The sequence below is a fragment of the Nocardia sputi genome (genome assembly GCF_023501985.1).
The window spans coordinates 227069-340380 of the sequence record NZ_JAMFLC010000003.1 but is presented as its reverse complement, the minus strand read 5'-3'; the positions used below and the strand labels follow the sequence as shown (position 1 = coordinate 340380).

Below are 113312 nucleotides of genomic sequence, written 5' to 3'. Positions count from 1 at the left end.
GCCGACGCCGCGCGATGACGCCCGAGGCGACCGAGGCGAATCCGAGATCCGCCAGTGCCGCTACCGCGGGCACTCCCACCAGTCGGTGTTCGCGGTTGTCTGCCATACGGCCTCCTCCCGGTGCGCTCAGATCGGCACGGTGCCGACGACCGGGCACATACCCGGCGACCGGAGGTCGAAACCGTGGCGGGCTCTGTACTGCACCGATGCGGTGCCGAGGCTCAGCTCGGTGACTGGGTCTCGTCCACCGCGAGCGCGTCCTCGACCGAGTCGAACACGGTGAGCAAGCGGTCCAGCGCGGTCACCTCGATCGGCCTGCGCGCCGCGTCACTGGGGACCACGCGCAAGCCGCGCGAGCCGGTGGCCTCCGAAGCCGCCAGCAGGACGCTCAGCCCCGCGGAGCCGAGGAACCCGACGTTCGACATGTCCACCACAACCGCGGCCGGTGTGTCGCGCAGCGCCTCGTCGAGCGCCGATTGCAAGCGTGGCGCGGACGCCATGTCTATCTCGCCGTGCACGGTCACGATCGCCGTGTCCTCCGACGACCGCACCTCGACCTCCAGCGCTCGGGGCGCGCTATCGGAACTCACAATCCACCTCCCGTGCCGGCGACGCGTCCTCGGCAGTGCGCCACGTCGACCTCCCGCTCCGGTTCGCGTCTCTTGCGCACAGGCGCGGCGCAGAGAGCGAGCATTCCGCGGTCAACTTACCCCATCCTGCCGCGCGGCAATCACGCTGTGCGCCTCATCCCGCATCGGAAGGGGGCGTGTCACCGTTCCAGAGGGGGACGGACGCCGGTTGTGAAGTGGACGCCCGAGTACTCGTCGCTGTGGCAAAGATGCGGCATGCCTGCGAATGCGTCACCGTGAACACGAACCGGGCACAGGAGGGGAGACCGAGGTTGCGAGCCGGTTCTCGACCCGGTGACAAGTCACACAACGGGCGGCAGCGATGGGTCGATCGCGTCCGGAACCGGGGGCGGTGAGTCCCTGCGCTCCGCGATTCGTACCGGTCGAACCGGGCGGGCTGCGGGAAACGCTTGGGACTGCAGCGAATACCGATCGCCACACCCGAGAACGGCTCTCGTGTCATGACCGCAGCTCGGCCACCATCTCAGGAGTGAGGGAGTATCCATACGCAGGATCGACGGCCGGACAACGCACGACCGCCGCCGGGATCCGGCTACTCCGAGAGTGCCGAATCACGGCGGCGGCAGTGGATTCCAGCCGGCGAGGCGCGGTTATCGCATCATCGTCCCTATTCGGGCCAAGTGCCGGTGAGTGATTCGTAGCCCGTCGCGCCGGCGCGATCGATCGCAGCCATGACCAGCCCGAAGATGGCGCCTTGCAGGGCAGCGGCGAAGAGCACTTCGCGCCACGAGTAATCCCGCGCGGTGGATGTCGGTGCTTGCTGTTCGCCGCTGATCCGACTCCATACCCTGGTGAACACCGCGTTCGCCGCGAGGCCACCGAGCACGCTGATCACCATGCCGAGTGGCTTGTAGAGCGTCTTCATCGCCGCCTCCGTGCGATCTGCCACACCAGTGCCGCGATCACCGCGGCGCCGAGGGCGGCCGGGATCGGATGCGCGCGCAACGCTGCACCGGCCTGCTTGCCGCGTACGGCCACCGGCTCCGGTGTCGCCTCCACCGCACGGTGGGCGAGGCCCGCGGCGGCCGTCCGGGCCTGCTGAGCCTTCTCCGTGACGGCGAGCGCCGCCTCCGACGCCGCGTGCTGGGTCGCCTCGACGGCGTCGTGCGCCTTTTCCTTGCCGCGGGCGGGCACGTCGAGTTTGTGGCCGAGTTCCTCGACCGTCCTGCCGAGGTCTTCTCTGGCCTGATCGCGGTCGCGCCGCAGCGCCGCGACGTCGTCGGCGGGCCTGCCGGCCTGCGATCGGCTGTCGCTCATCCTCGCCTCCTGTCCTTGATCACTTCGATGTCCTCGCGCACGCCCTCGACCGCTTCCTGGGGTATCGGCGGGGTGGCGGTCTCCACGCTCTTCTTTCCGGATAATCCGAGGATCGCCGCGACCACGAGCAGCGCGCCCGCGACGATCAACGCCGAAGCCCACCCCGGCAGCAGTTCGGTGAGCCCGAGCACCGCCGCGGCGACCAACGCCGCCCCGCCGTAGAACGCCAGCAGCGCGGCGACCCCCGCCAGGCCCGCTCCGCGCCCGAACTGTTTGCCCTTCTGCCGCATCTCCACGCGGGCGAGCTGGAGTTCGTCGCGGATGAGCCGGGACAGCTGTGCGGTGGCGTCCTCCACCAACTCGGCGACCGACCGTGAATTCGCTGGCGGGCGGGTCGGTGTCGTTCCGGTCATGAGACCTCCTTCGGCATGTCGCACCTCCTGCAGGGCGACTACCCGCGCGGCCGCATTCCAATCGGACGCCTCCGCGGGGATCGCGCCCCGCGGGCTCGGGACGTACGGAGGTGGGTCACCCGTGCGATCGGAGATCACGCCGCGTTCCGAAGCGGTTGGGCCGCAGACGAAATCGCTTCAGGACGGATCGATGTAGTCGCCGATCTGCCCGATCGCTTCGACCGGATGCCGGGCCCGCACTCCTCTGCCGATCCCCTCGAACTGCCAGCCGCCGTCGGTGCGACGCACTCGACCGAGCACCAGGCCGGTGTGCGCGCCGCCGCCGGTGAGGTCGTAGCGGGCCAGCTGGGTGCCCGCGGCGGTGTCGATCACCCGGCAGTAGGCGTTCGCGATCCGCTCGAAACTCTGGCCGGTGTAGCAGGTGACGAGGAACAGCACTGTCGTGACTTCCGTGGCGAGCCGGGACAAGTCGACGCTGATGATCTCGTCGTCGCCCGACCCCTCACCGGTGATGCTGTCGCCGTGCAGCCGGACCGACCCGTCCGTGGAGTTGAGTTGTTCGTGGTACACGACGTCGACCAGCCGGCCCGTGGCGAAGAGCAGAGCCGCGACGTTGAGATCGATCTCCTCGCGCCGGCCGAAGAAGCGCCGGTGCGCGGCGGGGTCCCAGCCGATCGCCACGGTGACGAGCTCGAGCGGGATTCCGCGCTCGTCGCGGAGCACGGTGAACATAGGGATTCTCCTCTGCGTCGGAGCCCGGGGCGGTATGCCTCCGCCATCGGGCGTCGAGTGCGCTCTGGTCGTCGGCCGACGCGCTGAGCGTGACCGCTGGGCGACGTTTGTGCCGAGACGATCGGGACGAGTCGGCGGACGAGCAGCGTACCTGTGCCGGTGTCGAAAATGGCGAGAATCCAATCCGCCAGGCGCAGCGCAGCGAAGTCCAAGGCATGCGGGTTGGCACAGGGCAGGTGCGCCGAGGCCGCGGCGCGGATCCACCCACGCGCGGTCGTTCGCCGGCGCGATCCGCGGTCCGTTCGAGTCCCGAGGTAGCGGCGAGCGCGCGATCGGCGGGTGGGGTGCGGGCGATCGGTGCAGGACATCCGGTCGGTCCGTCACAAGGCGACCGGCCATGACCGACACCGAGCCGTGCCGCGCGGAGCTGACCGACCTGGTGTACCCCTACGCGATGGACGCGGTGGCCGAGATAGAGCGCAGGCACATCGAAAACCGCCTCGCCGGAGCCGATTTCGGCACCGCGGCGGCATTCGCGGTCGCGGTGCGCGGGATCCGGGAGACGCTGGCGGCGCTGAGCGGCGCCGAGGCGGTGAACCCGCCCCCCACCCTCGAGTCGAAGATCCTCCGGGCGATCGACGACTCGGCTCCGGCCGCGCGGTGCGGTCGCCGTGACCTCCGCGAGGTCTTCCGTCGCCGCCGCGTGCTCCGCCTGGCGGTGGCCGCCGCGGTGGTCATCGGAGTGGGGACGGGCAGCGTGGTGGTGGCCGAGCGGATCGCCCGATCGCATGCCGCGTCGGTCACGGCCGACCAGATCCTCGGGCAACCGAACGCGCGGTCCCGGGAGATCCCCCTGCCGAGCGGCGGCAGGCTGACCATCAGCACTTCCGATCAGCTCGGAGCCGTCGCGATCACCTTCGACGCGGTACCCGAGCCGCCCCCCGGACGGGCCTACCAACTCTGGCTGGTGTCCGCCGCCGGTGCCGCGCGCTCGGTGGGAGTGCTGACCACGGTGCCGCCGCTGGGTGTGGCGACCGGATTCGATCCGGCGGAGGCTCTCGCCGTCACGATCGAACCGGCGACGGGATCGGCCGAGCCGACCTCCCCGCGATTAGGCACCGTCGCGCTCAGCTGACCGATGCGTCGGAGCGCTGCGCTAGTCGCACCCTTCGAGGGTCGCGCCCGCCACCTCTTCGACGACATCATCGACCTCGCCGCGCGCCCGCAGCGCCCGCACCTGCCGTTGTGCGCCGTTCCCGCGGGCGAGCAGGCGAGCGAAGGCCTCGTCGACGAACTGGCGGTCACCAGCGTCCTCCAGCGCGGGCGAGATGTGCTCGATCAGCCGCAGCAGCAAGGTGCGAACGGGCGCCACGTTGCTGTCGTGGGGGTCGACACCCTCACCGGAAAGTCCGGAACGCGCCGCTTTCCAGTACGCGGCTCGCAGCACTTCGGCGGGCACCGGCGGCGCGACGTGGCCGGCGGCCAGAGATCTCCGCGCCGTTGCGACGATGGCGCGCACCATTGCCGCCAAGAGCGCGGTTTCCTCGACCATTGCCGGGATGTCGCTCACCCGCACCTCCACGGTGGGGAACGAGACCGACGGACGGACGTCCCAATAGACCATCTGCTTGTCCAGGATGCTGCCGCTGTTGAGCATCATCGCCACCATCGCCTCGTAGTGCCGTGCGGACTCGAAGTACGGCGGGGGTCCGGCGCTGGGCCAGCGTCGCCACAAGATGCTGCGCCAGCTGGCGAACCCGGTCTCGGTGCCTCGGTAGATCGCCGAATTGGCGGTCATGGCGAGCAGTTGCGGCAGCCACGGCCGCAGGTAGTTGCTGACTTGGATCGCGGTTTCGGTGTCCGGGATGCCGACGTGCACGTGGCATCCCGACAGCCCCTGTTCGTGGGCGAGCATGCCGAAGTTCTCGGCGATGCGCTGGTAGCGCGGGGTATCGGTGACCGGGAAATCGTGCGGGACGGTCGGTGGGATACCGACCGCGAGCAGGCGAGCGTCGTTGCGATCGGCGCAGGCGGCGATCCCGCGGCGCAATTCGCGAAGCTGCCGGTGCAGTGCGCCGATGTCGGTGTGCACGGCGGTGCTGGCCTCCACCTGGCAGCGGGTCAGCTCGAGCTGCAGGTCGATGCCGATCTCCTCGGCCGTGCGCGCCACTTCGACATTGCGCGCCAGCGGTGCGCCGGTACGGGGGTCGACGAGCAGGAACTCTTCTTCCACACCGACGGTCAGGCGCCCATCGTCCATGCGGGTGCGATACCCAAGTCCGCGCGGCCTAGTCAGGTGATCGCGCGGGGATCGCCGACTGGTTGCTGCCCGGCTCACGGCCGTTTGAACAGCCGAAAGGAGGCAACGCGCACCACAAGGGGGCCGGAAGAGAAGGAGTTGTCGGATGTTCCGCATCGCGCTACGTCTCGCCGTGACCGGGAGTTCCGCCGTGGCGGTGGCCGCCGCCTGCGCCGGGCAGGCCGCTGCTGGACCGACGTTGTCGGCGGACACCCAGGAAGAGGGCGCTATCGCGGTGAGTAGCCAGCCGCCTGCCGAGGATTGGAACTGCGTGCTGGTCGGCTCGGGCGAGCAGGCGGGTATGCGGGTGGACATGGCCCGCACCGGTGAGAGCCGGGGCGGCTTCGCGCCGGGCAGCACCGTCACCGCCGGCTGTGCCGGGCCGCAGTGGCCGCTGGTGGCCGTGACCACCGGCGTCACGTCGCTCGACGACGACGACTGACGCCGACAGCCGCACCGCACGCGCCTCCCACGGGCGATGCTGCGAAAACGCCGCGTGGCGCGCCGGGCTGGATACGCTCGCCGACACGCTGCCGCGACCTGGTACCCGCTCTCGCCGACAGTGAAGTGCTGGAAACCGTGGTCGGATTGCGCCCCGGCCGCCGCGAAGTCCGCGTGGAACTCGACCACGCCGTACTGCCCGGCACGCCCGTAGTCCACAACTACGGTCACGGTGGCTCCGGGATCACCATCGGTCACGGATGCGCGCTGGAAAACGCCGCTCTGGTCGCCGCGCTGTGAGCGGCGCGCTCTCCCGTCCGATCAGTTGGCGTAGCTGCGCGCCACGACCGAGTTCAACGCTTCCAGGAAATCGCTGAGCACGCCCGGCTCGACCCGGTCTCGCGGTGTGCGGCGCTCGGAAGAATCGGTCGCGGGGACCGCGAGGCGTGCGTCCACGCTGTCGCGCAGGACGGCGTGCACCGCTTCGATCGGAACGCCCGCCTGGGCGCACCGGCTCGCCGCGTGCTCGAACCGGCCCAGTGCGAGGCTGCCCGCGGCCTCGGCCGCGTCCACCAGGACGAGGGCCAATTCCAGACCCATTCTGATCAGCGCGTCGGGACCGCCGCGGTGGGTGCCACGATCGAATCTCGCGGACACCTCGGCAATGTCCCGATCTTCTTCGTGCGGGCCGATGTTCATGGCCCTCCCTCCGCCCGACGACCCTGCCGCCACCGACGTTACGACGGGGATCGAAAGTTTTCGACCGCGCGAATACGACTTGTGAGGCTTCACAGGGGCGGGCCGTCCGATTCGGGTGGTGTCCCCAACCGGGGGCTCGGCCCTCGGAACGTCGATCCGGTCAAGTTACCGTTGAGTACTTTCCGCGATCGGGGAGGGAAGGAGTCACATGTCCATCACCGATTCGGCAGGTCCGGATCTGACCCTGTCGGGCCGCCCGGCCAGTTCTTCACTGCGAGACGTGCGGAATCTGTCGCGCAAAATGGTCGGCCACTTCATCGAGACCGTCGCGCACTGCCGGACGCTACCCGGGGAGGCGCTCAACGGAGACATCACCAACATCACCCGTCTGTGTCTGGAACTGGCCGTCAGCATGCTCGACGGCAGCGACATCCCCGAGAAGACCCTCCTGCTGCGCAACGCCGCGGCGGGCTGGGCGCGTGAGGGCATCCCGATCGACACCATCCACCACGCCGTGCACGAGGGATTCAAGCTCGGCTTCGACCTGATCGTCGCGAACGCGACCGCCGCCGACTTCGACAGTCTCAAGGACATCAGCCGCCGCCTGCTGGAGATCCTGGACACCATCACCTCGACCGTCTCGCGCGCGTATGTGACCGAGTTGCGTGCTGTGGTCGGCGAGCATCACACGGCCGCCCACACACTCGCCTCGGCCCTGCTCGGCGGACATCCCACGTTCACCATGGCCCGCGAATGCGGTATCCAGATCGCCGACTCGTATTCGGTTCTCGCGCTCGCGATTCCGCCTCATCCGGAGGAGGGCAACCCGCAACTCGACGCGGCGGTGGTGGCGCGGCGAAAGCTGCGCCGAGTGCAATCCGAACTCGCGACCCGTTGCGGTGACACGGTGCTGTCGCTGCTGAGCGTCGACGGCGGCACCGTCCTGCTGCCGTCCGCGCAACCCGAGGACAAGGCGCTCGACGAACTGGTGGAGAGCCTCGGCCGCGCGGCTCAGGTACCGATCGCCGCCACGGTGATCGCCGCGACGCCGGTCGAGGTGCCGACCGCCGCCGACCGCGCCCACGAGTTGCTCGACATGGTGCAGCGGCTGCGCTGGACACGCGGGCTGTTCCGCTTCGACGACCTGGCGCTGGAATACCAGCTCACCCGGCCGGGGCCCGGGCTGGAAACGCTTCGGACCCTGCTCGATCCGCTCGACGAGCACCCCGAACTGCTCGAAACGCTCAGACGTCATATCAGTACCAACTTGAACCGCCAGCGCACCGCGCGCTCGCTGCACATCCACACCAACACGGTGGACTACCGGCTCAAGCGCATCGGTCAGCTCACCGGATTCGACCCCGCACAGGCATCCGGCGTGTGGTACCTACGCGCCGCGCTGGTCGCACGCAGCTACCGGGACTCCGAGGGCGAACCGCCGGTCGGCGCGTGGTCCGGGACCGCCACGATCTCCTCGTAGGCCCGACGCCGCCCCTCGCCTGCGCCGAGCAGCGCGCGGACTGCCTCGGGGGTCCATCGCCGGTCGGCGCCGGGACGAGTGGCGAGATAGCCCGCGGTCGCCCGGATGGACCAGCCGTGCGCGACGCGCAGACCCGCCGCCAGGTACCGCAGGTAGGCGGCGGCGGGTGGATTGCCTCGCACGTCGCGATAGCGCCAGGGCGCGGTGAAGGTGAGCACGGGGTGCCCCGCGTGGGTGCCGGCGCAAACCAACGTTTCGTACCGGCCGGAGCCGAGACTGGTTGTGCCCCTGTCGATCACCTCGGTCAACTTCACCTCCGCACCCGGTGCCCGATACATCTCTTGGGCCACGATGTCGGAGAACTGCGCGGCGGTGAGCAGGTGGGCGTGCACGGCGACCTCGCCAGGACAGCCCGGGTCGTAGAAAGCGCGGCCGCCGGTCCAGGTCAGCGATTCGGTGGCGAAATACAGCACGCCCGGCAGCAGGAGGGGTATCGAGCGGACCGGGTCGGACGGGTCGCGGCAGCCGGGCAAGGTAAGGGCTCCGCCTTCCGGCCTGCCGCCACGAAGATAGGTACGCAGCCTGTTCGGGCACATATTCGAGCCGTACGCCGCGTACCAGACCAGGCCGGATGCGCGGCGATCGCCATCCGCCGCCGACCCGGCCCCCTCGGTATGCGACGCCGTCATGGCACCCATTCTCGGCGCTTCGCCACGCCCTGCCCACCTACGTGGACCGTTCGCGCCGGAATCGCGCTCGGAATCGCGCTCGGAATCTCGGAGAATTGCGGAAGCGAATCTTCCGCAATAGTGCGGAGAGTGTTCTGTATGACGAACACGAAGCAGATCCGCCCCTTTCGCATCGACATTCCCCAAGCCGAGATCGACGAGTTGCGGGTGCGGCTCGCGCGGACGCGCTTTCCGCACGTCGTCCCGGGTACCGAGGGGGATTGGGGGCGCGGGATAGCGCCGCGATACCTGCGGGAACTGGCTGAATACTGGCGTGAGGAGTTCGACTGGCGGGCGCAGGAAGCGCGGCTGAACGCCTACGACCAGTTCACGACCGAGATCGACGGGCAGATCGTCCACTTCTTCCATGTCCGTTCGCCCGAACCGGACGCGATTCCCTTGCTGATCACGCACGGCTATCCGGGCTCGGTGGTGGAGTTCGTGGACCTGATCGGTCCGCTGACCGATCCGCGGTCGCACGGCGGCGATCCGGCGGACGCGTTCCATGTGGTGATCCCGTCGCTGCCCGGGTTCGGGTTCTCCACGCCGCTGGCCTCGACGGGATGGGAGCTGGCGCGCACCACCGAGGCGTTCGCGGAGTTGATGAGCAGGCTCGGCTACGAGAAATTCGTGGCGCAGGGTGGCGACATCGGCGCGGGCATCACCGGGCGACTGGCCGCTACCCATCCGGAGCGGGTGATCGCAACGCATGTGAACAGCGACCGGGGCATGCTCGGCCTGGTGGGCGAGCAGCTGCCGATGCCGGACGGGCTCACCGACGACGAACGCGCCGAGATCGCGGCCGCACGCGAGGAATGGGATCAGCACAAGGGTTACCTGATGCTGCAGAGCACCCAGCCGAACGCGCTCGCGGCCGCGCTGACCGATTCGCCGGTCGCGCAACTCGGCTGGATCGCGGAGAAGTTCCAAATGTGGACCGACCCGGCGCGTCCGGAAGGCGAAGCGGTGGATCGCGACCTGCTGCTGACCAATATCAGCATCTACTGGTTCACCCGCAGCGGCGCGTCGGCGGCGCAATTCCTGTGGGAGTCCGCCCATTCCGGCCGGAACTGGGTCGCGCCGTCCGGGGTGCCGCAGGGATGGGCCGTGTTCAACACGCATCCGCTGATGCGTCGCGTGATGAACCCGGAAGGTCACATCGAGCATTTCACCGAATTCGCCGAGGGAGGGCACTTCGCCGCGGCGGAGCAACCCGCACTGTTCGTGGCGGACGTACGCGCGTTCTTCCGCGATCATCGCGGCTAGCGGCCGAGCGCCGGGCGGCCGCACGAGCGCGCCGCCCCGAGCCCCTTCCCTAGGCCGACTCGGCCAGACCCGCGGAGCGCCAGATGCCGGCGAGGTCGTCGAGGGGGACCGAGAGCGCCTGACCCAACGCCACCACGGTGCCGAACGCGGGAGAAGGCAACCGACCGGTCTCGATCTTGCGTAGCGTTTCCGGTGATATCCCGGCCGCGCGTGCGACTTCGCCGAGTTCGCGGTCGGCGCGTGCGGCACGCAGGGCGGCACCGAGGCGGCGGCCTGCTTCGATCTGCGCGGCAGTCAACGGGAGGCGGACCATGCGCTCAGGCTACGGACGGTATTTATATACCGCAAGCGACTCGATTGGTATTAAAATACCGACGGAGCTATGGTGGTATTTTAATACCGATGTTCTGGAGGATCGATGGTCGAGTTGAAGAGTCCCGCGGAGATCGCGCGGATGCGAGTGGCGGGGCGCTTCGTCGCGGACGTGCTCACCGAATTGCGTGAGCGCGCCCAGGTGGGAGTGAACCTGCTCGACCTGGAAGCCCACGTTCGCGAGCGCATCCGCGAGCGTGGCGCGCAGTCCTGCTACTGGGACTACGCGCCCTCGTTCGGGCGTGGGCCTTTCCGAAACACGGTCTGCCTGTCGGTGAACGACGCCGTGCTGCACGGGCTTCCGTTCGACTACGCGCTGCGAGACGGCGACGTGCTGAGCATGGACCTCGCGGTCGGGATCGATGGCTGGGTCGCGGATTCGGCGGCCACGGTCGTCGTCGGCGGGGGCGCGGAGGAGGACCTGCGGCTGGTGCGAGCAACCGAGGAGGCGCTGGCCGCCGCGATCGCGGTCGCGATGCCGGGCAATCGCATCGGCGACATCTCCGCCGCCATCGCCGCGGTGGCCCGCGAGCACGGCTATCCGGTGAACATCGAGTTCGGCGGTCACGGCCTCGGGCGCACCATGCACGAGGATCCCCACGTGCCCAACGATGGCCGCCCCGGGCGTGGCTACCGGTTGCGGCCCGGGCTGACCATCGCGATCGAGCCCTGGTTCGCGCGAACGACCGATCGGATCGTCACCGACCCCGACGGCTGGACCATCCGGTCGGCGGACGGGTCACGCACCGCCCACTCCGAACACACCGTCGCGATCACGCCGGACGGGCCGGAGGTGTTGACCGCGGCCTGACCGCCGTGACTACCCGCCGGACAGCCACGCGGCCAGGTCGTCGGGAGCGCGCAGCTCGTCGGCGACGGCGGCGCGTTCGTCCGGGGACATCTCCATCGCGCGCAGCTCGGCGCGGAACTGCTCGGCGCGGCCGGGGTCTTCGATCGCGACCGACACTTCGGCCAGCGCCGCGAGCGCCCTGGCCACGTCCAGCCGCGGCGCCTCGGCTCGGAACCGGCCGAGGCCGACCTCGAGTACGCGGAACGCGGCCTTGTCGTCGTTCTTGAAATCGCGCAGGATGCGGGCGTTGTCCAGCACCTTCGCCAGTCCCTCCAGCGCTTTCGATCCGCCGTACTCGACTTTCATGGGTTCGTCGCGCTGGATGAAGATCACTTGATTGCCTGCCGGGTCGACCACGGTGAACCGGCTCTGCCCGGGCCGGAAGCGGGTGATCCGCGGAAGGCCCTTTGCGGGTACCTTGCCGTATCGCGCGCGCAGCACCTTGGTGAAGAGCTGATGCCTGGTCGCGACGTCGTCGACCATGACCAGGCAGCCGGCGCGTTCGGCGGGCACGTCGCCGCTGTCGGGAACGGACACGAAGTGCAGAGCGCAACCGCGATCCTCCACGGCGCCGTAGATGTAGGGCCGGGTCTGTTCGTAAGTCACGGTGTAGCCGAGTGTCTTGTAGAAATCCAGCGTGCCGACCAGATCGCTGGTCCAGAGCTGCGGTACCGCCGTGTCGGTCATGGAACCTCTCGATCACCTACAGTAGTCAACTTTGAGTAGTCGAGCTTAGGGTCGATCTGGGGCGGAAGTCAAACTTGAGTACCATGCGACCGGGAGTGGAAAAGGAGGTCTCCGTGTCGGTGGTGCGCTTACTGGTGCTGGGGGTGATGCGCTTGCGTCAGCCTGTGCACGGCTACGCCGTGCGTCGAGAACTGTTGTCCTGGCGCGCCGAAACCTGGACGAACGTCAAGCCCGGTTCGATCTATCACGCCCTGAAGCAGCTCACGCGTGAGGGGAAGCTGAGCGCGTTCGGCACCGAGAACAGCGACCAGGGCCCGGGGCGCACGCTGTTCGAGCTCACCGAGGCGGGCGAGGCCGAGTTCCGCCGGCTCATGGACGAGGCGCTGGTGAGCATCGACATGGAGGAGTTGGGCGCGGGCATCGCCTTCATGGACGCGTTGCCCAGGGCGCACGTCATCGCGAAGTTGCGTGAACAGCGCCGCCGCAGCGAGGAGGTACGCGCCGGCCTGGTGGCGATGATCCCGGAATTCCCGGGGCGATACGACGCGCCGCACGCGACCGATCTGCTGGAGTTGTGGAGCGGCGTGTTCGGCACCCTGTCGAAGTGGACCGACGGCGTGGTGGCGCGCCTGGAGGCGGGGGAGTACCGGATGCCGGAGTAGGACATCGGCGAGTCGCCTGGCCGGGGGATACGCTGCCCGCATGACGAATTCGCTGGACGCCGTCGCCAAGGCCGATTACGTGCTGCTGACCACCTTCCGAAAGGACGGAACCCCCGTCGGCACCGCGGTGTGGGCGGTGTCCGAGAACGGCAAACTGTACGTCTGGACCGTGACCGACAGCTGGAAGGTCAAGCGCCTGCGCCGCAATCCGGCGGTCACCGTGCAACCGTGCAGCGCGACCGGTAAGCCGCACGGAGATGTGGTCGAAGGGACCGGGCGGATCCTCGACGCCGAGGGCACCGAACGGGTGCGCAAGCTGCTGCGGCGCAAATACTGGCTCACCGGTCCGCTGATCATCCTCGGCAGCAATCTGCGGCGCGGCAAGGCCGGGACCATCGGCATCGAGATCAGTCCGGCCGCCTGATCCCCCGGGTCAGGTGGCCTGGCTGACCGACGACATGTGGAAGTCGGGAACGCGCATGGGCGGCATGGCCGTGCGAGTGAACCAGTCCTTCCACTCGCGCGGCAGCGTGTGTTCGGTCGCGCCCGCCTCGCTCACGCGCCGGAGCAGATCCAGTGGGCTCTCGTTGAACCGGAAGTTGTTCACCGCGGCGGTGACCTCGCCGTTCTCCACCAGATACACCCCGTCCCGGGTGAGACCGGTGAGCAGCAGCGTCGCCGGATCGACCTCGCGGATGTACCAGAGGGTGGTCAGCAGCAGGCCCCGCTCGGTGCGGGCGATCATATCCTCGAGCGTGGCGTCCGAACCTCCGGTGAGCAGCAGGTTCTCTCCGGGCACCGTGGCAGGCGCATCGAACTCGGCGGCGGTGGCGCGCGGATAGATCAGCGCGGAGATCACGCCGTCGCGCAGCCAGTCGACCCGCTCGGCGGGCAGGCCGTTGTCGAAGACCGACATCGATTCCGACGACGCGGTCGCCGCCACGAACGGACGGTATTCCAGACCGGGTGCGTACGGATCCGAGTAGAGCGTGAGCGGAACAGTGCTGAGACGCTCGCCGACCCGGGTCCCGCCCGCCCGCGCGAACGCCGTGTGCCCTTCCTGCGCGCCGCGCCCTTCCATCGACCACGCCAGGTAGATCATCAGGTCGGCGACGGTCGAGGGCGGCAGCAAGGTCTCATACCGGCCCGCGGGCAGCTCGATCTTGCGTTTGGCCCAGTCCAGGCGCCGGGACAGGTCGGCGAGCAGGCCGGAGACGTCGACATCGGTGAAGTCCGCGGTGCCCACACCGACCCACGCGCTGGCCAGATCCGCGCCGTCGCCGCGTTTGCCGTTGATCTCCACCGAACCGGTGGGCTGCACAAAACGGCGGCGGATGCCGGTCGAGGTGCCCAGCCATGTGGTGTGCATCTGGTGGTGGGCGAAGCCGTAGAGGCGGTCGGCGCTGTCGAACCCGGCGGCCAAACCGTCGGCCAGACCGGTGAACACCTCGATGCCGGTGCTTCCCGCGGGAGCGGCCCAGTCGTCGTCGACGGCGTCCGGTTCGAGCAGCGGCATCGCGTCCCGGGCGGGCTCGGCGCCGCGCGCGGCCTCCTCGGCGGCGCGCACCACCGCCTCGATGTCGCCGGGGTCCACGCTGGTCGAGGCGATCGTGCCGACGCGGGCGCGGGTGGGCCCGTCGCGGAACACCGCGATCACCGCCCAGTTGCGCGAGACCGACGACCCGTTGGTGGTCATCGAGTTCCCGGCCCAGCGCAGCGATGCCTCGTGCTCGTCGCGGACGATCACCATCGTCTCGTCGGCGCGCGAGAGCGCCAGCGCCCGCTCCACGGTCGCGCTCGCGGGAAACAGATCGTCGGTCACCGGCCCGCCTCCGTCCGGGTGTTGAGCACGTTGACGCCGCGTACCAGGATCGACGGGCAGCCGTGGCTGACCGCGGCGACCTGGCCGGGCTGGGCTTTTCCGCAGTTGAACGCGCCGCCGAGCTGCCAGGTCGAGCGTCCGCCGACCGCCTCCATCGCTCCCCAGAAATCGGTGGTGGTGGCCTGGTATGCGACGTCGCGCAACTGGCCGTCCAGTTTGCCGTCGCGGATGCGGAAGAACCGCTGGCCGGTGAACTGGAAGTTGTAGCGCTGCATGTCGATCGACCACGACTTGTCGCCGACGATGTAGATGCCATCGTCCACCCGCGAGATCAGCTCCTCGGTGCTGGTGTCCCGATCCGGGTCGGGTTGCAGTGAGACGTTGGCCATCCGCTGGATCGGCACGTGATGCGCCGAGTCCGCGTACGAGCAGCCGTTGGAACGATCCAGGCCCAAGCGCGGCGCGAACACCCGATCCAGTTGGTAGCCGACCAGGAGGCCGTCGCGGACCAGATCCCACCGCTGCCCGGCGACGCCCTCGTCGTCGTAGCCGACACTGGCCAGCCCGTGGGCTTCGGTGCGGTCGCCGGTCACGTGCATGATCGGGGTGCCGTAGCGCAGCGTGCCGAGCTTGTCCGGCGTGGCGAAAGAGGTGCCCGCGTAGGCGGATTCGTAACCGATGGCCCGGTCGTATTCGGTGGCGTGACCGATGGATTCGTGGATGGTCAGCCACAGGTTGGTCGGGTCGATGACGAGGTCGGTCGGTCCGGCCTGCACGCTGGGCGCTTTCACCTTCTCGGCCAGCCACTCCGGGATCCGCGCGAGTTCACCGTCCCAGTCCCACACTCCGTCGGCGCCGGTGACGTACTCCCACCCGCGGCCCACCGGAGCGGCCAGCGTGCGCATCGTCTCGAACACACCCGCCGAGGCGTCCACCGTGATCGCCTCGAGGCTCGGGTGCAGCCGCACCCGCTGCTGGGTGATCGAGGAACCCGCGGTGTCGGCGTAGAAGGTCTGCTCCTTGACCTGCAACACGCTCGCGGTGACGTGATCCACCCCGTCGGCGTGCGACAGGCGCTCCGAATAGTCCTGCAGCAGTGCCACCTTCTCGCCGGTCGGCACGGCGAACGGGTCGAGCTCGTAGGCCGAGACCCAGCGCGCGCCGGCGTAGCGCGGCTCTTCGGCCAGCTCGACGCGTTCGCGGTTGAGCGCCCGCAACGTGGTCGCGACGGTGACGGCGGTGCGCGCCACCTCGGCGGCGGTGGCCGGGGTCAGCGCGGCGTGCGAAGCGAAACCCCAGGTACCGTCCACGATCACGCGCACGGCGAAGCCGAGTTCGATGCTGTCGGTGACGGCCTCGACCCGGCCGTCGCGCAACCGGATCGACTGGGTGACCAGGCGGTGCACCCGCAGGTCGGCGTGCTCCGCGCCGGACGCCGTGGCCGCGGCCAAGGCGGCATCGGCGAGCGCGGCCAGTGGCAGGTCGAGGAACTCGGCGTCCACGTCTCTGGAAGTCGCGATGCTCACCCGCACCAACCTAGCCGGTGCCGCCGACAGCGTGAGATGGGGTGATCACACGCTGTGGGGAAGCGCATCGGCTGCCCGCTCGCGCCGAATGCTCGGTAGCGCAGCGTGAACGGCGCGCGCGACATTCGGGCTTGCGGCGTGTTGCTCACCGGATGCCTTACTGTGCCCGCGTGCCGCCATCCCCGCTCCGTGACCGCAAACGCGAACGTACCCGCCGAGCCATCCTCGAAGCCGCAGCCGAGCTGTTCGAGACCAGAGGCTACGAGGAGACGACGGTGGCCGACATCGCCGCGGCGGCGGACGTCGGCACGCGCACGTTCTTCAACTATTTCGCCAGCAAGGAAGAGCTGCTGTTCCCGGAATCCGACGAGCGCGTGCGCGCCGCGGTGGCGGCCATCGCGAGCAGGCGCCCGGGGGAACGTCCGGTGGAGGTCGTGCTGCGCGCGTTGCGCGCCGCCGGTGACAATCCCGGTGAGCACCTCGTCGACGACCTCAATGCCCGGATCGGCGCGCTGCGGGCCCAGGTGTCACGGACCGTGCCCGCGGTCAGCGGCCGCGCCGCGCACGCCCAGCTGGTCACCCAGCGGGAGATCGCCAGGCAGTTGCACAAGGCGTTCCCCGCCGAACTCGACGAAGTCGGTGCGGCCGCGTTGGTCGGCGCCGTCGTCGGCGCGGTGTCGGGTGCGTTGACGGTGTTGTTCCAGCAACCGGTGACCGGGGTGGAGGACGGTGAGCGCCTGCACCGCAAGATTCACGAGACGACCTCGCGGGTGCTGCAACCCTGGCTCGCCACCCACCACGCCGGGCCGGTCGGCTGATCAGCCGAACTGCTGCCAGCCCAACCGGATCACCATCCCGATCACCACCACCAACAGCACGATGCGCACGAACTCGGCGCCCTTCCGCAGCGCCATGCGCGCGCCGACCACCGCTCCGAGCACGTTCGCGACGGCCATCGCCGTGCCGAGCGCCCATAGGATGTGCCCGGTCGCCCCGAAGAACAGCAGTGCGCCGAGGTTCGAGCCGCAGTTGATCACTTTGGCCATGGCGGCGGCCCGAACGAACTCGGTGCCGAGCAGGGTCGCGAAGGTGATGATCAGGAACGTTCCAGTGCCTGGCCCGAGCAGGCCGTCGTAGAAGCCGATCAATCCCGCCGCCAGCGCCACCGTGAGGACGACCTTCCGCCGGGTGGGCGGGTGGGTGGCCAGCGTGACCCCGATCGAGGGGCGCAGCGTGACGAATACGGCGACGCCGACCAGCACCACCATCACGATCGGAACGAACAGCTCGCGGTCGATCAGCGACACCGCGGCCGCGCCCAGCGCCGCCGTCAGCGCGGCGATCGTCGCGGCGGGCAGCAGCACCCGCCAGCGCATCGGCACCTTGCGGGCGAAGGTCAGCACCGAGGCGCTCGTCCCGGCGACCGCGGCGAGTTTGTTCGTCCCCAGCGCGGTCTGCGGCGCGATCCCGGGAGCCACCACGAACAGCGTCGGCAGGACGATCAGCCCGCCGCCGCCCACCACCGCGTCCACCCACCCCGCGGCCGTCGCCGCCGTCAACAAAACCGCCCAGTCTCCGATCTCCACCCCGTCAGACAACCAGACCCCGGTCGGGAGGCGTACGCCGCGGCGGGGAGCCCTCCGCCGGTGCGGTGTGTCCGGCTTCCGGGCGCACCTAGGCTGACCACGTGCGCCGTTTCAGTCTGTGGCTCAGAGGCAAGCCCATCGTCGCCGATTCGGTGCTGGCGGCGGTTCTCCTGCTGCTCGAGATCGTCGGGGTGGGAAACGCGCACAACAAACTCGCCTACCTGGCGATCGGGGTGCTGCTTCCGCTGCCGGTCACCCTGCGGCGGGTGTATCCCCGGGCCATGGCGGCGGTCACGTTGGCCCTGTCGCTGACGACGTCGCTGGTGGGGTTCCTGACCGAGGACGACGCCGAGCACATAGCGCTGCTGTCCCACGGCATCATGCTCTACACGCTGGTCGCCTACGTCGGCAGGCGGGAGGGACTCTGGTACGGGGCCGGCCTGGCGGCGGATCTGGCGCTCGCGATCGTGGCGATCGGGAAACCCTCCGGGCCCGACATCGTCTTCACCGCCATGTTCTACGCGCTGTCCTGGACGCTCGCGGAATTCATCGGCGCGCGGCACGCCTACGACGCCGAGGTGGCGGCGCGACTCGCGGTCGCCGACTACGACAAGGAGCGGCGCGCGCACGACGCCGTCGCGGGCGAACGCACCCGCATCGCGCGCGAACTGCACGATGTGGTGGCCCACGCGGTGAGCGTCATCATCGTGCAGGCCGACGGCGCGAAGTACGCGCTGCGCCGCGACCCCGACGCGGCCGAACAGGCGCTCGCCACCATCGCGAGCACCGGCCGCGAAGCGCTGCGCGAGCTGCGCAGAACCGTCGCCCTGCTGCGCACCGAGCACGCCCCCGACCAGCTGCCCCAGCACGGCACCGCGGGCATCGCCAAGGTCGTGGAGATGATGCGCGGCACCGGCTTGGCCGTGGAACTCGAGCTGACCGGCGAACTCGACGACATCGCGCCCGAGGTCAGCCTCGGCGTGCATCGCATCGTGCAGGAATCGCTGACCAACACCCTGCGGCATGCCGGTCCGCACCCCAAGGCGTGGGTGCGGGTGCGTCGCACGGAGGCCGACGTGCTGATCGATGTCACGGATACCGGCGGTGTGCCGCTGCACGATTCGGGCACGCGCATCGAGGGCAGCGGCCTCGGCTTGGTCGGGATGCGCGAACGGGTCGCCGTGCTGGGCGGCAGCCTCGACGCAGGCCGCGACGCCGACGGGACCTGGCGGGTGCGCGCCAGCATCCCCTTGCGGCCCGGTCCGCCGGAGTGAGCCGGGCCCTGCTCGTACGCGAGGGTGTAGAACGCTGCGCCACAGTCGGATTCGCTCGGCCCCGCGATTCGGGCGTCACCCGGACGAAACCGGTCGCGCCCAGCTCGCCCGGTGCGCGGAAGCGGCCACGTTACATTGGGGACGTGCCGATCACCGTTCTCGTCGTCGATGACCAGGAACTCATGCGAATGGGATTGAAGATGGTGCTCGGCGCACACCCTGACATCGAGGTGGTCGGTGAGGCCGCCAACGGCGCCGCCGCGGTCGCCAGAGCGGCGGAACTGCGACCCGACGTCGTGCTGATGGACGTGCGGATGCCCGTGGTGGACGGGGTCGTCGCCACCACCCGCATCGTGGAGGCCGGGCACGGCAGCAGAGTGCTCGTCATGACGACCTTCGACCTGGACGAGCACGCACTGGGCGCGCTGCGCGCGGGAGCGAGCGGGTTCCTGCTGAAGGACACCCCGCCGGAGGACCTCGTCTCGGCCATCCGCAGCGTCGCCGCCGGTGACGCCGTGGTCTCGCCGAAGGTCACCAAACGCCTGTTGGACCGGCTCATCGCGGAGAATCCGGCGCGTACCCGCGACCCCGGGGTGCTCGACGTGCTCACCGCCCGCGAGCGCGAAGTGCTCGAGCAGATCGCGGCCGGACGCTCCAACGCCGAGATCGCCGAGCAGTTGTACCTGTCGGAGGCAACGGTCAAGACGCATGTGGGGCGGGTGCTCACGAAACTCGGTCTGCGGGACCGGGTTCAGGCGGTCGTGCTGGCTTATGAGACCGGGTTGGTGCGGCCCGGCGGCTGAGGCCGGGCGATCTCAGCGACCTATCAGGCGCATCGGGGAGAAAAATCCGGGTGTAAGACGTTGAACCGGGTAGATCGTCCGAAAGGATCGCCATGCCCGCGTTGTTGTTCGTGCTGTACGTCGTCGTCGAAGTCGCCGCCCTGGTCACAGTCGGTCAGCTGCTCGGCGTGCTGCCCGCCATCCTGGTGCTGATCGCCGGGTCGGTCGCGGGCATGCTGCTGGTCGGCTCGCAGGGGCGGCGGGTGTTCGAGCAGTTCCGCCGGGCCGCCCGCGGGGAAGTGGCGCCAGGGACCGCCGTGGCCGACGGCGCCCTGGTCGCCGCCGGTGGGGTGCTGATGTTCGTGCCCGGCCTGGTCACCTCTCTGTTCGGTCTGCTCCTGCTGCTGCCGCCGACGCGGCTGCTGGTGCGTCCGCTGGTCACGGCCTTCGCCGCACGCCGCTTCCGCGGGCTCGCCGCGGCCGCGCCCTACCGTGGCGTGGTCATCGACGGCGGCGAAGTGGTCGACGGTGTCGTCGTGGGGCAGTGGTACGACGATGGCCAGGGCAACGCGCGCCGCGCGATCACCTCGCCCTGAGGGCGAATCGCCGCAGCCGGTTCCGTGTGGTCCCGCGAAGGGCTATCGTGGCGCGATGGCCACCGAGCAACTCACCGTGACGGTGAGCGAGGAGCTGGCCGCCGCGGTGAAACGTGCGGCGGCTGCTGCGGGACAGTCGATTTCCGGATTCACGGCCGCGGCGCTGCGGCTGGAGCTGATCGCGGTGGAGGCGGGCTGCCTGCCCACGGCGGCCGCGGGGAGCGGTGGCGCGCCGCCGGAATACGCGGAGGTGATGGCGGTGCTGGCGCAATCGGAGGATCTGGCGCGCCACCCCGTCCTGAACGGCTGACCGGAACCGCCGGATCGGGCATACGGCAGACTGGTGCCTCGTGAGTACCCAGTTGCTGATCGGCGGTCGTTTCTACAGCGCCAGTTCACCCGACGCCACGGCGATGGCGGTGAGCGACGGTACCGTCGTCTGGCTGGGCGCCGAGCAGCCCGGCCGCGTGCTGCACCCGGACGCGGAGATCGTCGACCTCGACGGTGCGTTCGTCGCCCCCGCGTTCGTCGACCCGCACGTACACCTCACCGCGCTGGGCTTGAAGCTGACCGGACTGGACCTGTCTGCCGCACGGTCGCTAGAGCACTGCCTGCGGCTGCTGCGAGACTATGCCGAGGCACATCCGGACGGCGCCGTCCTGGGCGACGGGTGGGACGAGACAGCCTGGCCGGACGGGCGGCCGCCCACGGTCGCGGAGATCGACGCGGCGGCGGGCGCCGGGCGGCAGGTCTACCTCTCGCGTGTGGACGCGCACTCAGCGGTGGCGTCCTCGGCGCTGCTGGACACGCTGCCCGAGCTGGCGACAACCGACGGATTCACTCGTGGCCAGCCCGTGCGGGCCGCCGCCCACCACTTGGTGCGCACCGCCGCGCTCGCGAGTCTGTCTCGGGCGCAACGGGATCGAGCGCGCGCCGCGGCGCTGGACCATGCCGCCGCGCACGGCGTCGTCGCGGTCCACGAATGCGCCGGCCCGGAGATCGCGGGGCGCACCGACGTACGCGAACTGCTCGAATTCGAACACGGCGTGCAGGTGCGGGCCTATTGGGGGGAGGCGGTGCGCAGCGCGGAGCAGGCCCGCGCCCTGATCGCGGAACTCGGCGTGCACGCCCTCGGCGGTGACCTGTTCGTGGACGGCTCCTTCGGTTCGCACACCGCTCGGCTGCGTGCGCCCTATGCCGACGAGACCGGCTGCGGCCGAAGCTATCTCGATGCCGAGGCGATCGCCGACCACGTTCGCGCCTGCACCGTCGCCGGTATCCAGGCGGGATTCCACGTGATCGGTGACGCCGCCATGGACGCGGTCGTCGCCGGTGTCCGACGGGTGGTCGCCGAACTCGGCGGCCCTGCCGTCGCGGCGCTCGGACACCGCGTCGAACACGCCGAACTGATCCACGCCGAGCACATCGAGCTGCTGGCGCGCTGGGGTGTGATCGCCAGCGTGCAACCGGGATTCGACGCTGCCTGGGGCGGCCCGGACGGCATGTACGCCGCGCGGCTGGGGGCCGATCGGGCCGCGACGCTGAATCCGTTCGCCGCCATGGCCTCGGCAGGCGTCGCCCTGGCGATCGGCTCCGACGCCCCGGTCACGGCGCTCGATCCGTGGGCGGCGGTGCGGGCCGCGGCCAACCATCGCACACCCGGCCACGGCCTGTCCCCACGCGCGGCCTTCGCCGCGGCCACGCGGGGCGCCTGGCGTGCGGGCGGGGTGCGCGACGGGGTGGCGGGGACCCTGGTACCCGGGGCTCCCGCGTCCTACGCGATCTGGGATGCCGACGAACTCGTCGTCGCCGCCGCCGCGGACTCGGTGCAGCGCTGGTCCACCGATCCGCGCTCGCGCGTGCCGGGATTGCCCGCGTTGGAATCGGATTCACCGCTGCCCACGTGCCTGCGCACCGTGCATCGGGGAGTGACGATCTATGCGAAATGAGCGAGCGGTCGCGGAGCCGATGGTTGCCGACGGCTCCATGACCGGCGTTCGTGTGCGTGATCACCGGAGTTGCGGTAGGGATGGCCGGCCGCTCGGAGTGTTCACGCCCGGGGCGGAACCGCTGGACGGGGGGTCGCCGGGAGGGGCGCGGGTCGCGGATCTCCTGATGGACTCGCCGACGATCACGGCGCGGACGCCCCGCCGCGCCATCGTCGAGGCGCGATCCTGGACCGCCGAGTCACCGCGCTGGGCGTGGAGCGAGAGTGCAGAGCGGTATGACGTGGGCGGGCGAGCGACGGAAGTGTCCGCTTCCGTCTACTCGACCGGCTCGCTGTGGGAAGCCGCTGTCGGAAGTCCGGCCACGCCGTTGTGGGCGCAAGCCTCGCAAGGCCGGTACCGCACCGTCCGGTGGCCTGCCCGCGCGCAGTGGCGTCCGGTGGGGCGCAGGACGGAGTTGACCCGAACCCCCGCCGTAGAGGGCTTCACGGTCCGGTCGCGGTCGTCGATCGACGGGTGCACCCAGGTCGGCTCCCACGCAGTCGGCCGTCGACGTGTGACTCGTGTCGTGTCCGCCGCGGGGTGCTGCCGCGTACTGAACCGGCAGCCACAGACTGCGCCGGGTGGAGCGGATCGCCACCGGGCCGCTTCGACCACACTCTGCGCCGCTCGGCGAGCCGACGCTCCGATGGCAACCCCCAGCGGCCGCTCCGGCCGACGGCGTCCAGGCCTGAGATGGCACTCGGTGCCGCCTAGGCACACGCCACTTGTCTCGCCTGAGAGACGCCGGTCCGTCCGGTGGAGTCCGAGCCCGGAGCCGACATCGCCCACCCGGTGGTCGACGCTTCCGCGGCCATCCGCGATCGCAGAGTGCGCACCTGCCGATTCGTACATGGTGGTTCGTGGTCGTCTGGGCCGTAACCTCACCGACGCGGTCGCGCCCACCCGGGTTGTGCGGTGCGCTGGGACTGTTCTGCGCACGCGAGGCATGGCGTTTTCGACGCCCGGTGTGAGAAGCGTCATAGTGAGCCCGTGGCCGGGTTCCGCCGGGTGGCGAACCGCTGGTGGATTGCGCCCATCGGCTGTCCGGTGCCCATCGGCCGACTGGCGGTCGCAGGCGCCATGCCGGACAGTGGCCGAGTGATGGTGCGAGAGCGAGTGCTCGGAGCGATGCGACCGGCCTGGGCGGCGGTATCCCGGCATCCGGTGGCGGCGCGCTCGGCGGCGGCGATCTTCGCCGGGCTGCTGTTGTTCGACAGCTTCCCGCCCCGGCCGTGGTGGTTTCTCGCACCGCTGGGCATCGCGGTGCTCACCCTCACCGTACGCGGCGACGGACGTCTGCGGGCGGGCTTCGGGTACGGATTCCTGGGCGGTCTGGCGTTTTTCGTCCCGCTGCTGCCGTGGACCGGTATCTACGTCGGGCCGTTGCCGTGGCTGGCGCTGTCCACCGTGTGCGCGCTGTACGTGGGCGTGTTCGGCCTGCTCGCCCGGTTGATCGGCGCGCTGCCCGGCTGGCCGCTGTGGGTGGCGCTGGCCTGGACCACCGCCGAGTGGGGTAGATCCAGCTTCCCGTTCGGCGGATTCCCCTGGGGCCGTTTGGCCTTCGGCCAAGCCGAAGGCTGGTTCCTGTCGCTGGCAGCGGTCGGCGGCGCCCCGCTGGTCGGATTCGCGGTGGCGCTCACCGGAACCGGTACGGCGGCGCTGGTCTCGCTGCTGTGGCGAAATACCGCCGGTAAGGGGAGCGGATCCGCCGGAGACGGGATCGAGCGGCCCGGGCGGCACACTCCGAGTGGACCTGCCCCGGCGACTCGACTCGGGTACGCCGCTGCGGCTTTCACCCTGCTCGTCATGCCGCTCACCGGTCTCCTGCTCACCTCTGCCCTGCCCGATCCGGACGAGGGCGATCGAACGGTCACGGTCGCGGCGATCCAGGGCAGCGTGCCGCGGCTCGGACTGGACTTCAACGAGCAACGGCGGGCTGTGCTGGACAACCATGTACGGCGCACCGAAGAACTGGCCGCCGAGGTAGCGGCGGGCCGCTCCCCTCGGCCCGATGTGGTGATCTGGCCGGAGAACTCCTCGGACATCGACCCGTTGCGCAACGCCGACGCCGACGCCCTGATCACCGCGGCCTCCGAGCGGATCGGCGCGCCCATCCTGGTCGGTGCCGTGCTGATCAACCCGGATCGGACGACGACCAACTCGGTGATGGTGTGGAACGGCGCGGGGGGGCCGGGCGAACGGCACGACAAAAAGATCATCCAGCCCTTCGGCGAGTACCTGCCGATGCGCGGATTTTTCCGGCTTTTCTCCGAATACGCCGATCGGGCGGGATACTTCGTGCCGGGAAATGGTGACGGAGTTGTGCACGCGGCAGGTATCGACATAGGCGTCGCAACGTGCTATGAAGTGGCCTTCGACCGGTCGTTCGAAGACGCGATGCGCGCGGGCGCGCAGCTGCTCACCGTGCCAACGAACAACGCCACCTTCGGCGACAGCGAGATGACCTATCAGCAGCTGGCCATGTCCCGCATCCGTGCTGTAGAGCACGGTCGAGCGCTGGTCGTCGCCGCCACGTCGGGTGTCAGCGCCATTATCGCCGCCGATGGCGCTGTGCGGCAGGAAACCGCGTTGTTCGTGCCCGCAGCCCTGGTCGCCGAGCTTCCGTTGCGCGATGGCACCACTATCGCAACGCGAATAGGACCTGCGCCGGAGCGGTTGTTCGTTATCCTGACGGCTGTTGCCGTACCGGCCGCCGTTATTCGGCGGCGATCATCCGCGCGGGAGGGCGCCCGGACCGGCGGTCGAGCCGTCGCCGGCCGATAGCGGGTTCCCTGCCGAACCAGCGTTAACCGAACTTTCGGTATGTTCTTTCCTCCACCGCCCCGAAAGTAAAGGTGCGGAATTAAGTTGCGCAACGTTCGCCTGACAAGCGGGACGCCTGGCGAAGTACCATCGAACAGTCTGGTCAGAGCCCGTTTTGCTTCGGTTCGACCTAGTTGAGTCACAATGTTTGCGGAAATGTAACCAACCAAAGTGGCCTTCTGCCAAGGACGTTGGATGTGAAACAAATCCAAAACGTCGGCAATCCGGCTTAGGCGATGCTCCGAATCATAGGGCGTGGATCACGTCCTACGGCAGGCGCGCGTGCGCTTGCTGTAGTGGTGCTCGGGGAGTTGCGTCAACAGCGGCAGAACGGAGTGATTGATGAGTTCATTGGCCACGGATCGCGTCGACCAATGTTCATCCGGCGAATTTTCGGCACAACCGTTTGCACTGTCACCCGCACAGACGGCTCTCTGGTACGCGCAGCGCATCCGGCCCGACGTACCGTTGACGATCTCCCAGTACGTCGAGATACACGGCGACCTGGACGAGGGACGGCTGCTGTACGCGATCGAGCGTTTCGGCGCCGAGACCCAGGTGGGTCAGCTGCGCTTGGTGGAGATCGATGGCACTCCGTATCAGATCGTGGATCCGGTGCACCGGCCGGGCTGGGTCCGCATCGACCTGCGTGGTGAAGCCGATCCGTACGCCGCGGCGCTGCGCTGGATGCACGAGCACACGAGTTCGCCGATCGATCTGGAACGCGACCCACTGACCTCCAACGCGGTCCTGCGGATCGGGGAGACCGACTACATCTGGTATTCGTTCGCCCACCACATCGTCATCGATGGTTACGGCGCGATGAACGCACTGACCCGTACCGCGGAGATCTACACCGCACTGGAGAACCGAACCGAGCCGGTCGCCTCGCGGGCGACTCCGCTGGCCGAGATCTACGCCGACGAGGCGCGCTACCACGACTCCAGCCGCTTCCAGAGCGATCGCGAGTACTGGGCAGGGCAGCTGTCGGGGGTGGGCGAGCCGGTGAGCCTGGGCGGGACCAGGCTCGGCGCCGCCACGCACGACGCCGGACGCAGGCTGGCCGCCGCCGTGCTGACCGACGAACACCATGCCGCGATCGAGGCGGCGACCAGCGCCTGGAACACGACCGATTCGGCGGTGTTCGTCGCGGCGCTGGCCGTCTACGTGCGGTCGGTGACGGGCAACCCGGACGTGGTCTTGAGCCTGCCGGTCTCGGCGCGCACCACGGTGTCGCTGCGCCGCTCGGCGGGCGTGGTGTCCAACGTCGTGCCGATCCGGCTGCGGTTCGACGAGTCCACCACGATCGGCGACCTGGTGAAAGTCGTCGAGCTGCAGATCACCGGCGCCCTGCGTCATCAGCGCTACCGGCACGACGACATCCGGCGCGACAGCGGTTACTCCCGCGACGCCCGCGGGTTCTTCGGTCCGATGGTCAACCTGATGCTGTTCCACGAGGAGCTGCGTTTCGGCAGCCTGGTCGGCTCCATGCACGTGCTGGCCACCGGCCCGGTGGAAGACCTCTCGGTCAACGTCTACAACGGCGCGGGCGGGCGCTTGCACGTCGACTTCGAAGCCAACCCCCGCCTCTACGGCGAGGCCGAGGTGAACGTGCATCACGCACGCTATCTGGACTTCCTCGGCCGGTTCCTGGCAGCTGAAGCGACGCAGCCCACCGAGTCGCTCGGCGCGATCACCCTGGCCGAGCGGGAACAGGTCCTGCACGGCTGGAACGCCACCGAGGCGACCCGGCAAGAAGGCACACTGGCGAGCCTCTTCGCCGAGCGCGTCGCGACCGACCCGGAGGCGATCGCGCTCGAATTCGGCGACGAGGCGCTGACCTACGCCGAACTCGACGCCCGCGCCAACCGCCTGGCTCGGCTGCTCATCGCGCGGGGCGCCGGACCCGACACGACGGTCGGTCTGTGCCTACGCCGCAGCCTCGACCTGGTGGTCGGCATGTACGCGATCATCAAGTCCGGGGCGGCGTACCTACCGCTGGACACCGAGCATCCGGCCGAGCGGATCGGGCAGATCGTCCGTCAGGCCGAGCCGCTGTGTGTGCTCACGGTGGCCCGCGACGAGATCGAACTGCCCGCGATCGCCACCCGGCTGGACATCGACTCCGCGCAGGCGTCCGCCTTCGACGACGCGCCGATCACCGACGCCGATCGCAGAGGCGAGTTACGCCCCGGCCACCTGGCCTACGTGATCTTCACCTCCGGATCGACCGGAAAACCCAAGGGCGTCGGTGTTACTCATGCCGCCATCGTCAACCGCCTGCGCTGGATGCAGCACGAGTATCCGCTCAGCCGCGCCGACGCGGTGCTGCAGAAGACCCCGGCGACCTTCGACGTCTCGGTCTGGGAGTTCTTCTGGCCCTTACAGATCGGCGCACGGCTGGTCGTCGCCGCGCCGGACGGGCACCGCGACCCGGAGTACCTCGCGCGGGTCATCGCCCGCAAGCGCGTCACCACAGCGCATTTCGTGCCGTCCATGCTGTCGGTCTTCGTTACGGAGGCCGATCTGCGCGGTTGCACCAGTCTGCACCGGGTGTTCTGCAGTGGCGAGGCGCTGCCCGCCGCCACGGTGCGCGAGTTCTACGCGGCGTTACCCGCGTCCGAACTGCACAACCTGTACGGCCCGACCGAGGCCGCCGTGGACGTCACCTACTGGCCGTGCCCGCCCGACGCGAGCGCCGTGCCGATCGGTTCGCCGGTGTGGAACACCCAGACGTATGTGCTGGACGACCGGCTGCGGCCCGTTCCGCCCGGCGTGGTCGGCGAACTGTATCTCGCCGGGATCCAACTGGCTCGCGGCTACCTCGGACAGCCGCGGCTCACCGCCGACCGGTTCGTGGCCAACCCCTTCACCCCGGGCGCGCGGATGTACCGCACCGGCGACCTGGCCCGCTGGCAGATCGGCCGCTCCGGCGCGGAGCCGGGTGTGCTGGAATATCTGGGCCGCAGCGATTTCCAAGTCAAGATCCGCGGCCTGCGCATCGAACTCGGTGAGATCGAGGCCGCCCTGCTCGAAGACCCGAAGGTCGCTCGCGCGGTGTGCGTGGCGCACACCGGACGCGCCGGTGACGAGCTGGTCGCCTACGTCGTCGCCAGGCAGGAGCACGACGACGCCCGGCTGGACACCTCAGCGCTGCTCACCACCCTGCGCCATACGCTGCCCGGGTACATGGTGCCCTCCGCGCTGATGGAACTCGACGAGCTACCGTTGAGCGCCAACGGCAAGATCGATCGCAAAGCGCTGCCCGCTCCCGTGTTCGGGCCGCGTTCGATCCGGCCGATCGCCGAACCGCGCACCGAGGTCGAGCGAGTGCTCGCGGGCATCTTCGCCGAGGTCCTCGACACCGAGATCGGCATCCAGGACAACTTCTTCGATATGGGCGGCAACTCGCTCATCGCCGCTCGGGCGGTGGCCAGGATCAACGCCGCGCTCGGCACCGCGCTGAGCATCCGGGATCTGTTCGAGGCCGCCACGATCGACGCGCTCACCCAGCGGTTCGCCATGCAGACCACCGACGCGTCCTCACCGCGGCTGGCGCCGGCCGAGCGGCCGGAGCGGATTCCGCTGTCGCAGGCGCAGCAGCGGCTGTGGATCCTGAACCGGTTCTCCGAGCATGCCGCCGCGTACAACATGCCGCTGGCCGTCGCGGTGGAGGGACCCCTTGACGTGGCCGCGCTGCGGGCGGGTCTGGTCGATGTGATCGAGCGGCACGAGAGCCTGCGCACCACCTTCCCCGAATCGCCGGACGGGCCCTTCCAGCTGATCCACCCGGCAGAGGCGATCCCGCTGACGCTCGACCCGATCGATGTCACCGACGACGACGTGGCCGGGCTGGCGACCGAGTACGCCGGCTACGGCTTCGATCTACGCGCCCAGGCCCCGATCCGGGTTGCCCTCTACCGCACCGGAGCGCAGCGGCACGTCTTCCTCATCGTCCTGCATCACATCTGCGGTGACGGCTGGTCCATCGCGCCGCTGGCCAAGGATTTGATGACCGCGGTGGCGGCGCGTGCGAACGGTGTCGCGCCGCAGTGGACGCAGTTGCCGGTGCAGTATGCCGACTTCGCGCTGTGGCAGCGCGAATTGCTCGGTGAGGAATCCGATCCGGCCAGTGCGCTCAGCCGCCAGCTGACGCACTGGCGTTCGGCGCTGGCCGGGCTCCCCGAGCAACTCGACCTCCCCCTGGACCGCCCGCGTCCACTGCGCCGATCGACCGTCGGCGGCCGCGTCGAGTTCACCATTCCGGCGGAGATCCGCCGCGGCGCGATCGAGCTCGCGGCCAGCCGGGGCGTGAGCATGTTCATGGTGCTGCACGCGGCGCTGGCGACGCTGCTGTCGCGGTTGTGCGCGAGCGATGACATCGCCATCGGCACCCCGATCGCGGGCCGTTCCGATCCGGCGCTCGACGACTTGGTCGGCATGTTCGTCAACACGCTGGTCCTGCGCACCGCGGTCGACCAGGGATCCGGGTTCGACCGGATGCTCGACGTGGTGCGCGAGACCGACCTCAACGCCTTCGCCAACGCCGACGTGCCGTTCGAGCGGCTGGTCGAGGTGGCCAACCCGGAGCGTTCCCCCTCGCGCCACCCGCTGTTCCAGGTGATGCTGTCCTACGACCACGCGCCGGACCTGCGGATCGATCTGCCCGGTGTGCGTGCCGAAGTGCTGCCGATCGCCTCCGACGTCGCCAAGTTCGACCTGCAGCTGGTCGTGCACGACGACTCCGGCGACGGACCGCTGTCGGCCGAATTCGGCTATACGACCGATGTTTTCGACCGTTCCACGGTGCAGTCGTTCGCCCGCCGTTTCATCGCGGTGCTCGCCGGCGGCGTGGCCGCCCCCGAACTGCCGGTGGGCGACCTGCCGATCCTGGACCGCAGGGAAACCGAGAACCTGGTGCCCATCGGGGGCGCACCCGCCGAGCCGCCGATCACCCTGGCCACGTTGCTGACCGACACCGCACGCCGCGTGCCGGGCGCGGTGGCGGTGCGTTACCTCGGCGCCGACACCACCTACCGCCAACTCGACGAGCGCTCGAACACGCTGGCGCGCGCCCTCATCGACCACGGCGCCGGTCCAGAGACGGTCGTCGCGATCGCGCTGCCGCGCGGTCTCGACGCGATCACCGCAGTGTGGGCGGTCGCCAAAACCGGTGCGGCGTATGTGCCGATCGATCCGAACTACCCGGGCGAGCGAATCGCGCACATGATCGGTGACTCGGGCGCGATGGTGGGCCTGACCGATCCCGAATGCCTCGCGGCCATGCCCGCTTGGCCCACGGCGCGGGGCAAGCACCGCAAGGCCTACGTCGACTGGCTGGTTCTCGGCTCCGCGGAACTGACGGCCGAACTCCGAGGTCACTCGGCGGATCCGATCACCGACGAGGAACGGCACCATCCGCTGCGGGTGAGCCACCCGGCCTATCTCATCTACACCTCCGGCTCCACCGGCACGCCGAAAGCGGTGGTCGTCACCCACGCGGGCATCGCCTCCCTCGCCGGTGAGCAGAACCACCTGTTCGGCATCACGGACGCGGCGCGCACGCTGCACTTCTCCTCGCCCAGCTTCGACGCGTCGGTGCTGGAGATGCTGCTCGGTTTCGCCGCGGGCGCGACGATGGTGATCGCCCCCTCGGGCATGTACGGCGGCGCCGAGCTGGCCACACTGTTGCGCGAGGAGCGGGTCACCCACGCCTTCGTCACACCCGCCGCGCTGGCCACCGTGCCGAACGAGGGGCTCGACGAGCTGGCGACGGTCATCGTCGGCGGCGACGCCTGCTCGGAGGAACTCGTCGAGACCTGGACCGCCGGACATCGCATGCACAACATGTACGGTCCCTCGGAGGCCACCGTCGCGGCGACCGCGAGCGGGCCGATGGAGCCGGGCCGTCCGGTGCCGCTGGGGACGCCCGTGCGCGGCATGCGACTGTTCGTGCTGGACAACCGGTTGCACCCGGTCCCGCCCGGCACGCCGGGCGAGCTGTACGTGTCGGGTCCCGGTGTCGCGCGCGGCTACCACGGGCGTTGCGGCCTGACCGCGCAACGGTTCGTGGCCAACCCGCACGGCAGGCGCGGGGAGCGGATGTATCGCACCGGCGACCTGGTCGTCATGGAGCGGTCGGGGCAGCTGCGGTTCCTCGGACGCGCGGACGACCAGATCAAGATCCGCGGTTTCCGCATCGAACTGCGCGAGATCGACAACGTGCTGCGCCTGCATCCCAGTGTCCGGTTCGCGCTCACCGTGGTGCACACCGACGAGCACGGCCAGGTGCGGCTCGCGTCGTATGTCACGGCCGACCGTCCGGTGGAGGCGCAGGCGGTGCTGGAAACCGCGCGCAGGCGGCTGCCAGGCTACATGGTCCCGGCCTCGGTGGCCGTACTCGACGAGATCCCGGTCACTCCCGCGGGCAAGTTGGACCGAAAGGCGTTGCCGGAACCGGTGTTCGCGGCCGCCGGGACGTCTCGCGCGCCGAGCACGGCACTGGAGCTGGCCGTGGCCGGCGTGTTCGGCGGGGTGCTCGGGCGCCCGGTCACCGGAGCCGAGGACAGTTTCTTCGACCTCGGCGGCAACTCGCTACTGGCTACCCGGCTCGCCGCCGCGCTACACGCGGAGTTCGGTGTGGAGCTGCCGGTACGGTCGATCTTCGAGGCGCCCACGGTCGCCGGGATCGCCGCGCATGTGGACCGAGCGCCCCGGACGCAGCGGCCGGCGCTGGCGGTGCGGACGCCGCGTCCGGGACGTATCCCATTGTCGCTGCCGCAGCAGCGTCTGTGGTTCCTCAACCGCTTCGCGCCCGAATCGAGTGCCTACAACATCGCTTTCGTGATCCGCGTCGCCGGAGATCTGGACGTGCCCGCGCTGCGGGAGGCGCTCACCGACGTGCTGCGGCGACACGAGGTGCTGCGCACCGTCTTCCCGGAGGACGCCGAGGGCGCACAGCAGGTCGTGCTTCCGGTCGAGCGGGCCGTGCCGGATCTGACGGTCACCGACATCGACGACTCCGGCGCGAAGGACGCGCTGGAGTCGTTGGCGCACAACGGATTCGATCTCACCAAGCAGACGCCCGTGCGTCTGGCGCTGCTGCGCACCGCGCCCGAGCGTTACCTGCTCGGCGTGGTGGTGCACCACATCGCCGCCGACGGCTGGTCGCTCGGTCCGCTGACCAGGGACCTCGCTGTCGCGTACGCGGCGCGGCACGAGGGAGATGCCCCGTCGTGGACGCCGCTGCCGGTGCAGTACGCCGACTTCGGGCTCTGGCAGCGTGCCTGCCTGGGCTCCGAAGACGACCCCGGCAGTGTCGCGGCGACCCAGCTGGAGTACTGGCGTACCGCGCTGGCCGGCATCCCCCACCAGCTGCCGCTGCCCTATGACCGGCCGCGTCCCTCGGAGCCGACGCAGCAGGCCGGGACGGTGCGCTTCGCGGTGCCGGAGCAGCTGCGGCGCGGGCTCGCCGCGCTGGCAGGCGAACAGGGCGTCAGCACGTTCATGGTGCTGCGTTCGGCGTTCGCGGTGCTGCTGCGCTGCGTCACCGGCGGTCGCGACATCGTGATCGGCACACCGGTGGCGGGCCGTACCGACACCAAGCTCGACGACCTGGTGGGCATGTTCGTGAACACGCTGGTGCTGCGTTCGGACGTGGACCCGGACCGCAGCTTCGCCGATCTGCTGCGCGCCGACCGGGACACCGAGCTGGCCGCGATGGCGCACGCCGACATTCCGTTCGAGCGCATCGTGGAGGAACTCGGCGCGGAGGCCCGCTCCTCGGGTCGTCACCCGCTGTTCCAGGTGGCGCTGAGCGTGCAGGACGGCCCGGTGCCGGCACTGCAACTGCCCGGCCTCGCGCTGCGCGCGGAGCCGTTGGACATCGCGCTGGCGAAATTCGACTTGGAGCTGCGCGTCTCCAACGACGCGGGTGGCCCGGGATCCGTCTCGGGCGATCCGGAGAGCGTTTTCGAATTCGTCTACGCCACCGAGCTTTTCGACGCGATGACGATCGAGACGCTGGCGGACCGGTTCTTACGCGTGCTCACGGCCGTCACCGGTGACCCGCGCGTACTGGTCCGCGACGTCGACGCGCGCACCGACCACGAGCACCGCACCCTCGCCCCGGCGCGGGGCGGGCAGGCGGCACCGCCGTGCACGCTGGCCGCGTACTTCACGGCTACCGCGCAGCGGTATCCGCACAACACGGCGCTGCGCGCCGGCACGGCATCGCTCACCTACTCCGAGCTCGACCGGCGCTCGAACCGCCTGGCGCGTGCGCTGATCGCGCGCGGACTCGGCCCCGGGACGCGTGTCGCGCTGGGGCTCGTCCGCTCGATCGACTCGGTGGTGACGATGCTGGCGGCGGCGAAGTCCGGCGCGGCGTTCGTCCCGGTCGACCCGAAGTACCCACCCGACCGGATCCAGCACATGCTCACCGACTCCGGCTGCGCGATCGGCGTCACGGTAGCGGCGCATGTGGAGCAGCTGCGCGCGGGCGCCCCCGCTGGAGGACACACGGAGTGGCTGCTGCTGGACCGTCCCGAGTTCGCCGCCGAACTCGACGGCCACGACGACGCGCCGATTCACGATAGCGAACGCTCGCGCACCATCCAGGTCGCCGATCTGGCCTACCTGATCTACACCTCGGGATCCACCGGAAAGCCCAAGGGCGTCGCGGTGACCCACAGCGGCCTGTCCAACCTGGCCGACGAGATCCGCGACCGCATCGGCGTCGACGAGTATTCCCGCACATTGCACTTCGCCTCGCCGAGTTTCGACGCGGCGATCCTGGATCTGCTGATCGCGTTGGGCGCGGGCGCGGCGATGGTGATCTGCCCGACCGACATCTACGGCGGCGACGAACTGGCCGCGCTGATGGACCGCGAGCAGGTCTCCCACGGCTTCATGACGCCGGCCGCGCTGGCCACCATCGATCGCGAACAGTGGCCGCTGCCGCACATGCGTGCGCTCCTGGTCGGCGGTGAGGCGGTGGCGCCGGACCTGGTGGCGCGCTGGGCGCCGGGCCGCGTGATGTGCGATGTGTACGGACCCACCGAGACCACGGTCGTCATCACCATGTCCGGTCCCCTGCGGGTCGGCGAACCGATCAGCATCGGCAGCCTGGTGCGTGGCGCTCGAGGATTGGTGCTCGACGAGCGGCTGCGCCCGGTGCCGGTCGGCGTTCCCGGCGAGTTGTACCTCGCGGGGCACGGTGTCGCGCGCGGTTACTTCGACCGGTTCGGTCTCACCGCCGCACGTTTCGTGGCCGATCCGTACGGCCCGGCGGGAGCCAGGATGTACCGGACCGGGGACGTGGTGTGCTGGAGTGCTTCCGGCGAGCTGGCCTACCTCGGCCGCAGCGACCACCAAGTGAAACTGCGCGGTTTCCGCGTCGAACTCGGCGAGGTCACCGCCGTGCTCGGCGAACACCCGTCCGTGCGGTTCGCGCACACCGAGGTGCGCCGCATCGCGGGCGCCGACCGGATCATCGCCTACGTCCAGCCGGCCGACCGCACGGCCGGGGTGGACCCCGAGGCGGTGCGCGCCTCCGTCGCGCGACGGCTGCCCGCACACATGGTGCCCGCGGGCATCACCGTGCTGGACACGATCCCGCTGACGCCGGTCGGGAAGCTGGATGTCAGCGCATTGCCCGAGCCCCGATTCCTCGCGCACCCCACCGGTCGCGAGCCCCGGACCGAAACGGAGGGTTTGGTCGCCGCGGTGATGGGTGAGCTCGTCGGCGCCGCGGACGTGCGCGCCGACGACAGCTTCTTCGACATCGGCGGCAACTCGTTGCTGGCCACGCAGCTCGTCGCCCGGCTGGCCGCGGCGACGAACGTGCGACTGGCCGTGCGCATGGTGTTCGCCACGCCGACGGTCGCCGGGCTCGCCGAGTTGCTGGACGCGGGCGCCGAGTCCGACGCCGACCGCCCCGCGCTGGTGCGCAGGCAACGCCCGGAGCGCATCCCGCTGTCGGCCGCGCAACGGCGACTGTGGTTCCTCAACCGTTTCAACGCCGGTGGCGGCTCGGCCCCGGGACAGTCGGCCGGCGCCTACAACGTCCCGCTCGTGCTGCGCATGACCGGCAGCTTGAACGTAGACGCTCTCATTCGCGCACTGCACGCGGTGCAGGCCAGGCACGAGACCCTGCGCACGGTGTTCCCGGAGAGCGACGGCGCACCCGCCCAGGTCGTCCTCGATCCGGCCGAAGCGGCGATCTCGCTGGCGCGGGCGACGGTGCGGCCGGAGCAAGTGGAGGGCATCGTACGGCGTTTCGCGGCACCGGGGTTCGATCTGGCCGCGGCCGTTCCGATCCGGGCGGCACTGATCTCGGTGTCGACCGGCGGCGACGAGCCCGCGGAGCCCGCCGAGCATGTTCTGGTCGTGGTCGTGCACCACATCGCGATGGATGGCTGGTCGCTCGAGCCGATGGCCGCCGATGTCGCCGTCGCTTACCGCGCGGCCTGCGGCGGTAACGCGCCGGACTGGGCGGAGCCGGAGGTCCAGTACGCCGATTACACGCTGTGGCAGCAGGACGTGCTCGGCAGCGAGGACGACCCGGACTCGGCGGTGAGCAAGCAGCTGGACTACTGGCGGCACACTCTCGACGGCATCCCCGAGTTGCTGACCGTACCGGCCGACCGGCCGCGTCCGCCTGCTCCGTCCTACCGGGGCGGCACGGTGGAGTGCGCGGTGGACCCGGTCACCCACCGCGAACTGCAGGCGATCGCGGGCGGCAACAACGTCAGCTTGTTCATGGTCCTGCACGCCGCGCTCGCGGTGCTGCTGCACCGCATGACGGCTACCGACGACATCATCGTCGGCACCCCGATCGCGGGCCGCGGTCACCCCGCCCTGGACCGGCTGGTCGGCATGTTCGTCAACACGCTGGTGCTGCGCACCCGCCTCGACCCCGGCGCACGGTTCACCGACCTGCTGCACGCGGTGCGCGAAACCGATCTGGACGCCTTCGCCCACGCGGACCTGCCGTTCGAGCGTCTCGTGGAGGTGCTCAACCCGGCCAGATCTCAGGCGCACCATCCGATGTTCCAGGTGATGCTGTCGGTGCGCAACGAGCCGGTCGGCGGGCTGGACCTGCCCGGACTGCGCATCGAGGCGGCTGACATCGACACGGGAGTCGCCAAGTTCGATCTCCAGTTCACGTTGACCGAAACGCAGACCGCGCAGCGCGATCCGGCCGGCATCACCGTGGCGGTGAACTATGCGAAGGATCTGTTCGACGAGTCGACCGCGCAGCGGCTCGGCAAGCGGCTGACCCGGTTGCTCGCCGCGATCGCCGCGAGCCCGACGACCGCGGTGGGCGATCTGGAACTGCTCGACCCCGCCGAGTGGTCGGGCCTGGCGCCGGTACGCGGTGGCAAACCGGACCGGCCGATCACCTTCCCCGAGGTGTTCGAGCAGGCGGCGAGCGTCGACCGCGCCGCGGTCGCCCTGGTCTCCGACGGTACCGAGGTGACCTACGGCGCCCTGGATCGCTGGACGAACCGGCTGGCGCGGGTGCTCATCGCCCGTGGGGTCGGTCCGGAAACTCTGGTGGCGCTCGGCATCCCGCGATCGGTCGAGTCGGTGGCGACGGTGCTCGCTGTGGCCAAGGCCGGAGCGGCGTTCGTGCCGGTCGACCCGTTGTACCCGCAGCAGCGCATCGCGCACATGCTGTCGGATTCCGGTGCGGCGCTGGGCATCACGCTGTCGGGCTACCGCAACGAGATGCCCGAGGGCACGGAGTGGATCGTGCTCGACGATCCGGACTTCCGCGGGCTGGTGCTGGACGCGCCGGACGAGCCGATCGCCGAGACCGAGCGCCTCGCCCCGCTGCGGATCGACAACCCGGCGTACGTGATCTACACCTCCGGCTCCACCGGCACGCCGAAGGGCGTGATGGTCACCCACGGCGGGTTGTCGAACTTCGCCGCCGAGACGGCGTCCCGGTTCGACGTCCAGCCGGGGTGCCGCGTACTGCACTTCGCCACGCCGAGCTTCGACGCCGCGATGCTCGATCTGCTGCTGTCCCTCGGCGGCGCTGCCACTCTGGTGATCACGCCCACCGGCGTGGTCGGCGGCGATGACCTGCGACGGGTCTTCGCCGAGGAGCGGATCACCCACGCGTTCATCACCACCTCCGCCCTCGGCACGGTCGACCCCACCGGACTCGACGAGTTGCAGCACGTGCTGGTCGGCGGTGAGGCGCTGCCGCCGGATCTGGTGACCAGGTGGGCGCCCGGCCGCAGCCTGTACAACGTCTACGGTCCCACCGAGACGACCATCGTCACGGTCATCTCACAGCCGATGACGCCGGGTGGGCCGATCACCATCGGCGGCCCCATCCGTGGCGTCAACGCGGCGATCCTGGACGCGCGACTGCATCCGGCTCCGATCGGAGTGACCGGGGAGTTGCACCTGGCCGGTGACGCTCTCGCCCGTGGCTACCTGAATCGTCCTGGTCTGACCGCCCAGCGGTTCGTCGCCAACCCGTTCGGCAAGCCGGGGGAGCGGATGTACCGCACCGGCGATCTGGTGCGCTGGTGGGCAGGGACGCGCGAGAACGGGTCGGCGGACGCCGCGCACGAGATCGAGTACGTCGGCCGCACCGACCATCAGGTCAAGATCCGCGGTTTCCGTATCGAACTCGGAGAGATCGACGCCGCGCTCGCCCGCCATGGCGCGGTGGCCTTCTCCACCACCATCGGGCATCGCACCCCGGCGGGCGCGACGGCGCTGGTGTCGTACGTCAAGGCCCGCGACGGCGTGACACTCACCGCGGCCGAGTTGACCGGGCACCTGGCCCGGCTGGTGCCGAACTACATGGTTCCGCAATCGATCATGCTGCTCGACGAGGTGCCGCTGAGCCCGGTGGGCAAACTGGACCGCGCCAAGCTGCCGGAACCGGTGTTCACCACGGGTGAGGGCTACCGCGCCCCGTCCACCCCGACGGAGCAGGCGCTGTGCGCGGCCTTCGCCGAGGTACTCGGTGTCGAGTCGGTGGGCGTGGACGACGGGTTCTTCGAACTCGGCGGCAACTCCCTGCTGGCCACGAAAGTGGTTGCGCACGTCCGGGAAACCGGCATCGACCTGCCGGTGCAGCTGATGTTCGGCGACGCGACGCCCGCGGCCATCGCGGCGCGGCTGGACGGTGAAGGCGCGACCTCGGGCGCCGCGGTGGCGGCGATGCTGGCGCCGGTGCTGCCGATCCGGCCGAGTACCGCGGCAAGCCCGGCGCCGCTGTTCTGCGTGCACCCGGCGATCGGATTGGCATGGTGCTATTCGGGGTTGCTCGCGCACCTGCCGTCGGACCGCCCGGTGTACGGCTTGCAGGCTCCGCATGTCGCGGGAGAGGCCGGGCACGAGTCGATCGCCGAGGCCGCGAGCCACTACGTGGCCCGGATCAAGGAAATCCAGCCGCAGGGGCCCTACCACTTGCTCGGCTGGTCACTCGGCGGACTGATCGCGCAGGAGATGGCGGTGCAGCTGCAGGAAGCCGGCGAGGAGGTCGCGCTGCTGTCGATGATGGACAGCTACCGGCTGTCGGACGCATTGCTCGAGGAGGCGACCCCGAGCGTGGCCGAGATCGTCGGGGAGTTCGGCAGCGACGAACTCGACGGGGAGATCGATCCGGGCATGAGCCTGCGCGACGCGGCCGAACTGCTGCGCGCGCGTTCCGGGCCGTTCGCGGCGCTGACCGTCGAACATCTGGAGCGGCTCTACGCCGGCTACGAGAACGGCACCGTGCTCGCGCACAGCTTCCGGCCCCGTGCGTTCGACGGTGACCTGTTGTTCTTCACCGCGGGCGACGACCCGGTCAACCGGGCCGATCCGGATCGGCGCGCCGAGGCATGGCAGCCGTACATCACCGGCGCGGTCCATGACTACGAGCTGCGCTGCGGGCATTCCGCGATGACCACACCCGAGGCGCTGGCCGAGATCGGGCCGGTGCTGTCGAGGTGGCTGGAGACGAAGGAGACGCACCGGTGAGTCTGGCGGTGGAGGTAACCGGCCTGGTGAAGAACTATGGCCGGGTCCGCGTGCTGGACGAGGTCGACCTACGTATTCCCACCGGCACCGTGATGGGCTTGCTCGGCCCGAACGGCGCGGGCAAGACGACGACCGTGCGGATCGTCACCACGCTGCTGAAGCCATCCGCCGGGTCGGTGCGGGTAGCGGGCATCGATGTGCTGCGTGACCCGGCGGCGGCGCGCAAACGGATCGGGCTGTCCGGTCAGTACGCCGCCGTGGACACCAACCTGTCCGGCTACGAGAACCTGCGTATGGTGGCTCGCCTGTACGGGATGTCCCCGAAACAGGCGAGCGCCCGGGCCACCGAACTGCTCGATGCCCTCGGGCTGGACTATGCCGCGCACCGCAGGGCCGGAACCTACTCCGGCGGCATGGCCCGGCGGCTCGACCTCGCGGGTGCGCTGGTCGCCCGGCCGTCCGTGGTAGTACTGGACGAGCCGACCACCGGGTTGGACCCGCGCGGCAGGCTGGACATGTGGAAGGTGATCGGCGACCTCGTCGATGACGGCACCACGGTGCTGCTCACCACGCAGTATCTGGAAGAGGCGGACCTGCTGGCCGATCGGATCACCGTCATCGACCACGGGCGCGTGATCGCGCGCGGCTCGGCCGACGAGTTGAAGACCTCGATCGGTGGTGACCGGCTCACCGTCACCCTGGCCGCCGGGCAGGCCGCCGCGCCCGCGCTGGCGGTGTTGGCGCAGATCGGCGTCGGCGAGCCCGCGCACGAGGCAGGCACCGAGGAGGTGTCGGTGGTGGTCGGCGACGGCTCGCGCACCATGGTGGAGGCGCTGCGCAGGCTGGACGACGCGGGCGTCTGCGTCGTCGACGCGAACGTGCACCGGCCCAGCCTCGACGACGTATTCCTTTCCCTCACCGGCAAGCCGGGCAGCGCGCCGGCCATGGCACCGGAAAACCACGACCTACCAGAGGAGATCATGTCGTGAGCACGGCAATGGTCGGGGAACAAGCCCCGACGGCGGAGCCGGAGCCGAGAAAAGACGCGGCGCAGCGGGATTCCGGCCCGCGGCTGCGGCTGTTCCGGGACAGCGCGATCGTCGCCCACCGCAATCTGCTGACCATCCTGCGCGTGCCCACCCTGCTGGTGACGGCCACGATCCAGCCGTTGATGTTCGTGTTCCTGTTCGCCTATATCTTCGGCGCCTCGCTCGGCGGTGGGCAGTACCGGGAATTCCTGCTCGCGGGCATCTTCACCCAGACGGTCGCGTTCAACGCCGCGTTCACCACCGTCGGGCTCGCCGGCGACCTGCAGAAGGGCATCATCGACCGGATGCGGGCGCTACCGATGTCGCGGTTGGCCGTGCTGATGGGCCGCACGCTGTCGGATCTGGTGGTCAACATTCTCAGCTTGGCCGTGATGGTCGGGTGCGGGTACGTCGTCGGCTGGCGCATCCACGGCAGCGTCACCGACGCGGTGCTGGCGTTCGCCGTGATCCTGCTCTTCGCGTTCGCGATGTCCTGGATCGGCGCGCTGACCGGCTTGCTGTCACCGACAGTGGAAGTGGCGCAGAGCGCGGGGCTGATCTGGCTGTTCCCGCTGACGTTCATCTCCTCGGCGTTCATCTCGGCCGAGACCCTGCCCGGGCCCCTGCGCACGATCGCCGAATGGAATCCGATCACCGCGGTGTCGGCGGCGGGACGCAAGCTGTTCGATAACGACTCGCCGCCCACTTTCGTCCCGCCCAGCGGCTGGGCCGCCGACCACTGTGTCGAATACGCGGTGGCCTGCTCGGTGGCGATCCTCGCGGTGGCCGTGCCGCTGGCGCTGCTGCGTTATCGCAAGGTGGCGAGCCACTGACGGGCGAGTGACGACACGAACAGCGAACGGCCGCCGCATCGAGAAGATGCGGCGGCCGTTTCCGTATCAGCGGGCCGTCAGGCGCGGCGGCGGGTCTTGAGCAGTTCGAGGCGCTCCTTGAGCAGCTCCTCGAGCTCCTCCTTGCTGCGGCGCTCCAGCAGCATGTCCCAGTGCGTGCGCGGCGGCTTGACCTTCTTGGCCTCCTGCGTGGTGCCCTCGATCAGCACGCCCTCCTGGCCGTTGCGGCACAGCCAGGTCGGCGGGATCTCGGCGTCGTCGGCGAAGGGGACGTCGAATTCCTCGCCGTTGTCGGTCCGGTACCGGGCGATCCGACGCGGAGCCAGGTCGTGGTCGCGATCGGTCTCGTAGCTCACCGCTCCGAGCCGACTGCCTCGGAGTACGCGATCTGCCATGGTGTGCCTCTCCCTGTGTGCTCGAGTCTTCGTGCGCTGCGACCGTGTCCGCACGAGTGCGCGGTGCGCTCGCCGGACCTGAAGTACAACGATCGGGCCTGCGCCGATAGTTCCCGACGCGGCCGCGGTGAACCGTTCCATTGTAGTGCCCTGGTCGCGGCAGGCTCGTCACGCCCGGCGCCGGGTGATTCGCGGGGGTCGCTGAGCGGATGGCGGGCGGCGAGCTACTAGTGTTCAGCGTCATGTCGCGCCGCTTGTCCTGCCAGTGGTGTGGGCGGGAGATCGTGGAATCGGAGGCCGGCCGCCGTCGCCGGTACTGCCGTCAGTCCTGTCGCCAACGCGCCTACGAACACCGCAACAGTCTGAAGGGAACCGGGATTCCCGACGATGCGGTGGTGCTCAGCGCCCAGGAGGCCGCCGACCTGGCCGATCGCTGGTTCGCCGCCCGCTGCGCCGCCGAGGACGTCGCCATCGCCATCGACGAGGGGGCGACGCCCGAGGAGCTGGCGGCGCTGGGCAAGACCCTGGTCGCGCTCACCCGCGACGCGGAACGTCTGCGCTGACCGGCTCCCTCGACCTCCGGCGGTGCGCGCCGCCGGTAGCACGGTGGCGTAGATAGACCGTGCCGAGCAGCGCTGCGACAGTCGTGGCGAGCCCGCAGCCGGCGAGCCAGGTCGCGGTGTCCGGGTGGACCAGCGACTGCGCGCGCATCGCCTGCCAGAAGACCAGCGCCAGCAGTCCCGCGTAACCGGCCGCCAGTACACCGACGACCGCGGTGCGGGCTCGCTCCGGGCGCAGCCAGCGATAGCGCGGAGCCAGCCAGGCGAGGGTGACGGCCGTGAGCAGCAGAATCTGAATGCCGTGCAGTCCGACGAAGTGCGGAACGCGCAGGTCACCGCCGACAGTGCTCCAGTGCGTGATCGGCATGCCGCCCATGGCGTCGCGCGGCGCGAGATCGCTCGCGTCGGGCACGACCGTGTGGCCGGCGGCCAGTTCGACGATCCGTCCGTCGCTGTCGCGCACGAGCTGCTTACCGGTGAATCCCATCAGGTAGCCCAGCGCCATACCGACGACGGCCAGCGCCAGGCCGGCGTGGATGGCTCGTGCCGTCGGCCGGTCCACCAAGCGCTGCCAGGACAGAATGAGCACGATCACGAGGTTGGCGAGGAAGAGGCCGGGCACGCCGGAGGCGAAGATCACCTGCCCGATCGAGTTCACCGGGTCGTCCTCGGTGTTGAAATGGCTGAACGTGCCGCGTGCGGCCTGCAAGACGACGAAACCGACATCGACGAAACCGGTCACCGCGAACACCGCGCCCAGCCACCAGGTGGCGCGGCTGCCCTTGTGCGGCAACGACAGCAGCCAGGCCAGGGTGAGGCTGTAGAGGAAGAACGCCGAGCCGAATTTCATCGGCTTGAGCCAGACGGATTCGCCCAGCAGTGTGCGGTCGTCGACCAGCATCGCCGCGAGTGAGAACAGGACGAGCGCGGCCATCGCGGCGACCGTGCCCAGCAGCGGGCGATGCAGTCGCCCGCGCATCGCTACCTTCGTACTCGCGCCCTGCCGCGGCGCCGACGACCCGTCCCGTGGTGCGGCGGCGAAATGTGTTGTGGACATGGACCGAACGTAGGAATCGCCGACCCTCGTGAGCGTCCCGCCGCGGCGCTATTCGCCTCTAGTACCACGGTATCGGCTATCGGCACGGGCGATACCGCGGAACCGTCGCAGGTTGGCGCAGCGCCGAAAATTCGCCATCGATAAACCTGACATCGCATGTACCCAACACGGTGGTAACCATGTTACTGTCCGGTTCGTGCTTGTTGTGACCGAAGCCATAGCAAGTACCTATCGTGATGCAGGCCACTCCCGCTGATGCCGGGGCGATACCGATGGAGAGTTGTCGATGTACGAACTGGGATCGGTGGCATGCACGACTCGAGCGGCCGCTGCGGCCCGGCTCGTTCCGCGCCGACGCCGGCCATAGCGCTCGGCCGATCGAGTCTGCTCGAACCGCCATCTCGCCGAATCGGCTACCCCGCTGCGCTCGTCGGTCTCGGCGACCTCGCAGCACCCGAATAAGCGCTCGGTGAAGCTTTCGACGAGCGAGTTCACGGCGTGCCTTGCGGTATGCCCACCATGAAGGATCCCTGATGACAAGAATCTCGCGCCGCTCACTGTTGACCGGCGTCGCCGCGGTCGGCGCCGCGGCTCTCGGTGCTCGTTCGATGGCTGCGCCCGCCGCCGCCCAGGTGAACAACGTTCCGTTGACTCGTGAAGAGCACCGTGTGGTGGTTGTCGGTTCGGGTTTCGGTGGTGGTGTCAGCGCCCTGCGCCTCGCTCAGGCAGGGGTGCCGGTGACCGTGCTCGAACGGGGCCTGCGCTGGAGGACCGGGCCGAACGCCGAGACTTTCCCACGAGCGTCCTCGCCCGACAAACGACTGCTGTGGTGCCGATCCAGCCCGAATCTGTTCGGCCGTCCGATGGTGTTCGAACCCTACACCGGCCTGGTCGAAGCGGTGCCGGGGGAGAATATGACCGCGCTGTGCGCGGCGGGCGTGGGTGGCGGTTCTCTTGTCTATCAAGGGATGTCGCTGCAACCGAGCCGGGAGGTGTTCGATACCCACTTCCCGCAAGAACTCGACTGGGCGTTGATGGACCGGGTTCATTACCCGCGCGTGGCCGGGATGCTCGGCCTTGCCGAGGCCCCCGACGAGCTGATCGCCAGCGAGAATTACCGGGCGGCGAGGGTGTTCGCCGATCGTGTCCGTCGGGCGGGCATGCCGTTGTCGAAGATCCCGATGCCCATCGACTGGGATTTCGCGCTCGCCGAACTGCGCGGGGAGATGAAAGCGTCCTACACCAACGGCGACGGCGCGATGGGCGTCAACAACGGCGGCAAGCATTCGGTCGACGTCACCTACATCGCGGCCGCCGAAGCCACCGGTCGGGTGCGGGTGGAGACCTTGCACGAGGTGACCGACGTGGAACGGGCTTCCGACGGCCGCTGGATCGTGCATGTGCAGCGGCTGGACACCACCGGCGCGGTGGTCGAGCACAAGGTTCTGACCACCGGCGCGCTGATCCTGGCGGCGGGCAGTCTCAATACCACCCGGCTGCTGGTGCGTGCCGGGGCCAAGGGGCTCATCCGCGATCTGCCCGACGGATTGGGACAAGGCTGGGGTACCAACGCCGACCGCATCTACGTCTGGACCGATCCCTCGGCCGAGTTCGGCGCCCCGCAAGGCGGCCCGGTGGTCTACGGCAGCAAGAACTGGGACGACCCGCACGCCGCCCACACCGTGATCCAGGCCTCCATCCCGCCCCTGTCGCTGGACGCTCGCAGCACCATGATGGTCGGATACGGTGTCAGCGACGGACGCGGCGGCTTCACTTACGATTCGGCACGCGACGACGCGATCCTGCACTGGCCCGCCGGCGGTGACAGCTACATCCAGGACAATCACATCGGCCCCGCCGTCCACAAGATCGCCGGTCCGGACGGCATGCTGATCGATACCAACGCCTTGTTCCCCTCGACCTGGCATCCGCTCGGCGGGGCGAGCATGGGCGCGGTCTGCGATCTCGACGGACGCGTCCACGACCAACCCGGACTCTACGTGCTCGATGGAGCGCTGATGCCGGGTAACACCGCGGCGTGCAACCCGTCGATGACGATCGCCGCCGTCGCCGAACGCGCGTTGGACAATATCGTCGCCCGCGACCTCGGCAACCGGATCTAATGGGCCGTGAACGCGTTGTTGCGTTCACGGCCCGTCGCGGGCGACGGCTCTGCCGCCGAGTCGGTTCGCAAGCCCCTCATGTCCCGCGAACGAGAGGGATCAGTCCTCCGGGGCGTGCCCGACGTCGATGCCGCGCTGGGCCAGCCACGGCTGCGGATCGATCGGTACGCCGCCGGGAAGGTGGACCTCGTAGTGCAGATGCGGGCCGGTGGAGTACCCACGGTTGCCGACCGTCGCGATGACGTCGCCCGCGCGGACCGGCTGGCCGACGGCGGCGAGGATGTCGTTGACGTGGCCGTAGACGCCCACGGTGCCGTCATCCTGTTGCACGCGCACCCACAGCCCGAAGCCGGAAGCGGGACCGGCCTCGATCACGACGCCGTCGGTGACCGCGGCGATCGGCGCGCCGAGCGGGTCGCCGAAGTCCAAGCCCGCGTGCATCGTGCCCCAGCGCGCGCCGTAGTTCGAGGTGAGCACCCCGCCGACGGGCCGGACGGTCTTAGGGCGCGCGAAATTCTGCGCGAGGCGATTCGGATCCCAGGCCTCCGGCGCGTGGGCGGCCTGCGGAGCTTGCGTTTCGTGCGGGGCGAAGAGGGCGAATTGAGCCATGCCCTCTGCCGGGCGGATCTCGCCGGAGGCGATTTTTCCCGCGACGAGGCGGGCGGACGCGTCGGCGTCCTGGTCCTGCTGTGCCGCGGCGAGGATGCCGAGGGAGGCGGTGACGACCGCGGAGGCGGCGACCACGCGGGTGGCGGCGTGATTGCGGCGGAACCGGGTCACGCCGCGACGGATCGGTAACGGAAAGGTCACGGGCATGGGAACGAACGTACGGCAGCCGTGTACCCCGCTCGCAATCTTGTGGCAACCGTCACGGGCGGATAAATGCCCAGTTCGACGGTAACGAAGAGGTAACGGATCGTCGCGGTTTTCGGCGCGAACTGGGAAAACGATGTCTTACCCAGGAGTTGACCAGCAAAACGTCAGTTGACCAGACTGTGTGAGTGGCGACTAATGGAGTGCGCGCCCTGACCGCTCTGGCGGACCCGACCCGTCGCGCGATCTTCGAGGCCCTGCCGCAGGCCCCGCGCTCGGTGGGCGAACTCGCGCGAGAAGTCGGCGTGACCAGTTCGGCGGTCTCGCAGCACCTGCGCGTGTTGCGTGCGGCGCGGCTGGTCATGATGCGGGCGGAAGGCAACCGCAGGCTCTACTCCCTGGACCCGCGCGGCCTCGCCGATGCGCGCGACTATCTCGAACAGTTCTGGCCGAGTGCGATCGCTGCCTATTCGGCGGCGCTGCGCAGTGCCGCGACAACCGCCTGAATGCGGTGGGAGCGCGCACTTCCCCGAGTGACCGTCATCCCCGGGTGGCTTCGGGACGGCGGTGGCGGCGTCAGCCGACGCGCCGATACGCCGTCTTGCGCCGCTCGGTGCCCGTGCCGGGCCAGTTGCGCTTGCCCAGTTGCTTGTCGACGGCCTCGATCACCTCGCTGACCCCGATCTGCAACAGGCCGGGGTCGGGGGTGTCGGCGTCCGGGTCGCCGATCCGGCCGCTCCACAGCACGGCGTGCCTGCCCAGCAGGTGGGACGGCGGACCCGCCCACCGTGGCGGTGTGGGGCCGAACAGGAGGACGGTGCGGGTGCCGAACGCCGTGGCGAGGTGTGCTACGCCGGTGTCCCCGCAGATCACCAATGCGGCCTCGGCGACGGTGGCGGCCAGATCGATGAGGCTCTGCTCTCCGGCCAGCACGCGGCCGATCGGCAGCCCGGCCCGTGCGGCGATGCCCAGCGCGAGTTCGCGCTCGTATTCGTCGCCGGTGAGCACCACTTCGCGCCCGAGCACCAGCAGATGTCGCACGACCGCGGCGAAACGATCCGGGGGCCAGCGGCGGGCCGGTGCGCCCGCGCCGACGTGGACGACAACGCAGTCGCGACGGCTGGTCGTCGAAACCGGCGGAACCAGTCCTAGGTTGCGGCGATCCGCGCCGATGCCGTCGTATTGCAGCAGGTGACACCAGCGGTCCACATCGTGCATGTCCGGCTCCCATTCGGGGCCGGCCACCTCGGGGAACGCCGAGTTGCGGAAGGACAGGATGCGCCCGGGCTGGGTCTTGGACAGCGCGACGAGGCTTTCGGGGCTCGCGCCGTGCAGGTTGACCGCCAATTCGGGCGGGGGAGCGTTCCAGCGCAGGGTGCCCAGTTCGGCCGTCGGCAACAGCGCGTCGACCGACGCGATCAGATCGACGATCGGCTTGAGCCGCTGGGGGGCCGCCAAGACGATGCGATCGTGCGGTTTGGCCCGGCGCAGCGCCCGTAAAGCCGGGACCGCGGTGAGTAGATCACCCAGCCCACGCGCCTGCAACACGAGCAGAACCGCCACCCTCTTCTCCTAGCCACCCGAGTCTCACCGAACCCCGACCCACCCGTGCAGCCCAGGGGCGCCGACGAAGAGTCACTCAGTACTGACTACCCGACCGCTCCGACGGCGAAACGTGAACAACGGGCAACACCGTGGTGCTGAGCCGAGCGAGCACGGAGAGACGCGGTAGGCAAATGATCAGCAATCAAGCCCGAGCGGGTTATAGCATCGGCAAATGACGACAAACAGCGTGGTAGAGGGTCCTCTGCAGTCTCTTGCCCGCAGGGCATGGCAAACCATCCTGCTCACCGGCGTCATGGCGGTGATTCTCGGCGTCCTCATCCTGGTCTGGCCGGACATCACCCTGCAGGCCGCGGGCATCATCTTCGGCGTCTACCTGGTGGTCACCGGAGTTCTGCAGTTGGTCGCCGCCTTCGGCGCGCCGACAGGCACGGGTATGCGGATCCTGTCGTTCATCATCGGCGTGCTGTCCATCATCGTCGGCGTCTTCTGCTTCCGCGACGAACTGGCCTCCCTCTTGCTGCTCGGCTTGTGGATCGGCATCGGCTGGCTCTTCCGCGGGGTGGCGCTGCTGGTAGCCGCGATTTCCGAGCCGGGAATGCCGGGGCGCTGGTGGCAGGTGTTCTTCGGTCTCGTGACCGCCATCGCCGGTGTCGTGCTGATCGTCTGGCCGGTGCGCTCGGTGGCCACGCTGGCCATGGTGGCGGGCGTCTGGCTGATCATCCTCGGCATCATGGAGATCATCGTGGCCTTCGGCGTTCGCAAGGAGGCCGGGACCGCTGTGCCCGCGGGCGTCTGACCAGCACGGTTCCTTCCCGCTGGAACTCGTGACAGAATCACAAACGCATTTTCACCAGACGTCGGCTTCGGGGTTGGCCGACATCGAAAAGAACTGGAGGCGCGAATGATTCGTACTGCTGGGTTTGTCGGTGCGCTGGCCCTGGCAGGGGCCGCGGCCATGCTGTCGGTGGGGACGGCGCAGGCCGCGGTCGGCACGGTCACGATCAACGGTGAACGCTATGAGGACCCGGTGGGTTGCCTGAACACCGACCACACCACCACCCTGCTCCAGAGCACCATCGGCAACAGCACCGATCGTGCCGTCACGTTCTACTCCGGGCGGGATTGCACCGGCTCCGTCCTCGGTGAGCTTCAGGTGGCGACGTTGGGATTCCTGCCCAAGGGCGGCAGCATCCTCGTCAGCTGAGGCTGCTCGTTTCGGCGGCCGAGGCATGCGTGGACGCCGCCGCGCGCCGGTGAGCTCATGCGCTTCGCCGGTGCGGGCGGCGAGCAGCCTCGGCCGCTTCCGACTATCTACCGCCGCCTACGCAACCATGATCGCCACGGCGACCAAGCGGGATTCGGTGAACCGCGGAATGCCCGCTTCGTGCGGCGACGGCCTGGCAGCCGTCGCTGGAGAGTTGGGTGAGGGCGTGTCGCCGACGCGGGGGAGCAACCCGTGTAGACGCCGTCCTCGACGATCCGGCTCTCGCGCATGATCCGGTATGCGACCTCGGTGCGATGCTCGATTCAGCGCGTGCGCGGCCACTCGCCGGGGCGCCGCACTGCGGACTCGGCGGTTACCGAGACCGGGACCGGCTCGGCGTCGCCCGAGCGGCGACGTCCTCGCGGATCCCACGCCATCGCCGTCGCGGCCGAACCCAGCAGGACGACCACGATCATCGCCACAACGCACCAAACCAACACAGTCATTGCCTCCCTGGCAGCACCATCCGGCTGACAGACTGCGTTGGCTTGGCAAGGCGGACAGTTGTTTTCGAGTCGTCCACAGTATTCACGGAATGGGTGGCGCGCGCGAGTCAGCGGCGTAGTCGCCGGAGGAGACACGGATCACGGCTCAGCCGTAGCCGGTCAGGTGTGCGGGGCATGTCTCAGTCGAACGGTGCCCGGCTGTCGGACGCGAGACGGGGCCGTCGACCTGTCGACGCGGTGAGGGGTGGCGTCGACGCATCCAGCGGGACGCATCCGAGGTTCCCGCGCGACGCGGCCGGATGTACTGCGGACCTTGCGAGCGGTCGCTTCGAGTCCGTGCAGAGGGATCGCGAGAGGCCGCTGTCTGTTTGCTGCCTTTCCGCCGGGGTAGCACGGTGGAGACGGAGATCTCCCGGAGACGCCGGAAAGGGCTGGTTCGACGATGTCCGACTCCATACCTGGCGCGACGACAGATCGGCGGTCCCCTGTCCAGGTCGCCGCCGTGGCGGTGGGAGCGGTCTTCCTCCTTGTCGGAATTCTCGGATTCATCCCCGGCATCACCACCGACTACAGCGAAATCGGCTGGGCGGGACATCACTCCGAAGCCCAATTGCTCGGGATTTTCAACGTATCCGTGCTGCACAACGTCGTCCATCTGGCTTTCGGAATCGCCGGAGTGCTCGCCGCCCGGGCCGCCACATCGGCGCGTGGGTACCTCGTCTTCGGCGGAGCCGTCTACCTCGTCCTGTGGCTGTACGGACTCATCGTGGACCCGGACAGCACCGCCAACTTCGTGCCGCTCGACACGGCGGACAACTGGCTGCACTTCGCCCTCGGTATCGGCATGATCACGCTCGGCATGGTCTCGGCTCGGAGGCCCGCGACACGGGCGCCGGGAGCGGGTGGGCAGACCGGGATGCTGGAATGACGCGAGGTAGTTGCCGAGTCATTGCGGTGATCGACATCGTGTCCATTGAACCGATCACTCTTCGGACGTAGAAAGCCGACCGGCACGCATGCCGGACTCCGGTCACGCCTGCTCGGCCCGACCTCGTCGCCGTGCGGCCGGGTCGGGTTCGGCCGCACGGCCGATGCGCTGCGTGCGGCAGTGTGCGCTGCGTCTCGTGTACTCGGAATTTGCTGCTATGCAGGACATCTCGCGCCTAGCGGTCCACCCGGCCGCCGCCGGGTACTCGGCGGTACCCTCGACGTGGGCGGCGCTCGGTCGCTGCGCGGAAGTGGCGTTCGTCGGATGCCGCACATGTTGACATCGACTGCTGTTGACAACATATGATGTCAAGACCTTGCTCAGCCTGCACCTCGATGCGCCGACACCGCGCGAGCTGCGGGAGTGCAGGCGCTTCGACCACTTCAGCAACGACCCGCGGCAAGGGAGAACCGATGAGGGCCAAGCCACCCGCGCTGGGATATCTCCGCAAGGACGTCTCAGGGGTGTCCCAGGATTGGGACGAAGCGCAGATGCGGAGTTTGGCGAAACGCCTGGGCTATGAGTTGTGCAAAACCGTGACTTTCGGCGCCGGTACCGACGCACCGGTGGATCGCCTGGTCGACGTCGTCCGGCACTTCGGTGTGGACGCGGTCATCACGCCGAACCTGCGTCACTTCGGCAACGCGGTACCGAACGAACTCGTGGAAGTCTGCGACCTGATCACGGTGACGCCGCAGGAGACCTACTCCCGCTCGGCACTGTCGCGAATCTGGGCGTAGGCCGCCCCCGTGCGCGAGTAGTTCGGCCGCCCGATCGGTTCCTTCCAGGCCGTCAAACGCGCCTGCGCGGACATTCTGGTGCAGATATCGGTGGCCCGGAAGCTGGTGGCGGCGGCCGTCCGAGCCGAGGCCGGATTCGCGCCGGATGCGGGCGTCGCGGCGTCGATGGTCAAAGCGTTCACCACCGACACAGCCGTGCGGGTGGCGGGGAAAGCCATGCAACCACACGGCGGCATGGGTACCTCTGGGACGGGATAGTGGAATCCACACGTACATCAAGCGAGCCACGCTCGATCGGTCCCTCTTCGGGACGCCCACCGAGCCTCGGAAGCGACTGGCCCGGCGATACGCCTCGGCGTAATCGGCGCCGGAGCGTATCGCCGGGCCGCCTCCGGCAGGCGTACCGGAATACCGGATCAGTCGTCCGGAGTCTCGGTGAAGCGCTGGAGGTACAGCGGCTCGCCCAGCTTCTCCACCAGATCGAGTTCGGTCTCCAGGTAGTCGACGTGCTTCTCTTCGTCTTCGAGAATGTGCTCGAAGATGCGAGCCGAGGTCACGTCGCCGCGCGAACGCATCAGCTCGATGCCCCGCCGGAGCCGGTCGACCGCCTCCATCTCGATCTCCAGATCGGCGCGCAGTTGCTCCGGCACGGTCTGCCCGATGCGCAGCGCGTTGAGCTTCTGATAGTTGGGCAACCCATCCAGGAAGAGGATGCGGTCGGTGAGGAGCTCGGCATGTTTCATCTCATCGATGGACTCGTGCCGAGTGTGCCGCGCCAGCTTGGTGAAACCCCAGTTCTCCTGCATCTTCGCGTGCAGGAAGTACTGGTTTATCGCCGTGAGTTCGGCCGTCAGCTGCTCGTTGAGCAGCGCCACGATGTCGTTGTCGCCGTCCATAGCTGCGATCGTGGCACAAATTGTGCGCAGCGGCGGATAGACCGCCTGGTGTGTCGTATCAGGCGGCCGACGGTTGTGCCTCGGCCGATGCGCGAGCCCGGCCGAGCACCTCGGCCAAACGCGCCGTGCAACTGCCACAGCCCGGCTTCCAGCCGCAGGCGTTCTTCACCTGGCGGATGCTGTCGGCGCCGGCCGAAACGCAGCGGTGCACGTCACCTTCGGACACTGCGTTACAGATGCACACGTACATGAAGCCTCACCAGGGTCAAGTTTTCACTGAGGTTAGCCTCGACTAACGAGGTAAGCCTCCCCTAATGTATAGCAGCTGAGTCCTCAGGTGGGAACCCCCGGGTCGCGCCGGTCGCGGGGACCGCTGTCCGGCCGGTCGTCGCCTGTGCTCGTCCTCGCCGGGCAGCGGACGCAACTCGTTGCCGCAGGCGATGACCGCCCGGCGTGCCAGCGCACGTCGGTGTGCGGCTGCCGGAAAGCGTGGCGTTGCGGATCAGCATGTGCCGCTCAGGCCAGGTACCTGACCACGTGCTCCGCGACGCAGGCTGGCTTGTCCGCGCCCTCGGCGGTGATCGTCACGGTGCGTTCGGCCTGGACCCCGCCGGGCACGTCGGTGACGGCGGTGAGTGTGACGGTGCCGCGCACCCGGCTGCCGACCCGGACCGGGCTCACGAAACGCACCTTGTTCAACCCGTAGTTGATCGCTATCCGGGCCGAACCCACCGTCATAAGTTGCTGGCTGATCGGAGCGAGCAGCGCCAGGGTGAGGAATCCGTGCGCGATCGTGGCCCCGTACGGACCGTCCGCGGCGCGGCCTGGATCGACGTGGATCCACTGGTGGTCACCGGTCGCCTCGGCGAACAGATCGATGCGCTGCTGGTCGATCTCGATCCACTCTCCGGGCCCGAGCACGGTGCCCACCGCGGCGCGCAACGCGTCGAAATCACCAAATTCGGTCATACGGAATCCTTTTCTGCGATCGGCGCCTTGCACGATATCGGGCGCGTGCCCGCGCTTGGTCAGCAGCTACCGCAGGGCCGTTCCTGCGAAACAACGAAACTCGGGCCTCGGCGATCACCGGACCCACCGGCGCGGCGAGCAGGTAGCGCAGGCCGAGGAAACCGAGGCTGTCGCCGGGGGTGAGCGAGAGCACGGCCTCCTCGGCGGCCAGCGCGATCAGGCCGCCGTTGATGGTGTCGGAGGCGTTCAACCCCTCCGTCGACCGCGGGAGTACCACCCTTCCGGGGGTGACGCGCTCACAGCCGGCTCGATCGGCCAGCCATAGGGGCAGCTGCTCGGCGGTGGGCGGCAGCTCGACGCTCAGCCACGGCGGCAGCTGCACGTCCGGATCCGGTGCCACCATGAAAGAACATGAAAGAAGCGGCGCCTAGAGCGATCGGCGATTCCGGAGATTCCTCGCCGCTGCGCCGGCGAAGTCTCGACCGTGGCTCGATGAGTCGACTCGGCTCGTGGCCGCCTCTCATGCTGGTCGAGCGGCGGTGTCGGAGGTACTCGGATCGGCGCTGACCGCGAAGACCGGGAACCTGTCGTCGCGGGGACATGCTCGGAATCGCACCCGGACCGGCGCCGCGGAGGACGGCGGTAGTTCGCCGTGGATCGTCGTGTACAACCACGGACCCTCGTCGAGTTCGACGATCGCGATCGTGGATCGTTTCGTCTCGTCGCGCGGGTGCGCGGAGCAGCGCAACACCCGCCACGACACGATCGACCCGCCGCCGGAGGCGGGCACCCATTCGAGGTCGGCGGACCGGCAGTACGAACACGCGTCGAACAGCGGCGCCAGCAGTCTGTCACAGCGCCCGCAACGACGGATCATCAACGTTGTCGCCGCACCGCCGGCGGGGGCGTCACCGACGTTTCGAGTGTGCATCGGGTTGTACTGGTACATAGAAGCAGCCGCCTGGGTGTGCTCGTGCTGTCGAAATCAACCACGTCAGCCTCTCGTGCCCGCAGTCCGGCCCGCGACGGCCGATCGGCCGCAGGTATACCTATTTTTCCTCAACCGGCGGTACGGCCCTTCCCGTTGAGCGCTTCGTCCAGCGCCGTCATCCGGGCTCGCGAGAAGGCCCGCGAGACGGGCGCTCGGTGCTCGATCAGCTCGAAGCCGTGGTAGCCGCCGCGCACCTCGTGCAGGGTGCAGGGAACACCCGCCTGCCGTAGCCGGTCGGCGTAGGCGATGTTCTCGTCGTAGAACAAGTCGTTGGTGCCGACGCCGATCCAGGCGGACGGCGCCGCCGACAGATCCACGTAGCGGGCCGGTGCGGCCAACGGTGGAACCGGGCCGTTTGCGACCGGGCCGAGGTAGGCGCGCCATCCAAGCCTATTGTGCCGCTGGCTCCACATACGCAGCCGCCGCGGGTCGATGTCGGTGCGCTCGGCGGTCCGGTCATCCAGCATCGGGTAGGACAGCGCCTGCAGGACCGGGCGCACCTCGGCACGTTCGCCAGCCAGCAGCGCGAGGACGGCACCGAGGCCTCCGCCGGCGCTCTCCCCGACGATCGCGATGCGTTCGGCGTCGACGTCGGGCTGGGCGGCCAGCGCAGCGCGGCGTAGCAGTCCTAGAGGGGCGCGGGGAACCGATGCCGTGGCGCCCGCCGGTATTCCACCGCCGCGGCGACCGCCCCGAGCCGCGCGGCGACGCGGCGGCAGAAATGATCGCCGAGCGATGCCGTGCCCAGGACGTATCCGCCGCCATGGATGAAAAGCACGCCGGGGGCTGCCGGATGACCGCGACGGCCGCATCGTCGGCTGTGTCAAGTGCGGGGAAGCAGTGGGCGCACCGCCGTGGCTTCGGGGCCGCGCTTGCGCAAGGTGGCGGTGAATAGCACGGGCTGGCCTGCGTACAGCGACTTGTACCCGCTGGTCTCGATGCTGGTGTACTCGACGAAGACCGGAGTGGGGTCGTCCGCGGGTTGCAGGAACCCGAAGCCCTTCTCGATGTTGAACCAGACCACCGTGCCGCGGCGCCAGAAATTCGCCGCGGTGCGGTGGTGGGGCTGGTCGGTCACGGTAAGGATCGGCGGTCAGGCGGCGTCGCGGCGCAGCGGATCGGGGTGCATGATCCGGCGCCACCAGGCGTCCAGCGGGCTGGGGTCGGGCCAGATGACCGCGGTCTCGGACGAATTCCCGGATCCGGGCTCGGCCGGTGCGAGCAGGGGGTCGCGTGGTTCGATGCGTGCCATGATCGGTCGCTCCATCAGGTTTCCGTTGGCGAGTAAGTCTTGTGCGGTAACGCCTTTCGCGTTCCAGCCCAGTGCGGGCCCGGAACTCCGGGCCCGCCCGAAAAGGGTGATATGACACTTGTCGCAGAGCTGTCGCGCCATCGCTCGATACGCCATCACCTCACTTCTCGGTTCCGGTAGCGTTCGTATGCGGTCGGTCAGGCGTCGATCGCCTTGTGTCCGTTGCCGCGACCGATCTCGATCTTGCGCGGCTTGGCCTTCTCCGCGACCGGAATGGTCAGTCGGAGGACGCCATCGGTGTACTCGGCACGGATCTTGTCGGTGTCGAGGTTCTCGCCCAGGAACAGCTGACGGCTGAACACGCCGCGGGAGCGTTCCGCGGCGATCATCTCGCGTCCCGAGTCGAGTTCGGGACGACGCGCGCGCACCGTCACCACATTGCGCTCGATGTCCAGGTCCAGGGACTCGGGGTCGATACCGGGCAGATCGAACTCCACGACGAATTCCTCGCCCGCGCGCCAGGCGTCCATCGGCATCACCGCAGGATGTGCCTTCGTGCCGAACACCTGCTGCGTCAGACGGTCCAGATCGCGGAACGGATCGGTGCGCATCAGCATGGTCGCCACCTCCAACTCACTCCATTCTCCATAGTAGGGACCTCAGATAACCTCTGTTATCCGGCATAGATTTTTTATAGCATCGAGAGGAGTTGAGTGCAAGACGCTAAACTAGGAAATCTGTTGGTCAACATGAAGTGAGGATGGATGGCGCAGGAGAGGGGCTACTCGGGGCATCTGCCGGATCCCGGCCAGGCGGTCTACGGGATTTCGGTCGCTGCCGGGCTGGCTGGAATCGGCGTGCAGACGCTCAGGCTGTACGAGCGCCACGGGTTGTTGACTCCCGCCCGCAGCGACGGGGGCACCCGCCGCTACAGCGGCAACGATCTGGCTCGCCTGCGGCGTATCACCGACTTGGTCGCGACGGGGTCAATCTCGCGGGGATTCGCCGCATTCTCGACCTGGAAGACGCGAATGCCGACCTGCACGCGGACAACGACCGGCTCTACGCGGACAATGACCGGCTGCAAGCGGACAACGTCCGGCTACGGGACGCGCGCGACCAGCCGCACGGCAAGCCGTAGGCGCGCGATCATTCCGTGAAGCGTGCGCGCAGATCGACCACAGTGCCGGAATCGCCGGTGGTCACGCTGACGTCCGGGATGAGCGCGCGGATCAGCTGCATGCCGCGCCCGCGCAGTGAATCGGCGGCGTGCGGATCGGGCGGTTTCCAGCGGCCGCTGTCGGAAATGGTCACCCGGAGTTCGTCGCCGTCGATCGACGCCCGCAAGCGGACCACGCCGCCGTCGCCGCGATGGCCGTGCTCGACGGCGTTGGTGCAGGCCTCGCCGACGGCCAGCAGCACGTCGTAGGCCGGGCCGGGCGCCATCCCACTGGCGGCCAGCCATTCCTGGAGGGTGTGCCGGACGGTTGCCAATTGCTCCGCCTCGGCGGGAAAATCCATGTCCAGCGGCGTCACGGCGTTGGGTAGCGGGACCCGGTCGCCCGCGCTCACGGGCGCGTACCAGCCGCGGTCCGGGTGTGTCTGTCGCGGAGAGGCCATCTCGTCGTCGTCTCGTGTCGAGGGCGTCGATGCGCCGTCACCTCGTTACCTCCCTGTCGGGGATCGGTGCGCTGTACTCGCGCCACGCCGAGCACGTGGGCCGTCGTCGGGCTCGGCTGTCGTGTTCGCCGTGCGTGTGCCATATTCCCCGAAGCTATACCCAAGTGATCATTCCCCATTCATCCCCGCGGTGCCGCCGGTGAGAACCCGGTCATCCGAGGTCTCGTGGACACCGTAAACGGCTGTGCCGCAGATCGGCACAGCGGGGGGAACGCGGCTACTGCTTGTGCGGCGGCAGCCGGACGACCTGGACGAAGAAGTCATCGATCTGCTTGATGGCGGCGACGAACTGGTCGAGGTCGACCGGCTTGGTGACATACGCGTTGGCGTGCAACCGATAGCTGCGGAGTATGTCCTCTTCGGCCGCGGAGGTGGTCAGCACGACCACCGGGATGTGCGACAGGTCGGGGTCGGCTTTGATCTTCTCCAGCACCTGCCTGCCGTCGTACTTGGGCAGATTGAGGTCGAGCAGAATCAGGTCCGGTCGCGGCGCGTCCGCGTACTCGCCCTGGCGGTAGAGGAAGTCCAGCGCCTCCTCGCCGTCTCTGGCGACGTGCAGGTTGTTGCCGATCTTGTTGTCCTCGAACGCCTCTCGCGTCATCAGCTCGTCGCCCGGATCGTCTTCGACGAGCAGGATGTCGATGGGCTGGCCGGAAGTGGTCATGCGGGGGCTCCTTCGTGGACGGGGGCGTCGGCGGTACCGGCGCTGAGGTCGGCGTCGGCGGCGCGCAGGGTGAAGCAGAAGCGAGTGCCGGCCGTGTAGTCGGTGTCGATCCAGATCCGGCCGCCGTGATACTCCACGATCTTCTTGCAGACGGCCAGCCCGATGCCGGTTCCGCTGTACTCCTCCCGATTGTGCAGCCGCTGGAAGATGACGAACACCTTCTCGGCGAATTCGGGCGCGATCCCGATGCCGTTGTCGGTGACAGACAGCAGCCAGCCGCTGCTGTCGTCGGTCGGTGCGCAGGTGATCTCGAGCTCCGGTGCGCGCTCGGGCGCGCGGAACTTGATGGCGTTGGCGACCAGGTTCTGCCAGAGCATCGTCAGCAATGTCGGATCGCCGATGATCTCGGGCAGGTCGTCCGGTCGCCGGATGACGGCGCCGGTGTCATCGATCGCGTTGGACAGATTGGTCAGCGCCTTGTCCAGGGACTGGCCCAGGCCGGTGGGTTCGGTGCGGTCGGTGATCCGGCCCACGCGGGAGAACGTGAGCAGATCGTTGATCAGCACCTGCATCCGCTTGGCGCCGTCGACGGCGAAGTCGATGTACTGCTTGCCCCGCTCGTCGAGCTGGTCGCCGTACCGCTTCTCCAGCAGTTGGCAGAACGACGCCACCTTGCGCAGCGGCTCCTGCAGGTCATGGGAGGCGACGTAGGCGAACTGCTCCAGCTCGGTGTTGGACCGGCGCAGTTCCTCGGCCTGGAGATCCAGATCGGTCTTCTGCTCGGCGAGTACGGCTTCCTTGGCGCGTGAGGAACTCAGCTCGGTGACGATGCGGCGGCGCATGCTCTCGACCGCGTTCGCGACGGTCGCGAGATCGGCCGGGCCGTGCACGTCGATGTGATGGTCGAAGTCGCCGCCCGCGACGCGAAGCGACGCGTCGGTCAAGGAACCGAGGGGACGGGCGATCAAACGCCGGATCAACACGGTCAGCAGTACGCCGGTCAACAGGAACGCGACGACCATCCCGGCCAGCACCGCGTCCCGGACCTTGCGGGTGTGCGTGAGCTGTTCTTCGTCGTGCGCGATGGCCGCCGTGAGGTTGCTGTTCTGGGCTTCGAAGCGCATCCGGAGTTCATCGAAGAGCGGTTTACCGCGTGCCGGGACGGCGGGATCGACGCCGCGGGCCGATCCGGAGGCCAACGCCGCGACCAGCGGTTCGGCGTAGTCGATGCGCCATCGCTGTGCGGCGCGCTCCAGGGCGTCGAGTTCTTCGAGCAAGGGTTGCCGGTCGGCCAGCAGCTCCCGCAGGCGGGCGACGGACTGCGCCTCGTCGCGGGTGCCGTCGCTGTAGGGTTGCAGGAACTGCGGGTCCGCGGTGATGGCGTAGCCGCGCAGGCCGGTCTCCTGATCCACCAGCGCGCTCTGCAACCGGTAGGCCTCGGCCGCCGCGGGCAGCGAGTTGTCCAGCAGCCGATCGGTCACGCGGTTGGTGTGCGCGATCACCTGGGCGCCCGCCACGGTGCCGATGATCACCACCAGCACCATCGCGGCCAGCACCAGCTGGAACCAGGCTTGGGCGGTCAGCCGCGCGCTCAGCGGCGGCCGGCCGGTCTTCGTCGTCATCAGTTCTGGTCCTGTCCTTGCCGGTCGCGATTCCACCCGAGGTACAAGATCGCGACATCGTCGTCCAAACCCCCGGACGCGCCCGCCAGCCCCTCGACGCGGCCGATCAGCTCATCGACGAACCAGTTCGGGTCCGCGGCTCGGACCGCGCGGGCGACCTCCATCAGCCCCTGCTCGCCGAGGCGTTCCTGATCGGTCCCGACTCGTCCCTCGAACAAGCCGTCGGTGAACACCATCAGCCCGGAACCCAGCGGCAGGTCGAGTTCCTGGACGGGCCACTCGGCGCGACCGGGCAGAAAGCCGAGAGCCGGCCCGCCGGGCACCTCGACCCAGGCCAACTCGGTGGCCGAGCGCAGCAGCATCCCGGGGTGCCCGGCTCGCAGCACCTGAGCGCGGCGATCGCCCGGATGCAACATCAGGCTGGTGACCGTCGCGAAGGTCTGCCTGCCGGTGCGTTCGGCGAGCAAAACCTGTTCGAGCAGCCGGAGTTGCCGCTCCCCGGTCACTCCGCTCAGCACCAGGGTGCGCCAAGCCAGGCGCAACGCCACACCGGTCGCCGCCTCGTCCGGGCCGTGTCCGGACACGTCACCGATGACGGCGTGCACGGTGCCGTCCGCGTCTTGCACCACGTCGTAGAAATCGCCGCCGAGCAGGGAATGGGCCCGGCCGGGACGGTAACGCGCCACGACGTCGACGACTCTGTGTCCACGCAGGAGTGGGGTGGGCAGCAGACCGCGTTCCAGCCGCGCGTTCTCCTGCGCGCGCATATTGCTCGCCTGCAGTGCGGCGCTGGTGCGCTCGGCCTGCTTGCGCTGGATCGCGTAGCGCACCGCGCGCCCGAACAGTTCGGGCTCGACCCGGCCTTTGACCAGATAGTCCTGGGCTCCGGCCGCGACTGCGGCCAAACCGGTCTGCTCCTGATCGAGCCCGGTCATCACCACGATCGCGACCTGGTCGGTGTGCTGGCGGATGCGATCCACCGCCTCGAGCCCTTGGGCGTCGGGCAGATGCAGGTCCAGCAGCACGCAGTCGGGTTCGGCCGCGGACAGATGCTCGGCGGCCTCCGCCAGCGACCGGACCCAGTGCAGTTGCAGGCCGGGCGCGCCGTCGGAGACCAGTTCCTCCACCAGCAGCGCGTCGCCGGGATCGTCCTCGATCAGCAGCACCGAAGGTTGCTGCCAGGGCCAATCCGCGTCCACGATCAGCTCGGGATCGTCTTCCGTCCCGTCACGCCGCACGGACACCACCGGTCGCGGGTCCAGTCGCGGTGGAACGAATGGCAGCGCCACTGCCGTCGTCGGCGAACACCGACAACCCGGCCTCCGATCACCAAAGGGCGGCACGAGCGCACGCCGACTGTCTCCGCGGCCTTTTGCTGGACCGCGAGGCAGCCAAGATCGTATCCGATCCGCTATCCGACCGAGACATGACGGTGTTGACCTGCGCGAGCGCGGAGGCCGGGGGAACGGCGGCGGGAGTCAGACCGTTGTGCCGGTGAGCCGCGCGGTGGGCCGCTCGTCCCGCACTGCGCCCTCGCGGCGCGGGGAGCGAAGTTCCGCCAAGCTGCGTGCGACGACCGTGGCATGGACCGCGATGACGGCAAGGGAGGCCGAGCCGATCACAGCAAGAAGCACAACCACGACAGATACCGGTCCTTTCGGGTGCGAGCGGGCCCGTTGCCCGCTCGATCGGGTGCCGAGATCGCGTCCGCGGCTTCCGGCGGGCGCGCGCTCCGCCTCCAAGGTGCCCCGGCTCCTCCGGATCAAACACACCGATTCCGGCGGCGCGAGCGGATGGTGCGATCACGCGAGGACGACCTCCGCCACCGCGCGACCGAAGATTTTGCGCCCGTCGTGCTCGGCGGTGATCGCGATGGTGGCGCTGCGCGTGTCCGCGTCCATGCGTTTCACCCGGCCGGAGAACTCGATCCGGCCGCCGGTGACGCCGACGTGGACGGGATTGGTCAGGCGCACGTTGTAGGAGCGCAGGGCGGTGGGATCGCCCAGCCACGAGGTGAGTAGATCCACACTGAGCCCGATGGTGAACATGCCCTGGGCGACAACGGTTTCCATGCCCATCCGTGCGGCTGTCTCGGTGCTCCAATGGATGGGGTTCGGGTCTCCCGACACTCCGGCGTAGTTGACCAGATCGCCCCGCCTGACCGTGAGTGTGCGTGGCGGAAGCTCCGCCCAGGCAGTTACCTCGTCGAAGCGCCGCACCCACGGGCTCGCCGGTACGGGCTGCGCCTGGCTCACGGACTCGATGCCGTGTCCCACGTAGCGCGGGGCCGGCGCGCGGCGCGCGTTTCGCGCTTCCTGGCGTGCGCCGTGCATGACGACCGCGTCGAACCACGGCGGGAGAGCCTCGTCATCGCGCCCGACCAGGCTGGTCCGAGACGTGAGGACCGGCCGGTCGTGCTGGTCCAGGATGGTTTGGCGCAGTCCGATGAGGTCGCCGCCGAAGGCGTGCCGGAACGAATCCAGGCACATCTCGAACCGGATGCGGTCGCCGGCCAGGAGCGGGCGATGAAATTCGATCATCTGATCGGTCTGGATGGTGCGGCTCAGGTCGTAGCCGGGCAGGATCGTGTCGAACACCTCGGCGTAGGCGAGATATCCGGGGACCGCGCCGAAGGTCGGGGGAGCGAGCAAGCTGTGGTAGCCGAGGTCGGCGGCGGCCTCCTCCGACCAGTGCGCGGGGTGGTTGTTGCGCACCGCGCGGGCGTACTCGCGGATCTTCTCGCGACCGACCTCGTAGTGATCGCTGGTGCGATACCGGCGCCCGACCATCGAGGCGGGGAGCGCGGCATCGGTCACGTCGTCCGCACCGGAAGTGGTAGGGGTTCTGGACATCGCGGGGAATCTACCCAACCAGAGCCCGAATTCCGGTCAGCCCGCATCGCACGCCGTTTCGCGGCCTCCGGCGCGCCGACCGGCGCGGGTGCGCAGGAGCGCCGGTCAGCCGTGGTTTGAGGAACAGGTCCCTGGGAAGTCGATCGACAGATCTCGTGCCGCTCGCCCGACGGTTTCGTCGCCGGGCTCTCGCCCGCGGCTCGTGGGAGAGGAGAGAGATGTCCGTTCCGAACTACACCACCGACGACGCCGGGATCCCGGTCCCCAGCGACGAGCATTCGCTGACCGTCGGGCCGGATGGGCCGATCCTGCTGCAGGACTGGTATCTGATCGAGAAGATGGCGGCGTTCAACCGGGAACGGGTGCCCGAACGTCAGCCGCACGCGAAGGGCGGTGGGGCGTTCGGCGTCTTCGAGGTCACCCACGACGTGAGCGCATACACGATGGCCGAGGTGTTCCAGCCGGGCAAGAAGACGGAGATGCTGGCCCGGTTCTCCACCGTGGCCGGCGAGCGCGGCAGCCCCGATACCTGGCGGGATCCGCGCGGGTTCGCCCTGAAGTTCTACACCGAGCAGGGCAATTTCGACATGGTCGCCAACAACACGCCGATCTTCTTCGTGCGCGATCCGATGAAATTCCAGGACTTCATCCGGTCCCAGAAGCGCCGCGCCGACAACAATCTGCGCGACCACGACATGCAGTGGGACTTCTGGACGCTCTCACCCGAGTCGGCGCACCAGGTCACCTGGTTGATGGGTGACCGCGGCATCCCGCGCACCTGGCGGCATATGAACGGTTACTCCAGCCATACCTATATGTGGGTGAACGCCGCCGGGGAACGGTTCTGGGTCAAGTACCACTTCAAGACCGATCAGGGCATCGAGTTCTTCACCCAGGACGAAGGCGACCAGATGGCCGCGATGGACACCGACTACCACACCCGCGACCTGTGGGAGTCGATCGAAGGCGGCAACTATCCGAGCTGGACGCTGAAGATGCAGATCATGCCGTTCGACGAGGCGAAGACATACCGGTTCAACCCCTTCGATCTCACCAAGGTGTGGCCGCACGGCGACTATCCGCTCATCGATGTCGGCAGGATGACGCTCGATCGCAACCCGGCGGACTACCACACCGAGATCGAACAGGCGGCATTCGAGCCGAGTAATTCGGTGCCCGGCACCGGCCCCAGCCCGGACAAGATGCTGATGGCCCGCTGGTTCTCCTACCCGGACGCCCACCGGTACCGTATCGGCGCGAATTACAAAGAGCTGCCGGTGAATACGCCGCACGCCACTACCGTCCGGTCGTACAGCAAGGACGGCGCGATGCGCCACCGCAACCCCGGCGACCCGGTCTACGTGCCGAACTCGAAGGGCGGCCCGCACGCCGATCCCGCTGTCGCGGGCCCGCCCGCGACCTGGTACGCCGACGGCGAACTCGTGCGCTCGGCCTACACACTGCACAAGGACGACGACGATTGGGGCCAAGCGGGAACCATGGTCCGTGACGTGCTCGACGACGCGGCGCGGCAGCGGCTGGTCGACAACATCGTCGGACACCTGCTGAACGGAGTTTCCGCGCCCGTGCTCGACCGGGCCTTCGAGTATTGGCGCAACGTCGACAAGCATCTCGGTGACCGCGTCGAGGCGGGTGTGCGCGCGAAGCAGGGTGAGCGCGACCCCAAGGCGGCCGGGCAAGCCAATCCGGCTCGCTCGTCGGCGCAGGCCAAAGCCTGACGGGTCCCGGCGGCGGCCGGTGACCACCGGCCGCCGCGGTGTGCTAGTGCGCCGTGCGGGTACGCCGGGATGTCGGTGACCATGCCACCACCTATCGACACCGTTCGTGATCTTTTCGTTATTCCCTGGCTCGTGTGTCCCGATGCGTCCCTCCGATCGCATGCGGAAACATGACCGCCGGATCCAGCGACACATAGCACCGTGGTGTTTCGAATCAATTCGAGGCTCGGTGACATCCGCGCGCCACCGGATGGTCGCATCGGGCCGGTCGACGGAGATCGGAGGACCGCATCATGGCGTTCGACGCCGATGTTCGACCTGATCGACGCTCGCAAGGAAGGCCGTGGCGAGCGATCACAGTCGCGGCTGCCACTCTCGCCGCCGCGGCAGCACTCGGCGCCGCACCGGCGGGGGCGCAGCCGTCGTCCAGCGGCGCACCCGATGTTCCGGTCGAGGTCCCGATACCCGGTGGATTTCCGGGATTTCCCGAAATCCTGCGATTCATCCCGCCCGCGCCTCCCACCCCGCAGATGCCGTTCGGTCGATTGGTGCCGCATGGCAGCCCTGTGGCGGCTCACCCGGCATAGGCAGGTTCATCCCGTCGTCGCGTCCGCGGCGTTTCCCGCAGCAGCCCCGGAACCTCGTCGTCACCGGTCTGGTCGAACTGCCGATAGCCGCTGGCGCCTGATCAGCTGACACGCCGCGCACGACCCGGCCACTGCGGTGGCCGGGATTTGAGCGTTTCAGACAATAATCCGAGCTTTTCGCTCATTCTTCTGCTCGCGGCTGATCCGTAGAGTCCTCAAAGAACAGGCGGGGTTCGCGCCGGCGCCACCAGGGCGGCGACCTCGGCGAGAACTTTCGATCAGCACACCTTGATGGTGTTCCCGGCGACACGGAGGAAGTCCGTTGACAGAATTTCCACAACCGGCGGTGCCGACAATTTCCCGGCATGACCCGGTTCGGTTCGTGACGGGAATCCGCGACACGGATAGCCACGAGACATCGGACAAGATGACGCTCGACCTCGTCCGAGCGGCGTCGCAGGCATCGTTGGAAACCGCCGAAGGATGGGCGCGACGATGACCCTCCGAAAGATACGAACCGCCGTGCTCTCGGCATTGGCCGCGCTGCTGCTGGCCATCACCAGCACAGCGTTGTACACCGAGGCCACCGACCGAGCCCAGCGCGAGGCCTGGCTCGACAGTTGGTCCACCGCGCAAATGGCCGACGTCGATGTGCTGGGACCCAATTGGTCGACAAACGGTTTCGTCAACCAGACCATCCGCCAGACCGTGCGCCCTACCCTCGCCGGTGACTCCGTACGAATCACGATGACCAATCTCTTCGGCGATCGACCGCTGCGGATCGCGGCAGCCACCATCGCGCACACCGCCAAGGGGGCAGCGGTGCGCTCCGGCACGGTCCGCCCGCTGACTTTCGGCGGTGCAGCGGGCGCGGTGATCCCGCAGGGAGACGAACTGGCCAGCGACGCGACCGATTTCCTGGTCAACGCCCGCCAGCCGATCACCGTGACCCTCTACCTGAGCGAGGCAACCGGGCCGGCCACCTTCCACTCTCTCGGCAACACCACCGCTTACCGCGCGAACGGCGATCACAGCGCCGACATCGAAGGGGTGGCGTTCACCGAGTCCGACAAGTCGTGGTACTACCTTGCCGACATCGAAGTCCGGGGCGCACCGAACCGCGGCGGTGTGGTGACCTTCGGCGACTCCATCACCGACGGAGCGGGCGCCGGCGTGGACGCCGACAACCGGTACCCGGATGCCCTGGCCGACCGCCTTGCGGTCGACAGCGAGCCCCGGGCAGTGCTGAACACCGGCATAGGTGGAAACCGGATCGTTTCGGACTCCGACTACCTGGGCCAACGCGCGGCCACCCGATTCCGTCGCGACGTACTCGACAAAGACGGGATCGGCACCGTCATCCTGCTCTCGGGTATCAACGACATCGGCGCCAGTGAACTCTCCGAGCCGTGGCTGCGACCGAACCCCGAGATCACGGCCGACCAGCTGATCGCCGAGTACCGACTGCTCATCCGGATGGCACGTGCCGACGGACTGCGCATCCTCGGCGGCACCCTGCTCCCATACCGCGGAGCCCCGTACTACAGCGAGCGCGGCGAACGGGTCCGGGACGAGGTCAACTCCTGGATACGCCATTCCGGAGAATTCGACGCCGTCATCGACTTCGAGCGCGCACTCGCCGACCCGGCGGACCCGGACGTACTCGCCGCGCAGTTCGACAGCGGAGACCACCTGCATCCCGGCCCCGCGGGGTATTCCGCGATGGGCGACGCCGCCGCGCTCGTCCTGCACGAGACGGTCGACTGAGAGGCAGGCGGGACGGGACGCTGTCCACGGGGCTGTCTGTAGTCGCGGCGGCCCCGTGGACAGCGCACGATCACCCGTGCGGCCGCGCGGCGGATACGTCCACACCCAGACCGTTCTCTCCCGGCGGTGAGCCCGGTAGCGGCGAGTTGTCGAGGTATCGGATCTCGTAGACCCGTTCGGTGAACTTCCAGCCGTCGGTCGTTCGCCGGTAGCGATCGTGGTAGATCGCGTAGTTCAGATGTGAGCTGCCGCTTTTCAACCGCCCGAGTTCACAGATGTGGGCGCGACCGGTCGCGGTGTCGCCGTCGATTCGGATCGCACCGGGATGGGTGTGCTGAATGAAATAGTCCCAGGCGTCTTGCATCAGCCGTGCTTTGGTCTGGAATTCGGCGCGGCCGGCGACTTCGATACCCGCGTCGGGGATGCGCAGCACCGCGTCGTCGGTGAACAGCGATGCCAGGCGATCGAAGTCGCGCATCATCACCGCGTCGGTGAATTCGCCGCGCAGTGCTTCGATCTCGACACGGTCGGCGAGTGACCGGAAGTCGTGTGGTGACAGCATGATCGGCTCCTCAGGAATCGACGAGAGTGGGTTCGGCGCTTGCCCGCCGCAGCGGCGCGAATGCGGCGCTCCATGCGATGACCTGATCCAGCAGCGTGTGCAGGGCTGTGGTGTGGTGGTCGCCCGGTGTGAAGGTGGTGTAGTTCTCGAAATCGGTGAGCACCGAGATCGTGACCTGGTGGCTCACATCGGCCATCCGCAGGGCGCTGCAGACCAGCCGCAGATGCTCCACCGCGCGGACGCCGCCGCCGGCACCGTAGGAAACGAATCCGACCGCCTTGTCGGCCCATTGGGCGTACAGGTGGTCGATGGCGTTCTTCAGCACTCCGGGGGCCGAGTGGTTGTACTCGGGGGTCACGATGACGAAGCCGTCCAACGGGGCGATCCGCTCGGCCCAGGCGCGGGTGTGCTCATGTACGGAGGGGCCGAACATCGGCGCCACCGGCTCGTCCAGATGCGGCAGCGGGTGGTCGCGCAGGTCGATCAGTTCGAACTCGGCATCGCCGCGCCGCGACGCCGTGTCCAGAACCCACTGAGCGACCTGCGGACCGTTGCGGTTGGGCCGGGTACTGCCGAGAATGATGCCGATTCTGATCACGGTCGGAACTCCTGCTCTGCGGAAGGTGTCACAACCTTCCGACGACGCAACCGGCCGGAATGTCAGGCGGCCCCCACTTCGGGTGCGCCGAAGCGCCTGGACTCGCAGGTGACCGAGTCGAGGGGTCGACGGCTGACGGCTCGACGCGCCGAGCACCGGAACTGCCGATGAGCAGGGACATCGCGCCGATGCGCGGTGCTGTGGCCGGATGCTCGGACAGCCGCCGATGAGCCTCGGCCAGGCCACGATTGTCGACGACGTGGACGGCGGCATGCGGAAGCCGCCGTTCCACCCGGTTCGGCTGGGTGTTCGCGCTGCCCCGGACACGGACCTCAGCTGATTCGCGGATATCGGGCGCCGTCGAGTCGCTGTCCCGGTTCCCGATCCGGCACCGTGTCCTGGTACCACGCGTCGGGGTCGGGGTGGTAGACCGCCTCGGCGTCCATATACACCGTGGCCAGCGAAATCCGCGCCATATCCGTGTAGTTGGCGCCCGCCGAGTGGACCAGGCGCGCATCGTGGAAGGTGCAGTCGCCCGCGCGCACAGGGACCGTCACGTGTGGCCACCAGCGCAGTTCCGGTCGAGCTTCGTACGGCTCGCCGACCGTGGGGATCGCGTCCTCGGGCCACCGGTGCGATCCCGGAATGAAGGTCAGGCACCCGCGCTGCACCGGGACGTCGACCAAGGCCACCCATGCCGTGAGGGTCACGGGGGCCGCGGCGATCGGAAAGGCGGGGGCATCGATGTGCATCGGTGTAGGCGCGCTGTCGGAGGTGTGTTTACGCAACAGTTCGGATTTGAACATTCGCAGTGGCTGTCCGGCCAGACGCTCGGCGATCCCGGTGATCTCCGGATGCAGCGCGAGCCTGCGCATCAGCTCACTGGCGTTCTCCGGCTCGGGCACCCAATCCATGACGTTCCCGCCTTCGGCCGCGTTCCAGGAAACAAGGCGCTGCCGGTCCAATTGGGTGCCGGCGTCGGCCAGGTACTCCTCCACCTCGGAACCGCCGAGAACACGGGGAATATGGACGTAGCCGTCGCGGTGATACTGCTCGACGAGGTCGACCGAAAGGGTGCGCGCGGTCGTGGTCTCGCCGCTCGGGCGCGGGTGTTTCGTTGTTTCGATCACGGATCCCACGGTAGAAAAAGCTTAGGTCGATTCGCTTCCTAACGATGGACGAGGCCGCGACGGGGATTTCGGTGCCGTCCGGGCTCGAGGCGACATCGGCCGGGTGCCTCGAGATCGAGCGTGACGGCCATCATCAGCCGACCCGTTCTGTCACGGCACCGTTTCTTCGCACGTACGTAAGCGATGCGACAGCCCGCGTAGGGGTGTTCGTGGGGCTGCTCGTGCACGCTCGGTTCCCGCAGGAAGACCGGAGAGGTGACCGGGGGCGAGATGACCGAACGGCGCGCCGGCAACGCTGTTCGCGCGCAGCGGCGCGACGATGGACGGCGGATCGGATCATGGTTGACCGCGGGCGCGGTCGTGCTCAATCTTCTTCAGCTCTTCGCGCTGCCGCTGCTGCTGTTGCCCCGGGACCCCGCGTGGGGATGGGCACTGCTGCCGTCGGCGCTGCTGACGACGACATTCTGGTCGCTGATCCACGAGGCCGTCCACGGGAACCTGCACCACCGGCGCTCGCTCAACGATAGATACGGACGCGTGCTCGCCGTGCTGTACGGTTCACCGTTCGCGTTGCTCAAAGCCGGTCACCTGCTGCACCACCGCTACAGCCGGACGCGGGAGCGGGCCGAGGTCTACGACCCAGCGACGTCCAGCTGGGCGAAAGCCGCGCCCGGGTACTACCTGCGGCTGTTCGGCGGGCTGTATCTGCTCGAGGTCGCGGCGCTCGTGCTGGCGGCGCTGCCCGCCGCGGCGGTGCGCCGGCTCGCCCGCGCGGTGGACAGGCCGGACACGGTGGCGGGGCCGCTGCTCGGACGCGTCGCGCAGGCCGAGGTGTTCCGTCGGTTCCGCATCGACACGGCCGTGATCACGGTGCTGTACGGCGCGGCGTTCGTCGCCTACGGCAGTCACGGATGGATGTTGCTCGCGGCGCTGGCCGGGCGCGGCGTGATCGTCTCGCTGTCGGACAACGCCTATCACTACGGCACCGATCTCGACGAGCCGCTCGAGGCGCTCGACCTGGAACTGCCCGCGCCACTGGAGGTTCTGGCCCTGAGCTTCAACCTGCATGGGCTGCACCATCGTCACCCGGGCCTGCGCTGGTACGAACTGCGGCCCGTCTTCGACGCCGAGGGCGGCCGGTACGATTCCGGCTGGTTCCGCGCGGTGGCCCGCTAGTTGCGCGGCCCGATCAGGAGCACTGATCGCTGAGCGGGTCGGCGCGGGTGCGACGTGACGCCGTGCCGGGTCACTCCTCGGTTTCCATGTGCGAATCCATGCCGCGCGAGCATCGGCACGTACTGTCGGAGCACTGCGCGGGCGCTGGAGAACACACGCCGCAGCCGGGTGGTGTCGAGAGCGGAGGAGTGGGTCATCGATCGATCCCGTCTGTGAGCGCGGACCCTGTCCCGCATCGGGCGATGTTCGGGTGCGTACGCGGCGCGTCGCGCTGAACGCGATCGGGTTCGACGGTGATCCACTGCGGGACGTTCTCGGCCGACGCGTCGGACCCGCTTGTCGTCGATGAGTGCGGCCAGCACTCCGAAACTGTCGTGCGCTTCGGCGCCCGCGACGGCTCGCTCGACGCCGCCCCGGGAGACCTCGAGCGGCTGCATGCGCGCGCCGGCTTCGGCGGTGCAGACGGCTGCGAGGTACAGCTCGGTGATGCTTGCGCGATATAGGGTCCACATGCGATCAGCGTCGGCATGAACGCCCGCGGCGCTCAGCCCGGCCGTATAACGATCGACGAGGCCACGTTCGATCGTGCGCAGCAGATCCGGTTCGACCGACGCGTTGGCGAAGTAGGCGATGTCGCGGATACCCGCCCCGGCAGTCGCGATCTGCCAGTCCAGGAATCCTGGGCCGGAACTCTCGAAGAAGAGATTGCCCAGATGAGGGGCGCCATGGATCAGAGTCTGCGGCTGGGCGGCCCAGAAGGCATCGATATCGGCGCTGCGGTCCAGTCGGTAATCGTCGGGCCCGATGACTCGGACCCGGCCGGTGTAAACCGGGCCGTCACCGTTGCCGCCTTCGCGATCCACATCGGAGACCCTCGGCAAGCAAGGGTCGTAACAGGGATGGCAGTCGGGTCCGCACCATGCCCGTAACGGCGTTGTCGTCGACTTCGTCCCGGATGCCGGGACATCCTCGACGACCTGACCGAACCCCGCAGATCGACGAGCAGGGGCCGGGATTCAAGATCACGCTGATCGCAATCCTTCTGCGAAACGTTCTGCCTCTCTTACTGTTCGGCCAGCCCGCTGTGCGATCTGCTCGATGACCGGAACTTCGATCGGCTCCGCAGGGCACACGGTGCGCCGACGATGCCTCGACCGGGTTCGCGCCGCCTGCCGGGCGACGCGAAAGCCGGCGGGCGGTCGAGCGCCGCCCGACTCGGCTCTCGACGCCGACCTACGCCTGATTCGGAGTGATGGTGCAGCCAACCCCATGGACAGCCGATGACATTCGATCCGGAGGAGCGCCCAGCGGGGTGCCGCGGCTCGCCGGTCTCCGGACACGTCTGTCGATACTGGACGGCTACTGGGGGTATCTGGGCGCCGCGGCCGGCAGCATTGTCACACTGATCCTGCTGTTCCAGCCGTGGCTGACCGCGGCGGGCGCCGACGGTAAGGCCAGCGTCGATGCCTTCGGCCGGATGACCGCGACCACGTCCTTCCTGAACGTGTGGTCGTCATCGCCGCCGCCCACCGCGCGGATCAGCGGCGCTTTCGCGATTCTTTCCGTGGCCGCGATCGTCATCACGGTCTGCACGGTGGCGGTGAATCTCCGGTATCGCACCGGGGCCCTCGCGCGACTAGCCACGATTTCCACGGTCACCGCCGCGGCTCTGATCGCGCTCACGGTGCTCTACATCAACAGCAAAAGCCCCGAGTTGCGGGCCATGCTCGCGCGCACCTCAGATCTCGGCGGGCAGGCCGGGATGGTCATGAGTTGGGCTTTCGGCAATGGCAGCCTCGTGGTGCCGGGGGTACGCCAAGTTTCCTACAACACCGCCGGACTCACGCCCTGGGCGATGCTCGCGGGCGCCACGTCGCTCGCCTCGGCGGTCGCAGCGCTCGCCCAGTGGATACGCGACCACCCGGTCACCTCTGTTCGCCTGCGGTGGCGCATCGCCATCGGTGAGTCGAAACCCTCGGGCGAGTCGGCACGGCAAGATCACTGAACCGTCGATGGAACGTTCTGCGCCACAGCGGCGAATGCCGTATCTCGAGCCGAGAGTATGTCGGTGATCGCGCTCATGACGCGGGCCGGTTCCTCGAGCGCGACGATCTGTGTCAGAGCGGATCCGGCGATGCGGGCGGCTTGGTCGCAGGCCTGGGCGCCGGTGCGGGCTCGGGCGATGTCGTCGGCGGCGCGGCCGGAACCGTTCAGCACGAGAACGGAGCGGCCGGCCGCGAGGCTGTGCAGTGCGTCGGTGTAGGCGATGGCGCCGCCGTTGACCAGCAGGGTCGTCGAGGGGCGCCCCGCCGCGATCGAGGTGGCGGCGGCCGCCAGCCACGGGGACTCGTCGCCCCATCGGGTGCCCGGCACGATGATCAGGTGGGTGTGCCGAGTCTCGGCGGACGCCGAGTCCGCGGAAGGCGGCTGCTTTCCGGGCAGTGTCACGGTGCCGGCCGCGGCGACGCCGATCAAGGGGAAGGAGGCGCGGGCGCGGGATCTGGCTTGCCCGATCAGCCGCATCACGCCCGCGTCGGTACCGCCGTCGACGACCGTGACGCCGAGCCGATCCAGCGTGGGCACGAGCTGATCCGAGCACAACGCGGCGAGCGCGGGCGGCGGCTCGGAACCCATGCCCGACGCGCCACCGACCACCACGAGTACGGGGCGGCTCAGAGCTATGCCTGCGCGTGACAGTTCCGCGTCGAGCGCTGCGGTCGAGGCGACCCGGATGACTTCGGGGCCGCTCATACCGGCTCGGTCACGCGTCTGGTGTGCACTTCTCGAGTGTGGCACGCGCCCGACACGGGGCACGTCACACGCGGGGACAGGTCGCACAGCGGGTTGGAGGACTCAATCGGGGTGGAAGGCGTCGGAGCCGACCTCGGCGGGGTCGAGCAGATGAGTGAGGAACAGGCGGGTGGTCGGCGTCGGGGTCCGGGTGGTGACGGCATGCCACGGGCGGTCCAGCGGGGTGCCGTCGACCGGCAGGACGCGCAGCACACCGTTCGCCAGGTCCTGCGAGATGGCGTCGCTGTGAATCAACGTGACGCCCAAGCCTTCTCGTGCGGCGGCCAGGACGGCGCCGTGTGATCCGAGGGTGAGCGTGGACGGTTCGATCCTGAGCCGGTCGAGCAGGCCGAGGGTGGCCTCGCGGGTGCCGGAGCCCCGGCCGCGCAGCAGCCATGTGGCGCGCAGGGGATCGAGTTCCGGCAGCCCGACCACGACCAGGCGGCTGGGGCGCCGGGCGCGCACCACCAGTCCGGTGTCGCGCGGTGGACGGCCCGCGATGACGAGATCCGTTTCGTGGTGCTGCAATTCGAGGAACAGCGCATCACGCGGGTGCACCGACAGGCTCAGCTCGATGTCGGGGAACCGGCGGCGGAACGTTGCGAGCGGACGCAGCAGGACGTATTCCCCCGCGGTGGCGACCACGCCGATGCGCAGGCGCCCGGTCTCGGCCCGGCGAACGGCGGCCTGCGCCTCCTTCATCAGTCCGAGGATGCCGCGGCAGTACTCGGCGTAGACGCGACCGGCTTCGGTGAGGGCGATGCCGCGCCCGGATTTCGCGATGAGCTTGGCGCCGAGCTGTTTCTCGATGTGCGCGACGGCCGCGGAGACGGCGGCCTCGGTGATGTGCAGCTGCGCCGCGGCCCGGCGAATACTGCCCTGGCGGGCGACGGCCAGGAAGGTTTCCATCCGAGCCGCGCTCACCATACCCATCGGACGACGGTAACAAACTCAATGAATTGGTTGGGTATTGCGAGAAACAATCAAATTGTTTGTCGGTGTCCGCCCCGTCATCCTGGAAATCCCAAGGCACGCCCGTTCGCCCGGGTGCGGGTGTCCCGCAGTGGCACAGCAGGAGGAACGATGGCTGAAGAGACCGAACGCGACCGCTGGGATCCGGGTGTCCAAACCTATGCGTCGATGGGCTATTACGCGCCCGACTACCAGCCGTCGGAGACCGACGTGCTCGCCGTGTTCCGGGTGACGCCGCAGCGTGGCGTCGACCCGATCGAGGCGGCCGCCGCCGTGGCGGGCGAATCCTCCACGGCGACTTGGACGGTGGTGTGGACCGACCGGCTCACCGCGCACTCGCGCTATCAGGCCAAGTGTTATCGCATCGACGAGGTGCCCGGCCGGCCGGGGGAGTACTTCGCCTATATCGCCTACGATCTCGATCTGTTCGAGGAAGGGTCGATCACGAACCTGACTTCCTCGATCATCGGCAACGTCTTCGGGTTCAAGCCGCTGCTCGCGCTGCGGCTCGAGGACATGCGCATTCCGGTGGCATACGTGAAGACGTTCCAGGGCCCGCCGCACGGCACGGTGATGGAACGCGAATATCTCAACAAATACGGCAGGCCGTTGCTCGGTGCGACGGTGAAACCGAAACTCGGGCTATCCGCGCGCAATTACGGACGGGTCATCTACGAGGCGTGCAAGGGCGGTCTGGATTTCACGAAGGACGACGAGAACATCAATTCGCAGCCGTTCATGCGCTGGCGCGACCGGTATCTGTTCGCGATGGAGGGCGTCAACCGCGCGACTGCCGAGACTGGCGAGATCAAAGGCCACTACCTGAACGTGACTGCCGCGTCGATGGAGCAGATGTACGAGCGGGCGGAGTTCGCCAAGGAACTCGGCAGCGTCGTGATCATGATGGACCTCACCGTCGGATTCACCGCGATGCAGTCGATGTCGCACTGGGCGCGCCGCAACGGGGTGCTGCTGCATCTGCATCGCGCGGGGCATTCCACCTACACCCGGCAGAAGACACATGGCGTCAGCTTCCGGGTGCTGGCCAAATGGTGCAGGCTGATCGGTGTCGATCATCTGCACGCGGGCACCGTGGTCGGGAAGCTGGAAGGCGATCCGGCGACGACGAAGGGGTTCTATGACACGTTGCGGGACAACCACATCCGGACCGAACCGGCCAACGGGATCTTCTTCGACCAGTACTGGGCGAGCCTGCCCGGCGTGATGCCGGTGGCTTCCGGCGGCATCCATGCCGGGCAGATGCATCAGCTGCTCGACTTGTTCGGCGACGACGTCGTGTTGCAGTTCGGCGGCGGCACGATCGGGCATCCGCTGGGCATCGCCGCGGGCGCCGAGGCGAACCGGGTCGCGCTGGAGGCGGTCGTCCAGGCCCGCAACGAAGGCCGTGACCTGCTGAAGGAGGGGCCTGAGGTGTTGCGGAAGGCGGCCGAGATCTGCCGTCCGCTCGATGTCGCGCTGGCGACCTGGGGCGATGTCACCTTCGACTACACCTCGACCGACGCGCCGGACGCCGTGCCGACCGCCAGCCGCTGAGCATCCCGAAAGGACGAGTCATGTACTTACGGCACGGAACGTTTTCCTACCTGCCGCCGTTGGCCGACGAACAGATCGCCGCCCAGGTGCGCTACGCGCTGCTCAACAGCTGGCCGGTCTCAATCGAGTACACCGACGATCCGCATCCGCGCAACGCCTACTGGGAGATGTGGGGATTGCCGCTGTTCGACCTGGACGAGCCCGACGGCGTGCTGGCCGAGATCGATGCGTGCCGGGCCACTTTCCCGCGCCATTACGTGCGGGTGCTGGCCTATGACGCCCGGTACACGAGGCAGACGACGGCGCTGAGCTTCCTGGTGCAACGCCCGCCCGACGAGCCCGGCTTCGTGCTGGCCCGCACCGAGGGCCCGGACCGTCAGCAGAGGTACGGCCTGCACTCGTATGCGACGACCGTCCGCCCGGGAGACCGGTATGGCGGCTGAGCGCAACGGCTCCGGATTCCGTCTGCACCGCCCGGGGTCCGACGCCTCCGGGGCGGTGCGGGCGGCGTCCGCCGAACCCGAGACACAGGAGATCCTCGGTGCGGACGCGGTGCTGGATCTGTCGACCGACATCGCCGGGCACGACGTCGAGGAGACGCTGGCCCGGCTGGACGCGGAACTGATCGGGTTGGCTCCGGTGAAGCGGCGGGTGCGCGAGATCGCGGCGCTGCTGCTGATCGATCACGCGCGGCAGCGGTTCGGGCTGACATCGTCGCGGCCCACCATGCACATGAGCTTCACCGGCGGGCCCGGTACGGGTAAGACCACGGTGGCGTTGCGTATGGCGCAGATGTTGCACGCCCTGGGCTACATCCGCAAACCCAAGGTGCACACCGTCACCCGCGACGACCTCGTGGGCCAGTTCATCGGGCACACCGCGCCGAAGACGAAGGAGGCGCTGGCCAAGGCGGCGGGCGGTGTGCTGTTCGTCGACGAGGCCTACTACCTGTTCCGGCCGGAGAACGAACGCGACTATGGGCAGGAGGTGATCGAGATCCTGTTGCAGGAGATGGAGAACGAGCGCGCCAGCCTGGTGGTGATCTTCGCGGGATACCCGGATCGGATGGACCGCTTCTTCTCCGCCAACCCGGGCCTGTCCTCCCGGGTGGCCCACCACCTGGAGTTCGCCGACTACACCCACGCGGAACTGCTGGCCATCGCCGAAATCATGGTGGCCGCGGAGCACTTCCGGTTCGATGACGCGGCGCGGACGGCGTTCGGGGAGTACCTGGAACGCCGGATGGCTCGTCCGCGCTTCTCGAACGCGCGCAGCGTACGCAACGCCCTGGACCGCTGCCGGCTGCGGCAGGCCAAGCGTCTGGTCGAACTGCGCAGACCGCTGACCAAGACCGACCTGCTCACGCTGACCGACCGGGACGTATACGGCAGCAGCGTGTTCACCGGCACCGAGCTACCCGACGGGCCCACCGTGCGAGCCCCCCGGTGACGAGATCGAGGCGTTGTGCCAGAAGGACTGAAAACCCTCACCCGCTACACCATCGAGCAGGAACACCGGCATCCCGGATCATCCGGTGAGTTCTCCGCTTTGGTGAACGTGATCGCGACCGCGACGAAGATCATCGCCAATCAGGTCACCCGGGGTGCGATCGCCGGTTCGCTCGGCGCGGTGATCGATCCCGCCTTGCTCTCACCCGGCAATCCAGATAATTCGCCACCGACCGTGCACCGCGAGCTGGACGCGATCACCAACGACATCATGGTCGCCGAAACCCAGTGGACCGGGCATCTTTCGGCGCTGCTGTCCGAACAGATCAGCGAGATCCATCCGGTGCCCGACGCCCATCGGCGGGGGAAGTACCTGCTGGCGTTCGATCCCCTGGACGGTTCGTCGAACATCGACGTGAACCTGCCGGTGGGCACGATCTTCAGCGTGCTGCGCGCGCCGGCGCGTAGCAAGGATGGCCAGAAGCCCTCGGCGGCCGTCGATTTCCTCCAGGCGGGCGTCGAACAGGTGTGCGCGGGCTTCACCCTGTACGGGCCTGCGACGATGCTGGTGCTGACGACCGGCAACGGGGTGGACGGGTTCACCCTGGACCGCGAGATCGGCGCGTTCGTGCTGACCCACCCGCGGATGCGCATCCCCGAGGACACCTCCGGTTTCGCGATCAACGCGGCCAACGAACGGTTCTGGGAGCGGCCGGTGCGCCGCTACGTGCACGAGTGCCTCGACGGTGTCGACGGCCCGCGCGAGCGGGATTTCAACATGCGCTGGGTTGCCTCGCTGGTCGCCGACACCTTCCATATCCTCACCCGCGGCGGGGTCTACCTGTATCCGCGCGACACACGCCCGCCTGCGCGTCCGGGCCGGGTGGCATTGCTCTACGGCGCCAACCCGATCGCGTTCATCGTCGAACAGGCCGGCGGCGCGGCGACCACCGGCAGCGAGCGGGTGTTGGAGGTGGCACCGGACGACGTCCACCAGCGGGTGCCACTGATCTTCGGTTCCCGCAATGAAGTGGAGCGCATCGTGCGGTATCACCGCGAACCCGACGAGGGCCCCAGCTTCGACAGCTCGCTGTTCGGAACGCGGTCTCTGTTTCGTCCGGCCAGGCGCTGAAGGAGGAGCACCATGTCGGTCAAGCATCCCGTCGTCGCGATCACCGGGTCCTCCGGTGCCGGGACCTCCAGCGTGACACGGACATTCCAGGAGATATTCCGCCGTGAAGGCATCAGCGCGGCCATCGTAGAGGGCGATTCGTTCCACCGTTACGACCGCAACGAGATGAAATCGGCGATGGCCGAGGCCGAGCAGAACCGCAATCTGCGGTTCTCGCATTTCGGTGAGGAGGCCAATCTGCTGAAGGAGTTGGAGACGCTGTTCCGTGACTACGGCGAGACCGGCGTCGGGACGGTGCGCCGATACCTGCACGACGAGGCCGAAGCCAAGCCGTACGGCCAGCCGCCGGGCACCTTCACCCCGTGGGAGGAATTGTCGCCGGGCAGTGACCTGCTGTTCTACGAGGGCCTGCACGGCGCCGCGGTCACCTCCACCGTGGATGTGGCCCGGCATACCGATCTGCTGGTCGGCGTGGTGCCCATCATCAACCTGGAGTGGATTCAGAAGGTGATCCGGGACAAGACCGAGCGCGGTTACTCCAGCGAGGCCGTGATCGACACCATCCTGCGGCGGATGCCGGACTACGTGACCTACATCTGCCCGCAGTTCTCCCGCACATATGTCAACTTCCAGCGGGTGCCGACGGTGGACACGTCCAATCCGTTCATCGCGCGCACCATTCCGACGGCGGACGAGAGTTTCGTGGTGATCCGGTTCGCCGACCCGAAGGTCATCGACTTCCCCTATCTGCTGTCGATGCTGCACGACTCGTTCATGTCGCGGACCAATTGCATCGTGGTGCCCGGCGGCAAGATGGAGCTGGCCATGCAGCTGATCTTCACCCCGCTGATCCTGCGATTGATGGACAAGCGGCCGAAACGCTCGTGCTGAGGCGGTCGCGTGTTCCGATGCCGCTCGTCCGCTGAGCCGGTCAGTCGGGGAGCAGCGGGACGGAGAGGCCCTCCCCACGGTGCAGTAGGGTCGCTCGGGTGACGGCGGCCGAGCCGAAGCGCTCGCGCAAGTCGTCGAGGGTGGCGTCGAGTGTGTTGGCGGCGCGGTCCTCGAAGGGCAGAGTGAGCTGGACGCTGCCGGCGTCGTCGAGGTTGGTCAGCGCCAGGCCGATCAGGGTCAGGCCGCGTTCCCGGATGACCGGCATCGCTCCGGTGAGCAGCGTGCGGGCCGCGTACAGGATCGTCTCGGTATGGTCGGTGGCCTCGGCGAGGGTGTGTGAGCGGGTGGCGCGGGCGAAGTCGTCGAATCGCAGGCGCAGCACCACCGTTCGGCACACCCGGTCGGCGGCGCGTAGGCGCCTGCCCAGCCGATCGGTGAGTCCGTGCAGGTAGGCCTCGATCTCCTCGGGAGGACGGTGCCCGCGCCCGAGGGCGCGCTGGGCGCCGATCGAGCGCCGCCGCTTGCCGGTTTCGACGCGGCGCGGGTCACGCGCCCAGGACAGGGCGTACAGGTGGCGGGCCGCTGCGGGGCCGAGTATCGCCCGCAGCGGGCGCTCACCCAGCTCGGCCAGCTGCCCGACCCGGGTGATGTTGTGCGCGTGCAACGTGCGCGCGGTGACATCGCCGACGCCCCATAGTCTTTCGACCGGCAGCGGATGCAGGAATTCCAGTTCGCCCTCCGGCGCGACCAGCCGCAATCCGTCGGGCTTGGCGACCGCGCTGGCCACCTTGGCGAGGAACTTGGTGCGGGCGATCCCCACCGAGATGGGCAGACCGACCCGATCGCGCACCTGTGCGCGCAGCCGTGTCGCGATGGCGACGGGCTCACCGGAGATCCGGCGCAAGCCGCCGACATCGAGAAACGCCTCATCGATGGAGATGCCCTCCACCACGGGCGTGGTGTCGCGGAAGACCTCGAAGACGGCTTTGCTCGCCTCGGCATAGGCCGACATGCGCGGCGGCACCACGATCGCGTGCGGGCACAACCGGCGCGCCTGCCCGCCGTTCATCGGCGTGCGCACTCCGAACGCCTTCGCCTCGTAGCTGGCCGCCAGGACCACGCCGCCGCCCACGATCACCGGCTTGCCGCGCAGCCGGGGGTCGTCGCGCTGCTCGACCGAGGCATAGAACGAGTCGAGGTCGGCATGCAGGATCGATGCCTCCGCCCGCGCGAGTATCCGGGGGCGGCCGGATCGGGAGACGGGCGCATCGGACACGAACATATGTTCGCACAGGCTGCCGACAAGGGGCATCGGCGCAGGCGATCTACTGGTTGCCTCCGTAGTAACCGGTCTCTGCCGGTAACCTGTTCCCACGACGGGGTACAGCTCGGATGAGGGAGTCGGTACGGTGCGTGGATTCGGGGATCTGGAGGCGGTGATCATGGACCGCATCTGGGATCAGGACGCAGAGGACACAACGGTGCGCGAGATCTTCGACGAACTGTCGGCTCAGCGGGACATCGCTTATACGACGGTGATGTCGACCATGGACAACCTGCATCGCAAAGGCTGGCTGGCCCGCGAACGCGCAGGCAAGGCCTATCGATATTGGCCGACCCTCACCAGGGAGGAGCACAGCGCCCGGCTCATGCTGGAGGCGCTCGGCTCCGGCGGACGTTCGGACCTGGTACTCAGCCATTTCGTCGATCGGATCAGCGCCGAGGAGTCGGCCGGGTTGCGTGCCGCGCTGCGCAGACTGGCGGCGCGCAAGTCACCAGAAGTGCCGTGAGCCTTGCCATAGCTCTGATGCTGTACGGCAGCGTCGTGGCGACCTTCGGTCCGCCCGTGCTTCGCGGTCTAACCCATCGCGGCATCGCGCCCCGGCTGGGTGTGATCGCCTGGGTGGTCGCGATCGTCGGCGCGCTGAGCGCCTGGGGGATCGCGGCGACATTGGTCACCATCGAGTTCGCCACCTACTGGGGACATCCGAAGGACGCGCTGCGCGCCTGCGTCTCGTTCCTGTGGACCCCGATGCACGTACACGGCGCCGCGGCCACCCGGGCGGCCACTTTCGCGGTGGCGGCGCTGGTCGCCACCGGCACGGTCGCGCTGGTGGCGCGCGCAGTCGGTGTCGTGCTGAACATGCGCAGGCGCACCGACGCCCATGCCAGGGCGGTCCGGCTGGTCGGCAGGCCGGTGGCGGGCATCGGGGCGGTCGTGCTCGATTCGCCGCAGCGCCAGGTGTATTGCGTGCCGGGGCGGCCCGACACCATCGTCGTCACCTCCGCCGCGCTGGACGCGCTGGACGACGATCAACTGGCCGCGGTGCTCGCGCACGAACGCGCGCACCTGTCCGGCAGGCACGCTGCGCTGACCGCGGTGCTGCGCGCGGTGGCCACCACGCTTCCCGGCTTGCGATTGTTCACCGCCGGAGCGGCCGAGACCGCCCGGCTGCTCGAGATGTGCGCCGACGACAAGGCCGCCGACGAGCACGGCTCGCTGCCGCTGCTCGGCGGGCTGCTGGCGATCGTCGGCATCACCGAGCCCGCGCCGCCGGGCGCGCTGGCCGCTGCGGGTACCGCGGTGCTGGCCCGCGCCGAGCGGCTGGCCGACCCGGTCGGCGCGATCCGGCGCGCCACCACCCGCACCGCCCTGCTCGGCGTGATCGCGATGACGGTGGCCGGGTCGGCACTGGCGGCCGCGACGGTCGCCGGTCTCGGCACGCTGCTGAGCTGAGCAGGAGGAGGAGCGCGAATGCGGGTCACCTGGGATCAGGTCTTCGCTTGGCGGCTGTGTCGTCAGCATGTCCTGTCCCGCGCGGACGAGGGCGCGGTAGCGATCGCCGAGCGTTTGTGCGGCGTGCAGGCCCAGGTCACTTCGGCGGCGGAACTGGCGGTCGCGCTGCGCAGCACGAAGCCGGACCCGGGTGGGCTGGTCCGTGCGCTGGCCGACGGCACGCTGATGAAGACCTGGGCGATGCGCGGCACCCTGCACGCGCTGACTCCGAACCTGGCCGCCGCGTACCTTTCGCTCGTCGCATCCGCGCGCACCTGGGAGAAGCCCGCCTGGCAGCGGACCTTCGGCGCCTCTCCCACGGAGGTCGCGGCACTGGCGGAGGCGGTCGCGGAGGTGCTCGCCGCCGCGGTGCTCACCCGAGAGGAACTGGTCGAAGCCCTCGTGTCCGCGCCGCAATTCCATCGGCTCGGTGCGGAATTGCGCTCCGGCTGGGGTGCGCTGCTCAAGCCGCTGGCCTGGCAAGGGGCGTTGTGCCACGGCCCGGCGCGCGGAACCAAAGTAACGTTCACCAGCCCCGCGCACCTGGTACGCGACTGGTCCGGCCTGCCCGAACCGGATGACGCGGCGCCGACGGCGATCCTCGCCTATCTCGGCGCGTACGGCCCGGCGACACCGGAGACATTCGACGCCTGGCTCACCCGCAACAGCCTGCGCAAGACCACGGTGCGGCGCTGGTTCGCCGACCTGGGTGAACTGCTCACCGAAGTGGACGTGGAGGGCCGGCGCGCCTTCCTGCCGACCGATCAGGCCGACGCCTTGGCCGCCGCCGCGCCGAGCGCGGCGGTGCACCTGCTCGGAGCCTTCGACCAGTACGTGCTGGGGCCCGGTACCGGCGACACCGTCCTGCTGCCCGCCGCCCACCGCGCGAAGGTGAGCCGGACCGCGGGCTGGATCTCGCCCATCGTCGTTGTGAACGGACGCATCGCGGGCGTCTGGGAGCTCGCCGAGGACGCCGTGGAGATCACCATGTTCGACGACGCGCCGTTACCGAAGCAGGGGCTGGACGCGGCGGTCGCGCACGTCGCGCTGGCGGCAGGGCGCGAGACCCTCACGGTGCGGGCTGCGTAGCGCTGTCGCGATGAGCCACATAGTGTTCCAAGCCGTCGAGGATGCGCTGTAGCCCGAAACCGAAGTGGTCGAAGTCCGGGCCGAACGCGTCGTCCGAGAGCCCGGCCATGACCGGATAGCGGCCGCTGGCCATCGCCTTCTCCAGCATGGGACTCTGCGCCTGCCAGAATTCCGCGTCGGTCATGCCCGAATCGCGTTCGGCCTCTTGCTCGTACAGTTGCGTGCGGGCCGCGCCGAGAACGTAGCCGGAGATCATGATCACCACCGAGACGAGTTCGCGGTCCGGCAATCCCATCTGCCGGATCGCGCCGAGCACCTTTTCCATGCCCTCGACCGCGCCGGGGCCAAGGACCGGGCGTGAGTTGTTCACTCCGATCAGCCACGGGTGCCGCCGGTACATGGCGAGCGACTCGTAGGCGAGGGTTTCCAGCGCGCCGCGCCATCCGCCGATGTGTTCGCCGAGATCGTCGCGGGGGCGTTGCACCCGGTCGAGCATCAGGTCCAGTAGTTCGGCCTTGCCGGGCAGGTATCGATACAGCGACATGGTGCCGGTGCCGAGTTCGGTCGCGACCCGGCGCATGGTGACCGCGGCGAGGCCCTCGTCGTCGGCTACCGCGATCGCGGCGTCGACGATCCGGTCCAGCGACAGGCCGGGTTTCGGGCCGCGGCTCGGCCGGGGGCTCGCGCCCCACAGCAGGTCTAGGGTGCGGGCGATGTCGCCGCTGCCGCTGGTCTCGGTGCCGCTCATGAAAGCCAGCCTATCCGCTTGGCAGACAACTGGGTACGTTGTACCCTAATTCGAGTACAACGTACCCAGTTTCGGGGTATGTCACGGGGAAGGTGAGCAGTGAACGATTTCGCGGTCCTTGCCGAAGGACTGGAGAAGAGATACGGGGACAAGCGTGCCCTGGACGGATTCGACCTGACCGTGCGGCGCGGCACGGTGCACGGCCTGCTCGGGCCCAACGGCGCGGGCAAGACCACCGCGGTGCGCATTCTCTCGACGCTGATCCGGCTGGACGGCGGCCGCGCCGAAGTGGCCGGTCTGGATGTCGCTCGCGATCCGCGCGAGGTGCGCGCCCGCATCGGGCTGACCGGCCAGTACGCGGCCGTAGACGAAGTGCTCACCGGACGCCAGAACCTGGAGATGTTCGGCAGGTTGTTCCATCTCGGTGGCCGGCGCGCCGAACAGCGGGCCACCGAACTGCTGGAGCGCTTCGACCTGACCGAGGCCGGTGACCGAGGCGTCGGCAAGTACAGCGGCGGCATGCGCCGCAGGCTCGATCTGGCGGCCTCGATGATCCTGGCGCCGGACGTGCTGTTCCTCGACGAGCCCACGACCGGACTCGACCCGCGCAGTCGCGGCGAGGTCTGGGCGTCGGTGCGCGCGTTGGTCGCCGATGGCACCACGGTCCTGCTGACGACGCAGTATCTGGAGGAGGCGGACAAGCTCGCCTCCCGCATCACCGTCATCGATCAGGGACGCGCCATCGCCGACGACACCCCGGACGGGTTGAAGAGCACCGTGGGCGGAGACCGGATCGAGGTCGTTGCCGCGGACGTCGCCGACCTGCCCGCGGTCGCCAAAGTGGTGGCCCGGGTGTGCGACGGCGAGCCGGACATCGATGACGTCGAACGGCGGGTCTCGGCGGCGGTCACCGATCGTGTCGCCGCGCTCACCGAGGTCGCGCGCACCCTGCAGGACGAAGGCGTCGACGTGGAGGACATCGGTCTGCGCAGACCGAGCCTCGACGACGTCTTCCTGCAGTTGACCGGACACCGCACCACCGCAGAGGAGGCGGCCTGATGGGCACCACGGACCTCACCCCGAGCCGCTCGCGTTCTCGCGCGTACTGGGCGATCTCCGACTGTTGGAATGTGGTGCGCCGCGGCCTGACCCATTATCAGCGCCAGCCGATCAACATCGCCTGGCAACTCGGCTTCCCGATTCTGTCGGTCCTGCTGTACGGCTACGTGTTCGGCAGCGCGATGAGCGTGCCCGGCGGCGGTGACTATCGCAGCTTCCTGATGCCGGGCATGTTCGCGATGACGATGGCGTTCGGCTTCGTCAACACCGCGACGGTGGTCGTCTACGACGTGACCAACGGCGTGATCGATCGTTTCCGCTCGATGCCGATGGCCTCCTCGGCGGTGGTGTCCGGTCGGGGGGTGACCGATCTGATCGTGGCGTGCGCCGAGTTGACCATCCTGATGTCGACCGCCCTGCTCATCGGCTGGCGGCCCGACGGCGGCGTACTGCGCGGCATCGCGGCGTTCGGTTTGCTGCTGTTGCTGCGGTTCGCGTTGATCTGGGTGGGTGTATGGCTCGGGTTGCTGGTGCCGAACCCGGAGGCCGCGGGCGGATTGTTCGCGGTCGCCTTCCCGCTCACCATGATCTCCAGCATCTTCGTCGCGCCTCAGTTGATGCCGGACTGGCTGGGCGTCATCGCGGCCTGGAATCCGATTTCCTCCACGGTGGCGGCGACTCGCGAGCTGTTCGGTACGCCGGTCGGCAGCGGCGATTCCTGGGTGGAACAGCACTCCTTGCTGATGGCAGTGGTGTGGCCGCTGATCATCACCGCGATCTTCCTGCCGCTCGCGGTGCGGCGATTCCAGCGCCTGAGCCGCTGAGTCTTACCATCCGCCCGTCGTCTTCATTCAGCCGAGCACGCGGCGGGTCTGGCGTGCCGAGGCGAGCAGCACGCCGCCGCGGTCCCAGATCGAAGTGTCGTCCACCGACCAGCCGCCGCCGGTCGACGCGTTCACCGTGCGTACCAGTACCGGCAGGCTGCCGGTGGGTTCGGCGTGCAGATGCATCGACAGCGTCACGGTGGGGATCGCGACGGGTGCGCGCAAGGTGGGAAAGACGGCGGGCGGCAACGCGTCGGCGAGGATGGCCAGCGCCGCCGCGTCCGCGGGCACGTTGGGGACGAGTGCGATCCAGGCGCACATCATCCGTTCGTCCGCATCGCTCAGCGGCAGCGGTCCGGCGGCGGGGCGGATGTCGAAGTGGGCTCCCACCGGCACGATTTCGGGTGGGAGGGCGAACGGCGCACAAGATTCGGGATCGGGCACCGCCGGTGCGGGCGTGCCCGTATAACCCTCGATGCCCGTCTCCACAGTGCGGCCCAGCGTGATCGCCGCCGCGGCGATCGGGGTGCCGTCCTGCTCGGCGCGTACCTCGAGCGCGACGGTGCTGCGGCCGACTGCGTGCTCGGTCGCGCGGAAGGCCAGCACACCTTCTGTGGGGCGGCCCAGGAAACGGAGATCCAGGGCGCGCACCGGAAGGGGTTCGGCGGCCGCCGCACGTGCCACCTCGATCAGCAGGGCCGCGATCACGCCGCCGTGCGGCCCGGTCCAACCGCGCCAGGACCGGCCGACCCGCGCCTGCCACCCGTCGGCAGCGGTCCCGGAAAGCGCGAACTCCTCGGCGAGAGTCCGGGTAGTGAGTTGCTTCATGCAACGCACGATAGGTCAGTGGGTTCTGTGAAGCAACTGACTATGCTGACGGATATGCGCAGGACGAGCTTCGGGGACATGAACTGCTCGCTGGCCCAGTGCCTCGAGGTGGTCGGGGAGTGGTGGACGCTGCTGATCGTGCGTGACGCCCTGTTCGGGGTGACGCGCTTCGACGACTTCCGCGCCCGCCTCGGTATCGCCCGCAATGTGCTCACCCAGCGTCTCGAGCACCTGGTCGAGCACGGCGTGCTGACCAGGGAGCCCTATCAGGACAATCCGGTTCGCTACGACTACCGGTTGACCGCGAAAGGCCGCTCGCTGTGGCTGGTCGTCACCGCGATGCGTCAGTGGGGCGACGAATGGGCCGCCCCGGACGGCCCTCCGGTGCAGACGAGGCACGCCATGTGCGGGAACCTCGCGACCGTCGAGCCGGTGTGCTCGGAGTGCGGCGAGCGCATCGCCCCGCGTGACCTCCGTTCGGTTCTCGGCCCCGGCGCCAAGGATCCTTCCCTGCTGCCGTCCGGCTGAGGCGAGAGCGACGCCCGCTCCGCCTCGGGCGCCGTGTCGCGTTAGGCTGCGGCGGTGGCGGACGGGCAAGGGCGGCAGCTGATCGACACGGTGGCATGGGTGCGCATCGAGGACGGACGGATCCTCTGCGCCAGACCGCGCGGCAAGGACGTCTTCTACATCCCGGGCGGCAAGCGCGAAGGCGGCGAGACCGATCTGCAGACCCTGCTGCGCGAGATCGAGGAGGAACTCACCGTGGCCCTGCTGCCGGAGACCGCCGCGCACGTCGGCACCTACGAGGCGCTGCACGGCCCAGCCGACGCGGTGGTGGTCCGGATGAGTTGCTACACCGCGGATTACCGTGGAACGCTCGTCGCGAGCAGTGAGATCGAAGAGGTCGCGTGGTTCGGCTACGCCGACCGCGCACTCGTTCCCCCGGTCGACCAGTTGTTGTTCGACGATCTGGTGCACGCGGGCCTGCTGCGGTGAATCGCGGGCCGAACAGCGCTACCGTCGGCGGTATGTCGTGGATTCGGACACTCCTGCGTTATGCCGCGTACGCGCTGCGGGCACTGCCGCTGGCGGTGCGGCGGATCCCGACCCGGCTGCGCGTGCCGCGACGGATGCTCGGCGAATCGGTTCTGCCGCATAAATTCTCCGCCACCCGGTCGGTGACGCATTCGGTGCTCAGCGGCGCGGTCGGCCTGCTGGCCCTGTTTCTGGCATTCCTGGCGGGCATCGCCGCGTTCCGGGGGATCTGCTATCCGCTCGTGGCCGGCGACGATCTCGAAAGTTCTTGGGGCGGCCCCACCTTGGCGGGCGCATGGGCAACGCACGCGGCGCTCGGGATCGGCCTGCTGCCGATCTGGCTGCTGATCCTGGCCGGGCTCGGCGCGTTCCAATTACGGCTCACCCGCGGTTTGCTCGGCCGGAACGGGCCGTGGTGGCCGGCTCCGGTCGCGGTAGCGCTGGCCGCGAGCGGCGCGCTGCTGTTCCTGGCCTGGTTGCGGCAGGTCTGAGGACGCAGCGCCGCCGTGGCGGCAGCCCACCGCGAGCGGACGCGCCGCGGAGCCGGAGTGCGCTCAGGCGGTGGCGTGAGCGCGCTGTGCCCGCTGGATCAGATGCTCGACGAGGGTGAGCAACACGTCTTTGCATGATCCGCGGTCGCGGGCGTCGCAGAGCATGACGGGAGTGACCGAGTCGAGGTCGAGGGCGTCGCGTACCTCATCGATGGTGTAGCGCGGCGCGCCGTCGAAGCAGTTGACGCCCACCATGAACGGCAGCCTGCGCCGCTCGAAGAAGTCCACGGCCGCGAAGGAGTTGCCCAGCCTGCGGGTATCGGCGAGAACGACGGCGCCGAGCGCGCCGCGCGCCAGTTCGTCCCACAGGAACCAGAACCGGTCCTGGCCGGGCGTGCCGAACAGGTAGAGCACCAGGTCGCGGTCGATGGTGAGTCTGCCGAAGTCGAGCGCGACCGTGGTTGTGGTCTTCTGCTCGACACCCGACAGATCGTCGATGCCGGTGCTCACCTCGGTGATCAGTTCCTCGGTGCGCAGGGGCGCGACCTCGCTGATCGCCGAGACCATGGTGGTCTTGCCGACGCCGAACCCGCCGGCGACGAGGATCTTGACCGACGCGGCCAGCTGCGGTGTACCGCTCGGGTCAAAGTTTTCGGATTCCATCCAGTACCGCTCGCAATATGTTGAGGTCATCGGGTCCGGCCTCCGTCGGAACGGGAGCGCGGAAGATCAATTGCCCATCGCCGATCAGATCACCGACGAGGATCTTCGTCACCGCCAGCGGCAAATGCAACTGGGCGGAGAGTTCGGCGACGGTCTGCGAAACACGGCACAGCCGAAGAATATCGGTGTACTCGGGTTCGGTGCGTCGCAGTGCGGTCGCGGAGGGGTCCGCGACCACGGTGGTGAGCATATCCAGTTCGGGTCCATCGAAGCTGGTACGCCCGCGCGTGAGCGCGTACGGACGCACCAGCGGGCCGGCCGCTTCATCGAACCAGGGCTCACGCGGGCGGGTCATGGCCGGTTCTGCTCGACGTGTCCGACGAGGTCTTGGCGGGCAGTGGTGGACAGGTAGCTGCCGACGCGCTGGACGGTCAGGTTCATCTCGTAGGCCACCATGCCGAGATTGGCGGACTCGGCGGCTTGCAGTGCCAGGCAGGCGTTGTCGCCCGCTGAGGTCACGAACAGCACCGCGCGGTCGAGTTCGATGACCGCCTGGCGGACGCCGCCACCGTCGAATCGGTTGCCCGCGCTGCGCGCCAGCCCGTAGAGCGCGGAGGACATCGCACCGAAGTGTTCGGCGTCCTCCCGGCTCATTCCGCTGGAGCGGCCGAGTAGTAGCCCGTCGGTGGACAGCACCACCGCGTGGCGCACGCCGGCCAGCCGATCGACGAGATCATCGAGCAGCCAATTCAGATCGCCTGCGGGAGAAGCGGACACCCCTAGCCTTCCTGTTCGTCGGGGATGGTGGCGCGACGGCCCTGCCTGGTCCCGTTCTCGATGGCGGACATCAGATCGCGGGCCTGTTCGGCGGAGCGTGCGGGCTGCGCGGAGACGGCTTGCTCCGGAGCCGAATGCGCCAGTTGCGGTGCGAGATTGGTCTGTCGGTTGCGCCGGGGCAGCGCCGGGCGGCCGTCTGGACCCGGCTGCGGCGGCGCCTCGGTGTACGGCCGGGGTGCGTAACGCGGAGGCGCGGCGGATTCGACCGCGAGCGTCGCGACCGGGGACGCGGCGGTCTGCGTGGAGTCGCTCGCCTCCGCCGCTACGACGGGCCCGGCGATGAGTCTGCGGCGGCTGCCGGGATCGGTGAGTTCCGCCGGTGTCTGCGGCGCGCCCGATTCGCCCGCGACGAGCGCGGACGGAATGAGCACGATGGCTTTGATGCCGCCGTAGTCGGACTCCGACAGCCGCACCGAGATGCCGTGGCGCGTGGCCAGCTGGGCGACGACGAACAGGCCCAGCCGCGAATCGGCCGACAGCGCCGCCACGCCGAAATCCGGTGGCTCGCGCAGCATCTCGTTCATCTTGGACAGCTCGGCCTCGGACATGCCCATGCCCTGGTCGCCGATCTCGACCACGACGCCTTTGCCGACCACGTTGCCGGTCACCTCGACACGCGACTGCGGCGGCGAGAAGGAGGTCGCGTTGTCCACCAGTTCGGCGAGCAGATGGATCAGGTCGGCGACCACCGTGCCGAGGACGTGGACTTCGGGCAGCCTGGCCACCCGCACCCGGGCGTAGTCGAGGGTCTCGCCGACGGCGCTGCGCACCAGATCTACCAGCGGGACGGGATTGCGCCACTGCCTGCCCGGCTTGCCTCCGCCGAGAATGGTGAGGTTCTCGGCGTTGCGCCGCTCTCGGGTGGCGAGGTGGTCGAGCCGGAACAGGGTGTCGAGCAGGACCGGGTCTTCCTGGCGCTGCTCGGCTTCGTCGAGGATTTCCAGCTGCCGGTGCACCACGATCTGGCTGCGGTGCGCGATGTTCAGGAACACCGCTTTCACGCCCTCGCGGGTGCGGGCTTCGGCCACCGCCGCGGCGACGGCCGCGGAGTGCGCGTGCTGGAACGCCTTGGCCACCTGGCCGATCTCGTCGCTACCGTAGTTCAGGTTCGGTGATTCGGCGGCGGGATCGACGACTTCGCCGTCGCGCAGCCTGCGCAGCATGTCGGGCAGCCGCTCGTCGGCCAGCGCCAGCGTTTCGCCCCGCAGCCGCTTCAACCGGCGGATGACGCGGTTGGCCAGGACAACCGCGACGACGAGCACCAGAATGCCGACCAGGAGCATGCCGCCACCCGTGACGGCGGAGCGGGTCGCCGCGGCGGCGGCTTTGTCTTCGGCGGCCTTCTGCACGTCCCGGTTGTACACCGACCAGGCATCGAGCATCCCGCGGCTGACCTCGGCGGCGGCACGACGCCATTCGTCGATGCTCAACGGCAGCGCGGGCAAGGTCGGTTGCCGTGTGCTCGCATTCGGATTCGCCGAGGCGGGCGACGATGTGGTCGCCGCGACGACGCGCTGGACGATGGCGTTCTCCATCGCGGTGAGCTTTTGCCAGGCTGTGCCGGTGGTCAGCGCCTGCAGGCGAACTTTGATCGGCCCGTCCAGTTCGGCGATGAGCGTGGCGATTTCGGTGTGGTAGAAGCCGGTCTGCCGGGTGTACTCATCGATCGGGATCGGCGGGGGAGCCGCGCCGTTGACGTAGACCGCACCGAGGGCGTCGCTGCGCGCCATGGCCTCGTTCGCGTAGAACAAGCGGACGCCGGCCACGGTGCCCACGGCGATGTCGCTGTCCGGAGCGGTCTGCACCGTGGACTTGGTGCCCGCGGGGATCGGGTCGAGCAGCCGGTTGTAGAACATGTACGCGTCCGGGATCGGCAGTGCGCCCGCGTCGGCGGCGGCGCGCACCGTGGTCAGGCTCTGCGTCAGCATGACGAGGTCGGCGTCTTCCTCGGTGATCTTCGACGCGTCGACGTCGCGCAGGTCGGCGGAGGCCGCGAGCAGGCGCCGCACCGCCGCGTCCACGCGCACGCGAGCGGTGCCGAGCGCGGCCGCGAGGGTGTCGTCGCCGGATAGCTGGGCGAGGGTGAGGTGGCGTTCCTGCTGGACCGCGTCCATGACCTCACTGGTCACCGGGATGGCGTTCTGGCTCTCCGCGGCCCAGTCCTTGGCTTTGGTTCCTTCGGCTACCAGGTAGCCCGCGGCGCCCAGACCGGCCAACAGAAGAGTCAGACTCGGTATGAGCGCGATAGCCAGAATCCGGGTGCGGACCCCGAGCCTCGCTCTGAACATCGGCATAACGTAAACCACGAACCCGGCCATCCGGACAGCCGGTCCCGGTGAGTGGGACTCGATTTGACTCGAGTGAACGAACTGTGAGCTGCCGATGACCATCGGTGGACCCGGCGCGCGAACCATGAGGTATTCGACGCGGCGGCGGCCACGGACGGCCCTGGTACGCATTGCGTGCAGCGGGTTCATTGCGAGCGATAAGGGGCGTAGATTGTGTGTATCTCGAAGTTACTCACAAGTAGGAGGCAACGATGCCCGCGCCGAAAGCCGATGTATTCGACCGCCTCAGCGCGCTGGCCGCGATCGCGGCGCCCGCGGACCGGCAGAGCAGGACGATCGCCGAGACGTTCACCGGGAATCCGCTGGGTACCGTGCCGGTGGGCACCGCGGACGACGTCGCGGCGGCCTTCGACAAGGCGCGCGCCGCGCAGGAACACTGGGCCGCCCGGCCGGTGGCCGAGCGCGCCGCGGTGCTGAATCGTTACCGCGCGCTGGTGGTGGAGCACCGCGAGTTCCTGATGGACGTGGTGCAGGCCGAGACCGGCAAGGCGCGCTGGGCGGCCCAGGAAGAAATCATGGGCCTGATGTTCGCGGCCCGCTACTTCGCCGAGATCGCCCCCGGACTGTTGGGCGGACATCGGGTTCCGGGCGCTTTTCCCGTGCTCAACCGCGCCTCGGTCCGGTATCAGCCCAAAGGCGTGGTCGGTGTCATCGCTCCGTGGAACTACCCGCTGCTGTTGTCGATCGGCGATTCCATCCCCGCGCTGCTGGCGGGCAATGCCGTGGTGGTCAAGCCCGACAGCCAGACCCCGTTCTCGACGCTGGCCGGCGCGGAGTTGCTGTACCGGGCGGGCCTGCCGCGTGAGCTGCTCGCGGTGGTCCCCGGCCCCGGCGGCGTGGTCGGCACCGCCATAGTGGAGGCGTGTGACTACCTGATGTTCACCGGTTCCTCGGCGACCGGGCGCACCCTGGCCGAACAGTGCGGCCGCAGGCTGATCGGATTCTCCGCCGAACTCGGCGGCAAGAACCCGATGATCGTCACCGCGGGCGCCGATCTGGACGCCGCCGCCAAGGCGGCCGTGCGCGCCTGCTTCTCCAATGCCGGGCAACTGTGCATCTCGATCGAGCGACTGTATGTCGAGCGTCAGGTCGCCGCGGCGTTCACCGCGAAATTCGTCGCCGCCGTCGACGCCGCGAAACTCGGTGCCGCCTACGACTATTCGGCCGATATCGGCAGCCTCATCTCCGAAGCGCAACTGGAGACGGTGTCCAAGCATGTCGCGGACGCCACCTCGAAGGGAGCACAGGTGCTGACCGGCGGCAAGGCCCGCCCGGATCTGGGGCCGCTGTTCTTCGAGCCGACCGTGTTGAGCGAGGTGACCGACGAGATGGAATGCGGTCGCAACGAAACCTTCGGCCCGCTGGTGTCTATCTACCCCGTCGACAGCGTCGAGGAGGCCGTGCGCCTGGCCAACGACACCGACTACGGCTTGAATGCCTCGGTCTGGGCGGCGAGCAAGTCCGACGGCGAGCGGATCGCGGCGCGGTTGCACGCGGGCACGGTCTGTGTGGACGAGGGGTACGCGCCCGCCTGGGGCACCACCGCGGCCCCGATGGGCGGCATGGGCATCTCCGGTGTGGGGCGCCGCCACGGACCGGACGGCCTGCTCAAGTTCACCGAACCGCAGTCGATCGTGGTCACCCGGTTCATGAATCTGGACGCGCCCAAGCTGTTCCCGAAGGACAAGTGGCAGCCGTTCCTGATGAGCGTCGCCCGCAGCCTGCGCTTCCTGCCCGGACGCTGACGCGCGAGGCCCGCCCGGGTGGTCGTGCCCACCCGGGCGGACGATCCGCCGGTTCACTCGTGCAGGGTCACGCCAACCGGTCGGCTCCGGTGCGCGGCGGCCCCCCGGCCGCCAGCGCCGCTGCTTCTTCGTCGGTGAGCAGCCGCGATCTGATGACGAAACGCGAATCCTCGAGAGCATCCGAAGCGCTGCCGCCGGGGCCCTCGGCCACGTCCACGGTCAGGTGGGTGTGCTTCCAGTGCTCGTATTGCTCCGCGCTGATCCACAATTCGGTGTGCCAGGGCAGGGTTCCCAGGAGGACGTCCGCGCGGTCGATCCGGGATTCCCGGATGGGCAGGCACCTGGGCGTGCCGCTGTCGAGGCGCCCGCCGGACTGGTGGAGCAGGACCGCCCCGTGCTGGTCGATCATGCGTCGTAGGACCGCCCTGGCGCGCTCGGTGATGTCCACCCGGCGCGTTCGGTGCGGTATCGCCGCGCGGTTCGGCCGACGTGGATGACGTGGCCGGAGTGCGTCGGGTAGTCGGCGGTGCCGGAGACCCGCCCCCGGTCTGGTGTAGCTCATGGTTCCTCGCAGATATCTCGGACCGGGTCCACTATCGTCCGCCGAGGTTGGTGCGAGGTTGGTGGGAAAACCTCAGTCGCGCAACGCCGTATGGAGACGGGCCGCGACCACCGCCCGACGGACGTCGTCAGCAGGCAGCAAGCGCAACGCGTGCTCGTGGACCGCGATATCGCGCGGCGCGCGTTCGCCGAACGCCACCGCGTGCTCGGCTCGGTCGCCTGCGAGCACGGCGGTCCGCACACCGACGTCGAGGTGATCGCGCCACTGCAGCACGCCGGGCGCCTCGGACCCAGGCAGCAATGGCCCGCGATACAGCCACACCGCGGAGGTGGTGTCGCCCGCTGTGACGGCGGCGAGCAGGTCGACGGCGTCGCAAGATACCGGCCCCGTCAGAACGTAATGGCGATTGGTGATCTCGCCGCCGATCGCGCGGCGCAGATGCGAGACGTCCGCCTTGAGCGTGCTGGCGGACACGCCGCGATCGCCGTACAGCGCGGCATGCAACTGCTCCGGTGTGAAGCCGTCCGGCTGCAGCGCCAGCAGTGCGAGGATCTCCAGTTGCCGGGGCGGCAGGGGTACCGGCACGGCATCGCGCAGCAGACGTGCCGCACCGAGACATTCCAGCCGGATTCCCGGTGCCGGTGCGGGCGTGGCGGTGCGCAACATCGTCTCCACCGCCGTCACCAGCGCGCGGACCGAGGTGAGCACCGCGGGATGGGAGCGGTCCCAGGAACTGGACAGGTCCAACGCCCCGACCAGTCTGCCGTCGGGTCCGTGGATCGGCGCGGAATAGCAGACCCAGCCGTGTAGGGCGGCGACCAGATGCTCGGCGGAGAACACCGCGGCGGGGCGGTCGGTGTGCAACGCCAGGGCCACACCGTTGGTACCCATGTGGCTTTCGTCCCAGCATCCGCCGGGCGCGAGGTTGACCTGCTCCGCCTGCCTGCGCAGCGTTCGGTCGCCGCAGGACCACAGGACGGTGCCCGCGTGGTCGGTGACCACGGCCAGGTAACCGGAGTCCTCGGTGACGGCGCGCAGTTCACCCGCCAGCGCCGTGACCGGTTCACGTAGTGGGGAGGCGGCCCAACGGTCGCCGATGTCGTCGACGCCGGGCGCGATCGTGGTCGCGGGATCGACGGTGTGCAACGACCGCCGCCAGGATTGTGCTACTTCGCTGCGCAGGACGGTGTTCCGGGACCTGGCGGTCGCCAGGGGAGTCGTCGCCCAACGCTCCCATTCTCTTTCCAGTTCGACCCGCTGCTGTGTGAGGGTGTGGGACTGCGCCACGTGGATGACCCATCGTCGTGTGAGCTCGTCTTCGCTTTCTCATTCTGGCGTACGCAGGACGAGGAGGCGAGTGACGCCGCGGTCACTTCCGGATGAAAAAGCCTGCGACGTCGGCATTCTTGATCGGGGTTTCGGCGTTGGCCTGCGCGCCGCAGAGCAGGTCGACCGACACCATCGTCGCGTCCACCACCGTTCCCGCCGGCTCGCGGTCGTCGCGGCTCTGTTCCTTGACGAACTTGGTGATCGTCGTGCGCTTGGTGTCCTGGTCCTGCTTGATGTACTCGTTGCACGGCGTGTCGCCGCCGCGGTTGAGGGCGCGTTCGATGTCGGTGCAGCCCGCGAGCGCCATGGCGACCATCGCGATCCCGAGGCCGGTCCGGCCGGTCCGTGACAGCGTGGTGTTCATGGGCTCCTCCTGAAGGTCCGCGCACGGCGATGCCCGCCGCGATCGGACTCCAGACTAGAGCCATCGCGGGCGAGTGTTCGCCGACCGGCGAACGCTAGGCCCGGAAGACGCAGAGCGGGACGTTCATCTCCGCCGGTGTGAGCGAACCGTGGTGGCCGACCAGCCGGGACTGCAATGGTTCGGCGCCGGTGCGGATGACGCCACGCCGCCCACCGGCGACCACGACCAGATCGCCGATGCGTTGAACGATCGCGGGATCGACCCTGGGGCCGAACCAGCCTCGGCCCACGGCTTCCTCCTTGCCGAGCACCTCGAAGTCCGTGCCGAGTGCGGCCCGCCAGGCCGCCGCGACGTCGGATTCGGCGCCGGGCACGGTGTAGACGTGGCGGGCGCGTGGCTCACCGCCCAGCGCGCGGACGCCCTCTTGCAACGCGGCGGTGGTGTCGAAATCGATGCGGTCGTCCAGCTCGACCATGCCGTGATCGGCGGTGACCAGCAGGGTCGCGCCGGAGGGCAGCTCGTCGGCGAGCGCGGTGGCGAGTCGGTCGGCGTTGGCGAGCTCGAGTTCCCAGGCGCGCGACGCGGGGCCGCGTACGTGTCCGGTCAGGTCCAGATCGCCGTGGTAGGTGTAGACCAGGGAACGCGACCCGGCGCGCAACGCCTCGCCCACCTCGGCGACGAGGTCACCGAAGGACAGCTGGGGGCGGAACTGGCAACCGCGCAGCACCGCCTTGGTCAGTCCCGACCCCGCCTGATCGCGCGGTGACACCTGGGTGACGGCGATGCCGTCGGCGGCGGCGCGCTCGAACACCGTTGTGCGAGGCTGGAATTCCTCTGGAACGAGTTCGTCGCGCAGATCGGATTTCGGCGCGCCGTGCAGCCGCCAGGACAGCGGGGTGAACAGCCGGTCGTAGCCGGGGATATGGAACAGATAGCCGACGATTCCGTGCTCGCCGGGCGGAACGCCCACGCCGAGCGAAGTGAGGCTGGTGGCCGTCGTGGTCGGGAAACCGGCCGTCAGCCCGACCGGCGCGAGACCGGTCAGGAACGGAGCGGCAGCGGGATTCGCCACCAGGTGCTCGTAGCCGAGCCCGTCCACCAACAGGACGCAGACCCGGTCGGCGTTCAGCCCGAGTCCGAGCCGGTCCTCCTCGCCGGGTACGCCGAGACCGGCGAGGACGGAGGGGAACAGATCGGCCAGGGAACCGGTACCGTAACGCGGCGCGACGAACACGAAGGTCAGGATGTCAACGTCGGCGGGTGCATGGCAAGGGTATTCAGGCCTGTCCGGTCTCGAAACGGGTCACCTTGCCGTCGCGCAGGACGAAACGCCACGTGGTCCGCATCGACCCCCAGCGTGAATTGGTATATTCGGCAACCAGTTCCGTGCCGTCGTCGCCGACGGACTCGATCCGCATGCGTGCGTTGCTGTCGAAGATCTCCGCTTCGGTCCACTGGGCGAGATCGCGCTCCACACCGTCGTCGGACATGGTGGCATCGTCGGTGAGAACGGCGTAGAAACGGTCCTGATCATTGGCGTTGAGCGCGTCGACGAACTCCTGCACCGTCGGATCCAGCTGCGCGGTCATCCGTGTGATCTCCTCGGATCGGTGTGAGAAGCAATCGGTGTGAGAAGCATCGGACAGCAAACGTCTGGCGTCCACTCTAGGTCAGCGACGGCCCGCTCGGCTCGATCAATGTCGCGAAGGTCCGCATGACGTCGTCCACCAGTGCCGTGCCGGTGGTGCCGAACTGTCCCGCCCGTTTCTCCAGCTGTCCATCCAGCCACAGTGAGGCCAGCCCGTGGCCGAGTCCCCAGAACGTGACCGCCAGTGTGTCGGCCTTGTCGGCGGGCAGCTCCCCGGCGCGAACACATTCGGCGATCGCGTCGGCCAGGACTCCGAAAGCCGCGTCGCCCGCCGCCATGGTGTCGGGGTGCTTGTCGGGCTGGGAGAGCTCGGGCCGGAACATCAAGCGGAAGTAGGCCGGTTGCTCGCGGGAGAACCGCACGTAGGCGTTCGCCAGTGCGGTCAGGGCGGCCATGGGCGTCGGAGCCTCGGCGCGGGCGGCCGACAGTCGCGCGCCGAGCAGCTGGAAACCCTGCGTGGACAGCGTCGCGAGCAGGGCGGCGCGGTCGGGGAAGTGGTGGTACGGCGCGGCGGTGCTCACGCCTGCCTCGCGCGCCACCCGGCGCAGGCTGACCGCCGCGAGCCCCTCGGTCTCGATCAAACGCAGGCAGGCGGCCAGCAGCGCGTCGCGCAGGGCGCCGTGATGGTAACTGGTCCGCGTCACCGTCCGAGCGTATGCGACGCGGCCTGGACAACCTAACTGTGCGGTGCTTAGATTATCTGAGCGGCGCTCAGATGAGTGCCGGGTAGCCACTCCACGAGACGGGTGAAGAAATGGGCACACAGGTATCGGTCACCGGCGCAACGGGATTCGTCGCCGGTCACGTTATCGCCGAACTTCTGGAGCACGGCTACGCCGTGCGCGCGACGGTTCGCGATCTCGCCGCCACCGGTAAACGGGCACACCTGGTCGAGCTGGCCCGGCGAACCGGGGGCGAGCTGGAGTTCGCGCAAGCCGATTTGAACGGCGAGGACGGCTGGGCGTCCGCCGTCGCGGGCAGCGCGGGCGTCCTGCACGTCGCGTCGCCGTTTCCCACCACGCCGCCGGACGACGAGCGCGAACTCGTCGACACCGCGGTCGAAGGAACCCTGCGCGTGCTGCGCGCCTGCGCCGCCGCGGGCACGGTTCGCCGGGTGGTGCTGACCTCCTCGATCGCCGCGATCGCCTACGGGCACACCGAGGACGCGCTGCGCACCGAGGCCGATTGGACGGTGGTCGAGCGCAGCCCGGCCTATCAGAAGAGCAAGACGCTGGCCGAGCGGGCGGCCTGGGATTTCGTCGCGAAGCTCCCGGCCCGCGAGCGATTCGAACTGGTCGTCGTCAATCCCGGCATGGTGCTCGGACCGCTGCTGTCGACGGACACGAGCACCTCGCACGAGCCCGTGCGCAGGTTGCTCGACCGGGACGTCCCCGGCGCGCCCCAGGTCGGCTGGGCGCCGGTGGACGTGCGCGATCTCGCCGTCGCGCACCGGCTCGCGCTGGAGACGCCCGAGGCCGCGGGCAACCGCTACATCTGCGCGGGTGAGCATCTGTGGATGGCGGAGATGGCGCGCATCCTCGCCGAGGAATACGGGCCGCGCGGGTTCCGGGTGCCGACCAGGCAGCTGCCGAACTGGGTGGTGCGTTCGGTCGCCCTCTTCGACAAGGGCGTCCGGCTGACGCTGCCGACGCTGGGACGCACCGAATCGCTCAGCGCCGAGAAGGCCCGGCGCGAGCTGGGCTGGACCATGCGGCCGGTGCGGGAGACGCTGGTGGACACCGCCGAAAGCCTGCTGCGGCACGGAATTGTCACACCGCCCCGGCGCAAGTCCGCACCTCGGGCTGCCGCACCGCGCGCCGCGAGCGTCTGAGGGTTGTCGTCATGCTGATCGCGACACTGATCATCACCACGACTGCCGTGGTGCGGCGCTGGTTCGCACGTAGGTCCCCGGGTGGAGACTTCGCCGGGCGGACGGCGTCCGGACCGGTCCGCCGGGCACTGCACCGCCCGGCGCCGGTTGCCGCCGCCCTCGTGGCGCTGCTGGGCATCGCGGTCGCGGCGGGCACGCTCAGCCAGTGCTGAACCGGCCCCGACGTGCACGGCCGCGGCCCGGTTCGCTAGACAGGACCCGTGACTGCGCAGCTCCCCTTTCGGTTCGGTGTCAACATGGTGGTGCCCGAGAACCGGTCGAACTGGATCGGAAAGTGCCGTCGGGCAGAGGAACTCGGTTTCGACGTGGTCGGCGTCGCCGACCATCTCGGCTTGCCCGCGCCGTTCCCCGCGATGATCCTGGCCGCCGAGGCGACCGAGCGGGTGCGGCTGAACACCTTCGTGCTCAACACCGGGTTCTACAACCCGGTGCTGCTGGCCCGCGACGTGGCAGGCGCCGATCAATTCACCGACGGGCGGATCGAACTAGGGCTCGGCGCGGGCTATGTCCAGGCGGAATTCGAGGCGGCGGGCATCCCGTTCCAAAGCGGGAGCAAGCGCGTCGAGCACTTGGAACAGACGGTTATCACGCTGCGCCGGCTGTTCGCCGAGCCGGAATATCAGCCGCAACCCGCGCAGCCGACGGGTCCGCCCGTGCTCATCGGTGGCTGGGGTGACCGGTTGCTCGCTGTCGCCGCGCGGCACGCCGACATCATCGCCTTCACCGGCGCCGCGGCCTCGCGCAACGGTGGGCCGCTGCAGATGGCCGGGCTCGCCGAAACCGAGGAGCGCGTCGCCTACGTCCGGGAGCTGCTCGGTCCACGGCTGGACAAGGTCGAGTTCAACATCCTCGTGCAGCGGGTGGTCCCGCCGGCCGAACGCGCGAGCGTCCTGGAGGTCTTCGGCCCGGCGCTGCCGCCGGACGTCGCCGACTCCCCGGAAGATCACCCGATCCTGCTCATGGGTACGCCCGAGGAGATGGCCGACCGGCTGCGCGATCGGCGCGAGCGTTACGGCATCAGTTACATCACGGTCCTCGAGGACAGCATGGAGAAGTTCGCCCCGGTCATCGAGTTGCTGCGCTGATCCCCAGGCCCGAATTCACGGCAGCGGGTCGATGATGACGCGCGGATCGATCTGCCGGAGTTCTCTCGGTCGGCTGGTCAGGCAGGGCCACGCGCGGGCCACCGCCTCCCGGGTGACGTGGCCCGCGGCGAACAGGGCGTCGGCGGTCGGTCCCGCACCGTGCCGGATCGCCGGCGGCGGGGTGATGGTGTGGTCGAACGACGGAACCACAGTGTGCGGCAGGCCGACCAGCACAGCCAGGATGTCGAGCCGGTCGGCGGGGATATGCGTGCGCGCCGCGGCGAGGACGGTGCTCGGTACGACGATGGTGTTGCCCGCGTCGACCGTCGCCCAGACGACCGCTTGGGCATAGTTGGCGCGATTGGCGAACGCTACGACCGCCGCGGCGTCGAAGACGACGCCGCCCAGCCTCGCCGGGGATCTCACGCTACGCCGGCGTGCGCGTCCACCTCCCCGCCCGGTAGTAGCGGTGGAGCGGGCAGGGGAAGCGTTCGTTGCTCCGCTACACCACTCCCCAGCGGCCGGGCGACGAGGTCGTCGGGCAGCGTGCGGGTGGCCATTCGCGGTCTGTGCTCCCGAGGCGACGGCATGCCACGACTCTAGCCGCGCGATCCGCCTCGGGCAGGATGCTCACGCGGGCTTGTGCCACAGCAGCGTGTAGCGCCACATGAGCCGTCGCCGCATCCGCGCCCCGGGGAGGAGTTCTCTTGCGGCCGAACGTATGTCGGCGTAATCGTCCACGGGATCGCGCATTTGCGCATTCGGGCCGCCGCGCCGGTGCAGGGCGTCCGTCGCCCAGACGAGTGGCGCCACGGGGAAGTAGTGGAAGTCCTTGCGCGGAGTCATGTTCCAGAGCCCGACGACGGCGAGGACACCGCCCGGCGCGACCAGGCGGCGCAGTGCGGTGATGCCCTCCCGCAGCGGAACGTGGTGCAGGGTCGCCACCGTGGTCACGACATCGAAAGAGCCTGTGTATTCGAGGAAGTCGGCCCGTGCGAGGGATATGCCCGCCATCGCGGGGCCGCGGGTGAGGATGTCCGCGTCGATGTCGATGCCGGTGACCGCCAGCCCGTGGCGGGCCAGCTTGCCCGCCAATAGTCCGTCACCGCAGCCGATGTCGAGCGCTGTGCGGGCCGAGCGCGGCACCTGCTTCAGCAGCCAAGGGTGGTAGCGGGTGTTGTGATTCCAATAGGGATCGTCGCGCACTTCAGCCACTGTAGGGACGGCTCGGGCCCGCACGCGATCGCGGTCGTCTCGGAGTACACATTTATGTGATTTACATCACATTTGCTGGAGCATTTTGTCGGTCTCGGATGGCAAGGTGTGCGGTATGCCTTCCCCCGCATCGCTCGATGCCATCCGAGTGCTCGGAGCCAACGAGCACAACCTGCGCGACGTGTCGCTGGAGATCCCGAAGAACAAGATCACCGTCTTCACCGGTGTCTCCGGTTCGGGCAAGTCGTCGATCGTCTTCGACACCATCGCGGTCGAATCGCAGCGCCAGCTCTACGCGACCTTCCCGGCCTTCATCCTCAACTTCCTGCCCCGCTACGAACGCCCGCACGCCGAGGCCATCGAGAACCTCACCGCACCGGTCATCATCGATCAGCAGCCGGTCGGCGGCGGTCCGCGCTCCACGGTCGGCACGATGACCGACATCTTCTCGATGGTGCGGGCCATGTTCGCCCGATTCGGTTCGCCCTCGGCGGGGTTCGTCTACAACTACTCCTTCAACGTCCCGCAGGGCATGTGCCCGGACTGCGACGGTCTCGGCGTCACCGTCCGGCCCGACCCCAACCGGCTGGTCGACCGGACCAAGTCGCTGAACGAAGGGGCGATTCTCCTGCCCGGATACGGCGTGGGCGGCGGAGAGTGGCAGATGTACGGCACCTCCGGCCGCTTCGACCCGGACAAGAAGCTGGCCGACTACACCGACGAAGAGTTCCACGACCTGCTCTACGGCACCGGCGGCAAGGTCGAGCTGACCTTCAGCAAAGGCACGTGGAAGGCGAACTACGAAGGCATCGCCACCAAATTCACGCGCACCCGGCTGCAACGCGACACCTCCACGTTGAGCGAGAAGACCCGGGAGCAGATGCGGCAATTCCTCACCGAAGGTGTGTGCGGCACCTGCGCGGGCGCCCGATTGAACGAGGCGGCGCTGGCCACGAAGATCGACGGGCGCAATATCGCGGACTGGGCGCGGTTGCAGATCACCGACCTGATGGAGGTCCTCGACGAGATCACCGACCCGGCCGCGGTCGGCCTGGCCGGGGCCATCCGCACCGCGCTGCGGCGCGTCGCCGATATCGGGTTGGGTTATCTGAGCCTGGATCGGCCGACCTCGACCTTGTCCGGGGGCGAGGGCCAGCGGCTGAAGATGATCAAGCATCTGTCCAGCACGCTGATCGGTCTGACCTACATTTTCGACGAACCGAGCGTAGGGCTGCACCCGCGGGACGTCGGTCGGCTGAACGACCTGCTGAAGGCCTTGCGGGACAAGGGAAACACCGTGATCGTAGTGGAGCACGATCCGGATGTCATCCAGATCGCCGACCATGTGGTCGACGTCGGACCGCGCGCGGGCGTGCACGGCGGACAGGTGGTCTTCCAGGGCAGTTTCGCCGATCTCCGGGCGGCCGACACCCCGACCGGCGCCGGTCTGCGCCGGCCGTTCCGGGTGAAGGACTCCTTCCGGACCGGCACGGGCGAACTGCTCATCGAGAACGCGACGGTGCACAACCTGAAGAACGTGACCGTCGGCATCCCCACCGGCATCCTGACCGCCATCACCGGCGTCGCGGGCTCGGGCAAGAGCAGCCTGATCCGGGACGTGTTCGTGCGCGAGCACCCCGGGGCGATCTTCGTCGACCAGTCGCCCATCGCCGCGTCGTCCCGATCCACGCCCGCGACCTACCTCGGGCTGATGGACCCTATCCGCAAACTGTTCGCCAAGGCCACGGGGGAGTCCGCGGGCCTGTTCAGTTTCAATTCGGCCGGTGCGTGCAAGCAGTGCGAGGGCCGTGGCGTGATCATCACCGAGATCGCGTACATGGATCCGGTGACCACCCACTGCGACGCCTGCGACGGACGGCGCTTCTCCGATGACGTGCTCGCCCTGATGTTGCGCGGCAAATCCATCGCCGACGTGCTGGAGATGTCGGCAGAGGAAGCGCTCGGATTCTTCGCCGAGAAGGCGCTGCACACCAAGCTGCGCACCATGAACGAGGTGGGCTTGGACTATCTCAGCCTGGGCCAGGCGATGAGCACGCTGTCCGGCGGCGAGCGCCAGCGGATCAAGCTGGCGACCCAGTTGCAGAACACCGGAAGCGTCTACGTGCTCGACGAGCCGACCACGGGGCTGCACATGTCCGACGTGGACACACTGCTCGCACTGATGGACCGCCTGGTCGACCGGGGCAACACCGTCGTGGTGATCGAGCACAACCTCGATGTGGTGGCCCATTCGGATTGGGTGATCGATCTCGGACCGGACGGCGGCAAGCACGGCGGCGAGATCGTCTTCACCGGGACGCCCGCCGACCTGCTCGCGCACCCGGCCTCGCTGACCGGCGAATACCTGCGCCGATACAAACCAGGTAGCTAGCCGGAGGGTTTCGTCACCGTGAATCGCTGAGTTCCGGTCACCCGCAGCAGCTCCAGCGCCGAGGCTTCCCGGCTGCCGGGCGGCGCCGAGTACACCACGACGGCTTGGTCGGTGTCCGGAACCAGCAAGGTATCGCAGTCCAGACGCAGCATTCCGAGGTCGGGATGCTCGATCGTCTTGGTCGCGCTGCGCCACTTCCCGGACCGCCGCGCGTTCCACAGTTGCTCGAATCGTGCGCTGCGCGAACGGAGTTCGGAGACCAAGCGCAGGAGGCCGGGATCGTCGGGGTAGCGCGCGCGGGCGCTGCGCAGAGCGGAGACCGACAACGACGCGGCGTTGTCGGCTTCCGCGGGCGTCATCGCGACTCGTCCGGGCTCGGTGCCGAGGAAACGCTGCCAGATGATGTTGCGCCGGGCGGGCGGCCACGCGGAGAAATCACCGAGCAGCGCGACCGCCATCGGATTCCAAGCCAGCACATCGGCCTTGGCCGACAGCACCAGCGCGGGCAGATCGGCCATCCGGTCCAGCAGACGCAGTACGCTCGGCCGCACCACCATGTCGATGCTGCCCTCCTGCGGCGGCGCCGCGCCCGCGAACTGGAACAGCAGGGTGCGGTCCTCGTCGTTGAGCCGCAGTGCGCGGGCCAGCGCGGCGAGCACCGAGCTGGACGGACGGGGGCCGCGCCCCTGTTCCAGGCGCACCACGTAGTCGACGCTGACACCGGCGAGCTGGGCGACCTCCTCGCGGCGCAACCCCGGGACCTGTCTGCGCTGGCCCGCAGGTAGCCCGACATCGCCCGGGCGCACGTGGTCACGTGCCTGCCTGAGCAACGCGGCCAGCTCGATTCGATCCACATATCGATCATGCCGCAGCCGACCGTCGTGGAGGTGGGATGGCTACTCCCCGGAGGCGGCGCACGCGCTGTCGGGCGCGCGCAGCGCGTTCCGATGCCGCGCCGCGAGGTGGGGCACTAGCCGGTGGTGACCGCGCCGAACTCCGTCTCGAGCCAGGCGGGGAACTCGGTCAGATCCGTGAGCACCACGTCGGCGCCTGCCGCGCGCAGTTCGGCGGCCGTGCACGGTCCGGTGCTCACGCCGACCGCGAGGACGCCCGCGGCCCGTGCGCCGTTCATGTCGCCGACGTGGTCGCCGACGAAGAGATGCGCGCCCTGTTCGCGCAGGGTCGCCGCCTTGCCCGCCGACCACAGGTCGCCCGCGAGATGGTCGATCCGCCAACCGAGTTCGACGATGTGCAGCCGCGCCAGCGGGGCGTGTTTGCCGGTGACCACCAGCACCCGTCCGTTGCGGGCCTCGATGGCCGCCAGGGCCGCCTGCGCGCCCGGCATCGGGGGAATGGTCGATACGAGCGTCGGGTACAGCGCTCGGTAGCGGGTCACCAGAGCCGGAACGAGTTCCTCGGGCGCGCCCGCTTCGACGAGCAGGGTGGCCAGCGGCGGGCCGAGCCGATCGGCGAACGTCGTCCCGCACAGCGGCAGATCGAACTCGACGCCGAGCATGTCGATGGCTCGCGCGACGCCCGGCCGCGAGTCGATCAGCGTCATGTCGAGGTCGAAGCCCACGGTCCAGGTCACCTGCTCGACCCTAATCGCCGGCGCTGGGGTCCGCCGGTCCGGCTGTTGTGATTCACAACTCCGATGCACGGCGGGTGGGATGCCGCAGCGTCGGCGAGGCCGGCTGTGGCTGGCGTGATTCACGTGGAACCTCCGGTGCAGTCGATGTCACGAAAGCGCTTGTGGCCCCGAACCATTCGGCATCGAGTGCAAATCTGCGTCAGGTGCGCCTCGGTGGCGCGGTGCGTTTGGCGTAACCGCTGATCGGACTGACCTCCATTCGATCGATGCCGCTCAACGTCCCGACACGCTCGGTGGCGTAGCCGAACAGGGCGTCCGCGTCCCGGCAGACGACGCACACCAGCAGATTGTGCGGTCCGGTGATGGCGCCGACGAACGCCGCCTCCGGATCGGCGGCCAGCGCGGTCGCGACGGCGACGAGCCGTGCGGGGGCGACTGTGAGCCACAGCAGGCTCTGCACGGTGAACCCGAACAGCGCCGGATCGACTTCGACGTCGAATCCGAGCACCTGGGCGCCGCGCAGTTCCTCGACCCGCCGCCGCACCGCGGATTCCGACCACCCGACGACCCGCGAGAGTTGCGGATACGCCGCCCGCCCGTCGGCGGCCAGCGCGGGCAGCAGGCGCTGATCCAATTCGCTCGGTGTCACTTTCGCGGGTGGAGCCGGCTCGGGCGCGCGCAGGGCCGCGCTCTGCTCGGTCGACAGCGCGGACATCCGTCCCCGCCAGCGGCGTTGCATGACGTGCCGCAGCACTCGCTGGACGTCGATGAACCCGACGGCCGGATGGCGGGCCAGCTCGGGCAGGGGAGCGTCGCCGGGGACGCGGAACAGGCAGGTCAGCTCGGCTCCGCCGGCGATGACCGTCACCCACGCGGTGTCGGCGCGGCGGGCCAGCTCGCGGGCGACCGCGGCGGTGGCATCCGGCCGTACCCGCAGGCGCACCAGCCACTCGGCATGGTCCACGCGGCCGGTGCGGGCTACACCGGTGACTCGCAGCCCTCCGGTGTCGAGCAGCCGCCGGTACCGGCGCGCCAACGTGCGCTCGGAGACCTCCAGCACCGGTGCGAGCCTGCTGAACGGCGCACGGCCGTCGAGTTGCAGAGCGTGCAGCAATCTCCGGTCGACGTCGTCCAAGATGACCGAATCCACCTCGTCAGGGTAGGTCAGTGCCGGAAACCGGCGAATCCACCGTGGTGACGGGCGCCGCGGCGCAGGAGGGACGAGCATCGTCGCCGTGCAGAAACCGATCGACGCCATCCACCACACCGGAATCCTCACCCGCGACCTCGACGGACTGGAACGCCGCTACCTCGACCTCGGGTTCGCTCTGAGTCCCCGTTCGCGGCACCTGCTGAGCGCACAACCGGGTGAGCCGCCCATACCCGGATGCACGGCCAACCGCTGCGCGCTGTTCGGTGGCTCCTACCTCGAACTGCTCGGCATCGTCGACGAGTCCGCGCCGGACCCGTGGCACACCAAGGCGATGGCCGACGAGTACGAAGGCTTCCGTCTGCTCAACCTGGAGACCGGCGATGCCGAGGCGGCGCGACGACAGCTCGCGGCGGCGGGCGTGCGCGCCTCCGGCGTGCTCGACCTGGAACGCGACGTCGAGACCGAGAACGGCATCCGCACGGTGCGGGCGCGGGCCGTGCACGTGGATCCGAGCGCGACGCCGGAGGCGCTGCTCGGTGTCGCCCAGCATCTCACCCGCGAATACGTGCACCAGCCGCGTTATTTGTCGCACCCGAACGGCGCCCGCGCCATCGCCGCCGTGCTGATCGTCGCGGCCGATGGTGAGTTCGACGCTGTCGTCGAACGCTACGGCCGCATCTTGGACGTGCCCGCGGTGCGCAAAGGACCGCTGACCGTGCTGGAGATGGGCTCGGGGCGGCTGGAGCTGGTGCGCGCGTCACAGGCCGCCGCGGTGCTGCCCGGCGAAGCCGCGCCCGCATCGTCGTACCTGGCCGCCATGACCATCGACGTGCGCGATCCGACGGTCGCGCGCGACCTCGTCACGAACGCGGGCGTGCCGATACGGGAGACGGACGAGGGGTTCTTCGTCTCCGCCCGTGATGCCTACGGCGCCGGTCTGTTCTTCGTGGCGGGCTGAGTCGGTATACCTTCCGGCGGTCGGCCGATGTCGGTTGCCGCCAGGATGAGGCCCGGCCTGGCGGCGCGACGAGCGACGGTTCAGTTCCTTCCCGTGGGCTGCGGTGCGGCGAGCGTGGAGCGCTTGCGCCCGTATCCGAGGTAGACCGCGATGCCGACCAGTACCCACACACCGAATCGCACCCAGGTCAGCGCCTCGAGGGTGGTCGCGAGCAGCACGCAACCGATCAGCGCGAGCAGCGGAACCAGCGGTACCAGCGGGGTGCGGAACGGGCGTTCGCGCTCGGGCTCGGCCCGGCGCAGCACCAGCACGCCCACGCACACCACCGCGAACGCCGACAGCGCGCCGATATTGACCAATTCCACCACGATGTCGATCGGCAGCAGTCCCGCGATGACGGCGCCGACCACGCCCAGCAGCAAAGTCAGCCGCACCGGAGTGGAGCGTTTCCCGGTGGCCGCCAGCCGGTAGGGCAGCAGCCGGTCGCGGCACATCGCGAACATCAACCGCACCTGGGCGTACACGATCAGCAGCAGGCCCTTCGTGAGCGCGATGATCGAGGCGATCACGATGACGTCGCCGATCCACCCGATGCGCACCGCGCCGAACGCCGTCGCGATCGGCGCGCTGTTGTTCAGCGTCTCGAACGGCACCATACCGGTGAGCACGGCGCTGACCAGCGCGTAGAGCACGGTGGCGATGAGCACCGTGCCGATGATGGCGAACGGAATGTCGCGGCGCGGGTTGCGGGCCTCCTCCGCCGACGCGGCGACGACGTCGAAACCGAGAAAGGCGAAGAACGCGATCGCGGCGCCGCCGATGACGCCGCCGATCCCGAACGGGGCGAACGGTGTCCAGTTGTCCATGGCCGCGTGCGGCGCGCCGACGGCGATCACCAGCACGAGCACGCCGATGGTCACCCCGACCAGCACCTTGGTGACCCGTGCGGTGAAGCTCACCTCGCCGACCAGCACCGCGACGACGGCGGCGACGATCAGTACGGCGGGCAGGTTCACCACGCCGCCTTCGGCGGGCCCGGCGGTGAGAGTGTGCGGGACGGTGATGCCGAACAGCGAATCCAGCGCGGACACAGTGGTCCCGGACCAGCCGATCGCCACCGCGGCGCCCGCGATGACGAACTCGAGCAGCAGGTTCCAGCCGACCAGGAACGCCGGTCCTTCCCCGAGGGTCGCGTAGGTGTAGGTGTAGGCGCTGCCGGAGACCGGCGCCATCGCCGCGAGTTCGCTATAGCACAGCGCCACCAGTACGCACACCGCTCCGGCCAGGGCGAACGACAGCACGATGGCGGGCCCGGCCTTCTCCGCGGCGGCCACCCCGGTGATGACGAAGATCCCGGCGCCGACGATGGTGCCCACGCCCATGGCGGTGAGATCGAGTCGTCCGAGTCTGCGCGCCAGCGTGGGCGCGCCCGCCTCGGTCGCGGTGTCGGGCAGGCGGCGGCGCCATCGCCGGGCTGATTCGGTGGTCATGACTCCCTTACGAGAACGGTCGGCCGGTCCGGCCCGGTGGACCGGACCGATGGACCATTCTCGCCGCGCACGGCGACACGCGGATAACTGGGGTGTTGCGACCGATGCGCGATGCACCGGCCGCGAGCCCTCAGCTACTGGCGGCCGCCGCGAAGGGCGTGGCGGCGGCGACGCGGGTGGTGCGGTTGGGATGCCGCCACAGCCCCTTGCGCTCCAGGATCGGCAACACCCCTTCGCCGAACCAGTACGCCTCTTCCAGATGCGGGTAGCCGGACAGGATGAAGTGGTCGATGCCCAGGCGGGCGTATTCGGTCAGCCGATCGGCGACTTCGGCGTGCGAGCCGACCAGCGCGGTGCCCGCGCCGCCGCGCACGAGGCCGACACCCGCCCACAGGTTGGGCGCGATCTCCAGCCGCTCGGTGCTGCCGCCGTGCAGCTCCGACATCCGTCGCTGACCTTCGGACTCGCTGCGCGCCAAGCTCGCCTGCACCCGCTCGATGTCGGCGGGGTCGATGCCTGCCAGCAGGCGATCGGCCTCGGCCCAGGCCTGCTCGGAGGTGTCCCGGCTGATCACGTGGATGCGCAGGCCGTAGTCGAGGACGCGACCGTGGTCCACCGCGAGGCCGCGGATCCACTCCAGTTTCCCGCTCACCGCCGACAGCGGCTCGCCCCAGGTCAGGTAGGTATCGCTGTAGCGGGCCGCGATGGGACCCGCCGGTTCGGAGGAGCCGCCGAAGAACACCGGCGGCGCCGGGTCGGGCCGGTTGGCCAGCAATGCCTGATGTACCCGGATGTGCTCTCCCTCGAAAGTCACCGGCTCGGTGGAGGTCCACAGTTCCCGCACGACGTGCAGGAATTCGCCGGTGCGGGCGTAGCGCCGGGCCTTGTCCAGGAAGTCGCCGTAGGCCTGCTGCTCGTGTGGCTCGCCGCCGGTCACCACGTTGAGCAGCAACCTGCCCCCGGAATGCCGCTGGAAGGTGGCCGCCATCTGCGCCGCGAGCGTCGGGCTGACCAGGCCGGGGCGGAAGGCCACCAGGAACTTCAACGTCTCGGTGGTCTCGACCATCATCGCCGTGGTCAGCCAGGCGTCCTCGCACCATGCGCCGGTGGGAGTGAGCACAGCCTCGAAGCCGTTGTCCTCCGCCGCGGCGCCGATCTGGTTGAGATACCGCAGGGTGGCCGGACGGTCGGCGGACATGAAGGTGCCGTGCCCGCCCGCGACCAGTCCGCGGGAATCACCGTAGGTGGGCAGGAACCAGTGGAACGACAGACTCATGCTCGAGTCAACTCCCTTCCGGAGACCGCGGCGAGACCAGTAGCGGGACGGATCGGGCGGTGCGCCTGGTGACGCGCCGCGGTGATCCATGCTGGGCGCTCGACCGGCTCAGGTCACGGTTTGCAACCAGCCCGGTTTTTATTCGAATGTCCGTGCGTGTCACTATCCGGTCTAGACGTAACCATGAATAACACGTAATCTGGCCTAAGCACGCGCCCCATGGTGTGCGAGGCAGACGGACGAAACGAGTACCTCAATGACGCGGCATGTCGACGTATTGATCATCGGCGCTGGGCTGTCCGGAATCGGCATGGCCTGCCATCTCACCAAGGAGCAGACCGGGCGCAGTTACGCGATCCTGGAACGCAGGACCGCCATCGGCGGCACCTGGGACCTGTTCCGCTACCCCGGCATTCGTTCCGATTCCGACATGTACACCTTCGGCTACGGCTTCCGTCCGTGGAACGGCACCAAGGTACTCGCCGACGGCCCGAACATCCGCCGCTACATCGAGGAGACCGCGGCCGAGTACGGCGTCACCGAGCACATCCGGTTCGGTCGCAAAGTCACCACCGCGCGCTGGTCCAGCGAGACGGCCACCTGGACGGTCGAGGCGCTCGACGAACAGACCGGTGAGACGGAGGTCTATACCAGCGACTTCTTGGTCGGCTGCACCGGTTATTACGACTACGACAACGGTTACCGTCCCCGGTTCCCCGGCGAGGAGAACTTCGGCGGGCAGATCGTGCACCCCCAGCACTGGCCCGAGGGCCTGGACTACACCGGCAAGCGGGTAGTGGTGATCGGCTCCGGCGCCACCGCGATCACTCTCATCCCGGCCATGAGCGACAAGGCTGCGCACGTCACCATGCTGCAGCGCTCTCCGACGTACATCACCGCGCTGCCCGCCGACGACCCGGTCGCGGTCGGCCTGAAGCTGGCGAAGGTGCCCGCCGAGATCGCCTACCGGATGGGACGCGCCCGCAATATCGCGTTGCAGCGCGCGAGCTTCCAGCTTTCCCGCACGAACCCGGAGACTGCCAAAAAGCTGCTGCTCGCCGCCGTGCGGATGCAGATCGGCCCGGGCCTGGATATGCGCCATTTCACCCCGAGCTACAACCCGTGGGACCAGCGGCTGTGCGTGGTTCCCAACGGTGACCTGTTCAAGGTGCTGCGCAGCGGCAAGGCTTCCATCGTCACCGACCGCATCGAGACGTTCACCGAGACCGGCATCCGTGTGGCCTCCGGCGAGGAACTGCCCGCCGACGTGGTCATCAGCGCCACCGGCCTGAGTGTGCAGATGCTGGGCGGCATGAGCCTGGAAATCGACGGCGAGCCGGTGGTCACGCGCGACCGGGTGGTCTACAAGGGCGCCCTGCTCGACGGCGTGCCGAACGCGATGATGGTGCTCGGCTACACCAACGCGTCCTGGACCTTGAAGGCGGACCTGGCGGCCGAGTACTTCTGCCGCGTGCTCAACCACATGAAAAAGCACGGGTTCACCCGGGTCGAGGCCGTCGCCGCCGACGGCGACCGCGGCGCCGATTCGGTGATGGGCGGGGCGCTGACCTCCGGCTACATCCAGCGCGGCGACGCGGTGATGCCGCGGCAGGGCACCAACGGTCCGTGGCAGGTGATCAACAACTACTTCCGCGACCGCAAACTGCTGCGTAAGGGCGCGCTCGAGGACGGGGTGCTGTCGTTCAGCCGGGCGCAGAAGGCGCCGACCGCGGGACGTCCCTTGGAAGGCACGCGCAGCGCCTGAGCGCCTTCCGGCGTCACACCGTGGCGGGCACGGACGCGTTGTCCGCCGTGATGCCGACCAAGTCGCGCGATACGACCGAAGACCTAACCCCCCACGGATCCGGGAACGTTTCGAGCGTCTTCGTCCACTAGGCCCAAGAGCGTTTCCGCGATCTTGCCCATGGCGTCGCGATATTCGGCGCGACCGGGTTCATCCGCCGTTCGGCGGGCGAGGACGCCCGCGGTGAGTGTGTAGCCGACGGTTTCCGCGATCACCCGCGGTGTGACCACCGGGGTGATGCGCCCGGCGTCGAGTTGGCGCTGGAGATACCGGGTGAAACGGCGAATCGGGCGTTCGGTGATCTCCTCGGCCAGCGCGGCCACCTTCGGGTCCACCGCACCGCGCTCGTGGATCAGGCGCAGCAGCGGTCCCGCCGTGGCGACCGCGGTGGCGAAGGACTCGATGGTGGCGCGCAACATCATTCGCGGATCGTCGTCCTGGATGCCCGGCTCCTGCGCGGCGAGGAACTCGTCGCGCACCCGCTCGGCAAGCGCCAGGAAGATCCCCTCTTTCGAGGCGAAGTAGACGTACATCGTGGCGCGGGAGACGCCCGCCGCCGCGGTGATCGCGGCGACGGTGGTGTTGTCGTAGCCGCGCTCGGCGAACACCGTGGCCGCGGCGTCGAGAAGGTCGCGGTGGCGGGAGGTGTGCGAGCGCTCTCGGGCAGCGCGCACCGACCAGGTGGACTGGGTCACGCAGGCTATCGTGGCGCAGGTTGACGTTGACGTCAATGTCAACAACACTGAGCGGCATGCACGTCGTCGTGGTGAACAGGGGAGAAGTAGCGGTTCGTGTGCTGCGCACCGCCCGGGAGCGGGATTGGCGGACCTCGACGGTGCACACCGCCGAGGAACGGGACGCGCTGCACGTCCGCTTGGCCGACGACAGCGTGCCGTTGCCTGGCATCGGAGCCGCCGCCTACCTCGACGTGGCGGCGGTCGTCGCGGCGGCCAGGAAGGCGGGGCCGGGCGCGCTGGTGCACCCGGGCTACGGATTTCTCAGCGAAAGCGCGGCATTCGCCTCCGCGTGCGCCGCCGCCGACCTCGTGTTCGTCGGACCTTCTCCCGAGGCGCTCGAGATCTTCGGTGACAAGACCGCGGCCCGCGCGGCCGCCGAGCGCGCGGGGGTTCCGGTGATCCCGGCGACCCGGCGCTGCGCGGGCGTCGCCGAGGTCGGAGCTTTCCTTCTCGCGCATCCCGACGGGGTGATGGTGAAGGCCGCCGCGGGTGGCGGCGGACGCGGTATGCGGGCGGTGCGGGACGCGGCCTGCCTGCCGGAGGCGTTCGAGCGCTGCCGCGCGGAGGCGCTGGCTGGTTTCGGCGACGACGGGGTCTACGCCGAGGCGCTGATCAGCGACGCGCGCCATATCGAAGTACAGATCGTCGCGGACGGGCGAGATGCGGCCGCCGTCGGCGATCGCGATTGCAGCGTGCAGCGCAGGCAGCAGAAAGTGCTCGAGGTGGCGCCCGCGCCTGCTCTCCCCGCGGCACTGCGGCAGCGGTTGCATCGTTGGGCGGTGCGGGTCGCCGAAACCGTCGGCTGTCGCGGTGTCCTCACCGTCGAGTTCCTGGTGCGCGGTGACGACGCGTTCTTCCTCGAGGTCAATCCGCGATTGCAAGTCGAGCACACCGTCACCGAAGCGGTCATGGGAATCGATCTGGTCGCGGTGCAATGCGATCTCGCCCGCGGCGCAATGCTGGCCGATCTCGCGCTACCCGACGCCACTGCCGCGCGCGGCTACGCGGTGCAGGCCCGCCTGAACGCCGAAACCGTCACCCCGGGTGGCGACGTACTCCCCAGCACGGGCACGCTGACCATGTTCGCGCCGCCGACCGGGGGCGGTCTGCGGGTCGACACCGCCGCGTTCACCGGGATGCGGCAGGACGCGCGTTTCGACTCCCTCCTGGCGAAGATCATCGCCTGCGCTCCGTCCTATCCGGCCGCGCTGCGCCGGTGCGCGGACGCGCTGGCCGAGACCGTCGTGACCGGCGTGGACACCAATGCCGGCGTGCTGCGCGCGATCCTGGCGGCGATGTCGGACGGCCGCGTCGTGCCGACCACGTGGTTCGAGCGGCATGTC

113 protein-coding genes and 2 pseudogenes (2 of these 115 running past the window's edge) are annotated in these 113312 nt (G+C 69.0%); 52 read left to right on the top strand and 63 right to left on the bottom strand.

Annotation, left to right across the window (positions count from 1 at the left end):
- From M8859_RS06350 to M8859_RS06325, 6 genes are all read right to left on the bottom strand, one after another.
- Positions 1–106 carry the beginning of a cytochrome P450 gene (locus M8859_RS06350; RefSeq protein WP_159925359.1) on the bottom strand. Its footprint begins 1247 nt before the window's first position, so 106 of the gene's 1353 nt are visible here — the first part of the coding sequence; its start codon is at positions 104–106; its stop codon lies beyond the left edge, outside the window.
- Between the two features lie 115 nt (positions 107–221).
- Positions 222–590, bottom strand: coding sequence for an STAS domain-containing protein (locus tag M8859_RS06345; RefSeq protein ID WP_159925357.1), 369 nt, complete (start codon positions 588–590; stop codon positions 222–224).
- 667 nt (positions 591–1257) lie between these two features.
- Positions 1258–1515, bottom strand: coding sequence for a DUF4235 domain-containing protein (locus M8859_RS06340; protein WP_249643976.1), 258 nt, complete (start codon positions 1513–1515; stop codon positions 1258–1260).
- Positions 1512–1907 (bottom strand): DUF3618 domain-containing protein, encoded by a 396-nt coding sequence (locus tag M8859_RS06335; protein ID WP_195071189.1) that lies wholly within the window; start codon positions 1905–1907, stop codon positions 1512–1514. The genes M8859_RS06340 and M8859_RS06335 overlap by 4 nt, the downstream gene beginning before the upstream one ends.
- A complete protein-coding gene (locus M8859_RS06330) occupies positions 1904–2320 on the bottom strand; it encodes a phage holin family protein (RefSeq protein WP_159925351.1) in 417 nt (138 codons plus the stop codon). Before M8859_RS06330 ends, M8859_RS06335 begins: the two co-directional genes overlap by 4 nt.
- 177 nt (positions 2321–2497) lie before the next feature.
- Positions 2498–3052 carry a TerD family protein gene (locus M8859_RS06325; RefSeq protein WP_159925349.1) on the bottom strand — a complete coding sequence of 185 codons (555 nt, stop codon included), beginning with the start codon at positions 3050–3052 and terminating at the stop codon, positions 2498–2500.
- A 397-nt stretch (positions 3053–3449) separates the two neighbouring features.
- On the opposite strand from M8859_RS06325, the gene M8859_RS06320 reads away from it, so the two are divergent.
- Positions 3450–4187 (top strand): anti-sigma factor, encoded by a 738-nt coding sequence (locus tag M8859_RS06320; RefSeq protein ID WP_249643975.1) that lies wholly within the window; start codon positions 3450–3452, stop codon positions 4185–4187.
- Between the two features lie 21 nt (positions 4188–4208).
- Here M8859_RS06320 and M8859_RS06315 read toward each other — a convergent pair whose 3' ends face one another.
- A complete protein-coding gene (locus M8859_RS06315; protein ID WP_159925345.1) occupies positions 4209–5312 on the bottom strand; it encodes a glutamate--cysteine ligase 2 in 1104 nt (367 codons plus the stop codon).
- Positions 5313–5457: 145 nt separating this feature from the next.
- Between M8859_RS06315 and M8859_RS06310 the strand changes: the two genes are divergently transcribed.
- Complete coding sequence (locus M8859_RS06310; protein WP_249643974.1) at positions 5458–5793, top strand: hypothetical protein; 336 nt, start codon at positions 5458–5460, stop codon at positions 5791–5793.
- A 125-nt stretch (positions 5794–5918) separates the two neighbouring features.
- A complete protein-coding gene (locus M8859_RS06305; protein ID WP_249643973.1) occupies positions 5919–6092 on the top strand; it encodes a hypothetical protein in 174 nt (57 codons plus the stop codon).
- Positions 6093–6113: 21 nt separating this feature from the next.
- Here the strand turns inward: M8859_RS06305 and M8859_RS06300 are convergent, their stop codons facing one another.
- A complete protein-coding gene (locus tag M8859_RS06300) occupies positions 6114–6491 on the bottom strand; it encodes a hypothetical protein (protein WP_195071184.1) in 378 nt (125 codons plus the stop codon).
- Positions 6492–6699: 208 nt separating this feature from the next.
- Between M8859_RS06300 and M8859_RS06295 the strand changes: the two genes are divergently transcribed.
- Entirely contained in the window at positions 6700–7971 is a 1272-nt protein-coding gene (locus tag M8859_RS06295) for a PucR family transcriptional regulator (protein ID WP_159925339.1), read from the top strand.
- On the opposite strand, the gene M8859_RS06290 is transcribed toward M8859_RS06295, so the two are convergent.
- Positions 7905–8660 (bottom strand): histone deacetylase, encoded by a 756-nt coding sequence (locus M8859_RS06290; protein ID WP_236565486.1) that lies wholly within the window; start codon positions 8658–8660, stop codon positions 7905–7907. The genes M8859_RS06295 and M8859_RS06290 overlap by 67 nt on opposite strands.
- A 138-nt stretch (positions 8661–8798) precedes the next feature.
- Between M8859_RS06290 and M8859_RS06285 the strand changes: the two genes are divergently transcribed.
- Complete coding sequence (locus M8859_RS06285; protein ID WP_159925337.1) at positions 8799–9965, top strand: epoxide hydrolase family protein; 1167 nt, start codon at positions 8799–8801, stop codon at positions 9963–9965.
- Between the two features lie 49 nt (positions 9966–10014).
- Here M8859_RS06285 and M8859_RS06280 read toward each other — a convergent pair whose 3' ends face one another.
- Positions 10015–10278 (bottom strand): helix-turn-helix domain-containing protein, encoded by a 264-nt coding sequence (locus M8859_RS06280; RefSeq protein WP_195071182.1) that lies wholly within the window; start codon positions 10276–10278, stop codon positions 10015–10017.
- Between the two features lie 105 nt (positions 10279–10383).
- On the opposite strand from M8859_RS06280, the gene map reads away from it, so the two are divergent.
- The gene (map, locus tag M8859_RS06275; RefSeq protein ID WP_159925333.1) at positions 10384–11148 is read left to right on the top strand and encodes a type I methionyl aminopeptidase; all 765 of its coding nucleotides are present in this window, start codon (positions 10384–10386) and stop codon (positions 11146–11148) included.
- Between the two features lie 9 nt (positions 11149–11157).
- Here the strand turns inward: map and M8859_RS06270 are convergent, their stop codons facing one another.
- On the bottom strand, positions 11158–11874 hold the full coding sequence (locus M8859_RS06270) for a DUF8817 family protein (protein ID WP_195071181.1): 717 nt from the start codon (positions 11872–11874) through the stop codon (positions 11158–11160).
- Between the two features lie 113 nt (positions 11875–11987).
- Here M8859_RS06270 and M8859_RS06265 point away from each other — a divergent pair, with 113 nt between their 5' ends.
- Positions 11988–12536, top strand: coding sequence for a PadR family transcriptional regulator (locus tag M8859_RS06265; protein ID WP_195071180.1), 549 nt, complete (start codon positions 11988–11990; stop codon positions 12534–12536).
- 40 nt (positions 12537–12576) lie between these two features.
- Positions 12577–12960, top strand: coding sequence for a PPOX class F420-dependent oxidoreductase (locus M8859_RS06260; protein ID WP_159925327.1), 384 nt, complete (start codon positions 12577–12579; stop codon positions 12958–12960).
- A 9-nt stretch (positions 12961–12969) separates the two neighbouring features.
- On the opposite strand, the gene M8859_RS06255 is transcribed toward M8859_RS06260, so the two are convergent.
- Together M8859_RS06255 and M8859_RS06250 are read right to left on the bottom strand one after the other, a co-directional pair.
- Entirely contained in the window at positions 12970–14286 is a 1317-nt protein-coding gene (locus tag M8859_RS06255) for a metallopeptidase TldD-related protein (protein ID WP_195071216.1), read from the bottom strand.
- Between the two features lie 68 nt (positions 14287–14354).
- Positions 14355–15884: a TldD/PmbA family protein gene (locus tag M8859_RS06250; RefSeq protein WP_370523797.1), complete on the bottom strand. Its 1530-nt coding sequence runs from the start codon at positions 15882–15884 to the stop codon at positions 14355–14357.
- A gap of 170 nt (positions 15885–16054) precedes the next feature.
- On the opposite strand from M8859_RS06250, the gene M8859_RS06245 reads away from it, so the two are divergent.
- Positions 16055–16702, top strand: a complete 648-nt coding sequence (locus M8859_RS06245) for a TetR/AcrR family transcriptional regulator (protein ID WP_249643972.1) — start codon at positions 16055–16057, stop codon at positions 16700–16702.
- On the opposite strand, the gene M8859_RS06240 is transcribed toward M8859_RS06245, so the two are convergent.
- Positions 16703–17470: a TSUP family transporter gene (locus tag M8859_RS06240; RefSeq protein WP_159925325.1), complete on the bottom strand. Its 768-nt coding sequence runs from the start codon at positions 17468–17470 to the stop codon at positions 16703–16705.
- A gap of 101 nt (positions 17471–17571) precedes the next feature.
- On the opposite strand from M8859_RS06240, the gene M8859_RS06235 reads away from it, so the two are divergent.
- The 9 genes from M8859_RS06235 (at position 17572) to M8859_RS06195 (ending at position 40789) form a co-directional block, all read left to right on the top strand.
- Positions 17572–18744: a sensor histidine kinase gene (locus M8859_RS06235; protein WP_249643971.1), complete on the top strand. Its 1173-nt coding sequence runs from the start codon at positions 17572–17574 to the stop codon at positions 18742–18744.
- Positions 18745–18887: 143 nt separating this feature from the next.
- The gene (locus M8859_RS06230; RefSeq protein ID WP_159925321.1) at positions 18888–19547 is read left to right on the top strand and encodes a response regulator; all 660 of its coding nucleotides are present in this window, start codon (positions 18888–18890) and stop codon (positions 19545–19547) included.
- 92 nt (positions 19548–19639) lie between these two features.
- Positions 19640–20122 carry an FxsA family protein gene (locus tag M8859_RS06225; RefSeq protein WP_195139373.1) on the top strand — a complete coding sequence of 161 codons (483 nt, stop codon included), beginning with the start codon at positions 19640–19642 and terminating at the stop codon, positions 20120–20122.
- 55 nt (positions 20123–20177) lie between these two features.
- The gene (locus tag M8859_RS06220; protein WP_249643970.1) at positions 20178–20432 is read left to right on the top strand and encodes a hypothetical protein; all 255 of its coding nucleotides are present in this window, start codon (positions 20178–20180) and stop codon (positions 20430–20432) included.
- A 40-nt stretch (positions 20433–20472) separates the two neighbouring features.
- Positions 20473–22071, top strand: coding sequence for an amidohydrolase (locus tag M8859_RS06215; RefSeq protein ID WP_159925315.1), 1599 nt, complete (start codon positions 20473–20475; stop codon positions 22069–22071).
- Between the two features lie 1140 nt (positions 22072–23211).
- Entirely contained in the window at positions 23212–24894 is a 1683-nt protein-coding gene (gene lnt / locus M8859_RS06210) for an apolipoprotein N-acyltransferase (RefSeq protein ID WP_372492873.1), read from the top strand.
- Between the two features lie 381 nt (positions 24895–25275).
- Positions 25276–38928 (top strand): non-ribosomal peptide synthetase, encoded by a 13653-nt coding sequence (locus M8859_RS06205; protein WP_249643969.1) that lies wholly within the window; start codon positions 25276–25278, stop codon positions 38926–38928.
- A complete protein-coding gene (locus M8859_RS06200; protein ID WP_159925311.1) occupies positions 38925–39917 on the top strand; it encodes an ATP-binding cassette domain-containing protein in 993 nt (330 codons plus the stop codon). The genes M8859_RS06205 and M8859_RS06200 overlap by 4 nt, the downstream gene beginning before the upstream one ends.
- Before the next feature lie 89 nt (positions 39918–40006).
- Positions 40007–40789 (top strand): ABC transporter permease, encoded by a 783-nt coding sequence (locus tag M8859_RS06195; protein ID WP_159925550.1) that lies wholly within the window; start codon positions 40007–40009, stop codon positions 40787–40789.
- 77 nt (positions 40790–40866) lie between these two features.
- Here M8859_RS06195 and M8859_RS06190 read toward each other — a convergent pair whose 3' ends face one another.
- Positions 40867–41202 carry an RNA polymerase-binding protein RbpA gene (locus M8859_RS06190; RefSeq protein ID WP_043691230.1) on the bottom strand — a complete coding sequence of 112 codons (336 nt, stop codon included), beginning with the start codon at positions 41200–41202 and terminating at the stop codon, positions 40867–40869.
- Between the two features lie 242 nt (positions 41203–41444).
- On the opposite strand from M8859_RS06190, the gene M8859_RS06185 reads away from it, so the two are divergent.
- Positions 41445–41765 (top strand): hypothetical protein, encoded by a 321-nt coding sequence (locus M8859_RS06185; RefSeq protein WP_159925309.1) that lies wholly within the window; start codon positions 41445–41447, stop codon positions 41763–41765.
- On the opposite strand, the gene M8859_RS06180 is transcribed toward M8859_RS06185, so the two are convergent.
- Entirely contained in the window at positions 41737–42819 is a 1083-nt protein-coding gene (locus tag M8859_RS06180; RefSeq protein ID WP_195071175.1) for a hypothetical protein, read from the bottom strand. The genes M8859_RS06185 and M8859_RS06180 overlap by 29 nt on opposite strands.
- A 533-nt stretch (positions 42820–43352) precedes the next feature.
- On the opposite strand from M8859_RS06180, the gene M8859_RS06175 reads away from it, so the two are divergent.
- A complete protein-coding gene (locus M8859_RS06175; protein WP_159925307.1) occupies positions 43353–44942 on the top strand; it encodes a GMC oxidoreductase in 1590 nt (529 codons plus the stop codon).
- Between the two features lie 99 nt (positions 44943–45041).
- Here the strand turns inward: M8859_RS06175 and M8859_RS06170 are convergent, their stop codons facing one another.
- Positions 45042–45758: a M23 family metallopeptidase gene (locus M8859_RS06170; protein ID WP_159925305.1), complete on the bottom strand. Its 717-nt coding sequence runs from the start codon at positions 45756–45758 to the stop codon at positions 45042–45044.
- 185 nt (positions 45759–45943) lie between these two features.
- On the opposite strand from M8859_RS06170, the gene M8859_RS06165 reads away from it, so the two are divergent.
- Positions 45944–46261, top strand: a complete 318-nt coding sequence (locus tag M8859_RS06165) for an ArsR/SmtB family transcription factor (RefSeq protein WP_159925303.1) — start codon at positions 45944–45946, stop codon at positions 46259–46261.
- 70 nt (positions 46262–46331) lie between these two features.
- Here M8859_RS06165 and M8859_RS06160 read toward each other — a convergent pair whose 3' ends face one another.
- On the bottom strand, positions 46332–47318 hold the full coding sequence (locus M8859_RS06160) for a glycosyltransferase family 9 protein (RefSeq protein ID WP_195071173.1): 987 nt from the start codon (positions 47316–47318) through the stop codon (positions 46332–46334).
- Between the two features lie 214 nt (positions 47319–47532).
- On the opposite strand from M8859_RS06160, the gene M8859_RS06155 reads away from it, so the two are divergent.
- On the top strand, positions 47533–48117 hold the full coding sequence (locus tag M8859_RS06155; protein WP_159925299.1) for an HdeD family acid-resistance protein: 585 nt from the start codon (positions 47533–47535) through the stop codon (positions 48115–48117).
- A 105-nt stretch (positions 48118–48222) separates the two neighbouring features.
- Positions 48223–48525: a hypothetical protein gene (locus M8859_RS06150; RefSeq protein WP_249643968.1), complete on the top strand. Its 303-nt coding sequence runs from the start codon at positions 48223–48225 to the stop codon at positions 48523–48525.
- Between the two features lie 323 nt (positions 48526–48848).
- On the opposite strand, the gene M8859_RS06145 is transcribed toward M8859_RS06150, so the two are convergent.
- Entirely contained in the window at positions 48849–49031 is a 183-nt protein-coding gene (locus tag M8859_RS06145; protein ID WP_159925295.1) for a hypothetical protein, read from the bottom strand.
- A gap of 442 nt (positions 49032–49473) precedes the next feature.
- Between M8859_RS06145 and M8859_RS06140 the strand changes: the two genes are divergently transcribed.
- From M8859_RS06140 to M8859_RS06130, 3 genes and pseudogenes are all read left to right on the top strand, one after another.
- Positions 49474–49959, top strand: coding sequence for a DUF4383 domain-containing protein (locus tag M8859_RS06140; protein WP_159925293.1), 486 nt, complete (start codon positions 49474–49476; stop codon positions 49957–49959).
- 473 nt (positions 49960–50432) lie between these two features.
- Positions 50433–50759 carry a hypothetical protein gene (locus tag M8859_RS06135; RefSeq protein WP_249643967.1) on the top strand — a complete coding sequence of 109 codons (327 nt, stop codon included), beginning with the start codon at positions 50433–50435 and terminating at the stop codon, positions 50757–50759.
- A 21-nt stretch (positions 50760–50780) separates the two neighbouring features.
- Positions 50781–51120: pseudogene (locus M8859_RS06130) on the top strand (acyl-CoA dehydrogenase family protein); the annotation flags it as partial.
- A 55-nt stretch (positions 51121–51175) separates the two neighbouring features.
- Here M8859_RS06130 and bfr read toward each other — a convergent pair.
- The 10 genes from bfr to M8859_RS06085 form a co-directional block, all read right to left on the bottom strand.
- Positions 51176–51655, bottom strand: a complete 480-nt coding sequence (gene bfr / locus M8859_RS06125) for a bacterioferritin (RefSeq protein ID WP_159925289.1) — start codon at positions 51653–51655, stop codon at positions 51176–51178.
- A 58-nt stretch (positions 51656–51713) separates the two neighbouring features.
- Positions 51714–51905, bottom strand: coding sequence for a (2Fe-2S)-binding protein (locus M8859_RS06120; protein WP_159925287.1), 192 nt, complete (start codon positions 51903–51905; stop codon positions 51714–51716).
- A 266-nt stretch (positions 51906–52171) separates the two neighbouring features.
- Complete coding sequence (locus M8859_RS06115) at positions 52172–52624, bottom strand: MaoC family dehydratase (protein WP_159925285.1); 453 nt, start codon at positions 52622–52624, stop codon at positions 52172–52174.
- Complete coding sequence (locus tag M8859_RS06110) at positions 52608–53027, bottom strand: hotdog family protein (RefSeq protein WP_195071170.1); 420 nt, start codon at positions 53025–53027, stop codon at positions 52608–52610. The genes M8859_RS06115 and M8859_RS06110 overlap by 17 nt, the downstream gene beginning before the upstream one ends.
- Positions 53028–53144: 117 nt before the next feature.
- Entirely contained in the window at positions 53145–53555 is a 411-nt protein-coding gene (locus tag M8859_RS06105; protein ID WP_159925283.1) for a Zn-ribbon domain-containing OB-fold protein, read from the bottom strand.
- 128 nt (positions 53556–53683) lie between these two features.
- The gene (locus M8859_RS06100; protein WP_372492872.1) at positions 53684–54184 is read right to left on the bottom strand and encodes an alpha/beta hydrolase fold domain-containing protein; all 501 of its coding nucleotides are present in this window, start codon (positions 54182–54184) and stop codon (positions 53684–53686) included.
- Positions 54185–54243: 59 nt separating this feature from the next.
- Positions 54244–54393, bottom strand: coding sequence for an alpha/beta hydrolase fold domain-containing protein (locus tag M8859_RS37540; RefSeq protein ID WP_195071213.1), 150 nt, complete (start codon positions 54391–54393; stop codon positions 54244–54246).
- A 45-nt stretch (positions 54394–54438) separates the two neighbouring features.
- Positions 54439–54693: a cold-shock protein gene (locus M8859_RS06095; RefSeq protein ID WP_159925279.1), complete on the bottom strand. Its 255-nt coding sequence runs from the start codon at positions 54691–54693 to the stop codon at positions 54439–54441.
- Positions 54694–54708: 15 nt separating this feature from the next.
- Positions 54709–54867, bottom strand: a complete 159-nt coding sequence (locus M8859_RS06090; protein ID WP_159925277.1) for a hypothetical protein — start codon at positions 54865–54867, stop codon at positions 54709–54711.
- A 197-nt stretch (positions 54868–55064) separates the two neighbouring features.
- Positions 55065–55484, bottom strand: a complete 420-nt coding sequence (locus tag M8859_RS06085; protein ID WP_159925275.1) for an Hsp20/alpha crystallin family protein — start codon at positions 55482–55484, stop codon at positions 55065–55067.
- Between the two features lie 147 nt (positions 55485–55631).
- On the opposite strand from M8859_RS06085, the pseudogene M8859_RS06080 reads away from it, so the two are divergent.
- Positions 55632–56008 (top strand): annotated as a pseudogene (locus M8859_RS06080) (MerR family transcriptional regulator).
- 8 nt (positions 56009–56016) lie between these two features.
- On the opposite strand, the gene M8859_RS06075 reads toward M8859_RS06080, so the two are convergent.
- The 6 genes from M8859_RS06075 to M8859_RS06050 all read right to left on the bottom strand — a co-directional run bounded on the left by M8859_RS06075 (position 56017) and on the right by M8859_RS06050 (position 61685).
- Positions 56017–56487, bottom strand: a complete 471-nt coding sequence (locus tag M8859_RS06075; protein ID WP_159925271.1) for an ATP-binding protein — start codon at positions 56485–56487, stop codon at positions 56017–56019.
- A gap of 277 nt (positions 56488–56764) precedes the next feature.
- Entirely contained in the window at positions 56765–57211 is a 447-nt protein-coding gene (locus tag M8859_RS06070) for a response regulator (RefSeq protein WP_159925269.1), read from the bottom strand.
- The gene (locus M8859_RS06065) at positions 57208–58833 is read right to left on the bottom strand and encodes a sensor histidine kinase (protein WP_159925267.1); all 1626 of its coding nucleotides are present in this window, start codon (positions 58831–58833) and stop codon (positions 57208–57210) included. The genes M8859_RS06070 and M8859_RS06065 overlap by 4 nt, the downstream gene beginning before the upstream one ends.
- Positions 58833–60071 (bottom strand): PP2C family protein-serine/threonine phosphatase, encoded by a 1239-nt coding sequence (locus M8859_RS06060; RefSeq protein ID WP_249643966.1) that lies wholly within the window; start codon positions 60069–60071, stop codon positions 58833–58835. Before M8859_RS06060 ends, M8859_RS06065 begins: the two co-directional genes overlap by 1 nt.
- A 240-nt stretch (positions 60072–60311) precedes the next feature.
- Positions 60312–60473 carry a hypothetical protein gene (locus tag M8859_RS06055; RefSeq protein WP_195071169.1) on the bottom strand — a complete coding sequence of 54 codons (162 nt, stop codon included), beginning with the start codon at positions 60471–60473 and terminating at the stop codon, positions 60312–60314.
- 162 nt (positions 60474–60635) lie between these two features.
- Positions 60636–61685, bottom strand: coding sequence for a fused (3R)-hydroxyacyl-ACP dehydratase subunits HadA/HadB (locus M8859_RS06050; protein WP_249643965.1), 1050 nt, complete (start codon positions 61683–61685; stop codon positions 60636–60638).
- A 218-nt stretch (positions 61686–61903) separates the two neighbouring features.
- Between M8859_RS06050 and M8859_RS06045 the strand changes: the two genes are divergently transcribed.
- Positions 61904–63424, top strand: a complete 1521-nt coding sequence (locus tag M8859_RS06045; protein ID WP_159925261.1) for a catalase — start codon at positions 61904–61906, stop codon at positions 63422–63424.
- Between the two features lie 1082 nt (positions 63425–64506).
- Positions 64507–65778 carry an SGNH/GDSL hydrolase family protein gene (locus M8859_RS06040; protein WP_249643964.1) on the top strand — a complete coding sequence of 424 codons (1272 nt, stop codon included), beginning with the start codon at positions 64507–64509 and terminating at the stop codon, positions 65776–65778.
- 70 nt (positions 65779–65848) lie between these two features.
- Here M8859_RS06040 and M8859_RS06035 read toward each other — a convergent pair whose 3' ends face one another.
- From M8859_RS06035 to M8859_RS06025, 3 genes are all read right to left on the bottom strand, one after another.
- Positions 65849–66340 (bottom strand): nuclear transport factor 2 family protein, encoded by a 492-nt coding sequence (locus M8859_RS06035; protein WP_195071166.1) that lies wholly within the window; start codon positions 66338–66340, stop codon positions 65849–65851.
- A gap of 10 nt (positions 66341–66350) precedes the next feature.
- Entirely contained in the window at positions 66351–66938 is a 588-nt protein-coding gene (locus M8859_RS06030; protein WP_159925255.1) for an NADPH-dependent FMN reductase, read from the bottom strand.
- Positions 66939–67270: 332 nt separating this feature from the next.
- Entirely contained in the window at positions 67271–68068 is a 798-nt protein-coding gene (locus tag M8859_RS06025; protein WP_195071165.1) for a phytanoyl-CoA dioxygenase family protein, read from the bottom strand.
- Between the two features lie 270 nt (positions 68069–68338).
- On the opposite strand from M8859_RS06025, the gene M8859_RS06020 reads away from it, so the two are divergent.
- Entirely contained in the window at positions 68339–69244 is a 906-nt protein-coding gene (locus M8859_RS06020) for a fatty acid desaturase family protein (RefSeq protein ID WP_195071164.1), read from the top strand.
- Here the strand turns inward: M8859_RS06020 and M8859_RS06015 are convergent.
- Positions 69241–70107 carry a phosphotransferase gene (locus M8859_RS06015; RefSeq protein WP_249643963.1) on the bottom strand — a complete coding sequence of 289 codons (867 nt, stop codon included), beginning with the start codon at positions 70105–70107 and terminating at the stop codon, positions 69241–69243. The genes M8859_RS06020 and M8859_RS06015 overlap by 4 nt on opposite strands.
- A gap of 449 nt (positions 70108–70556) precedes the next feature.
- On the opposite strand from M8859_RS06015, the gene M8859_RS06010 reads away from it, so the two are divergent.
- The gene (locus M8859_RS06010) at positions 70557–71249 is read left to right on the top strand and encodes a hypothetical protein (protein WP_249643962.1); all 693 of its coding nucleotides are present in this window, start codon (positions 70557–70559) and stop codon (positions 71247–71249) included.
- Here M8859_RS06010 and M8859_RS06005 read toward each other — a convergent pair.
- Together M8859_RS06005 and M8859_RS06000 are read right to left on the bottom strand one after the other, a co-directional pair.
- On the bottom strand, positions 71243–71995 hold the full coding sequence (locus M8859_RS06005; RefSeq protein ID WP_195071162.1) for a hypothetical protein: 753 nt from the start codon (positions 71993–71995) through the stop codon (positions 71243–71245). The two genes, M8859_RS06010 and M8859_RS06005, sit on opposite strands and share 7 nt — an antisense overlap.
- 102 nt (positions 71996–72097) lie before the next feature.
- Positions 72098–72967: a LysR family transcriptional regulator gene (locus M8859_RS06000; RefSeq protein WP_236565484.1), complete on the bottom strand. Its 870-nt coding sequence runs from the start codon at positions 72965–72967 to the stop codon at positions 72098–72100.
- A 150-nt stretch (positions 72968–73117) separates the two neighbouring features.
- Between M8859_RS06000 and M8859_RS05995 the strand changes: the two genes are divergently transcribed.
- Genes M8859_RS05995 through M8859_RS05975 form a run of 5 tightly spaced genes read left to right on the top strand, consistent with a single transcriptional unit; the run spans position 73118 to position 78031 of the window.
- Positions 73118–74560: a form I ribulose bisphosphate carboxylase large subunit gene (locus tag M8859_RS05995; RefSeq protein WP_159925243.1), complete on the top strand. Its 1443-nt coding sequence runs from the start codon at positions 73118–73120 to the stop codon at positions 74558–74560.
- 20 nt (positions 74561–74580) lie between these two features.
- A complete protein-coding gene (locus tag M8859_RS05990; RefSeq protein ID WP_159925241.1) occupies positions 74581–75003 on the top strand; it encodes a ribulose bisphosphate carboxylase small subunit in 423 nt (140 codons plus the stop codon).
- Positions 74993–76009 (top strand): AAA family ATPase, encoded by a 1017-nt coding sequence (locus tag M8859_RS05985; RefSeq protein ID WP_195071160.1) that lies wholly within the window; start codon positions 74993–74995, stop codon positions 76007–76009. Before M8859_RS05990 ends, M8859_RS05985 begins: the two co-directional genes overlap by 11 nt.
- A gap of 15 nt (positions 76010–76024) precedes the next feature.
- Positions 76025–77140: a class 1 fructose-bisphosphatase gene (locus M8859_RS05980; RefSeq protein ID WP_195071159.1), complete on the top strand. Its 1116-nt coding sequence runs from the start codon at positions 76025–76027 to the stop codon at positions 77138–77140.
- Between the two features lie 12 nt (positions 77141–77152).
- Positions 77153–78031: a phosphoribulokinase gene (locus M8859_RS05975; protein WP_195071158.1), complete on the top strand. Its 879-nt coding sequence runs from the start codon at positions 77153–77155 to the stop codon at positions 78029–78031.
- A 40-nt stretch (positions 78032–78071) separates the two neighbouring features.
- Here M8859_RS05975 and dinB read toward each other — a convergent pair whose 3' ends face one another.
- The gene (gene dinB, locus M8859_RS05970; RefSeq protein WP_195071157.1) at positions 78072–79313 is read right to left on the bottom strand and encodes a DNA polymerase IV; all 1242 of its coding nucleotides are present in this window, start codon (positions 79311–79313) and stop codon (positions 78072–78074) included.
- A gap of 127 nt (positions 79314–79440) precedes the next feature.
- Here dinB and M8859_RS05965 point away from each other — a divergent pair, with 127 nt between their 5' ends.
- The 3 genes from M8859_RS05965 to M8859_RS05955 are packed head-to-tail and all read left to right on the top strand — an operon-like array spanning position 79441 to position 81896.
- Positions 79441–79821 carry a BlaI/MecI/CopY family transcriptional regulator gene (locus tag M8859_RS05965; protein WP_043691105.1) on the top strand — a complete coding sequence of 127 codons (381 nt, stop codon included), beginning with the start codon at positions 79441–79443 and terminating at the stop codon, positions 79819–79821.
- 17 nt (positions 79822–79838) lie between these two features.
- Positions 79839–80768: a M56 family metallopeptidase gene (locus M8859_RS05960; RefSeq protein ID WP_195071156.1), complete on the top strand. Its 930-nt coding sequence runs from the start codon at positions 79839–79841 to the stop codon at positions 80766–80768.
- A gap of 18 nt (positions 80769–80786) precedes the next feature.
- The gene (locus M8859_RS05955) at positions 80787–81896 is read left to right on the top strand and encodes a DNA glycosylase AlkZ-like family protein (protein ID WP_195071155.1); all 1110 of its coding nucleotides are present in this window, start codon (positions 80787–80789) and stop codon (positions 81894–81896) included.
- Here M8859_RS05955 and M8859_RS05950 read toward each other — a convergent pair.
- Positions 81877–82644, bottom strand: a complete 768-nt coding sequence (locus M8859_RS05950; protein WP_195071154.1) for a TetR/AcrR family transcriptional regulator — start codon at positions 82642–82644, stop codon at positions 81877–81879. The two genes, M8859_RS05955 and M8859_RS05950, sit on opposite strands and share 20 nt — an antisense overlap.
- A 99-nt stretch (positions 82645–82743) precedes the next feature.
- Here M8859_RS05950 and M8859_RS05945 point away from each other — a divergent pair, with 99 nt between their 5' ends.
- Both M8859_RS05945 and M8859_RS05940 read left to right on the top strand, forming a co-directional pair.
- Positions 82744–83703 carry an ATP-binding cassette domain-containing protein gene (locus M8859_RS05945; protein WP_195071153.1) on the top strand — a complete coding sequence of 320 codons (960 nt, stop codon included), beginning with the start codon at positions 82744–82746 and terminating at the stop codon, positions 83701–83703.
- Positions 83703–84527 carry an ABC transporter permease gene (locus M8859_RS05940; RefSeq protein ID WP_249643961.1) on the top strand — a complete coding sequence of 275 codons (825 nt, stop codon included), beginning with the start codon at positions 83703–83705 and terminating at the stop codon, positions 84525–84527. The genes M8859_RS05945 and M8859_RS05940 overlap by 1 nt, the downstream gene beginning before the upstream one ends.
- Before the next feature lie 27 nt (positions 84528–84554).
- Here M8859_RS05940 and M8859_RS05935 read toward each other — a convergent pair whose 3' ends face one another.
- A complete protein-coding gene (locus M8859_RS05935; RefSeq protein ID WP_249643960.1) occupies positions 84555–85355 on the bottom strand; it encodes an acyl-CoA thioesterase in 801 nt (266 codons plus the stop codon).
- A gap of 54 nt (positions 85356–85409) precedes the next feature.
- On the opposite strand from M8859_RS05935, the gene M8859_RS05930 reads away from it, so the two are divergent.
- From M8859_RS05930 to M8859_RS05920, 3 genes are read left to right on the top strand one after another with little or no spacing between them, the layout of a single operon-like run.
- A complete protein-coding gene (locus M8859_RS05930) occupies positions 85410–85883 on the top strand; it encodes a winged helix-turn-helix transcriptional regulator (protein WP_159925231.1) in 474 nt (157 codons plus the stop codon).
- A 54-nt stretch (positions 85884–85937) separates the two neighbouring features.
- Positions 85938–86351: an NUDIX hydrolase gene (locus M8859_RS05925; RefSeq protein ID WP_201295234.1), complete on the top strand. Its 414-nt coding sequence runs from the start codon at positions 85938–85940 to the stop codon at positions 86349–86351.
- 32 nt (positions 86352–86383) lie between these two features.
- A complete protein-coding gene (locus M8859_RS05920; RefSeq protein ID WP_159925229.1) occupies positions 86384–86881 on the top strand; it encodes a hypothetical protein in 498 nt (165 codons plus the stop codon).
- Between the two features lie 63 nt (positions 86882–86944).
- On the opposite strand, the gene M8859_RS05915 is transcribed toward M8859_RS05920, so the two are convergent.
- The 4 genes from M8859_RS05915 to M8859_RS05900 are packed head-to-tail and all read right to left on the bottom strand — an operon-like array spanning position 86945 to position 90669.
- Positions 86945–87544 carry a GTP-binding protein gene (locus tag M8859_RS05915; RefSeq protein WP_159925542.1) on the bottom strand — a complete coding sequence of 200 codons (600 nt, stop codon included), beginning with the start codon at positions 87542–87544 and terminating at the stop codon, positions 86945–86947.
- Positions 87525–87899, bottom strand: coding sequence for a DUF742 domain-containing protein (locus M8859_RS05910; RefSeq protein WP_195071151.1), 375 nt, complete (start codon positions 87897–87899; stop codon positions 87525–87527). Before M8859_RS05910 ends, M8859_RS05915 begins: the two co-directional genes overlap by 20 nt.
- Complete coding sequence (locus M8859_RS05905; protein WP_159925225.1) at positions 87896–88321, bottom strand: roadblock/LC7 domain-containing protein; 426 nt, start codon at positions 88319–88321, stop codon at positions 87896–87898. The genes M8859_RS05910 and M8859_RS05905 overlap by 4 nt, the downstream gene beginning before the upstream one ends.
- A gap of 2 nt (positions 88322–88323) precedes the next feature.
- Positions 88324–90669, bottom strand: a complete 2346-nt coding sequence (locus tag M8859_RS05900) for a sensor histidine kinase (RefSeq protein WP_249643959.1) — start codon at positions 90667–90669, stop codon at positions 88324–88326.
- A gap of 251 nt (positions 90670–90920) precedes the next feature.
- Here M8859_RS05900 and M8859_RS05895 point away from each other — a divergent pair, with 251 nt between their 5' ends.
- Positions 90921–92474: a succinic semialdehyde dehydrogenase gene (locus tag M8859_RS05895; RefSeq protein WP_195071149.1), complete on the top strand. Its 1554-nt coding sequence runs from the start codon at positions 90921–90923 to the stop codon at positions 92472–92474.
- A 67-nt stretch (positions 92475–92541) separates the two neighbouring features.
- On the opposite strand, the gene M8859_RS05890 is transcribed toward M8859_RS05895, so the two are convergent.
- The 6 genes from M8859_RS05890 to M8859_RS05865 all read right to left on the bottom strand — a co-directional run bounded on the left by M8859_RS05890 (position 92542) and on the right by M8859_RS05865 (position 97021).
- Positions 92542–93036: a DUF779 domain-containing protein gene (locus M8859_RS05890; RefSeq protein WP_159925219.1), complete on the bottom strand. Its 495-nt coding sequence runs from the start codon at positions 93034–93036 to the stop codon at positions 92542–92544.
- A gap of 72 nt (positions 93037–93108) precedes the next feature.
- On the bottom strand, positions 93109–94323 hold the full coding sequence (locus M8859_RS05885; RefSeq protein ID WP_195071147.1) for a transcriptional regulator: 1215 nt from the start codon (positions 94321–94323) through the stop codon (positions 93109–93111).
- A gap of 82 nt (positions 94324–94405) precedes the next feature.
- Positions 94406–94729 (bottom strand): hypothetical protein, encoded by a 324-nt coding sequence (locus M8859_RS05880; protein ID WP_159925215.1) that lies wholly within the window; start codon positions 94727–94729, stop codon positions 94406–94408.
- A gap of 94 nt (positions 94730–94823) precedes the next feature.
- Entirely contained in the window at positions 94824–95963 is a 1140-nt protein-coding gene (locus M8859_RS05875; RefSeq protein WP_159925213.1) for an alkaline phosphatase family protein, read from the bottom strand.
- Positions 95964–96006: 43 nt separating this feature from the next.
- Positions 96007–96318 (bottom strand): nuclear transport factor 2 family protein, encoded by a 312-nt coding sequence (locus M8859_RS05870; protein ID WP_159925211.1) that lies wholly within the window; start codon positions 96316–96318, stop codon positions 96007–96009.
- 76 nt (positions 96319–96394) lie between these two features.
- On the bottom strand, positions 96395–97021 hold the full coding sequence (locus M8859_RS05865; RefSeq protein ID WP_159930316.1) for a TetR/AcrR family transcriptional regulator: 627 nt from the start codon (positions 97019–97021) through the stop codon (positions 96395–96397).
- A 110-nt stretch (positions 97022–97131) separates the two neighbouring features.
- Here M8859_RS05865 and M8859_RS05860 point away from each other — a divergent pair, with 110 nt between their 5' ends.
- The 3 genes from M8859_RS05860 to M8859_RS05850 are packed head-to-tail and all read left to right on the top strand — an operon-like array spanning position 97132 to position 99353.
- The gene (locus M8859_RS05860) at positions 97132–98208 is read left to right on the top strand and encodes an SDR family oxidoreductase (RefSeq protein WP_159930317.1); all 1077 of its coding nucleotides are present in this window, start codon (positions 97132–97134) and stop codon (positions 98206–98208) included.
- An 11-nt stretch (positions 98209–98219) separates the two neighbouring features.
- Positions 98220–98420 carry a hypothetical protein gene (locus tag M8859_RS05855; RefSeq protein WP_159930318.1) on the top strand — a complete coding sequence of 67 codons (201 nt, stop codon included), beginning with the start codon at positions 98220–98222 and terminating at the stop codon, positions 98418–98420.
- 48 nt (positions 98421–98468) lie between these two features.
- Positions 98469–99353, top strand: a complete 885-nt coding sequence (locus M8859_RS05850) for an LLM class F420-dependent oxidoreductase (RefSeq protein WP_159930319.1) — start codon at positions 98469–98471, stop codon at positions 99351–99353.
- A 15-nt stretch (positions 99354–99368) separates the two neighbouring features.
- On the opposite strand, the gene M8859_RS05845 is transcribed toward M8859_RS05850, so the two are convergent.
- The 3 genes from M8859_RS05845 to M8859_RS05835 form a co-directional block, all read right to left on the bottom strand.
- Complete coding sequence (locus M8859_RS05845; protein WP_159930320.1) at positions 99369–99779, bottom strand: hypothetical protein; 411 nt, start codon at positions 99777–99779, stop codon at positions 99369–99371.
- On the bottom strand, positions 99776–99913 hold the full coding sequence (locus tag M8859_RS05840; protein WP_159989382.1) for a hypothetical protein: 138 nt from the start codon (positions 99911–99913) through the stop codon (positions 99776–99778). Before M8859_RS05840 ends, M8859_RS05845 begins: the two co-directional genes overlap by 4 nt.
- Before the next feature lie 70 nt (positions 99914–99983).
- Positions 99984–100559, bottom strand: coding sequence for a class I SAM-dependent methyltransferase (locus tag M8859_RS05835; protein WP_159930321.1), 576 nt, complete (start codon positions 100557–100559; stop codon positions 99984–99986).
- A gap of 124 nt (positions 100560–100683) precedes the next feature.
- Here M8859_RS05835 and M8859_RS05830 point away from each other — a divergent pair, with 124 nt between their 5' ends.
- The gene (locus tag M8859_RS05830; RefSeq protein ID WP_249643958.1) at positions 100684–102960 is read left to right on the top strand and encodes an ATP-binding cassette domain-containing protein; all 2277 of its coding nucleotides are present in this window, start codon (positions 100684–100686) and stop codon (positions 102958–102960) included.
- Here M8859_RS05830 and M8859_RS05825 read toward each other — a convergent pair.
- From M8859_RS05825 to M8859_RS05815, 3 genes are all read right to left on the bottom strand, one after another.
- Positions 102957–103814, bottom strand: a complete 858-nt coding sequence (locus M8859_RS05825; RefSeq protein ID WP_195071145.1) for a helix-turn-helix transcriptional regulator — start codon at positions 103812–103814, stop codon at positions 102957–102959. The two genes, M8859_RS05830 and M8859_RS05825, sit on opposite strands and share 4 nt — an antisense overlap.
- A 116-nt stretch (positions 103815–103930) precedes the next feature.
- Positions 103931–104551, bottom strand: a complete 621-nt coding sequence (locus M8859_RS05820; RefSeq protein WP_195139353.1) for an HAD family hydrolase — start codon at positions 104549–104551, stop codon at positions 103931–103933.
- A gap of 199 nt (positions 104552–104750) precedes the next feature.
- Positions 104751–105701 carry an Lrp/AsnC family transcriptional regulator gene (locus M8859_RS05815; protein WP_159930324.1) on the bottom strand — a complete coding sequence of 317 codons (951 nt, stop codon included), beginning with the start codon at positions 105699–105701 and terminating at the stop codon, positions 104751–104753.
- 85 nt (positions 105702–105786) lie between these two features.
- Here M8859_RS05815 and M8859_RS05810 point away from each other — a divergent pair, with 85 nt between their 5' ends.
- Complete coding sequence (locus M8859_RS05810; RefSeq protein WP_236565757.1) at positions 105787–106662, top strand: VOC family protein; 876 nt, start codon at positions 105787–105789, stop codon at positions 106660–106662.
- Positions 106663–106742: 80 nt separating this feature from the next.
- On the opposite strand, the gene M8859_RS05805 is transcribed toward M8859_RS05810, so the two are convergent.
- Both M8859_RS05805 and M8859_RS05800 read right to left on the bottom strand, forming a co-directional pair.
- Complete coding sequence (locus M8859_RS05805; protein WP_159930325.1) at positions 106743–108152, bottom strand: amino acid permease; 1410 nt, start codon at positions 108150–108152, stop codon at positions 106743–106745.
- Between the two features lie 130 nt (positions 108153–108282).
- The gene (locus M8859_RS05800) at positions 108283–109428 is read right to left on the bottom strand and encodes an LLM class flavin-dependent oxidoreductase (RefSeq protein ID WP_195071144.1); all 1146 of its coding nucleotides are present in this window, start codon (positions 109426–109428) and stop codon (positions 108283–108285) included.
- A 256-nt stretch (positions 109429–109684) separates the two neighbouring features.
- Between M8859_RS05800 and M8859_RS05795 the strand changes: the two genes are divergently transcribed.
- Positions 109685–111193, top strand: coding sequence for a flavin-containing monooxygenase (locus M8859_RS05795; RefSeq protein ID WP_159930327.1), 1509 nt, complete (start codon positions 109685–109687; stop codon positions 111191–111193).
- 83 nt (positions 111194–111276) lie between these two features.
- Here M8859_RS05795 and M8859_RS05790 read toward each other — a convergent pair whose 3' ends face one another.
- Positions 111277–111927, bottom strand: coding sequence for a TetR/AcrR family transcriptional regulator (locus tag M8859_RS05790; RefSeq protein ID WP_159930328.1), 651 nt, complete (start codon positions 111925–111927; stop codon positions 111277–111279).
- A 56-nt stretch (positions 111928–111983) separates the two neighbouring features.
- On the opposite strand from M8859_RS05790, the gene M8859_RS05785 reads away from it, so the two are divergent.
- Positions 111984–113312: the beginning of a carboxyl transferase domain-containing protein gene (locus tag M8859_RS05785; protein WP_249644011.1), read on the top strand. The gene runs 1884 nt beyond the window's last position; 1329 of the gene's 3213 nt are visible here — the first part of the coding sequence; it begins with the start codon at positions 111984–111986; the stop codon falls past the right edge of the window.

Bases quoted from the DNA above. Each gene is read 5' to 3' on its own strand.
- M8859_RS06340 (WP_249643976.1), bottom strand. From the start codon at position 1,515: ATGAAGACGCTCTACAAGCCACTCGGCATGGTGATCAGCGTGCTCGGT.
- M8859_RS06335 (WP_195071189.1), bottom strand. From the start codon at position 1,907: ATGAGCGACAGCCGATCGCAGGCCGGCAGGCCCGCCGACGACGTCGCG.
- M8859_RS06330 (WP_159925351.1), bottom strand. From the start codon at position 2,320: ATGACCGGAACGACACCGACCCGCCCGCCAGCGAATTCACGGTCGGTC.
- M8859_RS06325 (WP_159925349.1), bottom strand. From the start codon at position 3,052: ATGTTCACCGTGCTCCGCGACGAGCGCGGAATCCCGCTCGAGCTCGTC.
- M8859_RS06320 (WP_249643975.1), top strand. From the start codon at position 3,450: ATGACCGACACCGAGCCGTGCCGCGCGGAGCTGACCGACCTGGTGTAC.
- M8859_RS06315 (WP_159925345.1), bottom strand. From the start codon at position 5,312: ATGGACGATGGGCGCCTGACCGTCGGTGTGGAAGAAGAGTTCCTGCTC.
- M8859_RS06310 (WP_249643974.1), top strand. From the start codon at position 5,458: ATGTTCCGCATCGCGCTACGTCTCGCCGTGACCGGGAGTTCCGCCGTG.
- M8859_RS06300 (WP_195071184.1), bottom strand. From the start codon at position 6,491: ATGAACATCGGCCCGCACGAAGAAGATCGGGACATTGCCGAGGTGTCC.
- M8859_RS06295 (WP_159925339.1), top strand. From the start codon at position 6,700: ATGTCCATCACCGATTCGGCAGGTCCGGATCTGACCCTGTCGGGCCGC.
- M8859_RS06290 (WP_236565486.1), bottom strand. From the start codon at position 8,660: ATGACGGCGTCGCATACCGAGGGGGCCGGGTCGGCGGCGGATGGCGAT.
- M8859_RS06285 (WP_159925337.1), top strand. From the start codon at position 8,799: ATGACGAACACGAAGCAGATCCGCCCCTTTCGCATCGACATTCCCCAA.
- M8859_RS06280 (WP_195071182.1), bottom strand. From the start codon at position 10,278: ATGGTCCGCCTCCCGTTGACTGCCGCGCAGATCGAAGCAGGCCGCCGC.
- map (WP_159925333.1), top strand. From the start codon at position 10,384: ATGGTCGAGTTGAAGAGTCCCGCGGAGATCGCGCGGATGCGAGTGGCG.
- M8859_RS06270 (WP_195071181.1), bottom strand. From the start codon at position 11,874: ATGACCGACACGGCGGTACCGCAGCTCTGGACCAGCGATCTGGTCGGC.
- M8859_RS06260 (WP_159925327.1), top strand. From the start codon at position 12,577: ATGACGAATTCGCTGGACGCCGTCGCCAAGGCCGATTACGTGCTGCTG.
- M8859_RS06255 (WP_195071216.1), bottom strand. From the start codon at position 14,286: ATGGTGATCGTCCGCGACGAGCACGAGGCATCGCTGCGCTGGGCCGGG.
- M8859_RS06225 (WP_195139373.1), top strand. From the start codon at position 19,640: ATGCCCGCGTTGTTGTTCGTGCTGTACGTCGTCGTCGAAGTCGCCGCC.
- M8859_RS06220 (WP_249643970.1), top strand. From the start codon at position 20,178: ATGGCCACCGAGCAACTCACCGTGACGGTGAGCGAGGAGCTGGCCGCC.
- lnt (WP_372492873.1), top strand. From the start codon at position 23,212: ATGGTGCGAGAGCGAGTGCTCGGAGCGATGCGACCGGCCTGGGCGGCG.
- M8859_RS06205 (WP_249643969.1), top strand. From the start codon at position 25,276: ATGAGTTCATTGGCCACGGATCGCGTCGACCAATGTTCATCCGGCGAA.
- M8859_RS06190 (WP_043691230.1), bottom strand. From the start codon at position 41,202: ATGGCAGATCGCGTACTCCGAGGCAGTCGGCTCGGAGCGGTGAGCTAC.
- M8859_RS06185 (WP_159925309.1), top strand. From the start codon at position 41,445: ATGTCGCGCCGCTTGTCCTGCCAGTGGTGTGGGCGGGAGATCGTGGAA.
- M8859_RS06180 (WP_195071175.1), bottom strand. From the start codon at position 42,819: ATGTCCACAACACATTTCGCCGCCGCACCACGGGACGGGTCGTCGGCG.
- M8859_RS06175 (WP_159925307.1), top strand. From the start codon at position 43,353: ATGACAAGAATCTCGCGCCGCTCACTGTTGACCGGCGTCGCCGCGGTC.
- M8859_RS06170 (WP_159925305.1), bottom strand. From the start codon at position 45,758: ATGCCCGTGACCTTTCCGTTACCGATCCGTCGCGGCGTGACCCGGTTC.
- M8859_RS06155 (WP_159925299.1), top strand. From the start codon at position 47,533: ATGACGACAAACAGCGTGGTAGAGGGTCCTCTGCAGTCTCTTGCCCGC.
- M8859_RS06150 (WP_249643968.1), top strand. From the start codon at position 48,223: ATGATTCGTACTGCTGGGTTTGTCGGTGCGCTGGCCCTGGCAGGGGCC.
- M8859_RS06145 (WP_159925295.1), bottom strand. From the start codon at position 49,031: ATGACTGTGTTGGTTTGGTGCGTTGTGGCGATGATCGTGGTCGTCCTG.
- M8859_RS06140 (WP_159925293.1), top strand. From the start codon at position 49,474: ATGTCCGACTCCATACCTGGCGCGACGACAGATCGGCGGTCCCCTGTC.
- M8859_RS06135 (WP_249643967.1), top strand. From the start codon at position 50,433: ATGAGGGCCAAGCCACCCGCGCTGGGATATCTCCGCAAGGACGTCTCA.
- bfr (WP_159925289.1), bottom strand. From the start codon at position 51,655: ATGGACGGCGACAACGACATCGTGGCGCTGCTCAACGAGCAGCTGACG.
- M8859_RS06120 (WP_159925287.1), bottom strand. From the start codon at position 51,905: ATGTACGTGTGCATCTGTAACGCAGTGTCCGAAGGTGACGTGCACCGC.
- M8859_RS06115 (WP_159925285.1), bottom strand. From the start codon at position 52,624: ATGACCGAATTTGGTGATTTCGACGCGTTGCGCGCCGCGGTGGGCACC.
- M8859_RS06110 (WP_195071170.1), bottom strand. From the start codon at position 53,027: ATGGTGGCACCGGATCCGGACGTGCAGCTGCCGCCGTGGCTGAGCGTC.
- M8859_RS06105 (WP_159925283.1), bottom strand. From the start codon at position 53,555: ATGCACACTCGAAACGTCGGTGACGCCCCCGCCGGCGGTGCGGCGACA.
- M8859_RS06090 (WP_159925277.1), bottom strand. From the start codon at position 54,867: ATGGCACGCATCGAACCACGCGACCCCCTGCTCGCACCGGCCGAGCCC.
- M8859_RS06085 (WP_159925275.1), bottom strand. From the start codon at position 55,484: ATGCTGATGCGCACCGATCCGTTCCGCGATCTGGACCGTCTGACGCAG.
- M8859_RS06075 (WP_159925271.1), bottom strand. From the start codon at position 56,487: ATGGCCTCTCCGCGACAGACACACCCGGACCGCGGCTGGTACGCGCCC.
- M8859_RS06070 (WP_159925269.1), bottom strand. From the start codon at position 57,211: ATGACCACTTCCGGCCAGCCCATCGACATCCTGCTCGTCGAAGACGAT.
- M8859_RS06065 (WP_159925267.1), bottom strand. From the start codon at position 58,833: ATGACGACGAAGACCGGCCGGCCGCCGCTGAGCGCGCGGCTGACCGCC.
- M8859_RS06050 (WP_249643965.1), bottom strand. From the start codon at position 61,685: ATGTCCAGAACCCCTACCACTTCCGGTGCGGACGACGTGACCGATGCC.
- M8859_RS06045 (WP_159925261.1), top strand. From the start codon at position 61,904: ATGTCCGTTCCGAACTACACCACCGACGACGCCGGGATCCCGGTCCCC.
- M8859_RS06040 (WP_249643964.1), top strand. From the start codon at position 64,507: ATGACCCTCCGAAAGATACGAACCGCCGTGCTCTCGGCATTGGCCGCG.
- M8859_RS06035 (WP_195071166.1), bottom strand. From the start codon at position 66,340: ATGCTGTCACCACACGACTTCCGGTCACTCGCCGACCGTGTCGAGATC.
- M8859_RS06020 (WP_195071164.1), top strand. From the start codon at position 68,339: ATGACCGAACGGCGCGCCGGCAACGCTGTTCGCGCGCAGCGGCGCGAC.
- M8859_RS06005 (WP_195071162.1), bottom strand. From the start codon at position 71,995: ATGAGCGGCCCCGAAGTCATCCGGGTCGCCTCGACCGCAGCGCTCGAC.
- M8859_RS06000 (WP_236565484.1), bottom strand. From the start codon at position 72,967: ATGGGTATGGTGAGCGCGGCTCGGATGGAAACCTTCCTGGCCGTCGCC.
- M8859_RS05995 (WP_159925243.1), top strand. From the start codon at position 73,118: ATGGCTGAAGAGACCGAACGCGACCGCTGGGATCCGGGTGTCCAAACC.
- M8859_RS05990 (WP_159925241.1), top strand. From the start codon at position 74,581: ATGTACTTACGGCACGGAACGTTTTCCTACCTGCCGCCGTTGGCCGAC.
- M8859_RS05985 (WP_195071160.1), top strand. From the start codon at position 74,993: ATGGCGGCTGAGCGCAACGGCTCCGGATTCCGTCTGCACCGCCCGGGG.
- M8859_RS05975 (WP_195071158.1), top strand. From the start codon at position 77,153: ATGTCGGTCAAGCATCCCGTCGTCGCGATCACCGGGTCCTCCGGTGCC.
- dinB (WP_195071157.1), bottom strand. From the start codon at position 79,313: ATGTTCGTGTCCGATGCGCCCGTCTCCCGATCCGGCCGCCCCCGGATA.
- M8859_RS05960 (WP_195071156.1), top strand. From the start codon at position 79,839: ATGCTGTACGGCAGCGTCGTGGCGACCTTCGGTCCGCCCGTGCTTCGC.
- M8859_RS05955 (WP_195071155.1), top strand. From the start codon at position 80,787: ATGCGGGTCACCTGGGATCAGGTCTTCGCTTGGCGGCTGTGTCGTCAG.
- M8859_RS05950 (WP_195071154.1), bottom strand. From the start codon at position 82,644: ATGAGCGGCACCGAGACCAGCGGCAGCGGCGACATCGCCCGCACCCTA.
- M8859_RS05940 (WP_249643961.1), top strand. From the start codon at position 83,703: ATGGGCACCACGGACCTCACCCCGAGCCGCTCGCGTTCTCGCGCGTAC.
- M8859_RS05935 (WP_249643960.1), bottom strand. From the start codon at position 85,355: ATGAAGCAACTCACTACCCGGACTCTCGCCGAGGAGTTCGCGCTTTCC.
- M8859_RS05930 (WP_159925231.1), top strand. From the start codon at position 85,410: ATGCGCAGGACGAGCTTCGGGGACATGAACTGCTCGCTGGCCCAGTGC.
- M8859_RS05920 (WP_159925229.1), top strand. From the start codon at position 86,384: ATGTCGTGGATTCGGACACTCCTGCGTTATGCCGCGTACGCGCTGCGG.
- M8859_RS05915 (WP_159925542.1), bottom strand. From the start codon at position 87,544: ATGGAATCCGAAAACTTTGACCCGAGCGGTACACCGCAGCTGGCCGCG.
- M8859_RS05910 (WP_195071151.1), bottom strand. From the start codon at position 87,899: ATGACCCGCCCGCGTGAGCCCTGGTTCGATGAAGCGGCCGGCCCGCTG.
- M8859_RS05900 (WP_249643959.1), bottom strand. From the start codon at position 90,669: ATGTTCAGAGCGAGGCTCGGGGTCCGCACCCGGATTCTGGCTATCGCG.
- M8859_RS05895 (WP_195071149.1), top strand. From the start codon at position 90,921: ATGCCCGCGCCGAAAGCCGATGTATTCGACCGCCTCAGCGCGCTGGCC.
- M8859_RS05890 (WP_159925219.1), bottom strand. From the start codon at position 93,036: ATGAGCTACACCAGACCGGGGGCGGGTCTCCGGCACCGCCGACTACCC.
- M8859_RS05880 (WP_159925215.1), bottom strand. From the start codon at position 94,729: ATGAACACCACGCTGTCACGGACCGGCCGGACCGGCCTCGGGATCGCG.
- M8859_RS05870 (WP_159925211.1), bottom strand. From the start codon at position 96,318: ATGACCGCGCAGCTGGATCCGACGGTGCAGGAGTTCGTCGACGCGCTC.
- M8859_RS05860 (WP_159930317.1), top strand. From the start codon at position 97,132: ATGGGCACACAGGTATCGGTCACCGGCGCAACGGGATTCGTCGCCGGT.
- M8859_RS05855 (WP_159930318.1), top strand. From the start codon at position 98,220: ATGCTGATCGCGACACTGATCATCACCACGACTGCCGTGGTGCGGCGC.
- M8859_RS05840 (WP_159989382.1), bottom strand. From the start codon at position 99,913: ATGGCCACCCGCACGCTGCCCGACGACCTCGTCGCCCGGCCGCTGGGG.
- M8859_RS05830 (WP_249643958.1), top strand. From the start codon at position 100,684: ATGCCTTCCCCCGCATCGCTCGATGCCATCCGAGTGCTCGGAGCCAAC.
- M8859_RS05805 (WP_159930325.1), bottom strand. From the start codon at position 108,152: ATGACCACCGAATCAGCCCGGCGATGGCGCCGCCGCCTGCCCGACACC.
- M8859_RS05800 (WP_195071144.1), bottom strand. From the start codon at position 109,428: ATGAGTCTGTCGTTCCACTGGTTCCTGCCCACCTACGGTGATTCCCGC.
- M8859_RS05795 (WP_159930327.1), top strand. From the start codon at position 109,685: ATGACGCGGCATGTCGACGTATTGATCATCGGCGCTGGGCTGTCCGGA.